The following is a 109408-nucleotide window of genomic DNA, read 5'->3' as shown; positions in this document are numbered from 1 at the left end:
CGCGGAATTCCAAAACAGGCTCTCAGGGAACGTGCGCCGCGAGAACGCAATACCGGACGGCGCCCAGGCGGTACGCGAGCGTCATACGCAGGATGGCAAGAAGGAAGCCCCGGCTGGAGTAGGAGTCGGTGAAGACGGCCCGCCGTACGGCAGGATCCCTGGGCAGCCGCGCGACGAGCCGGCGCACCGCCCTCGGCCAGGTGGGGCGCACCTGCCGGGTGAGGTCGTGGACGTCGTCGACGACGAAACCCGCTGCGGCAACCTCACCCCGGAAGTCCTCGAGTGTGGGCAGTGGCCGGAGGTACGACTCGCGTTCCATGTCCCGTAGCAGCGGCTTCACCTGCCACCCCGGGACGTCGTCGCCCGCGACCAGGTCCGCGATCACCAGCCGGCCACCGGGAGCGAGCACCCGGCGGCACTCGGCGAGCGCCGCCGGAACGTCCATGTGCCCGACGCTCTCGATCGCGATGGCGACGTCGAAGGACCCGTCGGGCGGCCCGCCGGCCAGCCAGTCCCGCAACTCGTGGCGCAGGCGTGGGTCACGGTGGTCGTGGGCGAGGGCTGCGTCGTACTGGCGGCGCGAGATCGTCACGCCGACGACGTTCGCGCCACGCGTGCCGGCCAGGTGCCTGCCGGTGGCGCCGTACCCGGAACCGACGTCGACGACCCGGTCGCCGCCGGTCACCTGCGCGAGGTCTGCGACGAGGTCCACGAGCGCGCGGGTGGCCTCGTCCACCGGCTCGCGGCCGGTGCGCCAGAGGCCGTGGTGGGCGTGGTCGCTCCAGACCCCCCGGTAGACGTCGTCCAGCTGGTCGTAGTGACCCGCGACGGAGTCGAGGCCCGGAAGGGCCGAGCCCGATTCGCCGTCCATGTCGGGAGGATGCGGTCACGTTTTCCGGTGGAGCTAGGCGATTTCGGCCAAGCGCCGCCGCGCGTGTTGTCGCAGCGCGCCCATCGGGGCGCGACTCGGCGGGCGCAAACCCACCGGACGGCGACAGGCTTGGGCCACTGCGTCAGTTCGTCGCGCCGGGGGTCGGGGTCAGGTTGGCCCCGGCGCCCACCTCGCCGTCACCTCCCGAGGCACCGTCCTGATCGCCGCCGGTCTCCGTCGGCTCGCTCGGCGCGGGCTCGGTCGTGCTCTCCGCGGGCGGCTCGGTGGCCGGCTCCGTCGGCTCCGTCGGCTCCGTCGTCGACGTGGGCTCCTCGCCGGACGTGGACGTCGAGCTGGGCTCGGGCGAGCCGGTCTCGTCGGGCGCGGACGGCGTCTCGGTGGGAGCCGGGTCAGTCCGCTGATCCGACGTGTCGGTCGACGAGGAGTCCACCACCCTCGACACCGTCGTCCCGCCGTCGCCACCGGACACCGGATGGCCGAGGAACGACTCCGCCAGCGTGATGGCGCCGATGGCCAGGCCGAACCCGGCCAGCGAGATCCCGCCGAGGAGGGCGAGCGGGCGCCGCCGCGAGCGCACGGCCGGCACCTGCTGGGTGGCGGTGATGACGGCGGGCTCGAGCGTGGTCTCGCCCGCGCTCGCGCCTTCGCCCCCGGGAAGGGCCTCGGTGGGCTGTAGTCCGAGCGCCTCAGTGGGTTGCTCGGCCGGCGGTTCGGTGCGCCCCTGCGGGCCTTCCGCCGCGGCCGCCTGACGGCGCGCACCCGCCGTGACGTCCCCCAGGTGCACCGGCACGGCTCCGGGACTCGCCGACTTGAGCCCCGCCGGAACCTTGCTGACCAGCACCTTGCTGTCGCGCAGCCGCTCACCGGCGGACTCGAGCGAGTGGTTGTAGATCGCGCCGGCCACCGACGAGATCACGGCTCCGACGGCGGCCCCGGTGATCGTGCCGCCGGCCCCGAGGAATGACGCGCCGAGCGCGGACGTCACGGCCGCTCCGGCGCTGGCGCCGATCTGAGCCGGACTGATGGCGAGCTTCCGCGCGCGTTCGTCGGCGCCGGTGGCGCGGGCGCCGTTTCCGAGGTCGGGGGTCATCGGGCCGGTCTCGGTGGGACGCGACATCGGGGGACGAAACCTCTCAACTGCTCGCGGTGGATGGCCTCAAGGCAACGGCATGGCCGCCAGTGTGCCGCCGTTCCCCGTACATCGCCCGGCGAGGCGTCGTCGTTGCCGCCCCCGGCGAAATGTGACCGGGTTCTCTGCCGCGACGGCGGCGATCTTCACCGGACCGGCGCGCGGAGGTACCGTGCAGAGGTGGAAATCCTCGGCGACGGCAGCGACGAGGACCGTCCCGCCCGCGACGCGCGGCCTCCCGTCGTGTCGCTACCCGAGCCCGGCACCCTGGCCGCCGCGGCGCCGTCACCGCGGACGGGTCACGACGACGACGCTATCGGGTTCGGGACCTCGGGCCGAACCGGCCCAGCGACCGGCTCGACCCCGGCGCTGGATCTCGGGGAACGGCCACGGGACGTCGCCTGGGCGCCGTCATCCGACGAGCCGGGCCTGGCCGGTCACGACCAGACGGGAGCGGGTCCGGCTACGCCGGCGCCCGGCCTGCCGGCGACTGGCTTGCCGGCGACTGGCTTGCCTGCGATCGGCGGATCCTCCTCGGCCGGTGGCGTCCCGGCGGCCGAGATTCCCCCGGCACCCGACTCGCCGCTGGCGAACCTGGTCGCGGTCGTCGCCGGACCGGAGTCCCTCGGGCTGTCCGGCGCACTGTTCGCCTTCGCCACCTGCATCGCGACCGCGCCGTCCATATTCGTGCTGGTGACGAACGGCGGGCAGGCGTTCGGCCAGAGCCTGACGGAGTTCACCGCCGGTGTGGGTGGCGGCGGCATCATCGCCGCAGTGCTCGGCCTGGCCGCGGCCCTGCGCGTCCAGCCGACGACGCATCCGCTCGTGCGCGGGTGCGCGGGCAGTGCGGTGCTGCTCGGCCTGACGCTGGTGCTCCTCGCGGCGTTCGGCGCGATCCAGTCCGCCGGGACACCCGAGATCACCACGATCCCACCGGACGCCTGACCCGGACCTGGCCCAGAGCAGACTGAGTCATGTTTGGACCCCTTTTTGGGGTCGAGACACGACTCAGTCGCCTGGAGGGTGGCTCAGGCCTGGAGCTCCCTCACCACGATCACGACGTCGACCAGGGCCCCGTTGCGCAGCACGGTCGCCTCCATCCGCCGGCCGATCGACTCGACCGTCATGATCCGCTGCAGGTCGCCGCTGCTGTTGACCGGGACGCCGTCCAGCCGCAGGAGCAGGTCACCGGGCCGCAGCCCCGCCGCGGCCGGCGACCCGGGCACGACCTCGGCGACGCGGACGCCGCTCGCATGCTTCACCCGCTCCGCCACCGGCGGCGGCAGCGCGACGGTCGCCCCGGCGATGCCGAGGTAGGCACGCCGGACGCGGCCCTCGCTCATCAGGCTCGCGATGATCCGCCGGGTGGTGTCGTTGACCGGCACCGCCAGTCCGAGCCCGATGCCGGCCACCGCCGTGTTGACCCCGATCACACGTGCCGAGCTGTCGCACAGCGCACCGCCGGAGTTGCCGGGGTTCAGGGCGGCGTCGGTCTGGATGACGTCCTCGACGACCCGGACGGTGCTCCCCGCCCGCGTCGGGAGCGACCGCCCGAGCGCGGACACCACCCCTGCCGTCACGCTCCCGGCCAGCCCGAGGGGGTTGCCGACCGCGACGACGAGCTGACCCACCCGCAGGCCGGCGGCATCCCCCAGCCGGGCGGGAGCGGGCACCGGACCCTGGGCGCGCAGGACCGCGAGGTCGGACAGCGGGTCGGCGCCGACGACGTCGAACCCCGACTGGGTGCCGTCCGCGAACGCCGCGCGCCCCGACGACGCGAGCCCGACCACGTGGGCACTGGTCAGCATGAAGCCGTCCGAGGTGAGGACCACACCGCTGCCCGCACCCATCCCGCGGCGGCTCTGCACGGAGAGCGAGGCGACCGCGGGGAGCACGGCCTCGGCGACGGTGGTGACGATCGTGGAGTAGGCGTCGAGCGCGAGGGGCTCGATGTCGTCGGGTGGCATGTCGTCGGGTGGCATGTCGTCGGGGTCGTTGGTGCTCATCGTTCCCCAGGGGCTCGTCCAGGCGCACTTGCGCTGATTACGTGATTACTCAGCAACGTGCAACGCGTCGAATTGATGCCCTTGCCGCCGACATCCCAAAGTGTTAGACAGAGTCAAACATCTCTCTGCTGGGGGCAGACATGGCCGGGAAATCTGCGGGCACCGGGGAGACCCTCATGGACGTCGACAGGGCCGACATCGCCCAGTTCCGGGCCTTCAACCGCACCTGGACGCGGGTAGCCGGCCTGCTGCGCGCCCACATCCACGACTCGCCGTACTCGATGACCGAGGGCCGGGTCCTGTTCGAGCTGGCCCGGCGCGAGCCGGCGGACCTCGTCGACGTGCGCCGGGAGCTGGAGCTGGACGCCGGCTACCTGTCCCGCGTCGTGCAGCGGCTGCGCGATCAGGGGCTGCTGGAGACCACGCCGTCCGAGCACGACGGCCGCCGCCAGGTGGTGCGGCTCACCGCGGCAGGGCGCGCCGCGATCACCGACCTCGACCGGCTGTCCGACGAGCAGGCGGCCGCCATCCTGCGCGACTTCCAGCCGGAGGAGCGGCGCCAGGTCGTCACCGCGATGCGGATCGTCCAGGACGCGCTCACCCGCACCCGGCGCCCCGAGCCCTACCTGATCCGCCCGATGAGGATCGGCGACCCCGGCTGGATCATCGCCCGCAACGGCGAGCTCTACGCCCGGACCTACGGATGGGACGCCACCTTCGAGGGTTCCGTCGCCCGAATCGTCGCCGACTATGTCGAGAACGACGACGCCCGGCGCCAGGCCTGCTGGATCGCCGAGGTGGACGGCGAGCCCGTCGGGTGCGTGTTCTGCGTGCAGGTCCCGGAGGACCCCGACGTCGCCCAGCTGCGCCTGCTGCTTGTCGAGCCGCACGCGCGTGGCATGGGGATCGGCTCGCGCCTGGTCGACGAGTGCATCGCGTTCGCGCGGCGCGCGGGCTACCGGCGGATGGTGCTGTGGACGCAGAGCATCCTCGCCGACGCGCACCGCATCTACGCCGCCAAGGGCTTCGCCCTCGAGCGGGAACACCAGCACCACAGCTTCGGGCACGACCTGGTCGGCCAGTTCTGGTACCTGGACCTGCGCCCGGACGTTCCTCGGCAGACCGAAGGCCAGACCGAAGTCGACCGGAACCTCGCGCGGAACGTCAGGACGGCTGCGCCCGCGTGAGCCTCTGGCCGTGCACGATCTCGACCGGCGGGATGTCCCCGGCCGGCTCGAAGCCGAACACCTGGCCGTAGAACGACAGCTCCGCCTCCAGCGCCCGGATGATGTTGTCCGACCGCCTGAACCCGTGCTGCTCACCGGGGAACAACAGGTACGCGTGAGGCACGCCGCCGGCGTCCAGCGCGTTCACGATCATCTCGGACTGCGCGGGTGGGACGATCGCGTCCTCGGCGCCCTGCAGCACGATGAGCGGCCGGTCGAAGCCGTCGACGTGCGACAGGGGTGAGCGCTGAGTGTAGACGTCGGCGGCGCCCGGCAGCGGCCCCACCAGCCGGTCCAGGTAGCGGGACTCGAACTTGTGCGTATCCCGCGCGAGCGCCGCCAGGTCGGCGACACCGAAGTGGCTCGCCCCCGCCGCGAAGACCTCGCGGGTGGCCAGCGCCGCGAGCGTCGTGAAGCCACCCGCGCTCCCGCCCCGGATCGCCAGGCGCCCGCCGTCCACCAGGTCCTCGTCTGCGAGCCACGACGCGGCCGCGCAGGCGTCCTCGACGTCCACGACGCCCCAGGCACCGTCCAGGAGACGCCGGTACGAGCGCCCGAGGCCGGTGCTGCCGCCGTAGTCGACGTCGACTACGGCGAAGCCGCGCGACGTCCAGAACTGGATGCCGAGCTTGAACGACGGGTCCGCCGAGCCGGTCGGGCCGCCGTGGATCGTGACCAGCAGGGGCGGCCGCTCGTCCGGCAAGCCCTCGACGTCGGCGCCCACGGGCAGGTAGAGCCAGCCGTACGCGGTGCGGCCCTTGGCGCTCGGGAAGCTGACGCGCTGCGGCCGGGAGATGGCGGCCGGAGTCAGGCCGAGTTTCTGTCCGAGGTCGCGGGGAGCGCGCAACACCGACGTCTTCGGCCTGCCACCGCCGGCCCGCGGGCTGATGCCGACGACGGCCGGCTCGGCCGTGTCCTGGGCTGCGATGGCGACCAACCCGGCGCCGTCGCCGACGTGCCGCAGCGCGGCCAGGCGCCCGTACGGCAGGACGTCGTCGCTCGCCTCGCCCTCGGCCGGCACCTGGACCAGGTGCGCGCCGTCTGACGCGGAGTACGTGAACCACACGGTCCCGTCTGGGCCGACCGCGTACCGGCTCTGGCCGAGTTCCCAGGCGGGCAGCGCGACCTCGGCCTCGACGGGATGCACCGGCACCACCTGGGGCCGCAGCTTCTCCACGCCCTTGACCTGGTAGACGTTCCACCAGTTGCTTCGGTCGGAGACGACGTACAGCGCGAGGTCCGGACCCCACTCGGGCTGCACGAGGGCCTCGCCCCCACCCCCGGCCACCGGGCAGGGTCGCACCAGGCGGCACTGCCCGGCCTCGGGATCGCCACCGAGCGGCTGGATCTGCGCCACCCACAGGACCGTGGCGTCCCACGGCATGTTCGGGTGGGTCCAGGTGAGCCAGACCAGGCGGCTCCCGTCCGGGCTGATGCGGGGAGCGGCGACGAAGTCGAACCCGCTGACCAGGACGCTGGGCTCGGGCGGGGTGTCCGTCTCCGGGACGGCGGGCAGCGCGACGATCTCGTTGCGGACACCCTCCGCGCCCGCTCCCGGCTCGTGGGTCTCGCGCACGCAGATCACGGTCCGGCCGTCCGGCGTCACGCGGCCGTCGGCGTACCGCAGTGCGCGCGGCGTCGCCGGCTCGGGCGTCAGGGGGGCGGGCGACGTGCCCGGGTCCACGCGGTAGAGGCGCTGGTCGGCCCAGGACGTCGCGAACAGCACGCCGCCGCCCACCCACCACGCGGCGCCGCCGTACTCGTGTACGCCGGTCCGGGCGTTGAAGTCGGCGGGCAGGACGTCGTCGTGGACCGTGCCGTCCGGGTCGCGGCGGACGACCTGGACGCGGCCGCCCTGGTCCGGCCGGGTCAGCGACCACCAGACCGCACCGGACGGCTCGGCCCACACGTCGGTGGGGTTGGCCGCGCCGCCGACGAGGTCGGCGGCCGAGATGGGCGACGGCCAAGCGCCGTACGGCAGCCGGCGCTCCCCCCTGATCCGTTCCGGCATGGGTGCAGGCTACTGCCCGCCCTCACCGCGTCGATCGTGCAATCGACGCCAGGGGGCGGGACAACGGCGTGTCCCGGGCGCTCGCCTCCGCCACCGGAACCGCCGCCACGGTCGTCGCCGTCGCACGTCGCAGGGCCTGTGAACCTGACTCCCCTGAACCCTGACTCCCCCAGACTGAGTCGCGTCTGGACCCCGTTTTGGGGTCGAAACAGGACCGAGTTCGCGCGGTCGGCTGATCCACGGGTCGCGTTCGTGGACGACGCGGGATCTGGTCCGGCGACGTCCGGTCGAACACGCGGAACGTGCCTATCCCGTCCGGGCGCGATCGGGTCGGGTCGCAACCCGACTCAGCAAAACTGCCCTGAAATCGTTTGCGACATCGCTGTCGGCGGACTTTCGCCGAGTGGAGTTGCGACAGTCGCGGATCACCCGGGCCAGACCTGAATCGCGCCGGCGAGCCGACCCCCGGCGAAGAGGGCCACGATCCGCGCCCGGATGAAGAGGCTCAGCGGTCCCACGAGGCTGACGCCGTTGGACGTTCCGCCGCCGGACAGCACCAGCCGTCCCCCGGGCGCCAGCACCCGGTGCAGCGCGGTCAGGCCGCGGTTCCCCACCAGATCGACGACGACGTACCGCTCGCCGCTGCGGGTGAAGTCCTCCTGCGTGTAGTCGACGACCTGGTCCGCGCCGATCGACCGGACCAGGTCGAGGTTCCTCGTGCTGCAGACGCCGGTCACGGAAGCGCCGCCTTGGCCAGCTGGACGGCGAACGTCCCGACGCCGCCGGACGCCCCGTTGATGAGGACGCGCCGACCCGGTCCCACTTCCCCCTTCCGGAGGCAGATGAGGGCGGTGTTCCCGGCCAGCGGCATGGTGGCCGCCTGTTCGAACGTGAGGTTCCTCGGCTTCAGGTCCACGGCGTCACCCGCGACGCAGACGTACTCCGCGAACGCGCCGTCCGCCTCGCCGAACACCTCGTCCCCCGGGCGCAGGTGCTGGATACCACTGCCGGCGGCCTCCACCGTCCCGGCGAAGTCCCTCCCCCGGATCCTGGCCCTGGGCCGGGCGAACCCGATCGTCGGCCGGAAGATGTACGGGTCGCCCTGCATGAAGTGCCAGTCGTACGCGTTGACCGATGCCGCGTGAACCCTCACCAGCACCTCGCCGGCCCCAGGTACCGGCCGGTCGACGTCACGACATTCGAGGACATCGCTGGTCCCGTACCCGTCTTGGACGATCGCCTTCATCAGTTCTCCTTGATTCGATCCGCGCCTGCGAGACCCTACGAACGTGCGGCGTCGGTGACGACGTCGAGCCTGCGGACGGCAGGACGGGAACCTGTCCCATGGGTGTGCCCTCCGTGGAGGATCCATTCGGCGACGGCGATGTTGATGACCCAGCCGGCGAGGTGCAGCACCGCCCTGGTGAACCCGTGCGGTGGCCCGGCGATCGCCATCCATGGCCCGAGAGTAAGAAGCTGCGTGCCCGCACCCATGCCGATCGCGTAGCCGCGGATCATCCACACGCGGTGGCGGGCGAAGTCCCGGCGCCGGACCGCGAGGAAACCGAGGACCAGGCTCGCCGCCATCGCCGAACCGAAGGCGAGCCGGAAGGCGGAGAGGAGTTCGTCGCCGGCGGGCTTGGGATAGAACACCGTCATCCAGAGCCCGGACAGTGCCGCCGCGAGCCCGCCGGGCACCACGATCCGGCCGGCGCGGCGGTGCCAGCCGGGCCGGCGACGCCGCAGGCGCGGCACGAACTGCAGCGCACCGAGGACGCCGAACAGGCTGGCACCGACGATGTGCACCACCACCGGCACGGGCGAGGCGAAGAACCGGGCGTTCTCCGCCGTCACCTCGGCGCCGCCGACGAGCTGGCTGATGCGGAAGGTCCCGGCGGCCACCGGCACGACGCAGAGCGCGAGCAGCCCGCCGGGGACGAGTCGCGAGGTCCTGGCTGAGGAGGTCATGGATCGATCGTGGCGGTTCTCGCCCTGCGGCTCATCGGAGTACAGGCCCGACCTGACCCGGCCCATCTTCCGACGCCGGAGTAGTACTTTCGGCCGTTCCGAGTCCCGGACCCGAGACTCGTGTCACCGGCCGGGGGCCTCCCGCCGACCGGCAACGTTCCGGACCCGGTGGGTCTCGTAGGCCCACATGGCGATCTCGACGCGGTTCCGGGCGCCGAGCTTGGCCATGAGGCTGGCGATGTGGGTCTTGACCGTGCTGAGCGTGATGTAGAGGTCCGTGGCGATCTCGCTGTTGGTCCGTCCCTGAGCCACGCTGACCAGGATCTGCTCCTCGCGGTCGGTGAGCGGCTCGACAGGCTGCCCCGACGGCCCCGACGGCCCCGAGTCGGCGAACGCCTGCAGCAGCCGGGCGGTGATGCTGGGGGCGATGAGCGCCTCGCCGCCGGCGGCGGCGTGGACGGCCTGGGCGAGCAGTTCCGGGCCGGCGTCCTTGAGCAGGAAGCCACGGGCACCGGCACGCAGGGCGGCGTAGACGTACTCGTCGAGATCGAAGGTCGTGATGACGACGACGGCGATGGGTTGCTCCACGGCCGGTCCGGCGAGGACGCGCGCGGCCTCGATGCCGTCCATGCCCGGCATCCGGATGTCCAGCAGGCACACGTCCGGCCGCAGCCGCCGCGCGAGCTCCACGGCACTGTTCCCGTCGGCGGCCACGCCGATCACCTCGATGTCCGGCTGGGCGTCGAGGATCATCTTGAGCCCGGTGCGGACGATCTCCTGGTCATCGGCGACGATCACCCGGATCGTCACGTGGCCCACCCGGTCCTGGGGAGCACGGCGCTGACCGTCCAGCCCTGGTCGGGGTCCGGACCGGCCTCGCAGGTGCCGCCCAGCAGGTTGGCGCGCTCGATCATTCCCATGAGCCCGTAGCCGGGAAGGGCCGCCGGGCGCACGGAGCTGGTGACGCCGTCGTCGCGGACCCGCAGGTGGACGGCGGTGTCGTCGGCGTCCACGCGCACCTCGATGCGGGTCGCGTGGCGCGCGTGCCGCCGGGCGTTGGTGACCGACTCCTGGGCCAGGCGGTAGATCGCGGCCGCGACGGATGGCGGGACGTCGCGCAGCTCACCGGAGATCTCGACCTCGACGTCCGGGCCCGCACCCGCGCGGATCGCGAGGTGCTCGATGTCGGCGATACCGGGGTTGGGTGCGAGCTCCGCCGGCTGGTCGTCGCGCAGGAAGCGCACCATCGTGCGCATCTCCGTCAGGGCGCGGGAGGCCTCGGCCTCGATGACCCGCAGCGCGTCGCTGGCGGCGTCCGGGTTCGTCGCCGCGGTCGCAAGACCCGCCTGGGCGCGGATCGCCATCGCCGAGACGTGGTGGGCCACGGTGTCGTGCAGGTCGCGCGCCAGCCGCTCCCGCTCGAGGAGCTTGACCTGGTCGAGCTCGCGCGAGCGCGCCCTGGAGCGGTACCGGAACGTGACGCCGATCGCCATGATCGCGGTCAGGATGGACAGCCCGGCGGTGAGGTCACCGAAAGTCATGTAGCCGAGGAGCACCGAGAACCCGAGCTTGAAATAGATGATCACGGCGCCGAGCAGAGCCTCGCGCCCGGACCCCCACCGGAACAGCGCGTAGGCCAGGAGCACGACGTACGCGTTGGTGTTTATCTCGAGCTCACCGCGGAGCAGGACCGGGGCGATGGTGCAGGTACCGAATGCGATGGCGACCATCAGGAGGGGTCTGGTCCGGCGCCACAGCAGCGTGGGAATCAGCGCGGCGACCAGGATCGCCGAGGCGGTCCGAGCGTGCATCGTGGGGCGTAGCGCTCCCTCGATCAGGGCGGTCGGGACGAGCAGGCTCACGAGCACCCAGTCGCGCCACACCCGCGCGGGCGCGTTCGGGGCACGTGGCTCGTCCCACACCGAACGCAGCAGACCGTGCACCGGTTCAGGATACGAGGGACGGCCGCGCCGTCCCTCGGCCCAAAGTACGTCCGCTTTGCACCCGCCCGTTCAGGCGACCCGCCTGAACCACGCCGGACCCGCCCTGCGTATGACGAAAGGCCTGGCCACGTCGCCGCGCCTGACCGCGGTGAACCGGCCGAGGGTCCAGTCCTGAGCCGAACGCGCCCGCGCGGGCGCGCGTTAGGCGTGCGCGAAGAGGAGGATCTGGACGTGTTGGAGCTTTCGGCAACCGAGCACGCGACACCGCCGACGAACCCGAACCCGATCCCGATCCCGACGCCGGCCGACGGGCTCCCGGCGCAGACGCCGTCCGGCGGGGATCCGACTCAGCCGCTTCCCGCCGGTGGAAGGCGGTCGACGCCGGACCGGCTCGTGATCCTGATCGTGCTGTTGCTGATCCTGGGGCTGGCGGGGACGTACGCGGCCACGCGCTCGTACTTCGACCGCGCCGCCGACGCCGGCGACCACCGGGCCGCCGTCGCCGGGACCGGCATGAGTTCCGGCACGTTCAACGTCGCCAGCGGCACCGACTCCCTCACGATCGTCGCCGACGGCGACCCCAGCGGCGAACTCGCCGTGGCCACGGCGCCCGCGGATTCGCGCGCCGTGCCGGTCCTGGACCGCGAAGGCACCCGGTTGACGCTGTCCACGCGCGAGAACGAGGACGCCGGTGGCGACGCGGTCGACGTCACGGTCCGGCTGGCCCGCGGCGTGCGGTGGACGGTCGTCGTCGACGGCGGCGCGAAGCGGTTGGACCTGGACCTGTCCCGCGGCCGCGTCGCCGCGGTGGAGGTCAACGAGGGTGTTGCCGCCATCGAGGAGCGGCTGCCACGGCCGAGCGGCACGCTGACGACGCGGATCTCAGGTGGCGCCGGAAGCGTCACCGTTCACCTGCCCGAGGGCGTCCCGGCCCGCATGAAGTTCGCCGACGGTGCCGGATCGGCGACGCTCGACGACGAGCAGCGGCAGGGCATCGCGGCCGGGACCACGCTGGCGAGCCGGGACTGGACCGACGCCGACGACCGCGTAGACGTCGCGCTGGACAGCGGCGTGGGCAGCGCGGCCGTGGACCGCGCCGAACCGTCGGCCGGAACCGCCGAACCGTAGGCCGGAAGCCGCCGGCCGGAAGCCGCCGGCCCGGGCGTCGGCAGGTCACGTCATCGAACGGCCACGGGGAGCCGCTAGCCTGCCGCAATGTCCAAGGTTCTGGTCAGCCTCCCCCTGGGGGACCGGGTCGGCATCGCGTTCTCCGGCGGTCTGGACACCTCGGTGGCGGTCGCCTGGATGCGGGAACGTGGCGCCGTCCCCTGTGCCTACACCGCCGATCTCGGCCAGTACGACGAACCGGACATCGGGTCCGTCCCCGACCGGGCACTCCAGTACGGCGCGGAGATCGCGCGGCTGGTCGACTGCCGTGGTCTCCTGGTCGAGGAGGGCCTGATCGCGCTGATGTGTGGCGCCTTCCACATCCGCAGCGCAGGGCGCACCTACTTCAACACGACCCCGTTGGGGCGGGCGGTGACGGGCACCCTCCTGGTGCAGGCCATGCGCGACGACGCCGTGTCGGTCTGGGGTGACGGGTCGACGTTCAAAGGCAACGACATCGAGCGGTTCTACCGCTACGGCCTGCTCGCGAACCCCAACCTGCGCATCTACAAACCCTGGCTGGACCCCGACTTCGTCAAGGAGTTGGGCGGCCGCACCGAGATGTCCCTGTGGCTGGCCGAAAGGAACCTGCCGTACCGGGCCGGCGCCGAGCGCGCCTACTCCACGGACGCCAACATCTGGGGAGCCACCCACGAGGCCAAGCGGCTGGAGCACCTCGACGAGCCGATGGACCTGGTCCAGCCGATCATGGGTGTCCGCTTCTGGGACGAGTCCGAGAGCGTCGCGGCGGAGGAGGTGAGCGTCACCTTCGCGGAGGGGCGACCCGTTGCGATCAACGGCCGGGAGTTCGCGGATCCCGTCGAGCTGGTGCACGAGGCGAACCGCATCGGGGGGCGCCACGGACTCGGCATGTCCGACCAGATCGAGAACCGGGTGATCGAGGCCAAGAGCCGGGGAATCTACGAGGCACCCGGCATGGCCCTGCTCCACAGCGCGTACGAGCGCCTGGTCAACGCCATCCACAACGAGGAGACGATCGCGAACTACCGCGACTCCGGCCGGCGCCTGGGACGGCTGCTGTACGAGGGGCGCTGGCTGGACCCGCAGGCGCTGATGCTGCGCGAGAGCCTCCAGCGCTGGGTGGGGTTCGCGATCACCGGCGAGGTCCGGCTACGCCTGCGGCGCGGTGACGACTACACGGTGCTCGAGACCGCCGGCCAGCACCTGACGTACCGGCCCGAGCGGCTCAGCATGGAGCGCACCGAGGACGCGGCCTTCGGTCCGGTGGAACGGATCGGCCAGCTGACGATGCGCAATCTCGACATCGCCGACTCCCGGGAGAAGCTGGAGCTCTACGCGGCACAGGGAATGCTCGGCGACGACAGGGACGCGCTGGTCGGCCGGCTGGAACCCGGTGGCGCGAAGCAGATCGAGCGGGTCGGCAGCACCGGCGACGGCGGCGCCGAACGCCTGGACGACGCGGCGATGGAGTCCGGCACCGACTGACGACCGATCTATCTGGGTCGGGTCTGGACCCCCAAACGGAGTCCCAACACGACTTGGCCGGCGAGCGAAGGCGGGGGCCCACTAGAGATCCCGGCGCATGCAGATTCGCGGCCAGCGGTCCAGGCCGTGTGCCGCCTCACGTCGGCGGAGGGCCACCAGGCCGGGCGTCAGGTCGCCGTCGTCAAGGGCGTGGAATCCGCAGCGGGCGTAGTAGGGGGCGTTCCACGGAACGTCGGCGAACGTCGTGAGGGTCAATGCCCCGAACCCGGTCGCGGCCGCGCGCTCCGCGACGTGCTCGATGAGGAGCCGGCCGACACGCGCAGCGCGGATGCACCGAGACCTGCTCGATGTGGAGGTTGCCGTCCACGACATCGGCGACCAGGTAGGCGATCGGCGCCCCGGACCCGTCCGTGGCGGCCCAGGCGTGACCCGCCCGCTGGTAGCCGGCGAGCACCGCCAGAGGAAACGGCTCGTCGTCCGCCACCTGCGGCATCCCGACGTCGCGGAACACCTCTCCGGCGACCCGCTCGATGTCCTGCAACACGGGCAATTCGTCGAGGTGAACCCCGCGGATCCGCCCGGTGCTCACGGTGCCCGCACCGTCGCGAAGGTTCCGGTCTGCCGTTCCAGGAGCTGGGCATGGCCGAACGGCCACACGACGGCGAACGCCCGTCCCACCACGCCGTCGATCGGGACCGTGCCGCCGTTCTCCGTCAGGTGGTAGCGGGAGTCCCGGGACATCGAGCGATGATCACCCATCACCCACAGCCGCCCCTGCGGCACGGTGACCGAGAACGGCAGCGTGCTGGGCGGGTCGCCCGGGTGGACGTACGGCTCCTGGATCGGGCTGCCGTTCACGGTCACCCTGCCCGCGCTGTCACAGCACGCTACCCGGTCGCCGGGCAACCCGATCACCCGCTTGATCAGGTGCTCCCCGGAGTCCGACGGCAGCAGGCCGACGAAGGCCAGGGCGCCGCGCACCGTATCACCGACCGCGCTGCGCGGCCGGGCCACCGGTGTGTCCAGCCAGTTCCCGGGGTCCGCGAACACCACGACGTCACCCCTGTGCAGCTCCCGCGGCCCCGGCGTCAGCTTGCTCACCAGCACCCGGTCGCCGAGCGTCAGCGTGTCCTGCATCGAGCCGGAGGGGATCGAGAACGCCTGCACCAGGAACGTCTTGAGCAGCAGCGACAGCGCGAGCGCGAGGACGACGACCATCACCGCCTCGCGGACCAAGCTGCCTGCGCGCGCCGCCGGAGCCGTCTGCTCGGGAGCCGGTGCTTCCATTGTCCCCTCCGATCAACGTGCGCCGGCGACCTGCCACCCGTCGCCGCCCCGGCCGCTGGACGGCGTAACGTGCGCGCGCGGCTCGGGGTTCCTCTCCGAGCCGGGGCTCGCCACGCGTCCGACTCGCCACGCGTCCGAGCTGCCCTAGCCGGTCACGAATCCCTCCGCGGTCAGGACGACGTGAGCGGCCGCTGCGCCGACCCCGGTTCCCACGACGTTAACCGTGACACGGCCGGCGCTGCCGACTACCGATACCCAAGGTGACACCGACTGGTGCGATCAGGTCGGAGGGCTCAACCTCCAGATCACTCCCCCATGCCTTCGTCCAACCGGTGGAACAGGTCCATCAGCGGGCCGTGCAGGTCCGGGAGTTCGGTGATCCGGCCGCTACCGACCCGGCTGGTCACCAGCGAGCTGACCGCCGCGACGAGCGCTTCGCACGCGAACCGGTCTCGTGACGACCGGGCGCCGATCACGTCGGCCATGAGATCCACGAATCGGCTCTGCTGCTCCATCCGCTCTTCGATCGCGGCCGGGCCCGCCGCGTACACCTCGATGAGGAACGTGCGGGCGGACGGGGCATCGTCGTGCAGCACACCGAGGTAGGCGGCGAGTGCCCGGTCGAACCGGACGGCGGGCTCGTCCGGGGCCTCAGCGAGAGCGCTCGTGATGGCGTCGATGACCCGATCCACCGCGCCGGCGTACGCCGCCCGGAAACACCCCTCCTTGTCGGCGAACTGCTCGTAGAAGGTCTCGCGGGAGACGCCGGCTCGCCGGATGACGTCACCCACCGTGGTGCGGACATACCCCTTCTCCGTCACCGCATCGGCTATTGCCGCGACCATCCGTTCGCGCTGGGAGGCGACGACCTGCTCCCTGGTGAGGCGATGGCGGCCACGAGGTAGCTGGCCGCCGCTGACCGACTCCATTCGGCAAGCGTATCCACGAACATTTCGGTTCACCACGAACAAGTTCGTTCGCTAAGCTGTCCTTGTCCTGCGGATCCTGGTTGGCTCCTTCTCGGCGGTGCCGTGCGACTTCGGAGGGGAAGGTCGTCCTGGCTCGCCACGTGGTTCTCACTCACGCGCCTCGGTTCCGGCGGCGTCGAGGGGTAGTGCAGGTCGAGGGGTAGTGCAGCCCGCCTGCCAGGCTCGCGGTCTGGCGGACGGGCGCACCTGTCCGGGGCGGTCGCAACCCGACTCAGCAAAAGTCCGCTGACAGCGATGTCGCAAACGATTTCAGGCCAGTTCTGCCGAGTCGGGTTGCGACGGGTCCCAGCATCCTGGCGGAGCTGACCGTCGTCTCAGGACAGCGCCCTGCCCCACGCGCGTGCCGCCCTCCCGCAGGCTGAGATCTGGAGCCGACGAAGCACCCCGCCTCTATGGTGGACCGATGGCGTCGGTCAAGCAGTTCCAAGTCACCTTCGACTGCGCAGAGCCTGAGCGCGTCGGTCGTTTCTGGTGCGACGTGTTGGGGTACGTCGTACCGCCGCCACCGGAGGGCTTTGCCACTTGGGACGATTTCGATCGCGCGCTGCCGCCCGAGCGTCGGGGTTCGGCGTTCGCGTGCATCGATCCCTCAGGTGTGGGCCCCCGACTGTTCTTCCAGCGCGTTCCCGAAGGCAAGGTCGTCAAGAATCGGGTGCATCTTGACGTGCGGGTCGGCACCGGGCTCGTGGGTGAAGAGCGCCTGGCCGCGCTTGAGGCCGAATGCGCACGACTGGTCCCGCTCGGTGCGGTGCGCCTGCAACTACTGCCTGCCGATGACGTAAACGAGTCGTGCCTCGTGATGCAGGACATCGAGGGCAACGAGTTCTGTCTCGACTAGTGCGGTCACCGCACTGGCGCTGGATCCGGACCCGGCCGGGCGCGTGGTCCGGAGTGCAGCGCTGGTCACTTCCGGCGGGTTCGGACCAGCCGCCCCGGGAGTGGGTAAAGGTCGCGCTGACGGCGGCCGACTCCCGAGGGCGGCCACGGTGCTGACCGGCTCTTCTGCACCGACCTTCTTCTGCACCGACGCCGTCCCCTCACCCTGGTGACCGACAGCGCGCCGAGTCGTCGCCGTCAGCCGGCGTGCTTCTGCACGACCTCGCCGACGCGCGGGAGCGCGTCGACGACGTGCCTCTTGGCCGTCCCGCGCAACGAACCGTAGGCCTTCCTGATCGCAGCCTTCTTCGTGATCTCGACGCGCTCGTCAGTCACCGACAGCAGGGCCTCCGCGGCCTCGTCCCGACGCGCGACGAGGTAGTCCGAGAACGTGCCCGACGGGGCGGCCGACCACTCCTGCCAGAACGAGTCGAGGTGCCAGACGAAAGCGGGCCACAGCTTGTCGATGGCCTCCTCCACAACCGTCGGGTGCACCTTTTTCACCGCACCGTAGCCAGCCTTGAGCGCGAGTCCGGAGGCGCCCTTCTTGTCGGAGACCTCGGCGTCCACCAGGGCACGGACGTCTTTCTGGACCGAGGGGGCGACGGCAGGATTGAGCAGGGTGTCGGTCAGCGGAGGCACTCTGGATCTCCCAGGGAAGTCGTGTCGAGAACACGGCGACCGTACCGATTTGCGTCTCACCCCGTGCAGGCCGTTGCGATTTGGTGACCCGCGCCGCATCGCTCCCCGGGACCGCACAGCGGGTGGCGGGGCACCCCGCGCCCGGATCCGCGACGGCTCTCAAGCGATCCGGTCCGCGCGGCGGGCCCTCGTCGAAGCCCGCACGACGAGCTCGGGCGTGAACTCGATCCGCTGATGCGCATGCTGCCCGTCCTCGGACGCCTCATCGAGCAGGAGCTCCGCCGCGGTGCGCCCGAGCAGGTGGCGCGGCTGGCGGACCGACGTCAGGGGCACCGCCGCCGCGGCCGCGAACTCGATGTCGTCGTAGCCAACGATCGCCACGTCGTCCGGCACCGCCACGCCGTGCGACACCATCTGCTGCAGGAAGCCGAGCGCCAGCAGGTCGTTGGCGCAGAACACCGCGGTGGGACGGCGCCGCGCGGGGAGCCCGAGATGGCGCTCGCCGGCCAGGCGGCCTTCGGCCGCGGTGAGCCCGTCCGTGGCGAGCTCCACGATCTGGTCGGCGGCGTGGCCGGCGCGCGTGACGGCCTCGCGGGCGCCGAGCAGGCGGTCCCGCGCTTGCGCGATCCAGTTCGGCCCGCCGACGTACGCGATGTGCTCGTGGCCGAGCTCAAGGAGGTGGGTCACGGCCAGGTCGCCGCCCTCGACGTCGTTCACGGACACGCTGCACCCGACGAAACCGTCGGGCGCCGCTCGGTCGAGCATCACGACCGGGACTCCGGCAGCGGTCAGCGTCGCCAGCGTTTCGCTGTGCGGGTCCACCGGCGTCACGAAGACGCCGAGTACCCGCTGTTGGAGCAGCGCCTCGAGGTAGTCGTTCTCGCGGTCGGCGTGGTTGTCGCTGTTGCACAGGTAGAGCGACAGGCCGTGGGAGCTCGCGACCTCCTCGATTCCCCGCGCGACGTCGGTGAAGAAGGGGTTGGCGACGTCGAGCATGAGGTAGGCCAGCGTCCGGCTGCGACCGGCACGCAACTGCCGGGCCGACTCGTTCCGGACGAAGGCCAGCTCCGCGATCGCCGCTTCCACCCGCTTGCGCGTGTTCGGCCGAACGAGCGACGGCCGGTTAAGGACGTTGGACACCGTCCCGATGGAGACGCCGGCACGTGCCGCGACATCCTTGATGCTCGATGACGACACCTGGCCTCCCTTGCGACCCGATCCCCCGTCGGGATGAAACGTATCAGCAGCCAAGTTCGCGCAGAAGTACTCGGCTCGTCCAGCTCGCAATGCGTGAGAAGCCCTGGCGGGCCGCCCATGCATCCCGACGATGCAGAAACGTTACCGCAACTTGCTCTTGACACCTGAGACATGGGCCACATACGTTCGGCCCAGATTTTAAAAGGTTTCAATTTCCCCGGACCACTCGATGCGGGAGGCGATGTGACAGGAACGACGGCTCCGCTCGTCCAGGTCTCCCATGTCGCGAAGGCCTTCGGGGGCGTTCGTGCCCTGCGCGATGCCTCGGTGGAGCTGTACGCCGGCGAGATCCACGCTCTGCTGGGCGAGAACGGCGCGGGCAAGTCCACCCTGCTGAAGGCCCTGGCCGGGGTCCACCGCACCGACGCGGGCGAGATCCGGATCGCCGGGGACGTCTTCGAGCAGGGCAGCACCCGGCGCTCGCTCGAGCAGGGCGTCGCGGTGATCTACCAGGAGCCCAGCCTCTTCCCAGACCTCACGATCGCGGAGAACGTCTTCATCGGCCGCCAGCCGACCGCCCGCATGGGTGCCGTGGACTGGGACGCGATGCGCGACCAGGCGGCCGCTCTTTTCCGGCAACTCCGGGTGGACCTCGATCCCGAGCGCCGGGCGCAGGGCCTGTCCATCGCCGACCAGCAGATCGTCGAGATCGCGAAGGCGCTGTCCACCGACGCCCGCGTCATCGTCATGGACGAGCCCACCGCGGCGCTGTCGGCGGCCGAGGCCGACCGGCTGCTGGACGTCGCCCGGCGCCTTCGGGACGGGGGCGCCGCCGTCGTCTTCGTCAGCCACCGCCTCGACGAGGTCTTCCTCCTGTGCGACCGGCTGACGGTCATGCGCGACGGTTCGACCGTCACCTCCTGCCGGGTCGCGGACACCAGCCCGGGCGAGGTCGTCCGATGGATGGTGGGCCGCGAGCTGACCGAACTGTTCCCCAAGCTGGACACGAGGCCGGGCGACGTGGTGCTGCGGGTACGGAACCTCACGGCATACGGGGTCTTCGACGATGTCAGCTTCGACGTGCGGGCCGGGGAGATCGTCGCTTTCGCCGGCCTCGTCGGCTCGGGCCGCAGCGAGGTCGTCCGGGCGGTGTTCGGGATCGACCGCTACGACGCGGGCAGCGTGGAAGTGCTCGGAACGCCGCTGCCGCCGCGCGACCCGCGCGCGGCACTCGCCCGCGGGGTCGCCCTGGTACCCGAGGACCGGCGCCAGCAGGGCCTGTTCATGCCCGCGTCGATCGCCAGGAACACGGCCATGGTCGTCCTGGCCCGGCTGGCCCGGCGCGGAATCGTCCGGGAGCGGTCGGAGACGGAGCTGGCCGCCGAATGGGCGGAGCGCCTGGACCTGCGGCACGGCGGGCTCGACAAACCGGTCGAGCGACTGTCGGGCGGCAACCAGCAGAAGGTCGTGCTCGCCAAGTGGCTCGCCACGGGCCCCCGCCTCCTCGTCGTCGACGAACCGACCCGGGGCATCGACGTCGGCACGAAGGCCGAGGTCCACCGGTTGCTCTCGGAGCAGGCGTCGCAGGGACTCGCCGTCCTCATGATTTCCAGTGAGCTGCCGGAGGTACTCGGCATGGCCGACCGCGTGCTCGTGATGCGGGAAGGCCGTCTGATGGCCACGCTCACACGCGCGGAGGCGACCCAGGAACGGGTCATGCTCGCTGCGACCGGTCAGGAATCGGCGGCATGACGACGACGCTCCCGGACACCGCAGGTCCCCCCGGCGCGGCCGGGGCATCACGCCGGCCCGGTCGCCTGCGCGCCGTCCTCGGCAGCCGCGAGGCGCCGGTGGCGGGGGCCCTCATCCTCGTGCTGGTGGCCACGACCCTGGTCAATCCCCGATTCCTGGCCCCCCAGGGCCGGTTCGACCTGATGGTTGCGATCGCGATCACCGGCCTGATGGCGGTCGGTCAGACCTTCGTGCTCGTGATGCGGCACGTCGACCTCTCGGTCGGCTCCGTGCTGGGCCTCGCCGCGTTCGTCTCGGGATCGGTGGTGGAGGGGAACACCGACGGCTCGCTCGCCGTCGTCCTGCTCACCGGGCTGGCGGTCGGCGTCGCGGCCGGGCTCGTCAACGGCCTGCTCGTGGCGGCGCTGCGGCTGCCCGCGCTGGTCGTCACCCTCGGCACGCTGTACGTCTACCAGGGGATCCAGGCCCTGCTCACCGGGGGCACGCGGATCAACGCGGACGAGTTGCCCACGGACGTCGTCCGGTTCGGCGTCACGGGGTTCCTCGGGGTCCCCTGGCTCATGTGGGTCTGCCTGTCGGCCGCGGTCGCCGGAGGCTGGTTCATGCGTACCCGGCACGCCGGGCGTGACCTCTACGCCTGCGGCAGCAACCCGCCCGCCGCGCTGTTGGTCGGCATCCCCGTCGCTCGTCGCACGTTGCTCGCATATGCGGTGAGCGGTGCCTGCGCCGGGCTGGCGGGCGTGCTCTTCCTGGCCCGTTTCGGCGGCGTCGACGCCAACGCCGGCATCGGATACGAGCTGCCGGTGGTCGCGGCCTGCGTGGTCGGCGGTGTCAACATCTTCGGCGGCTCGGGCACGGTGCTCGGCGCGCTGCTCGGCGCGATGCTGCTGAAGACGATGGGCGTATCGCTGAGCGCCCTGTCCGTGCCCGAGTTCTGGCAGCAGGCCATCAACGGCCTCCTGCTCATCGTGGCGATCACCGCCGATCGGCTCGTCCACCTGCGACGGGAGCGCGCGGCACGGGTGGCCGCCGCACGCCTGCGGTCGTCCCTCGCCCCGGGTTCCCCGGAGGCCGGCGCCACCGCCCCGGGACGGGCCTCGGCCGTCACCGGCGCCGGGTCGACCGGGCGACCCGCTGACGAACCCACCCGGGAGGCGCTCCGATGAGCCGCTACGTCACCTGGGACCGGGCCGTCTTCGGCCTCCTCGTGCTCACCGTCGGCGTGGGCGCCCTGATCAACCCGGACTTCGCCAACGGCTCGAACCTCGGATTCGTGCTGCAGGACATCGGCGAGATCATGCTGCTGGCGTTCCCCATGACCTTACTCATCATCACCGGCGAGATCGATCTGTCGGTGGCCTCGACGGCGGCGCTGTCGGGCTGCGTCCTCGGCATCGCGTGGCAGGCCACCGGATCGATGCCGGTCGCCGCCGTGGCCGCCGTGGCGACCGGCGTCGCCTGCGGCGCCGTCAACGGCTTCCTGGTGACCAAGCTGGGACTGGGCTCGCTCGCCGTCACGATCGGCACGCTCGGCCTGTACCGCGGGCTGTGCTACGCGCTCCTGGGTGACACATCGGTCGCCGACTTTCCGGTCGGCTGGACGAACCTCGGCTTCTCCACGATCCCCGGCACGCCGCTTCCCTACGTCACTCCGCTCCTGGTGGTGCTGGCCATCGCGTTCGGCGTCGTCCTGCACCTCACCCGGGTCGGACGGTGGGTGTTCGCGACGGGGCAGAGCCCCGAGGCCGCGCGCTTCGCGGGGATCCCGGTCCCGCCGCTCAAGTTCTGGCTGTTCGTCGCCAGTGGTGCGGTCGCCGGGCTGGCCGGAATCGTCTACGACCTGCGCTTCGCCAGCGCCCGGCCCGACGGCGCCATCGGCTTCGAGCTCGCCGTCATCGCGGCCGTGCTCTTCGGCGGGGTGTCCATCTTCGGTGGCGTCGGCACGATCTGGGGTGTCGCCAGCGCCGTCCTGTTCCTCGGAGCCGTGCGGTCGCTGCTGCAGCTGCAGGACGTGCCGCCCAACGGTCTGACCATCATCACCGGCGGCCTGCTGCTCGCGTCGGTCGTCGTGCCCGTCGTCGCCACCCGCTGGCAGGCCCTGCGAGAACGGCGAGCAAGAGCGGCGGAAGCGGCCCAGGCCGTGCCCGCCGCGCCCTGACACCACAAGCGCACCACGCCCGGCCGGCGATTCGGCCACTGTCACCAATCCGTCGCCATGCAAGGAGAAGTCATGCGTCCTACCCGTCTTGGCATGCTGGCGGCCACCGCCGTGCTGGCCACCTTCCTGGCCGCCTGCGGCGGCGATTCGAACGACAGTCCCGGGAGCTCGTCCAGCTCGGCTGCCTCCGAGGGCGGCGTCAAGTCCGACCTGAAGATCGCCATTCTCCCCAAGGCCATCAACATCCCGTACTTCGACGCCGCCTTCGCCGGCGCGGAGAAGGCCTGTGCCGAGATCAAGGCCACCTGCGAACAGGTCGGTCCGACCCAGGCGACCGGTGCCGCTCAGGTCCAGTTCATCAACAACGTGATCCAGAAGCGGTACGACGCACTGGTGATCTCTGCGGCTGACGCCAACTCCGTCGTCCCGGCGCTCAAGCGGGCCCAGTCCGCCGGTGTCGCCGTCGTCACGTACGACGCCGACGTCGCCGACACGAGCGCCCGGACCGTCATGATCACGCCGACCACGCCGGACCAGATCGGCAAGGCCCAGGTCAAGTGGGTCTCGGACGCTATCGGCTCTGCCGGCGGCGAGGTCGCGATCCTGTCGGCGGCAGCCACGGCGGAGAACCAGAACGCCTGGATCGGTTTCATGAAGGAGGAGCTGCCGAACTACCCGCAGCTCAAGCTCGTGGACACCGTCTACGGCGACGACGACGCCGCCAAGTCCGCGGAGAAGGCCGCCGCGCTCCTCCAGGCGCATCCCAACCTGAAGGGGATCATCTCCCCCACCACCGTCGGCGTGGCGGCGGCCGCCAAGTACATCAGCGGCTCGCAGTACAAGGGCAAGGTGCAGGTGACCGGTCTCGGCCTGCCGAGCGAGATGAAGGCCTACGTCAAGGACGGCACGGTGAAGTCGTTCGGGTTGTGGGACCCGTCGATGCTCGGTTACCTGGGCGTCTACGCGGCCGCCACGAAGGCCAGCGGCGGGGACCCTGCCAAGGGAGTCACCGCGGGCGGGAACAGCTACACCGCGGACAGCGACGGTGTCATCATCGTCGGCCCGCCGCAGGAGTTCACCCCCACCAACATCGACCAGTTCAACTTCTGATCCTGATCTGACCACGCCGCGGCAGGGTCGCCACACCAGGCGGCCCTGCCGCACCTCCCGGCCGATGCTTGCCTGCGAGGGGAAGGACCAACCGCATGCCCCGCTACTGCTTCCTCCTCCAGGTGCGCCCGGACCGGATCGACGAGTACGTCGAGCGGCACCGGGCCGTGTGGCCGGACATGCTGCGCGCGCTACAGAAGACGGGCTGGCACAACTACTCCCTCTTCCTGCGCCCGGACGGCCTCCTCGTCGGATACGTGGAGAGCCCGGACCTCGACGCCGCGCAGGCGGCCATGGAGGCGACCGACGTCAACCGCCGGTGGCAGGCCGAGATGGCGGAGTTCTTCGTCGGACTGGACGGCCGCAGGCCCGACGAGGGCTTCCTGCTGCTGCGGGAGGTCTTCAACCTCGAGGACCAACTGCGCGACAACGGACCGGGCACCGCCGGGCTGGTCGACGACGCATGAACGAGACGGAGCCCCCGACCTATGAATGACCTGCAGCCAGTCAAGACGACCCTGGCCGCGCAATCCATCGAGCTGCCGTCGTGGGCGTTCGGCAATTCCGGCACGCGGTTCAAGGTCTTCGCCCAGACCGGAGTGCCGCGAGATCCATTCGAGAAGCTTGCGGACGCCGCGCAGGTGCACGCGTACACGGGGATCGCGCCCAAGGTGTCGCTGCACATCCCGTGGGACAAGGTCGAGGACTACGCCGAGCTGGCGCGCCACGCCGCCGATCTCGGTGTCCGGATCGGCGCGATCAACTCCAACGTCTTCCAAGACGACGACTACATGCTCGGCTCGGTGACCCATCCCGATCCGCGAGTCCGCCGCAAGGCGACCGACCATCTGCTGGAATGCGTCGACATCATGGACGTGACCCGGTCGCGCGAGCTCAAGCTCTGGTTCAGCGACGGCACGAACTACCCGGGGCAGGACGACATCCGGGCCCGCCAGGACCGCCTCGCCGAGGCGCTGGCCGTGGTCTATGAGCGGCTCGACGAACGGCAGCGGATCCTGCTGGAGTACAAGCTGTTCGAGCCGGCCTTCTACACGATGGACGTGCCGGACTGGGGGACGGCATACGCCCACTGCATCGCGCTGGGCCCCAAGGCGACCGTCGTCGTCGACACCGGTCACCACGCGCCAGGCACCAACATCGAGTTCATCGTCGCCCTGCTGCTGCGCGCCGGGAAGCTCGGCGGGTTCGACCTCAACTCCCGCTTCTACGCCGACGACGACCTCATGGCCGGCTCGGCCGATCCGTTCCAGCTCTTCCGGATCATGAACGAGGTGGTAGGGGCCGGTGCCATGCTGCCGCCGGCGCCGGGCGAACCCACCCGGACCACGGACGCCACCGGCCTGGGTGTGTCGTTCATGCTCGACCAGTGCCACAACATCGAGCCGAAGATCCCGGGCCAGATCCGCTCCGTGATGAACGTTCAGGAGGCCACCGCCAAGGCGCTACTGGTCGACCGGGACGCATTGCGCGCGGCACAGGATGCCGGCGACGTCCTCGGGGCGAACGCCGTCGTGATGGATGCCTACAACACCGACGTCCGGCCCCTGTTGCGCGAGGTCCGTGCCGACGCCGGGCTCGATCCCGACCCCCTCGCCGCCTACCGTGCCTCCGGGTACGCCGAGCGAGTCGTCGGCGAGCGCGTCGGCGGCGCGCAGGCCGGTTGGGGGGCGTGATGACCGGCACCGTGTCCGACGCCATGCCCAACCCGGTCGCCGACCTCATCGCCCGCTCTCACCGGCTGGGAGCCGATCCGAGGAACACCAACTACGCCGGTGGCAACACCTCGGCGAAGGGCACCATGACCGACCCGGTGACGCGGGCTCCCATCGAACTCGTGTGGGTCAAGGGATCCGGTGGGGATCTCGGGACGCTGTCCGAGTCCGGCCTCGCGGCCCTGCGCCTGGATCGCCTGCGCGCGCTGACCGCTGTCTACCCCGGCGTCGAACGGGAGGACGAGATGGTCGCGGCGTTCGACTACTGCCAGCACGGCAAGGGCGGCGCCGCGCCGAGCATCGACACCGCGATGCACGGCCTCGTCGAGGCGCCACACGTCGACCACTTGCACCCCGACTCCGGCATCGCCCTGGCCACCGCTGCCGACGGCGAGGCGCTGACGAAGGAGTGCTTCGGCGAACGGGTCGTATGGGTGCCCTGGCGGCGGCCGGGGTTCCAGCTCGGCCTCGACATCGCGGCAATCGCGGCCGCCAACCCGCAGGCCGTCGGCTGCATACTCGGCGGCCACGGGATCACGGCCTGGGGCGCGACGAGCGAGGACTGTGAGGCGAACAGCCTGTGGATCATTCGCACCGCGGAGGCGTTCCTGGCCGAGCGGGGGGCGGCCGAGCCGCTCGGGCCCGTCGTGCCGGGATTTGAGGCGCTGGCGGCCGACGCGCGGCGGGAGCGGGCCGCGGCGCTGGCGCCGGTGATCCGCGGGCTGGCGTCGACCGACGCGCCGATGGTGGGGCACTTCACCGACTCGTACGCCGTCCTCGACTTCTGTGCCCGCGCCAAGTTGCAGCCGCTCGCCGCGCTGGGCACCTCGTGCCCGGACCACTTCCTGCGCACCAAGGTGCGCCCGATGGTGCTCGACCTGCCCGCGACGGCGCCATTGGACGATGCGATCGCCCGGCTGAAGGAGCTGCACGCGGCGTACCGCGCGGAGTACACCGACTACTACGCTCGTCACGCCACGCCGGAGTCGCCGGCGATGCGCGGCGCGGACCCGGCGATCGTGCTCGTCCCTGGGGTCGGCATGTTCTCGTTCGGGGCGAACGCCCAGACCGCCCGCGTCGCGGGCGAGTTCTACGTGAACGCCATCAACGTGATGCGCGGCGCCGAGGCCGTCTCGACGTACGAACCCATCGCGGAGAGCGAGAAGTTCCGGATCGAGTACTGGGCCTTGGAAGAGGCCAAGCTCGCGCGCCTGCCGCTGCCCAGGCCGCTGGCGACCCGGGTCGCCCTGATCACCGGTGCAGGCTCGGGGATCGGGCGTGCCATTGCCCACCGCCTCGCCGCCGAGGGCGCGTGCGTCGTCGTAGCCGACGTGGACGCGGCCGCTGCGCAGACCGTCGCCGACGAGATCACGGTGGTGGCCAAAGCACTGCGGCCGGACGACGTCGCCGTGGCCGTCGCGGCCGACGTCACCGACCCGGCGCAGGTCGCCGCCGCCTTCGCGGCCGCGTGCCTCGCCTTCGGCGGAGTCGACCTCGTCGTCAACAACGCCGGCCTGTCGATCAGCAAGCCCCTGCTGGAGACCACCGAGCGGGACTGGGACCTCCAGCATGACGTCATGGCGAAGGGCTCGTTCCTGGTCAGCCGGGAAGCCGCCCGAGTCATGACCCAGCAGGGTCTCGGCGGGGACATCGTGTACATCTCGAGCAAGAACGCCGTGTTCGCCGGGCCCAACAACGTCGCCTACGGCGCCGCGAAGGCCGACCAGGCGCACCAGGTCCGCCTGCTCGCCGCCGAACTGGGCCAGCACGGGATCCGCGTCAACGGGGTCAACCCGGACGGCGTCGTGCGCGGTTCGGGCATCTTCGCGAAGGGCTGGGGCGCACAGCGTGCCGCGGTATACGGCGTCCCGGAATCCGAGCTGGGCGCGTACTACGCGCAACGCACCCTGCTCAAGCGGGAGGTGCTGCCCGAGCATGTGGCGGCCGCTGTCTTCGCCCTCACCGGTGGCGACCTCACCCACACCACCGGTCTGCACGTCCCGGTGGACGCCGGTGTCGCCGCGGCGTTCCTGCGCTGAGTCGGCCGGTGACTTCCCTGGGTCACGTCACCGTCGCGGCAGTCGACCTCGGCGCCTCCAGCGGCCGGGTCACGCTGGTGAGGGTCGGCCGCGAAAGGCTCGACGTGGTGGAGGTGCACCGCTTCGCGAACGAGGCGGTGCAGCTGCCGTCCGGATTGCACTGGGACGCGCTCGGCCTCTTTCGCGAGATCCTGCACGGGCTGCGTGCCGCCCGGGGTGCGCTGGCGCCGGGCGAGCGGGTGGCGAGCATCGGGATCGATTCTTGGGCAGTGGATTACGGCCTGCTCGACGCGGGCGGCGCGTTGCTCGGTCAGGTCTTCTGCTACCGCGACAGCCGGGGCGCCCTGGGCGCCGAGGCGGTCCACGCCCGAATCGGACCGGACGAGCTCTTCGCCGCGAACGGACTGCAGTTCCTGCCGTTCACCACCGTCTACCAGCTCGCGACCGAGCCGGCGGCCAGGATGGCCGCGGCCGCGTCGGTCCTGCTGCTGCCCGACCTACTCGCGTACTGGCTGACGGGGCAGCAGCGGGCGGAGGTCACCAACGCCTCGACGACCGGCCTGCTCGACGTCCGGACCCGCCGCTGGCACGACGCACTCGCGGACGCGTGCGGGGTCCCGTCGACGCTGCTGCCGCCACTCGTCGAGCCTGGCGAGACGATCGGCACGCTGCTGCCGGCCGTCGCCGACGCGACCGGCCTCCCGGCGCAGACCCGTGTGCTCGCCGTAGGTTCGCACGACACGGCGTCCGCCGTCGCCGCCGTACCGGCCGAACGGCCGGACTTCGGCTACATCTCGTCTGGCACCTGGTCACTCGTCGGCCTCGAGCTCGGCAGTCCGGTCCTGATTCCGGACGCGCAGGCGGCGAACTTCACGAACGAGTCAGGCGTCGACGGGCGGATCCGATTCCTGCGCAACGTGATGGGACTGTGGCTGCTGAGCGAGTCGCTGCGCACCTGGGAGCGGGAAGGCACTCCGGAGGATCTGGAGCGCCTGCTGGCCGGTGCGGCCGAGGTGTCCCCCGGCGGACCCCTGATCGACCCCGACGACGCCCGCTTGCTGCCGCCGGGCGACATGCCGTCCCGGATCGAGATGCTCTGCCGCGAGGCCGGGCTGCCCTCGCCGACCGGGCGGGCCGAGCTCGCGAGGTGCGTCCTGGACAGCCTGGCGAGCTCCTACGCCCGCGCTGTGCGGGATGCGGAGCGATTGAGTGGCAGGGCCGTCGGCGTCGTCCACGTCGTCGGCGGAGGTTCCCGCAACGACCTCCTGTGCCGGCTCACGGCGACTGCGACCGGCCGGCCGGTGCTGGCCGGGCCGGTGGAGGCGACGACGCTGGGGAACGCTCTCGTGCAGGCGCGCGCGCTCGGCGCTCTCGACGGGGACCTCGAGCAGCTTCGGCACCTCGTCGCCCGCACGCATCGGATCGAGCGGTACGACCCCTGACCCACCCCTGACCCCGCCACGAAAGGTGGGGGTAAAGTGTGGCGGCGATCTTGCGGCGTGGGATCATAACCCCGCTGACCTGCACCGTTGCGGTGCGGGTGCGGCCGGTGGGAAAGCGGCAGGTCAGGCTGCTGGAACGCCGCCGCCGCGCCGAGGCCGCCCTGACCTCGGTGGTGGCGACCTCGTACCTGCTCGGGTCTCGACCCGGCGGATGGAGAAGCTGGTCGAGTCCCTTGGGATCACCCGGCTGTCGAAGTCGCAGGTCTCGCGGATGGTGGCCGACCTGGACGCGCAGGTCGAGGCGTTCCGCACCCGCCCGCTGGACGCCGGGCCGTACACGTTCGTCGCCGCGGATGCGCGGGTGTTGAAGGTCCGCGAGGGCGGGCGGTGAACGTGCACACCCTGGTCGCGACGGGGTGAACGCCGACGGGCACCGCGAGGTCCTCCTGCCCGCCCGAGATGTCGACGGGTCATGATTGCTTGGCACGATCTGAACAGGCTCACGGTCCGGTTCAGGCTGCCCGCGGACCCTTGCGAACGGAGACATGCGCGTGGAGGACGCCTTTGAGGGCGCGGCACGGCCGCCGCTGGTGCCGGATACTGCCGAGCGTGTCACCTGGCAGGACACGCCGGAGGCCGACGAGAACTACCGCGTCATCCGAACGCTGCTGGCGGCGGGGGTCGACCCAGCGCGAATCCAGATGTACGACGAGCCGGAGCGATGCGGCTCCTATTGGGCCGTGGACCTGGGCGAGGGGTGCACCGCTGTACTCACTGACGACACCGAGGAGCAGGTGGGCTGGTTGGAGGGGCCGTGGCCGTTCAAGGCTGTGTTCCTGCGCCCCGACGGCGTCCGGGAGGAGATCGACCTCGACCTCCAGGTGGTGCTGGCCCAGGTCGTGGTCTGGTACCGCGAGGCCGGAGCGCGGTGTTGACCCTATTCGTGGTCGCGGCGGGCTCGAGGATCTGATGTTCGATCAGATCGATCGATGGCAGGGCCACGGTTCGATCGGTCTGAACGGTCCTGGGTTTCCCGGAGTCGCGGAGTTGGCTGCGGCAACTGGGCGTCCGTCGGGGTTAAGGTCCTGTGCGCTGCGGGGGCGGCCCGTCCTGGTCGAGGGTGTCGGTGTTGCGTGGCAGGGCGAGGCCGCGGATGCGGACGCGTCGTGCTGCGTGGTTCACGCCGAGGGCGATCCGTGGGTCGGGTAGCTGGATCGGTGGGACGGGGTCAGGGGGCCACTCGTCGTCGTGGGGATGGCGGGTCTCGAGGTGTGCTGCCTCGATCGCGTCCCGCAGCGTGGTGAGGTCGAGCAGTTCCGGGCCGCCGAAGACTCCGTATCGCAGCGCCGTCACGAGCGCGCCGGTGAAGTCGTCCGACGGGGTCCGGAAGCTCGATTGACCGGCGGCGAGCAGCGGGACCCAGCCGTCGGCGAACGCGACAGGTGCCGCCGCTGCGTGGTCGCAGTCGAGGACCAGGACCGGTCGCGTCACCGCACTCGAGGTCAGGATCGCGGCGATCTCCGCAAGCGGGACGCCGCCGCCGGCCGTGCCGAGCATGAGCGCGTCGCCGTCCAGGTCGGCGTGCCCGGCGTAGTAGAAGAGCAGGACGTCGGACGCGGCATCGGCCGCCCGGCGGACGGCGTCCAGGACTTGCGCGGCGTCCTGGTCGTCGGCCAGGACGTCGTCGGCCAGGACGCTCAGGTGCCGCTCGAGGAACACCGGCACCTGGGCCGGGCCTTCGTGGAACGGTTGCGCGGTGAGGGCTTCGGCCAGCCGGCCGGCGGCATGTCCGGGGGTGCGGATGCCGTGGTGGGCCGGTACTTCCATCCGGGCGCCGACGAGGATGGCGTGGGACTGCTCCAAGTCGGGAAGCAGCGGGTTCCGGCCGGCGCCGGCCGGAAGGTCGTCGTCCATCCGGCCAGTGTGGCCACCCGCGGGCCGAAGAGGAACGACTCGCTGCCGCCGCTCTATCTCCGGTGAGGATGCCCGGCATCGAAGGGCTGTCCGGCCGTCGACGAGCGGGCACCCGCCCGGCAGGCCGGCCATGAGCGGGGTGCCGCCCGACCTGTCGCGACTGCCGGTTTCGCGCCTTTAGAGTGGTGCGGCGGGGCGAGGCCGACCGACGTCGTCCATCCAGATCGGCGGGAGGGGCGCGGTATGGGATCTGACGGCGGCGATGGCCGGCGGTACACCGGCGACGAGCGCCTCGCGGCTGCGGTGTTGAGCGGGTTGGTGTGGGGCGGGGTGACCGCGATTCCCCTGGTCATCGTGCTGACGGTTCTGGACGCCTCCGATCCGATGATCGTCGTGATCTGGGCGTTGCTGCCAGGGGTCGTCGGCTATGCCGCGCCAGGCCTGGTGGCCCCCTTGGTGCGGCGACGGATCCCGGACTTCGGCCGCACAGTCGCACCGCCCGAGGAGCCGTGGCAGTCCTGGGCGCCTCGGTCGTCCTCGGGCGAGTCGTCTCCGGATGAGTCATCTCTGGATGAGTCGTCCCCGGACGACAGGTCCGGCGGCGGTGACCGGGTGGCCGCCGACGCCGGGGCCGGAGAGTCGACCCCGAAGCGGCGGGCGGCGCAGCCGGCGTGGGCCGACGACCCTTTCATCCGCCTTGTCGAGCGATGGCCGGCGCCCGATCCGGGTGCTGCGGTCGCGCGCTGGGGTGAGACGTGCGGTGTGGGGGTCGCTCCGGACGGGTCGTGGTTCGCCGCGACCGGCAGCAAGCAAGGGGTGGTGCGCGTCTGGGACATCGCCACCGGTGCGCTGCGGACGACCCTGACGGGTCATGCGCGGCGCACATACGACGCGGTGATCTCGCCGGACGGTCGAACGATGGCCACCGGTTCTTACGACCAGACGGTGCGGATCTGGGACGTCGGGTCGTGGCGGACGCTCACGGTCCTGAGTGGGCCCACCCGGGAGAACGTGGCCTTCTGGTCGCTCGCCTTCGCCCCGGACGGCTCGTGGCTCGCCACCGCCGACACCAGCGGCGTCATCGGGGTTTGGGACACGGCGACGTGGGAGCTGCTGACCCTGCTGACGGGCCACTGCGACGGTGTGCTGCGGGTCGCCGTCGCCCCGGACGGCAGTTGGCTCGCGGCCGGGGACAACGCGGGCACGCTGTGGATCTGGGACACCGAGACCTGGCAGGTACGCACGTCGTGGCAGGCTCACCCGCGGTACTGCTGGGCCCTCGCCGTCGCGCCGGACGGGGCCTGGCTCGCCACCGGTGGTGGTGGTGGTGGTGGTGGTGGTGACCATTTGGTTCACCTTTGGGACGCGGTCGACTGGCGGCCGAGGGTCACGTTTCGCGGACACCGGGCCGGTGTCGACGCGATGGCGATCGCCACCGACGGGCGATGGCTGGCCAGCGGCGACGACGACGGCGTCCGGCTGTTGGACCCGCGGACCGGTCGGGAACTCGCCGCCGCGCAGACGCCCGGCCGGGTGCAGGGCCTGGCCGGCCTCCCGGACGGCTCCGGACTCGTCGTCGGCACGAACCGCGGCATCCAGGTGCTCGACCTGCGACCAGAAGCCGTCTAGCGATGCAGGCACCGACCACGCGCGGGCCACTCCCCGCGGATGACGGCGAGCGCCCGATCATGGGTGGATGGACCGCCAGGAAGCCTTGAGAACCTGGGACCCGCGACCGCAGCACGGCCACCGGCGCCATCCCGGCCGCCAGTGCCACCCGCCGTCGCGGCCGCGTGGGTCGCGCTGCGGGCACCGGTCGCGGCCGGGTCGGCCGGGAGCGCGGAGGTCCCGTGCCCTACGGGTACGGTGCCGGAGGGCGCTGTGATGCCGGCGACCGGCGACACCTGTGAGTGGGTGCTCGCGTCGGCCGGCGACAGGGCCGAGCGGGTGCTCGTCGGCGGTTTCCTGGTGCTGATCTGGGGTCCGGTCGGGCTCGTCCTGGGGTGGGCCGCGGACGTTCCGGACGCCTGGACCGACCTGCTGCTCCTGTCACTGCTCGGAGCGCTGCTCGCCGGCTGGGCGTACGTCGGCTTCCTCGGGCTGCGTACGGTGGTGACCGGCGACCGCGGGCAGGTCGTCACCGCCGACCGGCACGGGGTCCGCAGCGAACGCCTCACGCACCGCGGCCGCCGCCGGACGGCCGAGGTGAGCTGGGACGACATCCGCGACGTCCACGTCACCGCCGCGTACCTCGGCATCGACGGCGGCCGCGGACCGGTCACGCTGAACTTCGGCCCCCACGAGTCCACGCACCGCGCGATCGCCGACCACATCCACCAGCGCATCACACCGCCGCAGGGCCGACGGCGGTTGCCGATCATCGACGGCTGGACGGCCTGGCTGGACGACCGCGGCCCCACCCTGAGCACGCGCCGAGAGAACCGCCGCAGGGGCGCGCGATGGGCCGGCGGCATTGCCGGCGTCCTGTGGGTCGACACGGCTGCCGCGGCAACCGACTTCGACGGCCTGTGGGGCCTCGTCGCCGTCCAGGGCGCGGCGGCCACGGGCCTGACCGCGATGGCCATCCGATACGCCCGCACCACACCCCGCTGGACCGCGATGCCCGGCGCGGTCGTACGCCTCGACAACCCAGGCGGCAAGGTCACGTTCCGGGCCAGCGCTCTGGAGCTGGTCACCGTCGAGACCGAGGACGGTGGCCCCCCCGGCGTGGCGCTGCTGGCAGTCGACGGCGCGAAACGCGTCCACGTGGTGTACGCGGCGGTCAACCGGCTGGCCGAGATCGGTCACTGGCTCGCGGACGCGGCGGAGATCCCGTTCCGCGACCTGCGCACGAACCAAACGGGCAACCGCCGCGGCTGAGGCCGGCGGTGGATGCCTCGACCGAGATCGCTTGCACAGCGACAAGTGCGCGGATGCGACCCTCGCAGAGAGACTTCGTCGCCACCCGGGCAGCCGGACCGGGGGGCAACGCCGGACACCGGCACCGCGCCTGGCTGTGCGGCGGCGACGCTGTGGTGACGGCCCCACTTGGTGTCGGCTCAGCCTGGGCGGCGTCCCCGGCCGGCCGGGCGCGGCTCCGGGTCGAACGGCAGGCCGGTGCGCTCCTGGAGCTCCGTGCCGAGCCTGATCAGTTCGGGAAGGTCGCCGACCCAGAGGCCTCGTTCCCCTGTCTCGTCGGCGTGCTCGACGCCGAGTTCCCAGTACGGGCCGCTGTCGCCGTCCTCCGGACCGCGAAGGATCATGAAGGCGGAGACCGGTGCCTCGTACGTCGACCCGATCAGCCGCCGCCAGCGGTGACGTACCCTGCCGCCGTCGATCACGAGCGTGTGCTGGGTGAACAGGAGGTTCACTCCCACGAGGAAGAACCCACCGAAGGCGATCGCGAAGCCGAGGAAGCCGGCCGTCCAGAACCCGTCGTCCGGTGCGAAGCCGAGCGCTATGCCGCACAGCAGCACCGCGGCGCCCACGACAAGCACGTACATCGCGCCGTAGAAGAACGCCTGACGGGTGTGCACCACAGCGCCGCCGGCCTCGTCCGTCGTCCACTTCACCTTGTTGGGCAGCGGCGTCGTCGTCGACACCTGATCAGGATATGACGTTCCAACCGATCCGTGACGTGCGACCGGCGCACATTCAGGGCCATTGCGAAGTCGTAGATGAGGTGATCTGAGCTGCGGGATGTCGTGCGACATGCCGCGGAAGGCCCCGGCCCTCCCAGCTACGCCACCTGTCGTCACCCTCCGCGAGGACATCGTCCAACACCACCTTGAACCGCCCCGGGGGGGGAGCAGAACGCCGGTTCGCCGACCGGTGCTGTGGCGTGCCCTGCCACGAAGGAACTGTTCGGCGTTCTTCAGGTCCTCGGCGTCCAGGTCCACCACCGGTGAGGACGGCGCCGGCTGGCTCGCCTTCTTCCGCGATCTGACCGCCCGGGGTCTGAGCGGTGTCCGGCTGGTCACCTCCGACGAGCATGCCGGGCTGGTCGCGGCGATCGGCGCCTGCGTGCCCGGAGCCTCGTGGCAGCGGTGCCCACGCACTACGCCGCGAACCTCATGTCCGCGACCCCGAAGGCCAGTTGGGCGTGGGCGAAGACGCTGCTGCACTCGGTCCGCGACCAACCTGACGCAGAGGCGGTGCATGCCCGGTTCGATCGGCTCATCGTGAATCGGATCGAGACGAACGCCGATGAGCGAAGCGCAGCCATGGGGGCAGACCAGCCTCGCACCCAGCGATCCATCTCCGCGACGGACGACCGGATGTCTGCCGAGATCCAGTCGTGCCGAACGGAATCACCGCGCATCAATTCTCAGCAAATTCGGCGTCAGCCGGCCCGACAGCACCCATTGGTCGAGACTGTTTGACCCGTGATGATGGCCCCCATCGCCTACGAGACCGCCCACACAGCTACGCTGCCAACAGCCGCGTAACTCAACCCCGTGTCCACGTTCCGGGGTCAAGGCCCGGTGGACGGCGTAAGTCATGACCCGGCGCACCGACGTCGACCGGCCCGGATGCCTGGCATCGGAATCGGCTCCAAAGCCATGCATAAACCATGCGCGTGATCTTGCGGCGCCGGGTCGTAGCCCTGCTGACCTGCTTGTTTGTGGGCCTAATTAGTCACAATACGAACCGCTTCGTCGCCGTGGTGGGGCCCGTTGTTCCGGTACGACCGGTGGGAAAGCGGCAGGTCAGGGCCATATGATAGCAGCACGTGACGTGACGTGACGTGACGTGACGGGGTTCTTCGACGGCGGCATGTCGGATCGAACGCGAGAGCTGCCGGTGGGCACGCTGGCGTGGTGGCACGCGCAGCAGGGGACAGTCCGCCATTAGGTTGGAAAGCGCTCAGTGGCCGGGGGCGAGGCCGAACCGCCGACCTTCCGATTTCACTCGCGGCGCGGCTACGCGCTGAGCAGGTTGTTTATTCGGGCGAACAGTTGCGCGAATCGGTCGATGGTGTCGCTGTCCACCTCGTCGCGCAGCTTCGTGGCCGTGCGCAAGAGGTGGCTTGCCGGCTGGTAGTGGTCGAAGCGACCGCCGAGGAGTAACTCGGTCTGCTTGATGATGCGGCCACCGGTGAGCTTGTTCTGGGCGACGACGCCGACCTTGCTCTCCTTGAGCAGCTTCAGGTACCAGTCCTGGTCGAAGAGGTCCTCGATGTCAGCCTCCGGCGTGCCGGTGATGTCGGTCAGCGGGATCAGGTGGTCCTGGTCCAGCAGGCCGCGCCGGACCATGTTGGTGATCTTTTGGTTGCCGCCGGCGGCGGCATCCATGACGACTGCGATGTTCAGGTCGCTGGCGCCCAGCAGGGCGACGAAGGTTGGAATCTTGTCGAGGCCGCCGACAGGTGTGATGGTCCATCGGGGGTCTAGTGAGGTCTTGCCCTTCTCGCGGGCGAGGTCGCTCATGACGGTGAGGTAGGCGACGTCGGCCGGGCCCTCTACCGCGAGCTGGTCGGGGCCGACGATCAGTGCCTGGGACATGTCCACGCCGAGGGCGCCGAGCAGCGGGAAAACGGTTTCAGGTCGGGCGGCCCAGACGTCCTCGCTGACCGTGGTTCCCCGCTTCGGCAGGTCCTCGACCGTGCGGCAGCGCACAAGGTGCCGGGGCTGGATCATGAACAGTGAGTGGGTGGAGTAGATGACCTGGTGGTCGACGGCGAGCCGCTCGTCGATGTAGCGCAGTAGGTCGCCCTGGGCCTTGGCGTGCAGGTTCAGGCCTGGTTCGTCGAGCAGGATCACCCGGCGGTCCTCGTCGGCGTACTCGGAGAACGCTGCCAGGAACGAGAAGAACCAGATGAAGCCCTTGGACCGCTCGGACATGTTGAGCGTGACTCGGTGGGTCGCGTTGCGGACCCGGATCTGCAGCCATGGCTCCGGTTGCCCGGGGCGGCCGGACACCGGTCGCGATTCGATGTCGAGCTCGACGGACAGGCCGTCGTTCTGCGTCCAGTAGTCGAACAACTCGTCGGTGAGCTGGTTGGCCGCCGCCTCGAGTGACGCCTTACGCGCCTCGTAGTTGGCCTCGGCGAACTCCTGGCTGTCGACGCCGGCCAGTCGCAGCAGTGCCAGCGCGGTGCGCTCTCCTGGGTTGAGGTCGTTCTCGGCAGTCTTCTGCAGGCGCTCGATCGAGACGCTGCCCGGCAGGACGCTGTACTCATCGAAGTACTGAATCTTGGGGAGCCGCTGGGCTAGGACCCGCCTGGCCTCAGTCTCCAGATCGCGTTCGTCAAGGCCTGCTGCCAGGTCCGCCGCTGCCGTCGGCGGTTCGTCATCGCCCCGCAGCGCGTCGATCGTCGCGGCAACCGTCTCCTTGGCGTACTTGCTCCGGTCGAGCCCGGCCTGCTCGACCAGGTGCTCGATCGCCTTCGCCTCGCTGATGATCGGCGTGCTCCAGAAGGTGGTCGGGCTGTTGTACCGACGGCTGACCTCCACGCTGGGGGTGATCACCGAGTCTGGGCCGAACATGGCCTCGACGGCGGCGATGTCGTCGGCCTCGAGCGCGAACGTCAGTTCGATGGGCCTGGTCTCGCTGATCTGCGCCTTCTCCCGGTTGTAGCTACTGCGGGGGTAGTCGCGCAACGGCTCGAAGGTCGTCGGGTGGCCACTGGCGAGAGGGTTGAAGCGGTGGATGGCTTCCAGGACGGCGGTCTTGCCGGCCTCGTTCTTGCCCACGAGGGCCGTGAGGCAGTCATCGACGGCGAAGTCGCCGGAATCGGTGACGCTCTTGTACTTCCTGATCTGCGCCTTGGTGACGCGCATCTGATCTCGCTCCTCGTTGGTGGCCCCTCGGGCCTGGCATGTCCTGTTGCTGACGGATGCGTCGCGACGAAGCGCTACGGGGCCTGCCGCCCGGCCGCCTGTGGGGGCGGACCAGGTTCGCGCGCCGCCGGCGCCAACGCCTGAGCGGGCATGGTGGGCCACTCCCCGACGGTGGCCCATCACCCTGCCTCCGAACAACATCCGCACTGTAGTAGAAAATTTTCTATTTAGCACCAAGTTCTTTCCAGGCGCTGGTGATGACTCGTCTCGTGCCCTACGGTTCTGGCATGCACGTGCTGCCTGCCAGGGTTCCCGAGGGGGAATTTCCGCGGGCCGAGGTCGTGCCCGTGCGGTTGGCTCGCAAGGTTGGTCCACTGTTCGGTGTGCGGTGGGAGCACGAGCCGTTCGGGCGGACCTGGGTCTGTGACTTCGGGGCGCTCACCTTGACCGAGGTGGCCCGTGGAGCGCCGATGCCGTCCAAGGACGAGCAGATCGAGCTTGACAGTGAGCCCGACGCCTCGGCCCGGGCTTGGCGGTCTGCCGGACGCGCGGTCTGGACGTCGAGCCGCGGATCTGGCCCGCCGATGCTGGCGAACGCAACGTTGAACAGGTTCGGGCCGGACACCAAGGCTGCCGCCGTCCTGACCGCGGCCAACCGGTTGCTCGTTGACGCGACCGAGTCCGTGAGTCAGGTTTGTGCCCACCTCGCGCGGCACGAGACCCCCAGGTCCGTGGCACTGGCGACTTGGGCGGGCCTCACCTTGGAGGTGTTCCGCGCTCAGCCGGCGCTCGTCGTCGCTGCGATCCAGGCGCGTTCGGTTCAGCGGTCCCTAACCAGCCACTGGGGTTCTCAGGTGGCGCTGGGTGGTCTGGATGCCGGCTTCGCTCGATGCGAAGTCGGCGCTCGTGGCGTTGAACCAGCCATCGATTCCTGGCACCCCGTGCGGTTCGCGCTGATCGAGGACACTCTGGACGTTCTTCTAGGAGCGGAAGCTGCAGGTTCTCGCCCGGTCGGTGTCGATCGCCGGGACGACATTGCGGCAGCCTGGTGTCGACGGTTGCTTCAGATGGGCCGCCCTGGATCGGGGCTCGTGTGGCTGTCCGAGCAGGACGGGCACCGTGTGGCTCACAGCTACCAGCGCGTCGGGGCCATGGTCGCGCCGTTCGTGGTGGAAGCGCTGGGCGCGGAGGCGAGCGGAGAGGCCGGCGCGATGCTTCCGGCGTGGCCGACCAAGACCGAACTGGATGCGTTGTCGACCTCGACTGTTCGGGCGCACGCGGTAGCGGCGCATGTGGTGACGAGCTACTTGCGGTACAGCGATCGAGCGGTGCACGAGGCGCCTGGTCCGCGAGACCGCAGCCGCGGTTACCTGGACGAAGCCGCAGAAGCCACGGTGGGGCGGCTGGGTCTGGCCGATCCGGCCGCGTTGCTGCTTGCCGGCTACCAGGAGTACCTGCAGGTGCTTGATCTGCTCCGGTACCCGCCCATGGATCTGTCAGATCTTCGTGACCGTCTCCGGACCCTGGTTGCCGGGCAACGTCGTACGGCGGCGGCGCTCGCGGACGGGTTGATCGATCCGGGCGCCGCGAGCTACCTGCTGGAGATCGGAAACGTCGCCATCGGACAGGGGCGAGAGCACTTCCCCGGCGAACCGGAGTGGGACCGTGCGCTCGCCCGAGCTTGGCGAGAAGCGTTGACCGCGCGCGGTCTGGAGCCCGAGCCTTCCGAGCGCCTCGAAGCATTGAACGACTCCCAGGTCTTCCATCTCGCGTATTACGCGGAGTATCTGGCGACCCGAGGAAGCACTGCCGATCTGCGTCGCGCCCTGAAGGTGCTCGGCACGGTGGCAGAGGTGCGAGATCGTGTTGCGCAACGCGAGCCCGCAGGTCTTCGGGCGAAGCACGCGGCCGGAAGGGACGCGCATCTCATGGCGGCGAAGGTTGCAGCGCAACTCGCCCGTCACCTTCCTGAACGAGAGCAAGCATCGCGCGCCTCGGCCTGGGCCGAGGCGGTCGCGCATGCGGGCCGGGCGCTGGACAATCCCTCGCTCGAGGAGTTGTACGCGGGCAACTGGGACGATCACATTGCTGCGGTGGCTTTGGAGCGTCTCGAGCCGGCGCTCCAGCACCTCTCAGATTCGGGGGCGCGGGCGGTGTCCGCAACGGGCCAGGAACGGGCTCGTCAGCTGGTCGAGGCAGTGCTCAACCGATCGGCGCGTCGTCCGCGGAAAGCGGATGAACGCGAGCGCGTTGCGCAGCTCCGCGCACTTCTCGATCGCTTAAATACCACCCCAGAAGCGGAGTCGCCTTGCTGAATCGGTTCATGCGCGCGGTCCGCGGCTGATCGCACAATCAACGCCCTGCCGGTCTCCGCGAAAGGCCGGCCGGACGTCACGCTCGCCTCCCGGCGGGCTTCCCGCGTCGTGTCAGGTTGAAAGTACGGGGTCGATGAACGACGAACTGACGTCTGCTGTGCTCGCCCGCGCCTCCGCGGACGACGCACTTCCCGAACCAGCGAAGTATCTGATCCTCGCAGCACTCGAAGGCGAGGACGAACTCACACAGGTGCTCGACGGCGGCCATCAGCCGGTCGTCGCCGGAGAGACTCTCCCCTCCCCGACACCGGCCCGCGTCTTCCTCTCCGAGGTCCAGGTCCGTGGCGTGCGCGGCATCAACGCCGCGCAGACCCTCACGTTCATACCGGCGCCCGGCCTGGTGGTCATCGCCGGTCGCAACGGGTCGGGGAAGTCGAGCTTTGCCGAAGGTCTGGAACTTGCTCTCACCGGGCGTAGCTATCGTTCGGGTTCGCGGAGCAGTCGTCTCCAGGTTCAATGGCAGAACGTCTCGGCGAGACGCACGTCGGTGCGCGTTCGGCTCGCGGAAGAAGGTTGCGGGACAACGGAAGTCGAGAGCACGTGGGCTGCCGGCAGCAGGATCGAGGAGGGCGGGATAAGCGTAACCCGGCCCGGGCAGGACCGGCAGCCGGGACTCGAGTCGCTTGGCTGGGCCGAGTCACTGACCAGGTTCCGGCCGTTCCTCGCCTACGAGGAGCTCGAAGCTCAACTGGTCGAGGGAATCCGGCTCCATGAAGCTCTGCACGCGATCCTCGGTCTGCAGCGGCTCGACGACGCACGAACTTCACTGCAGGGGCGCTTGCGGGAGAAGGCCGCGGGCAAGGAGCGTGCCGACGAGACACGCAGGGCGCTGAAGCCTCGACTGGAGCAGTGCGACGACCCGCGGGCCGCTATCGCAAGGGACGCCATGTATCGCCGGCCGGCGGACGTCGACGCGGTCGAAGTCGTGGCTGCCGGCGGCGAGCCGGAAGACTCCGCCGTTGCCCACCTTCGGCGGGTGGCCGATCTACCGGAGCTCGAGGTCGCCGAGTTCGCGGCCCGGCTCGACACTCTGCACCGCAGCCGCGCGGAGGCCGAGCGTCATGAGCAGTCCGTGAATACCGCCGCGGCAGGCAGGCTGCAGTTGCTCCAGTCCGCGCTGGACCTGCACAGCCAGCACGGAGACGGCTCGTGCCCAGTCTGCGATGCCGGCAAGCTCGATGCCGCATGGGCCACGCGTGCCCGGGCTGAGATCGCGGCGGACACGGAGGCGGCCGCGAAGGCCAAGATGGTCCGTGACCAGCTTGCGTCCGCTCGCCGGGCCGTGGACGAGTTCCGGCCGGCTCCGCCTGCCGTCCTCCTGGAGGTCGTGGCCGAACTGCCCGGCGTTGCCGAGGTCCAGCGGACCTGGTCGTCCTGGCGCGCGATGGACGAGGAGGATCTCCTGCGCGATGGCGCGGCCACCTTCGAGCAGCTCGCCGCCGACCTCCAGCGGCTCAGGACCGAGGCGCGACGCCTGGTAGAGGAACGACAGAGCGCCTGGCGTCCGCTGGCGACAGCGCTGGGTGAGTGGGTGACTCTCGCCCGGCGAGCCGCGGGCGATGACGAGGCGCGGAGGGATTTGGCGGCAGCGGTCGAATGGATCACAGCGCACGCCGAACAGCTGCGCAACGATCGACTGCGGCCGTTGGCCGACCATGCGCGGGACATCTGGTCGCTCCTGCGTCAGGAGAGCAATGTCGACCTGGGTGAAATCACATTGCTGGGACAGGGAAACCGTCGCACCGTGAAGATCGACGGAGAGATCGATGGTCGAAGGGTCGGTGCACTCGAGGTGATGAGCCAAGGGGAGCTCAACGCCCTGGCTCTCGCCGTCTTCATCCCTAAGGCCGCAATGGCTAACAGCCCATTCGGATTCATGGTGATCGACGACCCGGTTCAGGCCATGGATCCGGCCAAGGTCGATGGCTTCGCGCACGTCCTCAAGCGTGTCTCCCAGGATCAACAGGTCATCGTCTTCACCCACGACGACCGTCTTCCCGAAGCCGTGCGACGACTGCGGATCCCTGCCTCAATCATCGAGATCACGCGGGACGCGAAGTCGGACATCACGATCAGAGAAGCGCTCGACCCCGCGCGGCGATTCCTCGACGACGCGCGCGCGGCAGTCGCAACTCCGGAGATGCACGAGAAGCTGCGCGCCCGCGCCGTCGCCGCGATGTCACGGTTCGCACTCGAAGCATGCTGCCGGAACGTCTTCTTCGCCGCGCGGCTGGGCACCGGCTCTCCTCGCCACGAGGTGGAGCAGCTGTGGCGCAATGCCCACGGGACGCGGAAGAAAGTCGCGCTCGCCGTGAGCGGCGGAGACGATCGGGCGCTCCAGACATGGCTCGAGCAAGGAAGGCAACGGCGCCGACCAGCGGCGATGGGCGTCTGCAGCGCGGGGCCGCACGACGGGGTTCGGATGAATCCAGGGCAGGCGATCGAGGCCGTCACCAGACTCCTGGACGACATCGAGGCCAGGGCGCAGCGCGCGGTGGCTTCGTGAGTATCGCGCTGCCGGCCGTCACGAGCCCCGCAACCATCGCGGAACTCATCGGAGGAGCCCGTGACATGCTTGCCGGCGCGACAGGCCTCCCCGCCGATCGTGCCATCCGCTCGGCGGCTCTCTTCGCCCGCTGCGCCGTGGAAACCTTCGTCGACGAAGAGCTGGATCGCCGCTTGGCGCCTCTGGGGCTTACTCACCTCGACGCGGGCAAATCGTCCCGCGGCAAGCTCATTTGCGTCCTCGCCGAGAGCGGCGACGACCACGACCCCCGCATCGAGTGGCTGTGGGACGTCCTGTCCACCGCGTGTCACTATCACGCCTACGACCTGACCCCGACGCACGCCGAGATCACACACCTCGTCCATCAAGTCGCGGAACTGGTACTCCCCTTGAACGCAACGGGTGGGTGATACATACCTGGTGTGGGCAAGCTTCCCGTGGATATGTTGCGCTTCGCCGTCGGCGAGCACGCTGAGCTGTACACCGCGGTGCCGAACGTGTTCGGCGAGGAGAACAACCGGCTGGAGCCGTCGCTGGACCTCGACGCGGTCACCAATAGCTTACGCGCGAGAGGCCTTGGCAGCGTCCTGCCGCCGGACCTGGCGTAGGCGGCAGCTGCGGGACTGGCGCCTGCTGGACATCACGCATAACCACGCCGGCAACTACAGCACGGCGGAAGAGTACGAGCGGCGCTACCTGCAGTACTCAGTGGCCGTCAGTGTGGCGCCGTAGCGTGGCCGTCGAGGCAGTGCCACGACGAAGGCGGGAGCTCTTCTGTGAGCGTGAGCCAGTACCGCGGGCAGCTCGCCCGCAAACGTAAGCAACGGGTCGATGCGGAGAAGAAGGTCGGCGAGTACCGGACCAAGGAGTCGAAGAAGCGTGCGGAGGCAGCCACGGCACGCCAGGCCGCATCGGGCGCGAGGACCGTCACGACTCAGAAGAGCAAGCTGCGGGAGGCCGAGCGTCATGAGAAGGCGGCGGAGACCGCGGGCAAGGACGCGGCTGTCGACGACGGCTAAAAACTGAGCAGTCGGCGACGGGTGAAAACTGAGCACCCCGAGTACGCCTTGGGGTGTGATCACGTTGGAGGACTGGGCCGAGATCCGGCGGTTGCATCGCTCGGAGAAGGTCTCGCAGGCCGGTATCGCCCGGCGGTTGGGGATCTCGCGGAACACGGTCGCGAAGGCGTTGGCGTCGGACCATCCGCCGAAGTACGAGCGGGCCCCGAAGGGCTCGGCGGTCGATGCGGTCGAGCCCCGGATTCGGGCGTTGCTGGCTGAGACCCCGACGATGCCGGCCACCGTGATCGCGGAGCGGATCGGGTGGACGCGGTCGTTGACGGTGTTGAAGGACCGGGTCCGCCAGCTGCGGCCGTTGTATCTGCCGCAGGACCCCTCCGACCGGCTCGAGCACCCGCCCGGGCAGGTCGTGCAGTGCGACCTGTGGTTCCCCCCGACACCGGTGCCGGTGGCCGCCGACGCCGTCCGGGTGCTGCCGGTGCTGGCGATGACCAGCGGCCATTCCCGGGTCACGGACGCGGTGATGCTCCCGTCCCGGCTCGGTGGGGACATCCTGTCGGGGATGTGGCAGGTCCTGGCCGGGTGGGGCCGCTGCCCGCGGACGCTGCTGTGGGACCGCGAAGCCGCGATCGGCGGGTCCGGCAAGCCCACCGTCGAGGCAGCCGGGTTCGCCGGGACCCTCGGGGTGCGGCTGCGGCTGGCCCCGCCGCGGGATCCGGAGACCAAAGGGCTGGTCGAACGCCGCAACGGCTACTTCGAGACCTCGTTCCTGCCCGGGCGCACCTTCACCGGCCCGGATGACTTCACCGACCAGCTGCGGACCTGGCTGGCCGAGCGGGCCAACACCCGCTGGCTGCGCCCGATCGGAGCCAGCCCGATCCAACGGTGGGATGCCGACCGGGCCGCGATGATCGATCTGCCGCCGGTGGCCCCGGTGGTCGGTCTGCGTGGGCGGATCCGCCTGTCACGGGACTACTACGTGCGGGTGGCCGGCAACGACTACTCCGTCGACCCGCGCGCGATCGGCCGGTTCGTGGACTGGCACGCCACCCTCACCAGGGTCACCGCGACCTGCGCCGGGCAGACCGTGGCCCACCACGAGCGGTCGTGGTCGACCGCGCAGACCATCACCGACCCCGCCCACCGCGCGATGGCCGCGGTGCTGCGCCAAGAGCACTCCGAGGCCAAACAGCAAGCAGCGCAACGTGCCGCGGCCGCACGCAGGATCCGTCGCCACCCCGACGGACACGTGGTCGCGCTGCGTGCCCTGCCGGACTACGACGCCCTCTTCGGCGTCGACTTCGACCCCCGCCCAAGCGTCGGGCGGACAACTCGAGAGACGAACGGAACGGAAGGAACCCGATGACCACCACCGCAACGGCGCATCCACCTCGCTCAGAGGGCTTGACCTCACGTCTGGCCTACCTGACCCGAGTGTTGAAGACCCCGACCATCGGCCGAGTCTGGGAAGACCTGGCCGAGACCGCGCGGGACGCGAACTGGTCCCACGAAGAGTTCCTCGCCGCGGTCCTGGAACGCCAGGTCGCCGACCGGGAATCCGCCGGGACCACGATGCGCATCCGCACCGCCCACTTCCCGGCCGTCAAGACGTTGGAAGACTTCAACCTCGACCACCTACCCAGCCTGCGCCGGGACCTGCTGGCCCACCTCGCCACAGCCACCTTCGTGGCCAAGGCCGAGAACGTCGTCCTGCTCGGCCCGCCCGGGATCGGCAAGACCCACCTGGCCATCGGGCTGGGCGTCAAGGCCGCCCAAGCCGGGCACTCGGTCCTGTTCGACACCGCGACGAACTGGATCGCCCGCCTGGCCAAGGCCCACCACGCCGGCCAGCTCGAGACCGAGCTCAAGAAGATCCGCCGCTACCGGCTCATCGTGGTCGATGAAGTCGGCTACATCCCGTTCGACACCGACGCCGCGAACCTGTTCTTCCAGCTGGTCGCCTCACGCTACGAACAGGCCTCGGTCATGGTCACCTCGAACCTGCCCTTCGGCCGTTGGGGAGAAGTCTTCGGCGACGAAGTCGTCGCCGCCGCCATGATCGACCGGCTCGTCCACCACGCCGAAGTCCTCACCCTCGCCGGCGAGTCCTACCGCACCCGCGCCCGCCGCGAACTCCTCGCCAAGGACCGCGACAAGTAACCACCAGCAGCCGACAGGTGCTCAGTTTTCACCCGCCGCCAGCTGCTCAGTTTTCAGCCGCCGTTGACAGCGGCCCGCTGGCAGACCAAGGCGTCGGGGTACGCGAAGGAAGAATCTGCGCTGCAGACGAAGCTGGTGCGCGCCGAGCAGTTCGAAGCAGATGCTGCGGAGCGTCGGCGCGCGCGGGACCAGCAACTGACCGATCGTCGAAGCGCCATCCAGAGGGCCTCACTGGAGGCCAGGGTGGCCAGCGCTGAGCTCGCTGTGGACGAGGTGCGGCGCCGGCTACGCTCGCCCAAGCCGGAGAGATTGCGGGTCCTGATGCTTGGGGCCTCCTCAGAGGGGGACCTTCGCGTCGGGCGGGAACAGAAGCGCATCCGCGCCGCGGTGGAATCGGCACTGCACCGCGACCAGATCGAGCTCGATGTCCGTCCGGCGGCCACAGCCGCTGACCTGCTCGATGGGATCACGAAGTTCCGCCCGCACGTGGTGCACTTCTCAGGCCACAGCAGCGACGACCTCATCGTTTTGGAGGACGAGCAAGACGCCCCTCACCAGGGCGTCATCGTCACCGCTAGCGCGTTCGCCCGAGCCATCGCAGCCACTGACGACCCGCCGCTGTTGGTCCTGCTGAACTCGTGCAAGTCCGCCTCCCAGATTGAAGACCTGGTAGCGCAAGTCGTGCCCTTCGCGATCGAAATGGCCGACAGCATCGATGACGGTGACGCCATCAACTACGCCGCCCAGTTCTATGCCGCCGTCGCCAACGGCCAATCAATCCGGTCCTCTCACCTGTCCGGCCAGGCGGCCCTCGAGCTGGCCGGACTGGCTGGGGCGGAGCTGCCTACGCTGGCATGGGCAGCCGACGTCGACCCGGGCCTGACCGTTCTGGTCCTTCCCGCCGACTCCGAGTACGCCTGAGGCACCCTCGAAGCGGGCCATCGGACACTTCATCACCTGCGCGTAACACGCGATTTCAGAAGCGCGGATGCGGCATGGTCGAGCGGTAGTCGTTCTTGCTCGATGCGAAGGTACTTCCGCCCGTCGATGTAAAGGGAGGCCAGTGCGGCAGCTTCATCGTCCGTCAATGTCCCCTCAGGAGGGTCGAGCCGGTCAAGGCTCTCTCCGACGTCGAGTGATCGGTAGGACTCGACGTGCTCGGGAGACATCAGCAGCGATGCCAGTCTCGGCAGGATCTTGCGGGCCCGTGAGAGCAGGGTGAACCCGTGCCGGTCGAGGTCGCCCCAGTACCAGCAGCGGTCTGACGGCAACCACGGCAGCTCTTCGAGGACGTTGAGGTGGTTGCCGAGGGAGTGGATGATCAGCAGACCTGCCGTGTCCATCCAGGCGAGGGCTGGCTCCTTGTTCTCGATGATGAGGACGGCGTCGGGCTGGATAGCCAGCCGGCCGAGTTCATCGATCGGAGCGCTGACCTGTCGGAGGCCGCCGACGCTCGTCCGCATGGAAGGGTCCGCGAGGACGATGGCGATCGGGCGTGGCAGTGGTCGCAGCCCGAGGACGTCGAGGTCTTGCGCGGGGATGTCGACGGGATCGGTCGCTTTGTTGGATTGCATCGATCGGTCGGGGCTGATCGACGAGTGGTAGTTCAGGCAGGCGATCAGCATTCCTCGGTGGCGTGCGAGCCACTTGGTGTGCATGCCGGGGACGGGTGCGCTGCGCGCCGTCAGACCGGATCTCGGGTTGGCACGGAACCATGCAATCGCTGCCAGAAGGGTGGAGAAGTCGTGATCGTCGAGGTCGACGATCCGTGAAATCCACGGGCGCAATGACGCCTCGTCCGTGCCGCGTCGCAGGTCGCTCCATCGGGTGCGGGCGCGTCTCCAGTGCTCGTGGGTGTTCGGGCTGAGCGCGGCCAAGGCGTCGACGTCGGGGATGTCCAGGTGGGTCAGGATGAGTTGCTCGCCGAACGGCGTGCGCACGCGACGGGTCCGCAGCTCGACGCCCGTGTGCTGCGGCGCCCACCGGCGCCATGCCAGCAGCCAGGCTGAGACGACGTTGGACTGCGACGCGATCACGGTTACCGATGGTGGCTGCAGCGCAATGGCGAAGGGCTCCCGCCTGTCACCGAGCAGCGCGTCGCGCCAAACGCCCCGGTAGCGGGTGCCGGCCTGCTCGACGACGTCTTCAGGGTGACGCATCAGGCTGCACCCTCGTCATCCAGCTGCAGCGCTTCCTTGATGGTCAGGGAATAGATGCGAACACCGCGTGGGTCGTCGGGATCGGTGCTGATGTACGCCACGAGGTCGACGAAGTCCTCGAACGCCGTGGCTTTCTCCCGAGGGGCACCGACGATCAGCTGGAACCCGAGTTCCCGCAGGGCGCGCAGTGCGCGTCCCGTGTAGTCGCTGTCGGCCTTGACGAACCCTTCGTCGAGCACGATGGACCCGTACAGCGGCAGCTCCGAGCCGCCTTCGCCAAGGCGGTAGCGCAGCGCGGCGCCTAGGATGAACGCGATGAGCTCCTGGCCCTCTCCGCCGCTCATGCCGGAGACACCCTCGTGCACGATTGCTCTGCCCGTCTCGGGAGTCTCGATGGCGCGAAAGGTGACGTGCTCGCGGGCATCGAAGACGCTGCGCCGCCAGGACTCCCCAGCTTTCGATGGATCAGTGAGGCGCTCGAGGCTCCGGCGTAACCGCTTGAAGGAGGCTTCGATCCGTGTCTCGTCGTTGAAGAGATCTTCTCCGAGGGGGTTGTCCCGGGTGAATTCGAGGACCACCCTGCGGAACTCGACCGAGTTACTGTTGGGGCGGTCGACCGGCTCGATCGCGAGGTGGGACCCTGCTCGGAACGGAACGCCGGACAGCACGGCGTTGATCGGATCCAGACCGCGTGCGATGTCTTTTCGGTCGACGTCGATCTGCTGGAGCAAGGTGCGAAGCCCCTGGTTGAGTTCGGCGTCGACTTTTCTCAGCCATGCATCGCGGGCACGGGGTAGGTCGTCGGTGACGAGCTGTTGTTGGATCTGCTCCAGCGTAGGCAGGGAGTCGATGGTGTCGTCCAGTTCTCGCTGGGTGCGGTCATTGATGAAGCGGTAGGCGCGGATGATCGAGAGCAGATTTCGCTCATGGTTGCCGCGCGCTTCGTCGTGGGCGGTGATCTGCGATCTCATCTGGTCGAGGGCATCACGGTAGCTGCGGCGTACCTCTGCATCGGTTCTCGCGTCGACGTCGCGTCCCTTCGGGTCGATCGTGTCGAGACCCGGTTCCTTGAACGGCAGATGTGCGGCCGCAGCGAGTTCCTCCTGGCTGAGCGGCTGGTTGCATGTCACCACGTCGCCGGCGCTGTCCTGGACCCGTAGGACCATCGCCCACTGCGCCTCGAGCCGATCGAGCCGGTTCTCGTGGGTCGTTGTCTCGGCCTTTAGTTCGTCGGCCCGCTGCTTCGCCTCGCGGTGCGCCGAGCGGAGGGAGTGCTGCTCGGGGGTGTCGACCTCCTTGAGCTCACGTTCGAGCTCCTCCAGGCGACGGGTCACGGGTGCGAGATCCATGGCCGACCATGAGAGGTCCTTCTCCAAGCGACCGAGTTCCCCGATGGTGTCCTGCTCCGCCGCGACGGCGCGACGAGCGTCCTCGACCCTTCGCACCACGGTGGTGAGCTGTCGTTCGAGCCCTTCGAGCTCCTCCTTCAGCTCTTCTCGCAGAGCACTGTTGTCGCGACCAACCCATCGGTACCTGAGGGGCGCGTCTGCCTTGATTACCCGCCCATTGGGGGCTGTGCGCATCCCCGCCCGCGTCACGCGGCCCACCACGCCGCTCTCACGACGGCCGTCGAGCTCCGTGTCCCGCTCGACGCACCGGTAGGTGAAGCGCGCCAGTTCGCCACTCACCCACCCCTGATACGGGCCGGCCGCGACGTCCAGCATCGAGGCGACCGTTCCGACGGGGTAGGTGCGAACGGCTTGGTCCGCAGCGCCCGCGACCAGTGTCAGATCGCCGCGTACGTCATGATTGTTTACCCAGGCCCTGACCAGCTCGAAGTCCTCCGCAGCTACCAGCAGGTCGCTGGCGAGGGGGCGGACAATGGTCAGGATGGCGCGTTCCCAGCCGCGGTGCTCGGGTGGGATGTCGAGCAGCTCGCCGACGTACTGCAAGCGGCGCACGGGCACCCCGGTGCCCTGCGCGATGAGTTGGCGTCGTCGATCGGCGTCTTGCGGAATGTTGCCTACCTGTTGCTGTACACGTTTGAGCTCCGCCTTCAGGTCCTTGACGGCTTCCCAGAGACGTCCCTTTTCGGCCGCCTGCCCTTCGTGGTCCTGCGCCAGCTGGCCGTAGCTCTCCGCCAGGTCTGCCGCCTTGTCCATGAGCGTCGCTCTGAGCAATTCCAGGTCGCCGCTCGAGGTGGGCAGCACCTGGCCGAAGGCACCCAGCCGGGCGGTCATTGCACTCCGGTGAGCAATGGTCGCGGCCCGCTCTTTTTGGGCCTGGCCGATCCGTTCGTTGACCAGTGTGGTCTGGTCCGCACCGGTTGAGGCGTACGCCTGGAGCGCCCGCTCCTCCGCTTCCTCCGCCTCACGCATCCGGGTCTTGACCTTCTGCAGGTCTTCCTGCGCCTGCGCCAGCTCGAGACGCACGTCCTGCTCGCGGTTACGTGCCCAGTCGAGGACCTTGCTGGCGTGCCAGACGTTCAGCCGCGCGAAATCATCGGCCGTGGGTTGGATCAACGCCCGCTTGTCGATGGCATCTCGCGCGGCGGCGCGGTACTTCTCAGCCACAGCGGGCACGTCTTTCAGTGTCTCGGCCTTCGTCTTCGCGAGCTCGAACTCGTCGTAGAGGCGTGACGCCTCCCGGTAGTGTTCAAGCGTCACGTTCCACCGCGCGAGGGCTCGTGGTTCGGTGAGGACAAATTCAGTGAAGAGGTCGTTGATGGAGAAGATCCCCTTGGACGCCTGCGCCCTGCGCAGCAGGTGCATGGCGAGGCGCTGCGACTCCTCCGTGCGGCCCATCTGCAGCACACGTCTCATGGCGGCGTGCATCCGGGCCTGACGCTGGTCGAGCACGTCCCCGCGATCAAGGTCGACCAGATGGCGCATCGACGCTGGTGACAGCGGGGCAGCGCCGGCACGGGCCGGCTTGAGCCCGTCGAGGCGGGCCAGGTCGAAGGCACCGTGGACGAACCCGTACACGGTTGTGCCGCCGAGGGTGGCGTTGTCGGTCGTTTCCGTCGCTACCCAGAGCAGGCGGAAGGCGGTGACCTGCCGGCCGGTGCCGGTCGACCAGGTGATTGCCGCGCCGCTGAGGAAACCCGCCTCGCCGGGGGGACGCAGGTAGGAGGGTGTGGCGGCCCGGCTGTTGTCGTCCTGGTGGCTGACCGTGAGACCGCGGGCATACGTGTAGACGGTGCGCTCCCGCCTGAGGCCCTTGTCATCACGCGCGGCCTGGTTGAACTCCTGAGGGTTCGGCATGACGACGAAGGCCATGGCGTCTAGCAGCGTGGACTTCCCGCGGCCAGACGGCCCGAGGATGGCGGTCCCCCCTCGACCCACCGGCATGACCTGGAGATCGGAGTACCCGCCCCAGTTCAAGATCTGCACCTGCGAGATGCGGTACTGCTCAGGCGGGGCCGTGGTCACGGTCCGGTCTCCTCGTGCTGCTCTTGCTCCGGGTCCTCGTGATCTACGACCTGATGTAACACGGTGGTGCCGGCCGCTTCGACCTGCTCTAGCAACGGGGAGCACGCCGCTCCCGCAGCTCCTCGGAACGCCTTTTCGAGGCGACGCATCTCATCGACACCCACCAGCGGGACGATGACCGGCGAGACGGTGAACAGGTAGTCCACCTCCGGATCGGGTTCGAGGATCTGCCACGGCTTGACCAGTGCGTTCACCGCGGTGTCGACGCGACGGGCGAACTTGGCGTCGTCGCCGTCCTCGACCTCGCGATACGCGCGGAGGAACTCGGCGATCTGATCACGGGTGACGAGGGCGGGCCCGTCGTCAGGATCGGCGAACGCGTACTCCCGCCTCAGGAAGATCAGGACGAAGGATGCGTCTCTCGACAGCGCCTTATCGCGACGGAGCACACGCGGTACGTCGTCGCCCTCCTGCTGACGCTTGAAGGCCACCTCTGCGTCATGGTCCACGACCAGGTCGAGGTACATTTCATCCAGGCGCGCGCGGAGATCGTTTTCAAAGGTCATGATGCCATCCCATGCAGCCCGGTGACGCGCACGGGTGACGTACCTGTTCATGAGTAACGCGATCAGTGCGCGGCGGGCAGCTTCGGGAAGTTGGCCGCCGTAATGATCTGCTGGTTCCTCGGACTCCGCCGTCAGGTCCTCGCCCCCGGTTGGCCACGTCTGGCTCAACGGCCACCTCCGCCTCGTGTCGGCACGGTCTCATGGAAAGCTAGGTGAGGCAGGAGGACAGACAGCTCCCGGCCTGCTCCCGACCTGAGCGTGACCTGTTCGGCGATGCCCGGGTCGACGAAGCCGTGCTGGATCGCCAGGTCAAGCAGGGTGACGAGAGCGCCGAGCCGCTGAAACTCAGCCGGCATCTGCTCGAACACCTCTCCTGCGGTCACCGCACCGCGCTGGGTGAGTAGCTCATTGATGCGGGCAGCGACAACTTTCGGGCTGGTACCCATCGCCAGGCGCAGAACTGCTCTCTCAGCGGCCGGCAGCGCGCCGCCACCTGGGGTAACGGACACCGCGACGTGCTGGGGGCCGCCATCTCGCCATAACTGCAGCTGGGACACGTCCTCGATGGCAAAGGGGCCTACGCCGAGCACGTCGACCGCCAGTTCCCGGCCGCGACTCTGCGGGTTCGCCGAAACCCAGTCTGCCGCCGCGTCAAGTGCCGAGGAGGATAGCGAGAGCAGACGTGCGTGCCGCCCATGTGCCGCGCGGGTGAGCACGCGGCGCAGGGATGCGGTCCAGCGGACGTACGCCGCTTGGACCTCCAGCTCGGCGCCCATCAAGATCGAGAACATGCCCTCCAAGGATCGCCGCTGGGCTGCAGTCATCTGCTCGCGGGCGAACGGCGTTCCCAGGATCTGGTCGAGGTCGCGTTGGATGGTCGCCGACTCCTGCGACGACGACAACATGCGGGCGAAGCGCCGGTAGGCCACACCCTCCGGCGTTCCAGCGAGCAAGTCGTTCTCGCGAAGGTAGGACTCCACCATGTCGGCCTTCGGCGTCTCCGCGAGGGCATCACGGGCGATGACCTTGTGCCGCTCCTCCACCATGGTGCGCAGTTGCCGGAAGTCGGCGGGAAGGCTGCGGGTCATCACCTGCACCTCGCGCAACTGTTCCTGCAGTTGCGCGAGCGTCGCGGTCCCACCCCTGCCTGCCAGCACTTCCTCCCGGCGCCGTTGCAGCTCGGCGATCTCGTCGTCGATGCGTCGGGCCTGCGCCGTGCGGTCGGGGCTCGCCAGGTCCGCCAGCCGTCTCACAGCGTGGGCGATGCTGCCAAGACGCGCTCCCGAGACGCTGCTCTCCCCGTCTGCGACCTCCCGGACGAAGCGCAGAGCACGCAAGGAGTACGGGGAGAGGCGGTAGCGGGCGCCCGAGTCAATCATCTCCGTCTCGAGCCACCGCTGCTTGACCCACCAGGCGCACCGGGCGCTCGGTGATCGATCGCCCCGCCAGTCGCGGTCCTCGCGTGCCACCTGCAACGCTTCGGCGACGCGCTCGTGGAACCACTCCGCGGAGGCCGAACCCTCGAGCGGCTCTAGATGCTCGGCGAAAAGCGGAAGCAGCCAGTCGCGGCTGTAGGCCCCAAGCAGGGTCAAGGTCGGGTTCGCCGTCGACGCCTCACCCAGGCGACGCGCCTCGACCGGCAGGTCCGTACCCACCAATCCATTCCCCACGAATCAAGCATGCACGCTCGCACCGACAACCACGGCACCCTTGAGAGCAAATTGGCGCGCCGCGACCCACAATGGCCACGCCACGCGCCGAGGTGGCGGTTCAATAGTTCACCTCAAGAGCTCACGAGCCTCTCGAAACGGTTCGTCGGCAGCTGGGCGGCGGGGCCTCGTCCACGAGCACGATCACCGCAGCTGACTCCCCGCATGACGCCCGACTGTGCCCGTCCCGCCCCCCGGCAGGGCCAGGGGCGGTTGGTGTTGCACCCTGCCCGAGCTCGCCCGGCGCCAGCAAGCCAGCGACCACGTGCACACCGTCGACCCGAGGTCGCCGCTCCCGGCACCGTGCGGGGCTGGCGGCGCCGGCCAGCTCTGCCGGATCGGGATGGTCTGGGCGCTGCAGTGCGATGCCCGCACCGACGTCCCCGCCCCCACCGGCAGCCGGCTGGGTGACGCGCTGAGCGTGCTCGGCCCGGCCGTGGCAGCCACCGTGCGCCTTCTGGGCTCCACCCTCGCTGCGGACCCCTGGCCGACGATCGCGGCCATCACCGGCGGGCAACTGCTCGCTCCGCTGCCCGATCACTGATCCACACTGCCACGCCCGGCTCCCGCACGCCCGAAAGCTGCCGACAGCGCGCCCCCCGACACCTGCACACCAGCGTCATCACCGTGCCGCCCGAAATGCGGCTTCTTCGTCCCGAAGCCTGCCACCGGCCGGCCCGACCAGCAGCCGGTCTGGCGCTGACCTGCACAGACCGTCCCTGGGAGTCCGCCACGGTCCGTCGGCGTCCGTGGCGGTTGTCACTCAGGTCAACCCGTTGTCGCACACCGCGACAGGTTCAGTGACGACAAGACGTCCTCACCGAAGTTGTCGCCAAAACCCAAGACCAGCCTCATCCAACCTGTCGGCTCACAAAGCGTTCGATGAACTCGTCGATCCGGCGTCGCTGCTTTGTCGTGGGAAGGTCCGCCATAAGGCCCGGGCCGGTTCAAGCGCGTTCCAGCTCGCCCTGTTCGAGGAGGCTGAGGATGTGGTCGCGGACATGGCGGGGGTGGCTGCCGCCGTGGAGGAGGACGCCGCACTCGATGTTGTGGTCCATCGCGTGGCTGGTGAGGTTGGCGCTCCCGATGAGGGCGGTCTGTCGGTCGACGACGATGATCTTGGCGTGGACTGCGGCGCCGGTGGGTCGTCGGTGACCGGGCCAGGCCAGTCGCTGGGTGCGCACGCCTGGGAAGGGTGTCGCCGCGCTGCTGAAGCGCGGGTTGTCCGACGGGCGCTCGAGTAGCAGGGTGAGGTGTACGCCTCTGTCGGCGGCGGCGTGGAGGGCTTCGGTCAAGGCGCGTGGCGGGTGGACGGCGTAGCTGACGAGGACGATCTCTTCGCTTGCGGAGCGGATCAGGTCGACGACGACGGCCGAGGTCAGCCGGCTGGTCGTGATCCGGGAGTGCGGGCCGGTCCAGACGACGTCGATGCTGGAGCCCGCTCGGGCCGACTCCACTGCGCGCAGTGCGCCGAGCAGCGTTCCGGCGACGAAGCCGGGTTCGGCTCCGGCGTCGAGGAGGCGGGCGACCTCGTCGCAGGCCGCGCGTGCGGTGGCGGACGCGAGCCGGGCGCGGAGTCGTTCCAGCCCTGGCCGGCCGTCGAGGGCGGCCGCGGCGAGGGTCTCCAGCTGGTCGGCGGGAAGGCCTTCTGCGATCCGGGCAGCGATGTGGGCGGGGCCCAGGGCGGGTGGGCTCATCGCGGGAAGGCCAGTCCGTCGCGGGTGATGTCGACGAGGACGCCGCGGTCCAGCCAGCGGTTGTTCACCTCGCAGCTGGTCTCGCTGGCGAACAGGCAGGCGTGGCAGGCCGCGCCGTGGAGGTCGTCGGATCCGTCGCGGGGCTGGTGTTCAGCGCACAGGGGGTCGGAGGAGCACCAGCGGGCGTCGTCGAGGGCGCCGTCCAGGAGGCGTTGCAGGTGACGCGCCTGGCCGAGCGCGACCAAGCCTCCGAGGGTGCCTTCGCTGTCGCTGGCGGCGGTGGACAGCAGCACTCCGGCCGCCCGCGCGCCGGGCGCCCCGACGTATAGCCGTTCCCGGATGCTGGCCGAGGAGTACCCGCACTCCAGTGAGACCTGTCGGATGAGCAGGTGGCTCAGGGTGTGCAGCAGCAGGTACCGGGGGATCGGGAAGTCAGGGTCCGCATCTCGGTCCCGGTTGATCGCCCAACGGGTATAGGCGCGCGCGAGACCCTGGATCCGTGGGTGGTCGCGGACGGTGTTCTCCCACTGGGCGAGCGCCTGTTCGCGGAGCTCCAGGAAGATACCCTCGCCGCGCTGCTCGACGGCCGGGACCCACTGTTCGGGTGCGCGGGCGAGGGCGATCCTGCCGGTGGGTTGCAGGTCGCGGCGCTCGGGGGCGGCGAGCCGGGTGAACCCGACCAGGGCCTGCACCTCGCGCAGCCTCGGGACCAGCACGACCTGGTCCAGGAGGCTGTCGTACCCATCGGGGGACGCCGTGGGCTGGGCCTTGAAGTCCTTGTCCTGCCGCTCGGTCGTGGGGCGCGACAGCAGCGTCCATTCGGCGTCCAGCAGGCTCTGCGCCGGCTCGTCAGCGGGGCCGCCCTCGGCGCGCAGGTCCTCGATGTGTTTCCAGACCTCCTCGATCGGCACCCCGCGCAGGTCTCGCAGCGGGTCTGCGACGTCGATGACGGCCGCGGCGACCTCGGGGGTGGGCAGCGAACCGAGGACGGTCCAGTTCGCGGCGACGACGTCGCCGACGCCTTGACCGGTGGGCAGGTGCAGCGCGCTGGCGGTGACGGCGAACCACAGGTTGCTGGCGCCGAGGACGGACAGGTGCAGCTCGCGGCCGCAGCCGTCGAAGCGCTGCAGGTGGGGGTGGCGGCCGCGGCAGGCGGGCAGCGCGGCGGCGCCGGTCTTGCCGGCGGCCTCGGTGATGCTGCGGGACGTGTGGCCGCCGGCCGGGTTCCGGCAACCGACGCAGGTGATCGTGACCCGTGGGCTGAGGGTGCTGGCGGCATCGGACAGGGTGAGCTGAGGGCCCGGGCAGGCGTCGGTGTTGCCGCGGTGGACGTAGTCGACGTATGGGAAGTCGTCGAGGTGCCCGGCGTCGCAGACGACGACGAAGCGGGCCGGGATGCACGCACGGCGCCTGACGTCACGGCGTCGTTGCTGCTTGCCGCAGGTGGCATGGACGAACTTCGCCAGGTCCGGGCGGCGCCCGTAGCGGTGCACGAGGGTGAACTCGGTGCCGTCGACGACGCCCAGGCGGAAGCAGGCCGGGCAGCGGACCCAGCGCGGGAACGGGCTGACCGGGACACCGACACGGGTCCACGGGTCGTCCTCGGCCGCCGGATCCCAGGGGGCGGTGCGCAGCGCCCTCACCTGGGATCCGAGCGAGCGACGCACCTCCTCCAGCAGGCGCGGCTCGGTGATCACCTCTTGCCGTTCTGGGCTCCAGGCATCCAGGCCGCGCACGATCACCGTCATGGACGGTAGGTCGGCCACCGCACCGACGCCCGCGATCGTCACGAGCTGGCTGGCGCGGGCCTGGCCGATGCGCGTGGGATCGGTCCGGTTGCGACCGCCGAAGGCCGCGCCGGCGGTCATGACGCGTCCCCTACGGGGGTCGGGTAGACCCACTCCGGTTCGGTGTCGAGCGAGGGGTCGCGGCGGTCGAGCTGGAGCAGCAGTTGCGGCTCCACCTCGCGCAGGCTCAGCGGCGCCGACCACAGGTCCCAGCCCTGCGCGTCGGGGTCGCGCAGCAGCCCGGTGACGCCGTCGGCGTCCTTATAGCCGAGTCGTCCGGTGGGCAGCGTGCGTCGTCGCTGCTGCCAACGTTCGAGCCGGTTCCGGACCTGGCTGCGCACCTCCTGCGCGGTCGGCACATCGTCGGTCACGCGCTGGGCGCGCCGCCCGAAGGCGTCGATCAGCGCCTCCGCGGCCCGGCCGGCGACCGGTGCCGTGTGCGCTGCCTGGTTCGGCAGCGTGTCGACGGAGGAGTGACGGACGGCGGTGGCGAGGGCCGCGGTCAGCCCGCGGTCGAGAGCGCGGTCGCTGAACGGTGTCGTGGTGACGCCCTCGATCCGCCGGCCGAAGGTCTCGTGGTCGTACCCGAACGACTCGTAGTGCGCCAAGTCGCGCGGCCGGCTCCACTGATAGACGGCCAGGACGAGCCCTGGCCGGCGGGGGTCGCGTCCGACGCGCGAGGTGGCCTGGATGTACTCGGCGGTGTTCTTGGGCTGGCCGGAGACCAGCATCAGTCCGAGCCTAGGGACGTCGACCCCGACCTGGAGCATGCTCGTGGCCAAGAGAACGTCGACAGGACGAAGCCGGCGAACGGCTGCCTCCCGCTCCTCGTCCGTCATCTGGCGCAGGCGGTCCATCGCGGCGGTGCTGTCGAAGCCGGGGTCGAAGGGGCGCTCCAGATCGGCGAGCGTGGCGGCGATGCGGTTGCTGGGCATCCGACTCGTCAGCTCGCTGATGATGGGGGCGCGACGGCGGGTGCGGACGTTCTGGCTGCGTAGCCGCTCGGTGATGTCGTCGTCGACCAGGCGGCGGGTGCCGGCGAGCTCGCGGGTCGAGGTGAAGTAGCCGACCAGGCTGAGGTAGGGGTCGGCGGCGTCGCCGTGCCGGTCGAGCAGGAACTGGCCGTGCTCGAGGACCGAACTCATCACCCGGATGGCGATGGACTTCATCCGCTCGCCCGGAGCGCAGATGCCGCGGTAGCGGCGTCCGGGCGCCTCTGGGGACGGCGTCACCCGCGTGGAGAAGAAGGTCTCGCCGGCGTCGAGCACCTGCGGCGGGAAGACAGCCAGATCCCGGGCGAAGACCTGCTGCACCTGGTCGCGGGCCCGGCGCACCGTGGCGGTGGAGGCGACCAGTACGGGCCGGACGCCTCGGCCGCCTTCGGACCGGCAGGCCAAGCGGTCGACCACGGACTCGAACAGCCCCACCATCGACCCGAGGGCATCGCTGATCAGGTGCAACTCGTCCTGGATCACCAGGTCCGGCGGGCGGAGCCGGAGCGCCGGTTGCGCCTCGACGGCCGGCAGTGGACCGCGGGCAGGATGCCTGCCCTTGCACCAGGCGGCAGTGTCCGGGGTCTGCCAGCCGTGCCGGGGGCATCGGGTCTGGACCAGCCCGAACAGGGGGGCGGTGCCGGCCTTCCACGGCAGCTGCGCCAGCTTGTCCACGGTGCTGATCACGAGCGCGGGCGTCAACCGGTAGATCTCCTCGTCGACCGTGACGACCGGTAGACCCTCATCCGGTGCGCGGCGACGACTGAACGGGCAGGCCCCGTCGGGGTCGGAACAGTAGAGCAGGATGCGGCGCCGGCCGTCGTCGCTGTGCAGGTCCCGGCCGGCGGCCAGCGGCGAGCCGCACCAGGGGCAGGCCATCAGCTGCAGCGGCCCCCCGATCTCCGTGCCGTACTCGACGGCGTCGTCGACCTGCCGCTTGGCCTCGTCGTAGCTGTTCGGCGTCACCGCGGTGCCGACCCACAGGCCGAGCCGGAACGGCGTCCGGCCCCAGCGCAGGTCGCCACCGGCGATCCGTTCGCGGCGCAGCCACTCGCACGCGCAGATCAGCGCCGCCGCCCGCTGGAACTGCTGCGCGGTGAGCAGGCGCAAGGTGTACCGCATCAGGACGGCGACCCCGTCGCTGCCGTCCCGCGCGTCGGCCCCCTCGCCGACCACGCCCTGCAGGCGGCGGATTGCGAGCGTGAACGCCGTCAGGCCGAGGTAGGCCTCCGTCTTGCCGCCGCCGGTCGGGAAGAACAGCAGCTGGACTTGCCCGTCGTCCTCGCCGCGGTGTGCGTCCGGGTGGCTCGGATCGGTCAACCCGGGCAGGCACAGCAGGACGTATGCGAGCTGGAAAGGGCGCCAGCTCCGGTTGGCCGGGACATCCAGCCGCCGCAGGAGCGCGGCCAGGTCGGCGTCCGGGTCCGCGAGCCGGGCACGGACCAGCTCGCCACGCACCCGCTGCCGGGCCATTGCCTGGTTCGCGAATCGGAAGGCCTCACGGGCCAGGCCGTGGTCCCGCAACAGGTCGATGGCGCGGTCCAGCCGGTCGGCGAGGTCCTCGGCGGCCTCCGCCGCCACCTCCGCGGCCTGGCCGTAGGCCTGGATCTCCGGGTCCGACGCCGCACGCCGCCTCTGCCCGGCGAGCCAGTCGCGGTAGCCGACGGCCAGCGGCCGCAGCGCGCCGACCAGGTCGTCCGCCGCCAGTTCCGGGTTGCCCAGGCGGTTCATGTCCAGCACCAGGCCCGGCATCGCCTTGGCATCGCCCGGGACGACCTGCGGCACCTCCGCAGCGGGGAAGCAGGTCGTCCGCAACCGCCACGCTCGGACCTCGCCGGCCTTCACGTCCGCGTCGACGGCGCACTGGCGCCCGGTCGCGTACTTGCGGGTCGCCCGGTGCAGCATCGCCATGTGCAGGCTCTCCGGGTCCCGCAACGCCGCCGCGGGCATCAGGTCGGGATCGTTGTGGCCGAGGAAGACCGGCGCGCCGCCGTCGAGGGCCGTGACCTCGAGGCCCGCCTGGTAGAGCCGCGCGGTGTCCGGCGTGCCGGTCGGCTGCGGCTGACCGTTCACCAGCGCCAGGTGCACCACGCGGACCGCGCCGCGGCCGAGGTCGCGATGCCGCACGTCGTACGAGACGACCACGCCTTCTTGCTCCGGGTCGGGAACCAGCACGCCGCTGGCCTCGGCATCGAGCGGCACCTCCACGCGGCCACCGGCAGGGTGCCGCTTCCAGACCACCCTGGGCCTGCCCTGCTCCGTCTGCTGCACCTCGGACTTCTGCCGGTCGTACCGCCCCCAGGTCGCCTGGACCGCGACGACGTCCACATCGGCGGGCACCAGGAACGTCAGGCCGAGCGCCGAGGCCGCCAGCGTGCCGGTCCGGGTGGCCGCCTGGGACTCCACATCTGCGGTGTCCTCCGCGTCCAGGCTGATCTCACGATCCAGAAGGTCGGGGTCCGCGAAGTCTGGCGAGCCAGGCTCGGTCTCCGCCGCCACGCCGCCCGGTAGCGGTTCAGCGGCATCCGGTGCCGTCGCGTCCAGCCCGGGACCCGCCAGATCGGCCGCGGGATCGGTCACGGGCTTGGGGACGAGCCGGCCGAGCAGGTACCGCTCCGCCGGGAGCGTCCCGGCGGGCAACTCCTCCTCCGGCCCATCCCACGGACCGAGCAGGTCGCGTTCCAGCAGCGACTCCAGCTCCGCCCGCACCTGCGTCGAGCCCGTCATCCCCAACTCGCCCTCGTCGTCGTCCCCATGTTGTGACGTGCGCCCGGCTGCGCCAGCCCGAATCTACGTGCCTCCGCCGACATCTCGGCGGGCATCCGCCAGGACCAGCGAGCGCCGCCCCGCCAACGCCGCCTCGACGACACCGGCGATGCGGTCGGTGTGCAGGTCGGCCGTCCCGACCCAGCCGCCGCCCATCAGCCCTGTGAACAGTGTGTTGTTCAGCCACCGCTCCATCCGTCGCTCGCTGAGCACAATCCCGCCCCGAGGCCCGCGGGTGGCGGCTCCTGCCGCCACGAGCCGGTCGTAGAACTCCAGCGGCAGGTATGTGCCGGGGATCAGCTCACTGCCGTAGGGCGTGAATCGACGAGGTGAGCACAGCTTGAGCCAGCATGCGCGAGCAAGGAGACGGTACGACCAAACCGGATCAGCAGGGCCCGCCCCTTCAGACACCGGGTCGTAGTCGTCGACGGCTCGCATCCGGGCCAGTTCCTTGGCGAGGTTGCCGTCGGCGTCAGGCCGAAACACCTCGCCTTCGACCTCGTCACGGAACATCTTGTACTGGACCAGCGTGAAGCTGTGGGCCGCGTGAAGGTAATAGAGCAGGTCGACGCCGGTCACCTCCTCGATCGGGTGGCGATTGACGTTCATCACGGTCAACCGCCGACCGCCCGGGTTGGTGAACGCCGCAACCCCGACGTACGGCTCGCCGTGCGGCCACCACTGCGGCAGGCGGCCGGCGTCGTGGACAACAACCTGATCCTCCCTCACCCGGCCCTGGAGAAGCCCGGCCAACCACGGCGCGGTGGACGAGTCATCGGCGTCCGGCTCGACCCAGCGGTCGATCAACCGACGGTCGAACCCGTGAGCGCCGACGGCGACCGCGATTGCGTCCTTCTGGTGGCCGAGGATCCGCTCCACGTGCGGCGACCGGCGGAGGCGGGGCCGTAACAGCCGCATCAGCCGATCCAGCTCGACGGCCAGGCTAGGGCGGAGCCGTACCAGCGCTGCTCGCGCCGCATTCCAGGTAGGTGGCGGGATCTCGCGGCCGGACCAGTCGACTGCGTCGCCCAGGTCAGTGCGGTAGGCGGCGTCCGTGGTGGCGTGCCACTCCTCTACCGGCAACGGGGGAACCACGGGAACCAGGTGGGTGAGTCCTACCGCGGCCTGCCGTGTTGTCACCCGCCGGCCCCGGCTCGCCAGGCAGACGTACGCGACGCACATGCGCCAGCCTTTGGCTTCGACCGGCAGCAGCACGACCGCCAAATCTCTTCGCGAGCCCGCCAAGTCACCTCCGGGCAGCGCCTCGGTGTACTCCAGGCCGTTCCGCTGGTGGGTCGAAAGAGGGCCGCCAGCCGTCCGGTCGTCGATTCCTACGACCACCGGCATCGGCTACCGGTCCTGCTCGGCGGCGTGACGGCGGTGGTTCTCCTCCAGCAGCCGGTCCAGCAGTTCGAACCTCGCCTCGCGGCTCACCGTCCATCGCGTGCCGATCTTCGTCGGATGGTGCCCCACCTGCGGGTCCAGGTCGGACCAGCCGTAGGCCGCGAGCACGGCGTGGTCGATCGCCTCGTGAATCTCGCGCAGCTCCACGATCTCCCGATCGCGCACGGCCGGGCTGTGCACGGCGTTGTACGTCGTCGTCATCCCCCACGAACGAGCCAGCATCAGCTGCCGACGGCGCGCGTCGAGTCGCTCGCCCAGAGCCGCCAGTTCCGGTGTCCCTGCCGGCCGCGGGAGCGTGTCGAAGACGTCCGACGGCGAGTAGTTGATGTCAGTGCGCATCGTCGAGCTGTAGCGAGCCACCCAGCAGAAGTGCACCGATGACGACAACACGGCCAGGTCCGTGTGGTCGGCAGAGGCGAAGACGGCGCACTTGTGGGCGAATACTGGGCCTGTTGGAACTCGGACGGGCAGCACGAGGTTGCTCACGAGAGACAGCGCCTGCACGTGATCCAGTGGAGCGATCGCCCGGTAGAGTCCGGGGCGCGCTTCGGCGAAGCGCCACCACAGGTCTTTGTAGTTGCTCCTGTTGTTGCGGTCTCTCTCGGGCTTAACGGTGCGCCGGACGATGTCGATCAGGTCGGGGTAGGTCTCGGCGCGCTCGAGCGGCCAGTCGCGGAAGTTGATGAGCCAGCGACTGGCGGAGGAGTCCGGGCGCTGGGTGAGGTCTTTGCCGACGACATACGGCTGCAGGGCCTCGGCGTTGCGCGGGTTTCGGCGGATGAGTTCCGCCGCCTGGTCTGGTGTCATGGTGAATCCGAGGCCGAGGACGTAGGAGCCGATGAAGGCGATGCCGTCGTTCTCGGCGAGTCTCAGCGGCCGGCCGGTAACCCGGCCGACAGGTTCGAGGTCAGGCCCGATCGTCGGCACGTCCTCGCCGTCCAGCATCCGCACGCCGTCGGGGCCGATCGGTGCTCTGCTGGCCCAAACGTTGACGATCTCGAGGTTGGCGCTGTCGCTCGGCCACGGGTGACTGGACCGGCCCGCACGGACGGTGAGTCCCCGCGTCGTGGCTTGCGCCATGCCCACGGCGAGCGTGCCGCCCTGGGTGAAGGTGTTCGTCGCGATGTACCCGAGCTGCCCGCGGGAGTTGAGCAGCGCCCGCGCCCGCAGGACGAACCGCGCCGAGAGGTCGGCACTGCCTTTGACCCCGGCGCCCTCCCAGCGCTGCAGCCATGCCAGGTAGTCCGCGCCGAGGGCACTGGAGACCTTCTGCCCGCCGAGGAACGGCGGGTTGCCGATGACGGCGTCGAAGCCGGGGTCGGCCGGGTCGACCAGGATCTCCGGGAAGACGACGGGCCAGTGCAGCGGGTGGCGTCGCTCCTTGCTGGGCGGCAGCCCGGCCTGGAGGTCCCTGTCGGCGGCCTCGGCGATGGCTTTCGTGTCGTCGTCCCCGGCGAGGCCGACGCGCATCCGCAACGCAGCGAACTCGGCGCTGACCTGCTTGGCCGAGCCGACGGTGGCGGTCCGCAGGCCCACGGCGGTGACGGCGTCCGCGATGGCGGCGACGTGGTCGGTGAGCGTCCGAGCCTGGGCGAGCAGGCGCTGCTTGTGCTCGACGTCGCGGGCGGTGAGCACGGGCGAGGCGGTGATCTGGCGGCGCACGTCGGCGGCCTGCTCGAGCCGGGAGCGCCATTGCCCCGTGTAGTCCAGCTCGTCCGTGGCCGCCTTACGGCCGGCGACGGGGTCGACGTGCAAGGTCTCGAGCTGGGCGACGGCGGCCAGGCCGAGCAGGGAGTCGCCGGCGACCAGCCGGTCGTCGAGGAAGCCGAATGGCCGGCGGGCGTCCATCGTGACCAGCCAGAGGGACAGCTTGGCCATCTCGACGGCGAGCGGGTTGATGTCGGTGCCGTAGAGGCAGCGCTCGGTGATCACCCGCCGCGCCTCGAGCACGACGCGCTCCACCTCGGCGTCGGCGTCCAGGCGGCCAGGTCCGCGGCTCTCGGCGGCGCGCAGCGCCCGCAGGGCGTCCTCGCGGCCCTCGGACTGCCACGCCTCGACCAGCCGGTCGGCCAGGTAGCGGCAGGCGGCGACGAGGAACGCGCCGGAGCCCATCGCGATGTCGGCGACCTTCAACGTCTCGATGAACGGCGATGGCCGCAGCCGCCACCGGCTGCGGTCCGCGGTCTCTAGTGGCCCGGGGCGGTAGACCAGCGGCTCCAGTGCCCCGGCCGCGACCTCCTCGGCGAGGGACCGAGGGGTGTAGTGGGTGCCGGTCGCTGCCCGCCGGGTGCTGGGCGCGACGTAGCGCCGCGCGGGCAGCGTGACCGCTGGAGTCCCGCCCGCGTACCAGTGGAGTGCCAGGGCCACTGGCTCGATCGTCGCGGCGAGGTCTGCATCGCCACGGGTGGCCCGCAACAGAGCAGAGCGCTGGTGCTCTTCCAGGGTCCGGGCCAGGTAGCGCTCGATGGCGCCGGCCGTCCTGCCGGTCCGCGGGGCGAGCCGCTCGGCCAGCCGCGGTGGCGCTTCGGCCAACCACGCCTCGACCTGGGACAGCCCGATCTCGGCCGGCTCCTTGCCGCCCGGCCAGTCCTTCGACCGGGACAGGCCCAGCACGGTCTCCTCCGCGGTGCGGACCTCCAGCTCGAGCAGGCCCTCGTAGACGTACCCGATCTGCTCCACGTCCAGGGCTCGGAAGGTGAGCCGGCGGCGTTCGCCGTCGAGTTCGACGTACTGCACCGCGCGCAGCATCCGCAGCATGGTCCGGTCGTCGACCCGGTCGGCGGCCTCCAGCCACGGGTGCGCGGCGGGGTCGAACAGGCTGCCGCCGTAGGCCGGCAGCCGTAGGTCCTCGTGCAGGACGCCGCCGTGCAGCGCCCGCGACGTCGCGAGCAGCCGGTGCCAGGCGCCGGTGCGGTGCTCCAGCGCCTGTTCGCCGGACAGTTGCGCGCGCTGCTCCAACTGCTCGACGAGGGCGGCGATGCTGTAGCCGGCGAGGTAGAGGTCGTCGTCGCTGGGGAGCAGGGTGCGGTCCTCGGCGAACAGCAGAAACACAATTCGCATCATCACGGTCACGGCGCCGGCGTACAGCTCGTCGTCGTCGACGCCGGCCAGCAGCGCGCCGTCGCTGTCGGCGTCCAGCCGGTCCAGCGTGTGGATGAGCAGTTCCACCGCCTCGCGTACCTGCCGGCCCAGGGCCTCGGTGACCTGTTCGGCCGCTCCCAGGCTCTCCTCCAGCAGGGCGGGCAGCCGGTCGGCCGGCCGGACGCCGAGGAATCGGGCGCGGCCCAGCAGGGACACGAACGCCCGTAACGAGTCCGGTTCCTCCGCGAACACTCCGGCGTCCCACACGGCTACGCCGGTGGTGCCGCCGCGCGGTGCCCACACCAGCCCCCACCAGCGGCCGTCGGTCACCAGGCCGATGGGCACGTCACGCGCCCGAAGCAGCACCGCCAGCCGCTCGGCCGGGCTCGCGGTCCAGCCGTCCTGCGAGGTGCGGGCCAGGGGATGCGAACCCCACGGCGCCAGCATGCCGAGCAACCGGTACGGCAACTCGTCGGGGTCCTCGGCGTCGCCTGTGTCCCCGTCCTCCCCGTCATCGCTTTCGCCGTCAGCGACGGCGGCGACGTCCTCGGCGGCGGCCGTGAGAACTACAGCGAGCGAGCCCAGATCGGGGACGTCGTCGCCGTCTCCCGCGTCGGGGACACCGGGGTCGCCGAAGTCCAGGTCGTCTGTCAACGCGGGTGCGGCGAACGCGATCGTGGGCCGCACGGTCAGGCCGTGTTCGGCGACTGGTTCGGCGAGCGCGGCTGGTACGCCGTCGTCGAGCAGGAGGGCGTCGCCCCAGCCGAGCACGTCGGCGAGCAGGCTGTGGATCACAGTGTGCCGGGAAGCGCCGCCGTCGCCCATCATCGCGGCCACCTGCGACCGGACGGTCGCGCGGTACGCCGCCGGGACCGCCGGGAGACCGTTCGGGAAGACCCGGGCCGCGACCGGCAGGGTGACGAACGGCCCGGACGTCTGGATCAGCTCCAGCCAGCCGTGCTGCTTGCGGACCGCCTCGCTCACCCCGATGTAGCGGCGCCGGCGGCCTCTTCGACCCGGCTGCGTCATTCGAGGCCGCCGGGGACGACGAGGGCGACGGCGAACGGGAAGACCAGGTGCCGCAGCCCGGCGTACCGGGCGCCGACCGTCGCCAGCTCGCGGTCGCGTTCGCCGGGAAGGGAGTCGAGCCTGGCCTGCCAGGCCGAGCGGTCGCGCTCCCACTGCTTGCGCTCATCCCCGAACAGGTCGTCGAAGCTGAGCTGCCGGACGCCGTCCCCGGCGAGCGCGCCACGCAGCATCGCTGCCATCTGGTCGAAGACGCCGTTCACCCGGCGCAGGTCCTCCTCGGAACGTCGAGCCAGGCGACCGGTCAGCGAGGCGACCCGCTGCTCCGCCCGCACCTGAACATCCTGCGCCAGCGCCGGCTGCAGCGCGGACCAGTCCGCCGCCAGCCACTGCCGGTCACGCTCCGGTGCCGGAACGCACGCACCCGGCTCGAGGGCGGCCTCGACCGCCTCACGCACGGCCGCGTTCCTGGGCGCCTCCAGGTCCAGGCGGCGCGAGCGTCCGACGCCGCCGGCAGGCGGCAACACTCGGCCCGCGAGCAACACCTCCTCATGCAGCCTGCCGCCGTCGGCGCCGACCACGACGAGCCGGGCGAACACCGTCACCAGCGCGCCGTCCACGTCGGTGTCATCCGGCAGCCGGGCGCGGACCGCCGTCACGCGGCGCAGCGCGGTGCTGCCACCCCAGACGGCGCTTCGCAGCAGCCGGGTGCCCTGCGCGACCAGCGGGTGCTCCAGGTGCGCGAGCACGACGTCGTCGCGGTCGCCGGCCACCGCGGCGTCGAAGGTCAACGGCCGCGGCTGCCCGGTCAGCGGGTCTGCGAGGTCCAGGACCGTTCGCTCCCACCCCGAACGAAGGACGGGCGGTGCGATTTCGCCCGGCCGCGCCGGGCCGGCCTCCACCAGCGGCGGCTGCCCGGCCAGGTGCAGCGCCACATCCACGACCCGCCGGACGTTCGCCGGCGCCACGTGCAACCGCCGCGTGCTCTGCTCGAGTTGCGCCCGCAACCGCTGCGCCTGCTCCCGCAGGTCCCGCTCCGCCCGCACCGACTGCGCGCCGGGCGCAGGCCGGGCACTCGCGGGGTCCACCAGGACCGGGCGGCCCAGCATGCGGGCCTCCACCGCCTGAGCCAGCACCGGGTTGACGCTACCGAGGTCGGCTCGCTCGGTCGCCACCTTGGCGGCCACCCGCGACAGGAACTCCAGGTCGGCCTCCTGCGACCCCGGACCCGCCTGCTCCCACCCCGCCCCGACGAAGTGCGCGACATCCACCTCGTGCCGCTGCCCGTGCCGGTCCACCCGCCCGATCCGCTGCTCCAGCCGGTTCGGGTTGAACGGGATGTCGTAGTGGATCACCCGCCGACAGTGCCGCTGCAGATCGATGCCCTCGCTCGCGGCGTCCGTCGCCAGCAGGATCCGGACCGGATCACGGTCAGGGGCAGCCTGGAACGCCGCCTTCAGGTGCTCGCGCCGACGCTCGTCCATCCCCCCGTACAGCAGGCCCAGCCGGTGACCGGCCAACCCCCGCGCTTGCAGCAGCCCCGCCAGCCACTGCTGGGTGTCCAGGTACTCGGTGAACACGATCAACCGCTCACCGGCGTCCCAGTCCCCGCCCGGACGGCAGACCCGATCCAGCTCCGCGACCAAGGCCGTCGCCTTGGAGTCGGCCGGTCCGGCGTGCTGCTCGGCCCAGGCCGTGAGCCGCTCGAGCAGCTCCCGCTCCTCGACGTCCGCCTCTGGCTCGGCTGCGGCGACGCCCGCCAGCAGCTCGCGCTCGCTGTCACCGCCGGTCTCGTCGTCGGTCAGCGGCTCGTCCCACTCCATTACGTCACCCAGCCAGTCCGGCAGACCCGGCCGCACCTCACCCGCCGCCTCACCCGCGCTGCGGGTCACCGACTCGCGATGCACCGCGAGCGTCACCGCGAACGCCGCAGGCGAGGAGAACAGCCGCTTCTTCAGCAGCAGCGCCACCAGGTCGTTGCCGCGGGTCCGCTCGTCGTCCCCTGAGTCCCGGGCCGCCGCCGCTCGGCGCCGGCTCGCGAGGTAGCGAGTCAGCAGCTCGTGGCCGCGCACTTCCTCCTTCGGGTACTCGACCTCGATCGCGCGCGTCCGGCGCTCCGGGAACCGGCGGCTGCCGTCCGCCAGCCGCAACGAGTCCTTCAACCGGCGGACCATCACCTGAGCCACTGCGGCCGGATCCGGCTCGACGCCGCGGGCGAACCGCTGCGGATCCAGCATCGCCAGCAACGCCTGCCACGACTCGCTGTACCCGTTGTGCGGCGTCGCCGACAGGAACAGCCGATGCTGGGCGTGCTCACCCATCCGCCGGACCGCCCGGGTCTGATGCGAGTCGACGGCGTACCCGCGAGGCCGGTGCGGCGCTGGCGGCGCGCAATGATGCGCCTCGTCCACGATCAGCAGGTCGAAGAACCCAGGCGTCCGGGTATCCGGCGTCAGCACCTCATCCAGAAGCCGCTGCACCCTCGGCGTCCGCAACCACGGCAAGCTGATGATCGTCCGGGGATGGACGGTGAAGGGGTTCGCCTGCAACCCGTGACTGCGCCGCAGATCACGAAGCGCCGCCGCCGACAGAACCGTGAACTCGAGCCCGAACTTCTCCGCCAGCTCATCGCGCCACTTGAGCGTCAGCGGCGCCGGGCAGACCACCACCACCCGGCGGGCTCGGTGACGCAGCAGCAGCTCCTGCGTCACGAGACCGGCCTCGATCGTCTTGCCGAGCCCGACGTCATCCGCGATCAGCAGGTTCACCCGCGGCATCCGCAACGCCCGCGCCACCGGCTCGAGCTGGTAGTCCTCGATCGTGATCCCCGACCGGAACGGCGCCTGCAGCGTGCCCGTGTCGGCGCTGGCGACTGTCCCCCAACGGACAGCATCCAGGAACGCCCCCAGCACCTCCGGGTCGTCCCATCCCTCTGCCGACACTGACGGCAACGACGACGCCGGAACCACCGCCCGGCCGGGCTCGACCTCCCAGACGAGCGTGAGCTCCTCACCCAGGTCGTCATCGCTGACGTTCGACAACGTCACCAGCGTCCGCCCCGGCAGACGGGCGGCGGCGAGCTCGTCCTGCGGGAGCTTGCTGCGACTCACCCGCGTGACCACCCACTGCTCCCCGCGCGCCCGTACCAGCTGCCCCGGCTCCGGTGCGGCCACCTGCCCCGTCGTCACCCGCGCTCCCACCCTCAGTCTCGAGCTGCGGAAAAGGAACCTACCGTCAGCGACCGACACTCCGAGCCGGAACGAGCCGCAACAGCGGGCACGACCACGGTCGGGCTCGGACCCAAGATCAGGTTGCCGCCTGTGGATGCAGCTGTCAGGGGATGTTTCAAATGAGCCGAATCGCTGCGTTTGAGATGGCCATCACGTTGGGAAGCGCAACAGGCTGTCGGTCGGTCAGCTGAGGGCCGCGTACGGGGTCCAGCGAGCGTTCTCGTCAGGGTTTCTGTACGTGTCCAGGCGGTACTGCCACTGCGCTCTCAAGCTCGGGCTGGCATTGAGGACGGGTAGGACGCTCGTGACGATCTGGAGCTCGCGCACGCGTCGGAGCGTGGAGAAGCCGGGCCACACGGTCACGTCGACGCCATACGCCTGGGCGAGACCCGCATGAACATCCGGCTTGTAGCGGAACCGGATCGTACCCACGGCGGCCGGCATGAGGTCCCACTCCCGGGACCGACCGACGTTGAGTCGAAGTCACAAATGCGCGGCCGGACGGCAACGGGATGAGGTTGCCCAGATGCGCGTCTCCATGGATGATCCCGGGCGGAATGAGCGGCGGGATGAGCGGAAGGTGATCAAGGGCTCGGTCCAGATCGTCCATCTCACTGAGGAGGATCTCGCACGCCTGCGTCGATGGGGGCGCCGTGCGGATGCGGTGACGAAGACCGCAACAACCCACTCCGGCTCACCCCTCACCCCCTCACCCCCTCACCCCCTCACCCCTTACCGGCCTCGAACCCGCTCCTGGTGTGTCCCTGGAGTGATGGGCGCAGCAAACCCGCGCTCACTCAGCCTGACCCACCATTTGCCGGTCTCTCCGAATTGGCGAGTTCGGGGCACGATGCCCCGGATGGACGAGTCGCCGGCGTTGTTCGACTCCTCGGTCGTGACCCGGGAGAGCCCGCTACGGTCCGGGCGTCAGGTCCACGGGCGGGTCGCCTGCGCCGATGACATCGACCACGTCAGGCACAAGGTCCAGCTGGCGGCTCGCGCCGCGGAGTCCGTCGAGACGGGCCTGCAGTTGCTGCTCGGCGTTGACCCGGTCGAGCTGGGCGCGGGCCGTCTCGGCCTTTGCCTGGTGCCAGGCGGTGTAGACGTTCGGTAGCCAGGCACCAACGTCCTTCGGCTGCTGTATCACCTTCGCGAACAGGTGCAGGGCCCAGGCACCCGCACCGAGTCCGACGCCGGTGGCACTGACAGGTGAGAGGACGAGGTCCATAGGGGACTGGATCCGTAGGCGCTGGACGATGAGGTCTGCGCGTGGCGCGTGGTCCGGCCCGGGATCTCCGCCGATCACCGCGGACGGTAGGTCACCAGCGACGGCCCGCAGCACCAGCCGCATCTCCCACAGCCATGTCTCCGCGTCGCGCAACGCAGCCTCGCCGCGTTCGAGGACGGTCCGCGCGCGCCGAGCCTCCCCCGCGAGGCGTTCCTCCTCGAGTTGGTGGTGGGCCTTCGCCCGTGCCACGGCTGCCTCCGCATCGTGCAGCACCTCTGCCGCCGCCCGCTCGGCGTCTTCCCCCGCCACCGCTCCGCTCGCGGCGAACCGGGTCGCCGCAGCCCGGAGCCGCTCCTCCGCTTCCCGCAGCGCGTCTCCGGCCCGCGGAACCGGCCCATCCTGCCCTGTACTACCGGTACCGCCCGCTGGGCGCGGGAGCTCGGCTGCCTCGTCCACCAGCCCACGCGAGACCGTCCGCAGTTCGTCGGCTCGTCGCAACGCGGACTCCGCGACGCGCTGGAGTTCCATGGCGAGGCCGTCGGCCGTCCGCCGCAGGGGGGTGTTGTCGAGCCGCCGCGGGCGGGTATGCGCACCCACCGGCACAATGCGTAGAGGCTCCGCTGTCTGTCTCAGTTGTCCCGTCAGACGCCTTAGCGTTGTCTCGGCAGTGCTCAGGACCTCGGCCACCTCGCGCATTTCGGTACCCGCGACGGACACCAGAGTCGTAGGGACGTCGGTGCCGAGCTGCCACACGGCGACGCTTGATCGCCGCGCGGCGACGCGCTCCAGTTCCGCGAGGAGGGCCGAGCCTTGGTCGCGGAGGAGGTCACCGGCTCGCATCAGCGCGGCCTCCAAGCTCGTCGGAGGGGCGACGTACTCGGCGACGGCAAGGCATCCTCGCCATACCTCGGTGAGTGCCACCAGGTACGTGCCTAGCGCGGCGGACGTGTACGCCTGATCCGGGTAGGTCACGTGAAGCCCGGGCAGCGTCTCCGGCTCGATGCTGACGTGCGTCACACCGGGACCCCCCTCACAGCCAGCATATTTCGGCACACACCTTATTGCGACGGACAGATTCGCGGCGCTGGATTCGTCGGGCGAGATCTCCCTGCTTGTTGGAACGGACGGGAACCTTGGCGACTGGCGGCAGAAGCTCCGCGCGGGGGGCGACGGTCGACCGGAAGCTTCTGACGCTCCGGCTGCTGGGGTGACCGTTGGCGACGCGTGGGGCGACTGCTCAGCGTCTGTCGCCGTCTCGTGTTAGGTCATTCCCATGTCCACGACATCGTCGTTCCGCTTCGGCGAGCTCGGCCAGGTCCATCTGGCGTTTGGCCAGGCCGCGCTTACCCCGGGGGTCGGGGCTCATCTACTGACTCTGCCGGCCAACGTGACCGCCACCTGGCTGGACCCCGATGACCCGAGGTCCAACACCACTGCCCTGCTGACCGGGACCGTGTTCTCCGACCATCGGGGGCCTCGATGGATCACGGGGCTGCAGCCGGGCATCCTGACGCTCCGGGGCTTTCAAGTTGGGGAGAAAGTCGAGGTCAGCTTGTCCGACGAGCAGCTCATTGCGCTGGAGCGGTCTCGCGGCGAGGATCACCTGAGCCTGGTCCTCAACCTGCAGGTGACGCTGCTGGGCGGTCCGCCCGACGTCCACCCGGTCATGCGGGAGCAGGTCCGGATGTGGATCGAGCGCGCCAAGTGGCAGGAGCTGCTGGACCAGGCCGGGGCGGAGGTCGGCATCGTCCTGCGGGTGCCCAGCCCGCTGACCGACTCGGCGGGGGTCCTCCCAGTGGCGGCAGACGACGAGACCGCCGCCTCGCTCGCGCAGGCAACGGCGCGGCTTCGTCAGGCCCGCAGCGAGCTACGCGACCACCGCTGGGAGCATTGCGTGGCCACCTGCCGAAAGGTGCTGGAGAACGTCGACCGACTGGTCACGATCTTGCCCCCTCAAGAGACGTTCACCACGCCACCCGACGGTCGCACTCAGAGCAGCGCTGGGCGGCCATCTACCACGACATAAGGCGCATGACCCACGGCGCCCACCACGACAACGAAACCGCCCAGGGTTTCACCTGGAGCCGGGCCGACGCCGAGGCGATCCTGGCCGCCACTGCCGGGCTGTTGCTGCGTTTTGCGGCGACGACGTAGGTGCCCCCGAGCACTCAGCGACGGACGGTGCGAGTCTCAAGCATCGCTCCGGGGAGGGTTCTGCCTCCACGGGAACTCGCGTCCATGTGCAGCGAGCGACACGCGCGTGGCCCGGCTGGGCACAGCGATCATGAGCATGTGCCTCGCGGATGTCGAACTGCTGATGGCCCCCCGCGGATATCGACCTACGCTGGAATCGATGCGATTCGGGCTCGACTGGTTCAGATGCCGGGGCCGGCTGGTAGGGCTCGGGCGAGGGCGGCAGCGGCGGTGTAGGTTTCCAGGCGGTCTCGTAGTTGGCGGGCGCGGGTGTCGTGGCGCCAGCCAGGTCCGGTGAGTTCGGCGCTGAGGGTGGTCACGCGACCGGTGAGGGCCGAGCGGCGCTCGGCGTCCGGGATCGCCCACAGCGGGTCGAACGCTTCCGCGGCCGCGTCGAGGTCGCCGTCGTGCACGGTGGCGGTGGCGAGGTCCACTCGAACGTATGCCTCGAGCCCTGGTTCGAGGCGGCTCTGGTCGTCGTCCGGGGCCTCGGACAGGAGCGTGAGGGCCTGGCGGTTGTGCTCGGCGGAGCCGCTCGCGTCGTGGATGGTCAACAGTGCGGTGCCGTACCAGTTGCGCTCGCGCGCGGGGCTGAATCCGAACTCTCCGCCGATCGCGTCGTACATGTCGTCCGCCTGGTCGCCGTCGGTGGCGATGGGGCCGGCGTCGCGGAATCTGGTGGCGGCGGTGATCGAGTCTCGGGTTTCTTGTTCGGCGCCGAGCAGGGCCCAGGCTCGGGCTTGGACGCAGGCCACCCGTACGCCAGAGGTGCCGCCTGCGGCGAAGGGTGCCGCGGATGTGGCCAGGTCGACGGCGTCTCGGGGCCGCTTGTCCCAGTAGGCGATCACTGCTTGCAGGCCGCGGGCATAGGCGCGGACGCCGTTGTGGCCGGCCACCTCCCCATAGGTGAACGCGGCGCGGGCCTGCTCTGTGGCGGCCGGGTAGTAGCCGAGGTCGAAGGTCGAAGCTGCCAACAGGCCGCACACCTGGCCCGCCATCACGTACAGGTCCGCCAGTTGCGCCGGCCGCAGGGTGCGTTCGATCATCCGGTACAGCAGCGCGCGTACTTGCAGTGCCTGCTGGTAGAACACCAGCGGTGGGGTGCTCGCGTACGAGCGAGCCAGCCAGGCGACCTGGTCGTGCAGGGTCTGCACGGTCTGGGCGTCCAGCGCCGCCGCGCCCACCTGTCCCGCGTGATCCGTCGATTCATGCGCCGACATCGAAATCACGCTCCTTTCCCAGTCCACCGGCCACGCCGGAACCTCGAACCGGTCTCCATCGAGACTAGCCGCCCGCGCCGTGGACACCGCTCGCGAGCCGAGCCGGTACCGGCCGGGCCGTCCGCCACCGGCCCCGTCTGCAATCCCTGCGGTTCCAGCCGCGTCCGAGTCATCGTGCGCCCGGTCCTGATCGGGCTCGGCTGCACCGAGAATCTGCGCGATCGGCCGGGCGAACATCACCTCCAGCACCCGGCACGCGGCCGGACCCGGTCGGGACTCCCCACTCAGCCACCGGCCGAGTTGCCGGACGCTCACCACGGCGTCGCTGTCCAGCGCCCGCGCCGTTCGCTCGAACTCCCGACAGAAATCCTCCTGCCGCCACAGGCGTTCCCGGATCAGCGACGCGAGCAACCTCGGGCGATGATCTTGTCGACGGCGACCCTCGCCGCGACGGGGCCGATCATGCGGCCGGTCAGGTGTCACGACGCACCTCCTGGAGCTTGCTGCGTTCGCGGCCGATTCCAGACCACCGAGTCGATTCCCACCCGGCCCCGACGGCTGTCACGGTATCGGCGATCACCCGAGGACTCGATGCCTGAATGCGCTGGTCACCGGATCGACCGAAGGATGTCCGGGCAATGGCATTCAGTCCGCCATGCACCCAGCGCGATCGTCAACGGTCATGACGCCCCCGATCGAATGGAATGACCGACTCCCGCCGGATCGTGGCGATGCACTCCGAGGAGGTGCGGTGTCCCACGTGACCGACTGGGCCCTGACTCCGCCGCTGCGATCTCTATCCCGCAACTCGCTGAGGAGGCGCTGGACATGATCCTTTCCTTGGTCCGCGGCGCCCGTCGGCAGGCCGGTCGGCACGTCCAGCCGTGGACCAGCCGTCAACGGTTCCCGGTCTATGCAGGGTCGGGCAGGCCGGTGAGCGAGATCGAGATCATCGTGACCGGCATCGACGTGATCACTCGCTACGCCGATCAGACCGTCTCGATCATTCCACGGGGGCGGTTCGCGTACTGGATCCGTCATCAGGTCGAACCGCTCTTCATCCAGGGGCAGTACGTGACGTGGTACAAGCACGGGCACGACCTCGCCGTGTCGGTCAACGGGGGTGCGTCGATCCCGCTGCCGATCAAGCTCACGGCCGACCTGTACACGCACGTGTAGACCACCTCCGCCCCCGATGAGCGGACGAGTCGGCTGGGTGTGACGGCTTCACCCCGACAGTGCGTGATGGAACCAGGACCCGAAACCGGAGGGAGCCCCTGATGGCTCGGCCAGCCGTCGCCTACCTGTCGACTCCACGGCATGTGGAGGAGCGCTGGGTCCCACTGTGGATCACACGAATTCGGAGCTTCTGCCTGAGTCAAGGGCTACACCTGACGGACGTGTACGTGGACAACTGGCCTGACCTCACGTGTGCCTTGGACCGTTGTGTGACGCAGTACGTGATCACCCCGAGTGCGGAGCACCTGGAACGGGCCGGCGCCAGCCCGCTGGCCCTGTGGCAGCGCGGAGTCCGACTGGTTGAGGTGGAGGACTCGGGACCACTACCAAACCCATAGCAGCCGCCACGAAATCTCAGCGAGCGGGACCTACAGGAGCAGAAGATTCCCCGGCGTACACCCAGTCCGAAGGCCATCACCCGCGACCGGCTGATCACCTGGGCAAAGTCCTGACGAAAGCGCAGTGCGACTACCTCGGCCTCCCTTCGATCCGCACGTACGAACCGACCTTCCGAACAGCGTGCACGGCGAAGCCGCCGGGCAGGAGGTCGGTGGGGGACGGGAGGATCGGCGTACTGGACGGTTCCGGCAGGAGCAGGGAAACGATCGCCTCTCGAATGAGGCCGGCGGCCAGGAAGGGCGCGGCCTGATCGCCGTCGGGGTCGGCATCGAGGAGCACCCGGCGGGCGCCGGCTTGGTAGAGCAGTTGCAGCGTGGCCTGGGGGTCGAGAAGCGGCACGAGCTGTTCAAGGTCGAGTACGCCGGTGCCGTGGTGGCCGGGGACTGCCTCTTCGATCGAGTCATTGGGTCGGAGGATGACGTCGGCCGTGCGGCGTAGCTGGTCGCGGTCCGGGACGGTGGCGAGGCCGGTGCGCGCGCCGTCGGTCTGCAGGACGTACGGCCAGATCAGGTACGGCAGTTGTGTCGCGAGGCCCGTGAGCCACGGGCCGAGGATGAGGCGGGCTTCGGCCTCCAAGACGCCGACGTCGACGTCGACACCAGCCTGGCGCAGGCGGGCGGCGCCGCCCTTGCCGCGGGAGGTCGGGTCCATCACGGCGATGAGCACGCGCCGGATCCCGGCGTCGATGAGGGCCTGGTGGCACGGCGGTGTGCGGCCCTGGTGGTTGCATGGTTCCAGGGTGACGATTGCGGTGCCGCCCTCGGCCATCTTGCCGGCGGCGGCCAGGGCATGGGCTTCGGCGTGGGGCTCACCCTTGCGGCGGTGGTAGCCCTGCCCCACGATGTGCCCGTCGGCGTCGAGGATGACGCAGCCGACGGGCGGGTTCGGGCTCGTGGTACCCAGGCCCGCCGCCGACAGGGCGATGGCCCGGCGCATGGCGGCGCGTTCGAGCGGGCTGGTCACCGGGACGAGACGGCTCACCGGGACGAGACGGCCAGGTCGTCGAACAACTCGGCGACGGCCGGAAGCCGGCGGTCGGGCGCCAGGTCCCGCGCCACGGCTGTGAGGTCACAGACGGTGCGCCGGGAGCCGGTGTCCCTGGCAATGGCCAGCGCCTCTCGGGCCGTGGTAGCGGCGGGTTCGACCTGCCCGGCGGCGAGTTGGGCTTGGGCCAGGCGGCTGAGCGCCCGGCCACGGTCACGGCGGTAGACGGCTGGCAGCTCGGGCAGCACGGTGTCGTAGAGCTGGATGGCCCGGGCCGGTTGGCCGAGGGTCAACCAGGCACTTGCGCGTTGGAGCTCGATGTAGCTATCCGTGCAGAACGAGCCGTGGCCGTCGCGGGCTTCACCGGTGGTGTCGGTGGCGGCCCACTTCCGGGCCTCGTCAAGCTGCTGGTGGGTGCCGGATTCGTCGCCGTCGAGGGCGTGGCCGTGAGCAATCTGCTGGGTGATCGCAGCGCGCATCGCGGTCGGCAGCTGGTCTGACTCGCGCGCGGCGGCCCGGGCGAGGCCGATGACTGCGCCACTGTTGCCGGTGGGCACGGCCTGCTGGCTGCGGCGGAACAGGGTCCAGGTCAGCATGAGGTGATCACCGGCTTCGTGTGCCCAGGCTGCCGCGCGACTGTTCCAGGCATGGGCAGCGGCGAGATCACCGGCATCCTCGCAGAGCCAGGAGGCGGATTCGGCGTACTGGGCGCCGACCGTGATGACGGCAACGCGGGCGCTGTCGCGAGCGGTCAACAGCAGGTTGTCGATGACCTGGAGCTGACCGAGTACCCCACGCAGGGCGTGGCGCGGCCCGAAGCGGTTGTCGATCTGGACGAGTTGGTGCCACTCGTTCCGCAGACGGACGAGCAGATCGTCCACCTCCCCAACGGTGGCGTAGCGGCCGAGCCCGGCGCCCGGGACCATCCGGATGAGCGAGTCGGCGGGCGGGTCGGCGGGCCCTGTGGCCGAAGGGGCGTCGTCCGACGCCCCGCTGTCGGGCTGAACCGCACCAGAGGCGGCGGTCCAGACGCGACGCTCGAACCGCCGCCGGTCTTCGTCACTGGCCCGCCGGAGGGCGGTATCCAGGACCCGCTGCCACTCCGGGCGCGGGGTGCGGTCCGTGCCGGCGGCTTCCCACTTCGAGATGGTGCGCGGACTGGTGCCCAGGTAGGCGGCGAAGTCGCGGACGCTCAAGCGGAGCGCTTCGCGGAGGAACCGGGCCTCCCGACCGGTCCACCGGTCGATGCTCGTCACGCCCATCCCCTGACGTTGGCCTTGAAATGGTTCTGGGTCTCAGCCTACCGATTTCCGGAGTCGGTGAGGGCGACGGAGGTTCCACGGCGTCCACTTTCCCCACGTCAGGACAGCGGGGAGGGTTGACGTCAGCGCCGGGGACGGATTGAGCACTGCGCCTCGTCCGCCCCCGGCGTCGGCCCCGCGAGTTGGGGAGCCAGGGATCGATACCTGACGCCCCCATCGCTTGGAGTGCGCGTTCTCGTAGGCATCACCTGTCTGTCCTTCCCTCGGACGTGAACCCATTACGGACTCCGTTGCGGCTATCCCGCTCGGATCTTCACCAGAGGAACATCGATGATGACCACCCGAACCAATGAGCTCGCCGCCGCCGTCGTCACACTGGCAGGCGGCCGGTGACGGCGATGACCGCGGGGACGCCGTTCGAGGAACTCGTCAAGCCCACCCCGGCGCATGCGGTGGCGATCATTTCCGGTGGCATGGACAGCACGGTGCTGGCCTATCTGCTGCACCACCACGGGACAGCGCTGACTCTGCTGTCGTTCGACTACGGCCAAAGGCACCGTGCCGAGCTGGACTACGCGCGCCGCACCGCCCGGGCACTGGACGCCGAGCATCACGTCCTCGACCTGACGTTTCTGCTGCCGCTGCTGTCCGGGTCAGCGCTGACCGACGCCCGGGTGGACGTCCCGGATGGGCACTACACCGACACCTCGATGCGGGCCACCGTCGTACCCAACCGCAACGCGATCATGCTCGACGTCGCGGTGGCGAGCGCTGTCTCGACCGGCGCCGACGCGGTCGCGTTCGGAGCGCATGCCGGCGACCATCCGATCTACCCCGACTGCCGTCCGGCGTTCCGGACGGCGTACGAGCACACGGCCCGCATCGCCAACGCGGGCTTCATCCATCCCGGGTTCCGTGTCCTGGCCCCGTTCATCCGCTCGGCGAAGTCCGACATCACCGCGCTCGGCGCGCAGCTCGGGGTGCCGTTCGCGGACACCTGGTCCTGCTACAAGGGCGGCTCCACGCATTGCGGCACCTGCGGGACCTGCGTGGAACGCAGGGAGGCGTTCCAGGTGGCCGGGGTCGCAGACCCGACGGTGTACGGCTCCGGGTCACGGGGTCTCGGCGTTCAGGGGTGAGGTAGATGTACCGGATCGGTAAGCGGTTTCGGTTCGAGGCCGCGCATTCGCTGCCCGGCCTGCCGGACGGTCACAAGTGCGCCCGCCCTCATGGGCACAGCTACCTGGTCGAGGTCACGCTGACCACGACGGACGCGCTGAACGGGCCGGGGTTCGTCGTTGACTTCGGCGAGCTGGCCCCGCTCGGCGCGTACCTCGACGCCACTTTCGATCACCGCGATCTCAACTGTGTGCTCGACTCTGTGCTTGACGGTGCGGCGACGAGCGAGAATCTGGCCCGTCACCTGTATCGCTGGTGCTGCGAGCACCTGGTCCTGCCCGGCGGGGTGCGGGTGGAGAAGGTCCGGGTGTCGGAAACGGCGTCCACGTTCGCCGAGTACGCCCCGGCACTGTCAGGACTGCGGTGACCGGCAGAGGCCTGCCGCTGCTGGTGGCCGAGACCTTCGGCCCGACGTTCCAGGGCGAGGGGCCGAGCTGCGGGCAACAGGCGCTGTTCCTGCGGCTGTCGCGCTGCAACCTGGCCTGTCCTCGGTGCGACACCCCGTACACGTGGGACAGGTCGCGGTTCGACCTGCGTGCGCACACTCAGTACCTGACCGCTGCGTCGGTGATCTCGTGGGCGCTGGCGCACTCGACGCCGATGCTCGTGATCAGCGGCGGTGAGCCGCTGCTGCAGCAGCATCGGCTGCTGCCGGTCGTCACGGCGTTGGCGGCGGCCGGTCGCCGGGTGGAGGTCGAGACGAACGGCACCGTCGGCCCGTCGCCGGAGCTGGTGGAACACGTGGCGGCGTTCAACGTGTCACCGAAGCTTGCCTCGTTTGCCAGCGACCGTGATGCCGCACGCCGGATCAACCCGGTCGCGCTCGCCGCGTTCGTCGCGTCCGGGAAATCGGTGTTCAAGTTCGTGGTCGACGGCGTCGCCGACCTCGCCGAGATCGACGACCTGCACACGCGGTTCGGGCTGACCCCGGTATGGGTGATGCCGCAGGGCGTCGCCAGCGACGTCGTGGTGGCCCGGATGCGGGAGCTGGCCGAGGCGGTGTTGGCCCGGGGTTGGAACCTGACCACCCGCCTGCACGTGCTGCTGTGGGAGGACACCAGTGGCCGATGACATCGTGTCACCGACAGGGCTTGGGCGGGGCCGTCGTTCCCGCCAGACCGGGCCGCGCGTGTGGGAAAGCGGCCCTTCGGCGCTGCGTGGCGGGATCGTTCCTGCCGCCCAAGCACCCGCCACGGTAGTGCACCCACAGCCGGCCGCGCACTCCCTGATGCCGTACCTGCTGGACGTACGGCACCTGTCGAGGGCCGCGCGGCTGTGCATGCGTCGCGGGTCCGCTCCGGGCGTGGACGGGTTGACCTGGGCCGGCTACCGGCAGGGACTGCGCAACCGCCTGGCCGCCCTGGCGGACCGGTTGCGGGAGGGTGCATGGACTCCCGATCCGGTGCGGGAGGTGGACATCACCTCGTTCACGGGCAAGGTGTTCACGGCGGTGATCCCCACGGTGGAGGACCGCATCGTGCACCGGGCGATGCGGCTGGCCCTCGACCCGATCCTCGAGCAGCGGGTGCTGCACGACTGGGTCTCGGCCTACCGCCCCGGCCGGAACCGGATCACCGCCTTGCGCCAAGCCGACGCCCAGGTGAGTGCCGGACGGCGCTGGCTGGCCGACCTCGATGTTGCGGACGCGTCGGCCGGTGGCACGGCGGAGCAGTTCGTGGACTGGCTCGCCGAGTACGTCACCGACGGAACCTTCCTCGCAGTGTTCCGCCGTGCGCTGCTTGGCCTGCCGAGCCCGCTGATCCCGGGCAGCGGGCTGTGGCCGGTGCTGTTCCACCTGCGCCTGTCCCAGGTCGACACCGTCCTCGACGGTCGACCGATGGTGCGCTTCGCCGACAACTATATCGCCTTCACCCCGACCCGGGACGACGCCGTCGAGGCGTTCGACGCGATCACCACCGCACTGGCCGTCGTCGACCTGCGACCACACCCACGCAAGAGCTGCCTGCGGCCCCCGCATCTGGCCAACCCCGAAGACCTGTTCCTGATCGACGGATGAGACGACGGATGAGAACGGATGAGAAGGGACACGCCTCATGCACGAACCCGCCGCCCCCGCGGTGCGCTGGGTGCTGGTTCCCGGCGGGACCTGCCGGTACGGGGACGCAGCCAGGCCCCGGTTGATCCCTGACCTGCTCGTCGCGCAAACCCCGATCACCTGGCGGCACTCCGGGAACCTCACCATGGCCGGCGGCGGTGACGACCTGCCGGTCACTGGCATCGACCACGCCGAGGCCGCGCGTCTGGCTGCCGAGGCCGGCGGCCGGCTCCCTACCTCGGGCGAGTGGGAATGGGTGGCCGCCGGGCCGGAGCGCCGCCTCTACCCGTGGGGCGAGGACCCGTGGACACCGGACCGCGCCGTACTGACTGCCGCCGGTCGCGCTCCGCATGGCCCGCAACCCGTGGGCCAACGTGCTGCCGGAGCAGCACCGCACGGGTTACTCGACCTGGCCGGCAACGTCTGGGAATGGACCGCCACCCCGGTCATGGGCGGTGGCTACATCATCCGCGGCGGCTCCTACGCCTCCAAGCCGCTGTACGCCCGGACCACGTTCATCAACGCCGCCCCGGCCGAACGACGCAGCTGCGGCATCTCCGTACGGCCGGTGAAACCCGCATGAGTCATCGACACCTGGGACCGGTCGCCCAACCGATCGCCGCCCAACAGCACACCATCCACCGGCAGGACACCGTCAAGCAGAACGCCGCCCCGGCCGACCCGGCCCAGCACTTGGTCATCGTCGGCTGTTCGGCGGAGAAGACCCCGACCGGACAAGCACTGCCGGCGCTCGACCTCTACGACGGCGGCTGTGTACCGCCGCTGCGCGCGCGGCTGGGCCACCGGTCCCGTCTTCGCGGCCGGGTGCGGTTCCTGTCCGCGCTGCACGGCCTGATCACCGCCGACACCCGGCTACGCACCTACGACCGGCCGCTCGACCCGGCACGCGCCACTGAGCTGCGCCCCCACGTGTGGGCGCAGCTGCGGGCGGAACTGCTCGACACCGGCACACCCACCGACGTCCTGATCATCGCCGAACCGCTGTACCTGGTCCTGATCGCCGACCTGTTCGCCGTGCCCGAGCGGCCTCGCCTGCATTGGATTCCCGACCACGCGCACGGCTGGCCACACGCCGCTGCCGTCCTCGATCGCTGGAACTGGTGAACCATGACCGACTCCCTGGCGCGGGCCATCGCCGCGCACGACAACGACCACACCACCGTCACCGACGCGTTCCAGGCGCGCACCGGACTCGACTGGCACGCGCCCACCCCCGCCCACCTCGGGGCCGGTGTCCGCCTGAGCGTGGTCATCCCGGCCCACAACAACAGTTACAGTCTGCTGCCGGTCCTCGACGCGCTCGCCGAGCAGGCCACCGCGGCCGACGTGGAAGTGATCGTCGTCGACGACGCGTCCAGTGACGACACCCCGCAGATCATCAAGGCACATCCCGTCGTGGACCACGCCGTCCGGCTGACCGTGCAGTCCGGTGCCGGGGCGGCACGCAACGTCGGCGCCTATCTCGCCACCGCGGACACGCTGGTCACCGTGGACGCGGACATGGTCCTGGCCGACCACGTCCTCGCCGACATCGCTGTCCGGGCCCGTCCCGACGCCGTCCTGGTCGGGTTCCGGCACAACCTCACCTACCGGGTCGGTGACGACCACCGCCCGGTCGTCCCCGCCGGAGAACCTGATCTGCAGGCCGACCACCGGGTCCGGTGGCAGGCACCAGCAGGCGTACCGATGTTCTACTCCGGCCAGGTCTACGACGCCGCGTTCGTCGCGCACCCCCTCGATGACACCCGCGACTTCATCGACCTCGGGCACGGCCGGACCTACTACGACTGGGACCTGCCCCGGATGGTCGTCACCGCGCTCACTGCGCTGCCCCGCGCGGCGTTCCAGGACGTCGGTGGCATGCATCCCGCCCTCGACGCGCGGGCGTGGGGCTGCGACGACACCCATCTGGGAGCCGCTCTCATCGCCCACGGCTGCAAGGTCATACCGCTGCGTCAGGCCCGAGGCTGGCACATCGACCCACCCGACGCTGACGCCGTATGGAAGATCAAGCTCGCGGGTCTGCCGGCCCGCATCGCCCTCTTCCGCCAACTGCTGGCCCAACCGTCACCCGGCGGCGCCGCGGCGGACCTGACCCGCCGCGTCGAGGCCCTGCTCCGAGAGGCGGTCACGCTGACATGAGACGCATCTTCGCCGCCCACGCTCACCTCGTCCACGACCCCGCCACAGGAGCGACCTACCACGCACCCGAGCCGCAACTCACCGGACGCCTCCTGCTGGACGACACCATCGCCGCGTCATGGCCCGTCGTGCCGCCCGCCGACCTCGACCGCCGCACACCGGCAAGTGTGTGCTGGTCACCGATCGTGCGCTGCAACCTGCACTGCCCACAGTGCCTCGATGACACCACCGTGCCCGAGCTGCCCACTGCGCAACGCCACCGCGTCGCCGGTGTCCTTGCCGAGGCCGACGTGCTCGGCGTCGACATCTCCGGCGGCGAGCCGCTGCTGATCCGCGACCTGACCGGCCTCGCGTCGATCATCCGCGCCAGCGGACGCACCGCGGTCTCGATCACCACCAACGGTTGGCACCTCGCCCGTCGCGCGAGCGAGCTGGCCGGGTGCGTCGACGCCATCCGGGTCAGTCTCGATGGTCCCGAGCCGGCACGGCACGACGCCATCCGAGGCGCCGGCAGCTTCGCCCGAGCCACCGCGGGTATCCGGGCCGCGGTCGCCGAAGGCACACCGGTACAGATCCAGACGGTTCTCATGCGCCGCACCGCCAGCGACCTACAGGAGATCCTCGACCTGGCCCACCTGCTCGGCGCCGGTGGGTTCACCGCCCTGCAGATGCTCCCCATCGGGGCCGGAGCCGCCCTCGCCGGGGAACTGCTCAGCGACCACGAGGCCGGTGCCGTAGTCGGTGCCCTGCAGGCGCCGGCCGGGCTGCGGGTCAGACTCCGCACGCGCGACGCCGCTGGCGGCTTCACCGTCATCCGCGCGGACGGCCGGGTATGGCGTAACACGGCCGGCGCACTGAGCATCGGCGGCCACCACCCATTGCGCGACGCCCGCGACCTGATCCTCACCGACAGGGACGGCAGCGCATGAGCGAGGAGCCAGGTTGCGGCCCTCGCAATGAAATGCCGGGAAGACGCCGCGGGAGCGAGACCACCGCAAGCTATTCGAGGCGGCTCCGCCGCCAGCGGGTACTCGCCGTCACCGTGCCGGCCTACGAGCAAGCGGTCCGCCTCCTGGCCGTCGCCTCCGTGCGGTTCGGGACGATCAGTGCCGTCATCGGCATCGCCAACGGCGGACTGACCCCGGCCAGCGGCATCGCCGGTGCCCTCGATCTACCCAGCTACCGCATCACCGCCAAGCACAACCCGACCGACGCCATCTACACCGAGGCCACCGGACACGTCACCGTCAACGTGGACACCCTGGCCGCTGACCTCAACGAGCGGAAGCTCGCCGGCACGGTCCTGCTCGTCGACGACATCTGCGGCAGCGGCGCCACCTTCACCGCCGTCCTGCCCACAATCGGTCCACACCGTCAGCCCGACACGCTGATCCGCACCGTGGCGCTGTGCCGCAACGCCGGCACCAGCCTCGACCCCGACCTGTGGGTATGGACCGTGGACGACTGGGTCCAGTTCCCCTGGGAGCCACCACCACACCCCGGCGTCGCGATCGAAGAGCTGCCGATGCCGACGGTGGTCGAACCGGCATGACCACCGTCGCGTTCGTTCTGGTGTCCTGGCGACCCGACGTCCCCGCCGGCATGGAACGTGCCGTCGCCGCACACGCCGCCGGTCTCACCGCAGCCGGGCACCACGCCGTCATCATCACCGCCGATCACACCGCGCCGTCGAACTACCGGGACGCGACCGTGGCCACCCTGACCGCACTCGACGGCACCTTCCCCTGCGATGACACGACCCTCCGCACCGGCATCCACACCGCCACCGACGAACTGCGCAGACAGCTCGTTACTGTCTTCGCCCGCGAGCGGGTCGACGTCGCCGTCTACGTGGACGCGTTGTGGGGACTGGGTGCCGTCATGCCCGCCTACCCGAACACCCGGAACGTGCTCGCGGCCCACGTCGTGGGGCACGACACCGACCTACACGCCGCGCTGGCCCGTCAACCGGAGGCAGTCATCGCCCCGTCCGCCACCGTCCTGGCCCAAGCCGCCCGCCGGGGCTACGACACCAGCACCTGGAAGATCGTCCCCAACGCGCTGCTCACCGAGCCCGAACCCCCGCCACCACACACTCGCGACCAGCTGCGCCAGCACGGCCCCATCCGGGTCCTGGCCCGGCTCGGACCGGAGAAGGGGATCGCCGAACTCCTCACCCCCCGCACCCAGCCCGACCGGCCGATCGAGGTGGTCCTCGCTCACGCCCCGTTCGAGATCATCCCCGGCAACCAGGAGCACTTGCTCCGCCGGTGCCAGGCGTTGATCGCCGACAAGGCCGCAGTCACCATCCAGCAGGGCAAGACCTGGGACGAGGTCCCGACCTGGCTCGGCGGCGCAAGCCTGGTCATCGTGCCCTCCCGCGCCGAGACATTCGGCCTCGTCGCGCTGGAGGCCATGGCCGCCGGAACCCCCGTCGTGGCCCACGACATCGGGAACCTGCCCACCCTGATCGGCGACGCCGGCGTCCTCGTCCCGCACCAACACGGCCCCGACGGGCTGTGGCGTGCCTCCCGGGAACTGCTGGCCGACGCGGTAACCTACCGGCGAACGTCACGGGCCGCGTACTACCGCTCGCGGGACTATTGGCCCGCCCTTGTCGCTAACCAACTGCTAAAGGTGGTGAGCTGATGGGCGGAACAGTCCTGCCCTCCGTACGCGAAACACCCCCGCTCCTGCTCGTGGACGGCCACAACCTGCTCTGGGGCGCCACATTCGGTTTCCCCGCCGAAATCCGCTCCCGCGACAAGACCCGACTGCTCACCGGCCTGTTCGGGTTCTTCGCGCTCCTGCGGGTCGCCATCCGCGAAGACCTGCCCGAGCCGCCAGAAGTCATCGTCGTCTTCGACGGCCAGTACGGCGGCACCGAACGCAAAGCGGTCGACCCGGCCTACAAGGCTCAACGCCCGACCGACGACGCCTCGCTCGCCCCGATCCAGTTCCTACCCGACGTCAAACGCGGCCTCGACCACTGCGGCATCGCCTGGACCGAGATCGACCACGCCGAAGCCGACGACGTCATCGCCGCCCTCGTCCATGCCACCCTGCCACCGCGGCCGATCCTGCTCATGTCCCGAGACCGCGACTACTACCAACTCGTCACCGACCGGGTCAGCGTCCTCAACACCAAGATGCGCCCGGGACATCGCCACATCGGACCCGCCCAGGTCTTCGAGCGCCACCAGGTCACGCCCGTGCAGTGGGCCGACTTCCGTGCCCTCACCGGAGACCCCGCCGACAACATCCCCGGCATCCGAGGAGTGGGTGCCGTCACCGCCGCCGCCCTGCTCGCCGGCGGCCTCACCCTCGATGACCTGGCAGCGTCAGGCAGGCTGGACGCCGGGCGAGGCCGGACCGTCAGAGAACAGTTCGACCTCGCGGTCAAATGGCGCGACATGATCCGCCTCAACCACGACATGGCCGTGCCCCTGAGCCCCGCCGGCCAAGTCAGCCCGCTGCTCCCAACGCCCGCTGACATCGTCGAAGCGCTCGACCTTTGGTGATCCTGTCGACCTTGCCAACCCTGCTGACTGTCATGGCCCACCCAGACGACGCCGAACTCTGGGCCGGCGGCACCATCGCCAGACACGTCCACGCCGGCGGAACAGCCACGATCGCCGTCCCCAAGCACGACCCCGCCCGAATTGCCGAAGCAGAGGCCGGCGCACACATCCTCGGCGCCAGCCTGTATCTACTCGACGTGCTCTCGCCCGCCACCGTCGGGCAGCTGCTCACGGACCTCCGAGCGGAGGTCGTCATCACCCACTCCACCAACGACATCCACCCCGAGCACCGACGCTGCGCCGAACACCTTCTCGAGGCGCTCCCCGACGTCGTCGTCGCCACCGGGAACCCCAGCCGCATCTACCACTGCGATGGCTACAACAACCTCGACCAGCACGGTGAACCCCTGAAACTTCCCACCATCATCGACGTCACCGATCACTGGTCGACGAAGATCGGCGCGCTGCGGGCCCACACGTCACAACCGATCCTCAATCACTTCGGGCCAATGGCCGATGCGTTGTCCCGGCTACACGGAATGAGGATCGGAACCCCACGAGCTGAAGCGTTCCGCCCGCTACCCGTACTCGGCCGCGTGCCAACAGCGGCATCCCTCTGACAACCCTCCCGGTCGATGCCCTGGCAGATCGAGCACCATTGCCGGGCCCAATCCTGCGGCGGCCCCGGCCTCCCCTCTGCCCTACCAGGGGAGACCGGGGCCCCCGCGCGGAGCCGACTGGACTAGCCGATCAGATCATGGAACTCGCGCTTGTCCATGCCGTCCAGGAAGGCGGCCCACTCGCTCTCGGTGAAGCGGAGCGTCGGCCCGTGCGGGTCCTGACTGTGGCGAACCTCGACGGCGCCGTCGTGCCCGCGCACTTCGACGCAGTCACCCTGGCCGCCGCTCCTCCGGGCCGTGCGCCACTCAGTGTTGTTGATCATTCGTACTCCCTTATTGGAACGGACTGCTCGTACAGCCGTGCGTAAGCCATCCGGTACGTCTCCAGCTCCGGTCGCTTCTCCCGGTAGAGCGCCCCCGTGTCCAGCTCGAGGTAGACGATGTCGGGGTCTTCCTCGTCGTTGAAACTGAGGATTGTGAACGGCGAGAGCGCCGGCCGGGGACCCGCTCGCCACGGGACCACGCCAACATAGATCCCGTCTTGTTCGGCCAGCGACCGGAGGTGGTCGACCTGTTGTCGCATCACCTCCCCCGATCCCACCTCCACCGTTAGAGCGGCAGCACTGAGGATCGCAGTCACCGTGACGAGGCCCTCGGCGGTCCGCTTCAGCATGGCCGACTGCCGTTCCATCCGGACCCGCACCCGATGCGCAACCGTGTCCGCGTCCGCCTGTGGATCCATCTGCGGGATGACGGCGCGGGCGTAGCCCTCGGTTTGGAACAGTCCGGCCACGAGTTCGGTGGTCCAGATCTCGACCCCGTGGCTGGTGCGCTCCAAGCCGAGATACAGGCCGAACCAGTCCGGTACGACGCTGCTGTCCTCCCAGAGGCCCTTGCCCTTCGTCTCCTGAGCGAGGGCAACCAGGGCTTCGGTGACGTCTCCCGTGACTCGGTACGTGCGACAGAGGGTGAGCACCGTCCCCGTCTTGACCGCGGCCTGGCCTCGTTCGATGCGCCGGAGAGTGGGAACCGAGATGTCCGCATCCACCACGGCGTCTTCCTGGGTGAGCCCCGCCTGCACCCGCAGGCGGGCAAGGCGGCGCCCCAGTTCGCGCCTCGCGAGGCTCGGTTCCTCAGCCATGCGGCTGAATGTAGCCGTCAAGGCCTGACAGGTCACCATGAGAGGAGAAGATCTTTCACCGATCAAATTGATTCGTTGCAGTTTCACGCCCAGTCTCGGAAGCATGTACGCAGCAGGACCGGCGTGAGGCGCAGTGCCCTATACGTCCCACGCCGGTCCCGCCTCGACAGGGCGACGCGCGCCGGCTCGCGGGTCGACGGGGATCACACGCGCGCGTCCGGGCCGGCAGGGCACCCCAGTCCGGCCTCGCCGCAGATCAGAACCACCAGACCATGAAGAGGGCAGCGCGGTGACCACCACGATTGACGCCGGATGGCTTCCGGACCTCCAGCAACCGACCATCACGACACAGCCCTGGACCGGGGACCTGACGTGGCGAGTCGTGCACCCGGTCCGGTCGGACGACGCCTGGCACAGCGCGGACGCCTGGTTCAACCCCCCAGCCACCGCCATCGCCGTCGTCGTCGGCCTCGGCACGGTCGAGACCTGGATCAATGGGCAACTCGGCGGCCTGGTCGAGCGGTACGAGCTGCGGACCTGGCTCGCCCACGGGACGGGCGCGCTGACCGCGGGCAACGGCGTCCTGTGGACGTCGCGCCCGATGGGCCTGGCCATCGTGGTCGCGGACTGCTCGCCATGGCCGGTGCCCTCCGAGATCGCTACACACCTGGCCAGCCACCTGTGACTCGATTGCCCGTACTGGCCGAACCCCAGAGCGCTCCCGTCGTACCGGCGCGTCGACGTAGGTACGACGGGAGCATCCAACCTGTCCGCCCGGCACTCAGAGGGAAGGACTGACCCAGTGCCCCCCCACGGCCGACGACGTCCGTTCGGCACTCGCCAACTACAAGAGCGCCATCGTCAACGCAGCCAGCGAGGACGACCAGACGCTGACGGTGTACCTGCTGTTCCAGCACAACGCGGACGAGGTCATGGACGTCCTGCGCAACGTCCTCCAGGTGCAGGCGAAGTTCTCTGATCAGACGAAGTCGATCATCCATGTCCGCCTCAGCGAATCGGAAGGCTCCAGCGATGATGCAGACAGGGAGCAGTGACGGCAGTCGCGGTGTCACGATCCCCGGGCAGCGACGCGCCAGGGGTGTGACCGTGCCCTCGCCGGAGGCGGACGTCGAGGCGTCCGTCGAGATGAGGGACGCGGTCACCGGCACGCCGGTCCGGGCCGTCTTCACGTACGCCATGAGCGACCCGCACGCCGTGTGGATCTTCTTCGATGTCGGCGCCGGCGCCGCCCTGCTCCCCTGGGTGATCGGCCGCGACCTCCTTCACAGTGGCCTGTACGACTACCGCGGCTCCACGAGCCTGGCGGGGGACGACGGGGACGTCTCCGTCGAGGCCGAGCACGGCAGCAACCTGGTCTACATCAACCTCCGCTCACCGGACGGCGCCGTCGCCCTGGAGGCCGACAGGCCCGTGATCGCTGGCTTCATGCGGGAGACGGCACGGCGGGTTCCGATCGGCACCGAGGCCGGCATCGCCGTCGGTCTGGTCGAGGAGGCCGTCGAACGGATCCTGGCGAGATAGCAACGACTCGCGGGCGGGCCCTCCAGAACAAGATGGGGCCTGCCCGCGACCGGAGGGTCACGCGGCCCGCGGAGACGGCGAGGAAGATCCGACCGCACCTATAGTGCGGTGACCACCAACGTTCACCGGCTACGCGTGCCGTCGCATCCCGCCTGGCGGCGTTGTCGTCGTCGCCCGTACAACACCGGTACGGGCTCCTCCTCCGCCTTGCCAGCCGGGCGCGACGACCCGCTCGCCACGGCGAACGTTGGTGGTCACCGCACTAGCGATTTGACTTCACAGGGTGACTGATCGATCACAGCGTCGTGATGAGGTTGAACTCACCATGGCTACTCGAGATAGACCACCTTCACGGAATTGATTTCTCGCGTGGGGGTGAGCGTGCTCGACAGAGGCTCGCGTTCGCTGGCAGCGGTTGCGCTCGGTGTCATTGCCGCTGCGTCGTTCTTCGCACTGGGCGCCTGCTCGACGGGCGCCGATGAGCGGGAGGGCCGGTCGTCGACGACGACCTCCGCCGCACCAGGTGTGTCGTCATCGCCCAGCGCGTCGGTTTCCGCCGAGGACGCGGCACGTCGGGAGGCCGTTGCGGCCTACCGGGGTATGTGGGCGGACATGGCTGCGGCGGGTGAGTCGGCGGATCACAAGTCACCCCTACTTGCCCGCCACGCGACCGGGGCCGCTCTGACCCAGATCGTGCAGAGTCTGTACACCCAGGCACAGAAGGGGCAGGTCAGCCGCGGACAGCCGGTTCTTCATCCGCGCGCAGGCGAAGTTGACCTCTCGACCACGCCGGCGAAGGTCCTTGTGGAGGACTGCGCCGACAGCAGCGGTTGGCTGCTCTACACCCGGGATGGAAAGAAGGTCAACGACGCGCCGGGCGGCAGACGGAGCATCTCCGCTGACGTCCGTGGAACCGGGACGACATGGCGCGTCGTGGACTTCCGCGTTCGGGGGGTCGGGTCATGCTGATCCGCCTGCTGCCGGTGGCGCTCCTGGCCGGCGCGCTCGTGATCGCTCCAGCCTCCGCAGCCCTGGCTGATGACCCGTGGATCTACACGGACTGCGAGGACGGGCAGAGTCCGACGTGTACGACGTCGGCGGGCACGAGTAAGCAGAAGCCGGGAAAGAGTGGGCGTGCACGCGAGGGGTCGGCTCGTCCGGCGGGTGGTCCGCGCGTATGCAAAGACATGGCGGGCACGGTGCTGTCCTGCTCGAATCCGGACTTCGGTGAATGGGAGGACAGCAGCAGTTGCTATCTGCGCCCGGCCTCCCCGGCGGAGGCCCAGGTTGCACCTTTCGAGGAGGCCGGTGAAGGGCCGGGCGGCTGGTTCCAGGCGACGTGCTTCGGGTACCAGGGGACTGGCGGCGCCTTGGTGTGGCGGCCGACCGCGGAGGGCACTGGGGCGCCGGCGCCCCCTCCGCCGGTGGTGATCGCGCGGCGGGCGGTGGACATGCTCGAGTTGACGTCACCGGTGATTGGGGCCAGTCCATCACCGGAGGCTGAGCAGTTGGTGCAGTTGCCGACGTGGTTGTGGGTGCAGCCGGGCTCCTGGGCGCCGCAGTCGGCGACGGCTTCGGTTCCTGGCGTGTCGGTGACAGCGACCGCGACGCCGACAAAGGTGACGTGGTCGATGGGAGACGGCAACTCGGTGGTGTGCCGCGGGCCGGGTACGCCGTTCTCGGCCGGTGGTGATCCGCGGGCGGAGTCACCGACCTGCGGACACACGTACCGGCAGTCGTCAGCGGGCCAGCCGGACTCGGCCTTCGCGGTGACGGCCACGATGTCATGGTCGATCACGTGGGCCGGCGGTGGGCAGGAGGGCGGCCTGCCCGCGCTCGAAACGACGAGCGAGACGGCGTTTCGCGTGGCCGAGTCCCAGGCTCTCGTCGGAACCGGGGCCGGATCCGGCTGAGCTGGTCCGGTCGGCGTGCAGTTGACCTCCCTTCTCCTTCCTGACACCCCCGTCCGCCCTGACACCCCCGTCCGCCACCGATGACTGCCTGACCACTCGTCCTTCTGCGTTGGAGTCGCTTCGTGGATACCTCCTTGCCAGATTCACCTCGTGCCCCGGCCGACGCGACGAACGCCCGGCCTACACCTGGCGCACCTGGCTCACTGGCCTCGCCACGGTCTCGGGCCCCTGGCTCAACGCCTGGGGCCGGGCCTGGGTCGCACCCGACGAGAAGAGGGCCGGGCCAGGCACTGCCGCTGGGCCGTGGCGGCTCGGTGTCCGCGCCGTTGGCGGCACCGCGCCTGGCGGCAGTCGGCCGGCGCCGCAAGCTGCCGCACTTGTTGCTGGGCGTGTTGCTGGTCGTGGCGTGTGGCGCGGTGTCGTACTTGGGTTCGGCACGGGCCTCAGGGCGGGTTCCGGTCTTGGCGGTGGCCAGGGACGTGGCGGCCGGTCAGGTGTTGACCGCGGCCGATGTACGGGTCGTGCGTGTCGCGGCCGGGACGGACGTTGCCACGATCCCGGCGGGCGACGCCCAGGCCGTGGTGGGCGCCACCGTGGCGATGCCCCGGCCGGCCGGGGCGTTGCTGTCCCCTGCGGATGTGGGCGCGCCGGGGTTCCCGCCAGAGGGCAAGGCGGTCGCCGCGGTGGCGTTGAAGGCAGGGCAGTTCCCGCCGGACCTGACCGCGGGCACCAAGGTGGCTGCGCTGATCCCTCCCAGTGAGCAACCCGCCGCCACTCGCTCGGGCAAGGCCGGCGGATCCGGGACCTCCACCGGGGCAGCGGCTGGTGCGCGGTCCGCGTGGCTGCCGGGCGTCGTGATGGCGGTCGGGGCGGACTCTTCGGGCACCGGTGTGACGGTCGTGTCGCTGCTGATGGACCAGAACGCCGCGTCCGCCGTCGGTGCGGCCGGCGCCGCAAGCGCGAACGGTGCCGGGAACGGCGCGGTCAGCCTGGTGCTGCTGCCGCCTGGTACCGACGTTGAGGGTGGGTGAGCGCGGTGATGGTCGTACTTGCGTCGGCGAAGGGCTCGCCTGGGGTGACCACCACCGCGGTGGCGTTGGCCGCCACCGCACCGGCCGGGCACCGGCAGGCCGTGCTGGAGCTTGACCCGTCGGGTGGCGATCTGGGGCCGGCCTTCGGATTGGCCGCCGAGCCCGGATTGGTCAGCCTCGCCTCGGCCGCACGTCGCGATCACCGGCCCGGGCTGGTGTGGGAGCACTTGCAGCGGCTACGGGGCGGCCTGGCGGTGGTGGCAGCTCCCGCGGGCGCGGAGCAGGCGGCGACCGCCGTCGACGTCCTCCTGGCCTCGCCCGCGCTGCGGACCCTGCACCATCCCGGACAGGGCCACCCCCGAGCAGGCAACGAGGAGGCCGAGCGGGCGGACGAACACGTGGCCGCGCAGGTGCGAGAGGGCGGGCTGTGGGTGGATGCCGGCCGTCTGCCACCTCACTTGATCCGAGGGGCGGGCATCACCCGGCTGCTTGGTCAGGCGGACATCGTGCTGCTGGTGGTGCGCAACGACTCGGCGGGCATCGCGCACGCCGCCGCGCGCCTGGCGTCGGTGAGCTCCGCCGTCGGCGAGGGGTCGGCCGGCTCCGCGGCGGGTGTGTTGAGGCTGCTGCTGGTGGGGTCCGGTGGGTACCCCGCCGCAGAGGTCGCGCAGGCATTGGGGACACCGGTCGCCGGGACGCTGCCGTGGGATCCGCGTGCGGCTGCCGTCCTCGCGGGCCGCCCGGCCCGCCGGGTCAGGAACCTCGGACGGCTGCCGTTACTGCGGGCAGCTGCCGTCATCGTTGCCCGGCTCACCGCGGAACCCCGTTACGCCCCAGCCACCGCGCTCGGCCATCGCCGAAGCCCAGGCCCACACCCAAGGCACGAGCCGTCCGCCGGCCCATCGCCCTCGACATCTGAATCCATACCTGACACGGCGTCCGGTTCGGTGCTGGGCGCATCGGCCGATGCGCCGGTTGCAGCCGTGGTGAGGGAGGAGGCGCGGCCGTGAGCATAGATCCCGGCGACTTCGGCAGCGGTCTGGGCAGCGCTCTCGACCCTGCCGGGCGATCACGATACGACGCCGTCGGCGTCACCGGCCACGGCGCTGCCGAGGCTCTGCTCGGCTCGGGCGCGAAGGCCCTGCCCGACAGTGGTGGCGCCGCCGATGGGCTGCCGGGTGAGCGTGAGCTGGTGGCGCGGGTGCGCAGGCAGGTCGCCGACCGGCTGACCGCACACGTCCCCCAGGCCTCGGATGGCCGGGCGGCCGGCGAGCTGGGTGGCGCGCAGGACGGCGTCCTGGGTGACGCGGAGGGCCGGGACGCGGGGTGGGCATTGATCGGTGAGGTGTTGGACGAGCACGCGCGTGAGGCGATGCGCACCGGCGGGGGCGTGCTGGATCCGGATGTCGAGGCGCGGGTGGCCCGCCGGGTGTTCGACGAGCTGTTCGGGCTGGGCGGGTTCAGCCCGCTGTTGGCGGACCAGTCGATCGAGAACATCGACGCCAACGGCTGCGACGTGGTGTGGGTCCGCTACGCAGATGGCAGCCGGGCCCAGGTCGGGCCGGTCGCGGACTCCGACGCCGAGCTGGTTGAACTGATCCGGATTCTCGCTGCGCGCAGCGGCGCGGAGGAACGCCGGTTCGACCGGGGCGTCCCTGTGCTGAGTGTGCCGCTGCCGGACGGGTCTCGCCTGTTCGCGGTGATGGCGGTCTCGCGGCGCCCTTCGGTGTCGATCCGGCGGCACCGCCACCCGACCACCACCTTGGAGCAGCTACGCCACCTGGGCATGATCGACGCCGGGTTGCAGGACTTCTTCAACGCGGCGGTCCTGGCCCGCAAGAACATCCTCGTGGCCGGCGGCACGAACCTCGGCAAGACGACGCTGCTGCGCGGGCTCGCCTCGGCGATCCCGCCCCACGAGCGCTTGATCACCATCGAGGACGCCTACGAACTCGGCCTGGACCGCGACCATGCCGCACATCCCAACGTCGTCCCGATGCAGGCGCGGGAACCGAACATCGAAGGGCAAGGCGAAGTCACCCAGTCCGACCTGGTGCGGTATGCGCTGCGGATGTCGCCGGACCGGGTCATCGTCGGCGAGATCCGCGGCCCCGAGGTGATCCCGATGTGCAACGCGATGAGCCAAGGCAACGACGGATCGATGGGAACAATCCATGCCTCGGACTCCCGCGGGGTCTTCGCCAGGTTGGCCGCGTACGCGATCCAGGCACCCGAACGGTTGCCGCTGGAGGCCACGAACATCCTGATCGCCAACGCCGTCGACCTGATCGTCCACCTTGCCTGGTCTGACGGTGTCCGCGTGGTCTCCTCGGTCCGGGAGGTGGTGGACGCCGACGGCTCGATGGTCGTGTCCAACGAGGTCTTCCGCCCTGACGCCACGGGCCGCGCCGTCCCCGGCGTCGCGCTACGCCCGCGCACCTTGGACGACCTCGTCGACGCCGGCTACGACCACACCCTCCTGCAACGCCCCGAGGGCTGGTGGACGTCATGACGGCCATCCTGCTTGCCATCCCCGCCAGGACCGTCATGGCCCCTGAGCCCACCGTCCTGGCCGCCATGCACGTCGCGGCAGACATCCCGGCGGGTGGCATTGCCGGTGGAGTTCCTGGCGGGCCGGTGGTGGCGGTGGCGTGCGGGGTCGGCTTCGCTGTGGGCCTGCTGCTGATCGCCTCCTGGGTGCTCGGCCCCCAGGCCGACGACACCGACAACACCGACGGCGTCGACGACGCCGACCACCGCGACCACCGTGCAGTCCGGTCCTGGCCGGGCGCGGGCGCGGGTGCGGGTGCGGGCGCGGGTGCGGGCAACGGGGTCGAGGACGGTCGGTCCGGGGCTGGTTTGCGGCTGGCTGGCGCGCTCGGTGCAGCGGTGGCCGTAGGCGCGTTCACGCGATGGCCAGTCGCCGCCTTGCTGGCCGGCGTGGGGGTGTGGGCGCTGCCGCAGCTGCTGGCCGGTGACCCAGGCACCAAGGCCCGGGTGACGCGAGTGGAGGCCATCGCCTCGTGGACCGAGATGTTGCGTGACACTCTGGCGGCTGCCGCCGGACTGGAACAGGCCATCGCGGCAACCGCGGCGACGGCGCCCGCGGCCATCCGCCCGCAAGTGCAGGCCCTGCAACAGCGGATCGAGAGCGGCGAACGCCTTACGGTCGCGTTGCGGGCCTTCGCCGACGACTTGGACGACCCAGCCGCGGACCTCGTCGTGGCCGCACTGGTGCTGGCCTCCCAGCACCGGGCGCGGCAGCTCGGGGACCTGTTGGCGAGCCTGGCGACCGCGTCCAGGGAACAGGTCACGATGCGCCTTCGGGTGGCTTCTGGCCGGGCCCGGACCCGGACCTCGGTCCGCCTGATCATCGGGGTCACGCTGACCATGGCCGGCGGGATGGTCCTGCTCAACCGCTCCTACCTGCAGCCGTACAACACCCTGCCCGGCCAGCTCGCGCTGACTGGCATCGGGCTGCTGTTCGCGACCGCACTGGCCTGGCTGGGGCGGATCGCCACCATCGCCGAACCCGCTCGCGTCCTGACCGGCCTGAACACCCTCACCGCCCGCAGTCCCGCAGTCACCCCCGACGGTTCGGCTGGCGGCTCAGGCGGCGGCTCAGGTGTCGGCTCAGCCGCTGATTTCCGTGTCGTGGGCGGCAATGAGCGTCCCGGCGGCAACCGCGGCGAGGTTCCGACGCGAGCAGTGGCGCCCCCGTACAGACCCGGGCCGCCGGAGGGGTGGGCTCGGTGATGAACACCTTCCTGCCGGTGCTGTTCGGCGTCGGGGTCGGGGCCGGCCTGTGGCTGATCGTGGCCGGGCTGGCGCCGCCGAAGCCCACGCTGGTCCAAGTGCTGACCGCCGCCCTGACCCCGCCGCCCGCTCGAGGACCAGCGATCGTGACTCGCGCGGAACAGGGCTGGGTCAGCCGAACCGGCAGACCCGCCGTCGCCGTCCTCGCCGGATTCGGTCTGCCGAGACGCTCGGTGCACAAAGACCTGGCCGTGCTCGGCCGGCCGATCGAGCAGCACCTGGCCGAGCAGGCCACCATGGCACTGGCCGGGCTGCTCATGCCATGGCTGGTGACCGCCGTGATGGCCGTTGGCGGCGTGCAGATCCCCGCGACGATCCCGTTGTGGGCCGCGCTCGGTCTGGCGGTCTTGGGGTTCTTCACCCCGGACCTCGGCGTGCGTTCCGACGCCAACAAGCGCCGGGCCGACTTCCGCCACGCCCTCTCCGCGTTCCTTGACCTGGTGGTGATCTCCCTCGCCGGCGGGTCCGGCGTGGAAGGCGCCCTGCAGGACTCCGCCAGCGTGGGAACCGGGTGGGCATTCACCCAGATCCGCCGCGCCCTGGCCTCGGCGCGGCTGGCCCGCGTGCCGCCGTGGCAGCTGTTGGCCCGCCTGGGTGAGGAACTCGACGTCCCCGAACTCGTCGAACTCGCCGCCAGCGTGTCTTTGGCCGGCAGCGAGGGCGCGAAGGTCCGCTCCTCCCTGGCGGCCAAGGCCGCCGCCCTGCGCGGGCACCAGCTCACCGATGCCGAAGCCGAGGCCCAGACCGCTACCGAGCGCATGAGTATCCCCGTCGTCCTGCTGTTCGGCGGCTTCCTCGTCTTCATCGCCTACCCCGCCGTCACATCAGTGTTCACCGCCCTCTAATCCCAACCCGATGCACGACCCTCACGATCGGAGGCACCCCCGATGATCAGCAACCTGCGACCCCTGCTCACCTTCATGGGCGTCCTGCGCGAGCACCTTCGTGACGTGAACGCCGAACGGCGGGAGCACCCCGACGCCGGCTACTCCGCCGAAGCCGTGCTCGTCACCGCCCTCCTCATCAGCTTGGCCCTCGGCGCGGTCGGCCTCATCGTGCAGGGCGTCATGGGCAAGGCCGAAACGATCAACTACGGCTGATGGCGCCATCCATCACCCTCCCCTCACCTCCACCGGTCACCAGACCGCCGACCGGACCGGGGACCGGACCCGCCACCGGATACGAGTGGGCCTCGCCGACGCCGGCCGACCTTGACCGTCGTCCTGCCAGGACGAGGCCCGCCACGGGACCGAGGTGCGGCTCCAGCGACCACGGCGCAGTGTCCGCGCAGCTGGTCATCGCGACGCCGCTGCTGCTACTGATGCTGCTGCTGTCGGTGCAGATGGCGGTATGGCTGCACGCGGTCCACATCGCCCAGACCGGTGCCGCTCAGGCGCTGGCCGCCGCACGGGCCGAGGACGGCAGCGCTGCGGCCGGCCGCGAGCAGGCGGGCCTGGTGCTGGCCGAGCTCGGTAGCGGTCTACTGATCGACCCGCATGTGGAGGTGACCCGCAACGGCACCGAAGTCCACGCCCAGATCACCGGAACCGCCCAGGTCGTCGTACCTGGCCTGCGGCTTCCGGTGAACACCGTCGCCCACGGCCCGGCCGAAGCCTGGACCACGGAAGCGGCCACCACATGAGCCTGCGCCCGCGCAGCAACCGCTGCCGATCCGCATCCCCGAACGCAGTCAGGGACCGAGACCGAGACAGCCGGCGCAACCGAGCCCGGGATAGCGCTCGGGGGGCGGCAGCGGTCGAGGCGACCTTGATGGCCCCACTGCTGATCCTGATGTTGCTGTTCGTCGTCGCGTGCGGGCGGCTGGCGCACGCGCACCTGCGAATCGGCGACGCAGCCCACTCGGCCGCCCGCGCTGCGTCCCTCGCCCGTGACCCGGCCGCCGCGACCCGCGCCGCAACCTCAGCCGCCCACGCCGCGCTCCCTATCGGGGCCAGCTGTACCCAGGCTGACATCGCCGTCGACACCTCGGCGTTCACCCCTGGCGGCTCCGTCACCGTCACGGTCACCTGCACCGTCAGCCTCGCCGACCTGACCAGCCTGTCACTGCCAGGCGGCGCCTCCACCCAATCGGCCTCGTTCACCTCACCGATCGACACCTGGCGCAGCATCCAAGGTCAGCCGTGACTGCGACGCCAGCACGAGAGACCACGCACCCGAGCTCCAGCTCTCGTCCGAGGGCCCAGGCGAGGGGCCAGTTGGCAGATCACCCGCCCACCGGTCGGCCGTCACGGCCACGCCAGGTGATCCGCGAGCGCTCGGCCAGACACCGGGATGAGGGACAGGTCACCGCTTTCGTGGTCGTGATGATGGCCGGTCTGCTCGTCGTCGCAGGTCTGGTCCTGGACGGTGGCCTGGCACTGCGCGGAAAGGTTCGCGCATTCAACGAAGCGCAGGAAGCCGCCCGTGCCGGGGCGCAATGCATCGATCTCGCGGCGTACCGTGCCGACGGCCACGTCGTCCTTGTCCCTGGCGAGGCCGTAGCCGCCGCCCGCAGCTACCTCGCGGCGGCCGGCAACCCCGACGCAGCGACCGCGCCCGTCACTGTGGCAGGGGATGAGGTGACGGTCACCGTGACCCGGACCCAGCCCACCCAACTACTCACCCTGACCGGACTGACCTCGATCACGGTCAGCGGCTCGGCCAGCGCGCGGGCCGCCCACGGTGTCGAAGGACCACAACCATGACCCGTCCCGTAACACCTCGAGAAGCAGCCGCGCGGCCACCAGGTCGGCGAGGAAGGTGGCTCGATGCGGCCGCGGCCGGCGGCCGGGTTGTCCATGCGGCAGCGGCGGTCGCCGTGCTGGTCGGTCTGCTGGCGGGTGTGCCCTGGCTGCTGTGGCACCTGGCCGGCTGGCCCCTGCCCCGTCAGATCCCCACCGGCGCCGAGATGCTGACCGTCCTCGGCCAGCCGATGAGCGAGGTGCTGCTGGGCAACGTCCTGGCCTGCCTGGCGTGGCTGGCTTGGGCTGCGTTCGCCATCGAGACACTGCTCGCGACGGCCGCCGCGGTCGGGCAACTGCGCCGCGGCGTCTACGCCGCGGGTTTCGGCGGACACGACTTCAACAGCAGCGAGAACGGGCCGAGTTCGCGCCCAACCGGGCGGTTGGCGACAGCGCTGGTCGGTGCAGTGGTCCTGGCGATCCTCGCCCTTCGCCCCAGCGGCCACGTCCCCCTGTCCGCGGACGCACCAGGAGGCGCCGCCGTGGTGGCCTCGCTGACCGTCGGAGCGGCCTCTGGTGGCGACACGGGCCACGCAGGAGCGGACCTCGTAGCGACCCAGCACGCGCTCCCCGACGCGGGCCCAGACCCTGGACGCGAGGGGATCCGGCGCGGGGATACCCAGAGCCTCAAGGCCGGGCGCAGCGAGGAGCCCCGCCCGGACCCCGCGGTGCGCCACGTCGTCGTGCGCCCTCCCGACGGCCGCGTTCACGACAGCCTGTGGCGGATCGCCGAACGGGAACTGGGATCGGCGCGCCGTTGGGGCGAACTCCATCGGTTGAACGCCGGCCGGCTGCAGCCCGACGGCCGACGCCTGATCGACCCGGACCTGATCTACCCCGGATGGATCCTGCGCCTTCCCACCGACCCACCGGCAGAGAAACCCGCAGCGGGCGACCGCTCCCAGACCGTCCCGTCACCCCCAGTCCCGCCCCAAGGCGAGGCCCCGTCAAGCATTGAGCCGACAACCCCGCCCGCTACCACTCCATCGCGCGTGGCCCCGGACATCGCACCCGGGGACACCCGACCGGAGTCACCAGACCCGGCAAGCCAGGCGCCGGTTCCCCGCGCCACCGCACCGGCCACCGTACCCACCCGGGAACCCGTCCCGGGCTCAGGCCCGACGTCACGTTCCGACGATGGCGCCCCCGCCCACGGCGACACCGAGCCGGGTCAGGACGTCGGAGTGGATCTGCCCTCGGGTGGCTGGGTCGGGCTCGGCCTCGCCGCCGCCGTGAGCGCCGTGCTGACGATGGCGCGGCTGCGGCGTCGCCGGCACGCCACCCAAAACGCCACGGCGACCTTCCGGCTCGACCCCGCCATGCCGCCCACGGACCCACCACCGCCCGTCGTCCAAGTCCTGCACCAAGCCCACCTCGCCCATCTCGCCACGCTGCACGCGGCCACCGGAGACGCCTCCCGACAGCCCGCGGTGCAATTGGCCGTCACCGTGCACCGTGAACGCGGGCGCGCGGAAACCAACCACGCCGACCCACCGGAGCGGGACGAGCCGCCTCCCGCGCTCGCCACGGGCCCCGCGCGGACGCAACCACCCGAGACGGCTGCCGAACCCGCGGCGCCCTCACCAGCCGGGAGCCTCCACCTGGAGCCGGGCACCGAAGACGCGAGCGCCGGAGGGCAGCGCCGGAGCGATCGTGACCTGCTTGCGCCAACGTCATACGTCGTGACGGTCGGCGTCCGCAATGGCCAACCGTTCAACCTCGACCTCGTCGCCGCTGGCGGATTGGGCCTGTCCGGCGAGGGAGCCGACGGCGCGGCACGGGCACTCCTCGCCACCGTCCTGGCACACGTGAAACGACCACGCAGCGGCCCAGAGGTGGCCGTCGTGATTCCGCGGCCGGACGCGACGCGACTTCTCGGCCGGCAATGGGCCGACGCCCCGCCCCCGCTGATGCGGGTCGTCGACGATCTGGATCACGCCCTGGACCTGCTCGAGGTCGACCTGCTCACTCGACGCAGGCAACAGCTCCAACCCCAGCCTGCTGCCCACGGACCCCTGCAACTTCTGCCCGGGCCGGAGCCCAAGACCGAGTCCGACCCGAGGTCCGAGCCGGGACCGGAGTCGCCCCTGCTGCTGCTGATCGCCGACCCCGTGACAGCGCGGGCGCGCGTGGAAGCGGTCCTCACCCTGGGCCGGCACGTACGAGTTTCAGCCGTCCTGCTCGGTCACTGGCCAACCGGCGTGACCTACGAATGCGACAGCAGCGGCAACGTCACCACCAGCGCCGCGGCCGGCGAGCCCAGGACGCACACGGAAGCGGGCGACGTGCCGGACTTCGGTGAAGCCGGGAACCTCCGACTGTTCACCATGTCATCGACTGAGGTCAGCGATCTCTTCGCGGTCATGCAGGACGCCTTCAGCCCTTCACCGACACCACACTCGACGGTCAGAGGCCAGACGTCGCACCCGCTTACGGGAGGTCACAAAGGAGCGCATCCTGGCGTTCGAGGAAGCCGCCCGGCCGGCGGCGACGGTGCAGACCGTGCCGGGCAGCCGGTGGTCGAGCGGCAGCTGCCCCGTCCCGAGCCGCTCGCGCAAGGCGAGGCTCGCCACCACGCTCCCGACTCGGTCGGTACCGAAAGGCGACCAGCCGAGGCACGGCCGGCGCTACGACTGTTGTCGTCGGATCCACCGGCAGCAGTGCGGGCCACACCCGCACCACCCCAGAGGCCGCATCAGACGACGCCGCATCAGGCGCCGTCGATGCCGCAGGCTCCATCCCCGAAACAGACCTCGGTGGGACCGGAAACGGACCCGCCGCAGGCTCGCACGCCGGAACCGGAACCCCAGTCGGCCGCTGTTCAGCCAACGGCGAGCCTGGTTCTGGACGGCTGGCAGAACGCCGCACCGGCGGGTACGGAGCAGTGGTCACCACCGGTACAGGTGTCCGTCCTGGGTCAGCTGCGGCTGCACGTACGCGGCGTGGAACTGCGGCACGGGCTGCGCGGCAAGTCCCTGGAGTTGCTGCTGTACGTGCTGCTGAACCCTGCCGGTGCCAGCTCCGAGGCGATTGCCGAGGCCCTGTGGCCCGGCCAGGCCCAGGGCGCGGCATCGCTGCGATCAGCGATGAAGCGGCTGAGAGCACAGCTGAGGTCCGTCACCGGCATGCGCGAGCAGATGTTCATCATCCACTCCTCCAGTCGGTACCGGCCTGACCGTCGACTGCTCACCTGCGACGCCTGGGATTTCGAAGCCGCCGCCCGCGCCGCCACCGAGCCAACCTCAGGCGACGCTGCGGTCGAGGGCCGGGAGCTCGACGGTGAGCGGGCTCCCGCGCTGCGGCAGGCGGTCGCGTTGTACGGCGGCACGCTGCTGGACGGCGTCGATCACCCGTGGCTGGAGCCGTACCGGGAAGGGCTGCGCCTGCGCGCCCTGCACGTCTTCGTCCGCCACGCCACCACCATCGCCGACGCCGACCCCGAAGCCGCCCTCGCCGCGCTGGAGCGAGCCCTGCCGATCGACCCGACCAACGAGACCCTGTACCGGCGGGTGATGCGCCTGCAAGCCCGCCTGGGCCGCCCCGAAGCCATCTCCGGGACCCTGCACCTCTTGCGCCGGACCCTCGATGACATCGACGAGCTTCCCGAACGCGAAACGGTCGCCCTTGCCAAGGCATTGCAGCATGGCGGCGACGACGGCCCTTCCAGGCGTCCCAGCGGCACGGAACGACCCAGCGGCGCATGACCCCACCACCCGGCACCAAGACGGCTGGCGACCGAACCGACCGGGCCGAGGACGCACGCAACGTTTGGCGCGAATCGCGCGCCGACAAGAAGCCGCTGTCAGGCGCCGCACTCGGCCGCATGTTCGAGCGGTCCGAACGTTGGGGCCGAGACCGCATCGCAGAGGTCCGCGCCCAAGACCTCGCTCAAGCGGCACAGGACATGGGCCCCGCCGACCAAGTCAGGGGACCAGCCGCAGGCCCCAGCGCCAGCGCCGGGTATGCGGCCAGCCCGGAAACCGGTGCCGCTCCCGCCGTTGCCGTGCCGTCAGCGACCGTCCGGCTGCCCGGGAGTCCACCGACTGCCGCCGCGTTCGACACGGCAATTCCTCCGCCGGAACCGCCCGCGCCCCAACTGCAAGGGGCGCAAGCATCGGCACATGATGACGGCCTTCACCGTGCCGGGGCAGCAGATAGCGACCCACGAGCGGCGCGTGCGTCATCCGTCGCTACGGAGCCGCCGACCACGAACTGGGTGTGGTGGTGCGCGCTCGCCGCGGTCGTGGTCGTCGGTGCGGTGGCACTGGCGACCAGCTACGACCACATGCGCATCCTGGCTCGCGACAGTGGCGAAGGCTGGCGAGCGTGGATGCTCCCGGTCTCGGTCGACGGACTCATGATCGCCGCTTCCGTGACGATCCTTGCCCGCCGTCGCGCCGGCCAGCGGGGCGGCTGGCTCGCCTGGTCTTCGTTGTGCGGCGGGGTCACCGCATCTGTCGCGGCCAACGTGGCAGCGGCCGAGCCAAACCTCGTAGCGCAGCTCGTCGCCGCCTGGCCGCCACTGGCAGCCCTGGCCGGCGTGGAGCTGCTCATGCAGCACATCCGCATGCGGACCGCGACCAGCCACGGCAAGCAAGGGCAGTAGCGCCCTGGCTCTGACGCTCGCAACCGGCCCCACCGTGACCATAGTTGACCCAACCTCCGAGCGAAGGTGGCTCGTGGTTACGGTCAGTAACGGCCGCTACTGATCGATGTGTCGTCTGATGGTCTTGATGGGGACCAGGATTCGCTCGCTCATGCTTGATGAGCGCGGATCGGTAGCCAATCCGCGCATCTGGGACTGCCGTTGGCGGGGCGCCTCATGAGCACCGTCCACCGGAATTTGCCTTGTACCGCGAGAGTGGCCGAGCGTCGAGCACGTGTGACGCCCCTTCCTGCGCCCGACGCGGGTCGGGGACTGCCGGCCCAGCGGAGGGCCCAGCGGCTGTCCCTCGCGGGGATACGTAGGACGTTTTGGCGGGCATGCCCGGTGGAAGTCTGGAGGTGAATGAAGTCTTCATGACAAGGAGCACTGGGCATGCCCGCGTCGGAATTGTCGCGTGCTGCGGCTCGGTGGTCGAGTCGGGCGCGGACGGGTTGTATCTGGACGAGCAGGTCTGGGCGCGGCTTCGGGCGTTGCCGGATCCGCGGTCGCCGCGACGGGTCAACCACACTGGCATCACCCGGGCGCGACGCGGCGTGTACGTGTCCCGCGCGTGCGGCGGACCGGCACCGATGGCGCCGGCGCGCAACGGCGACCTCATGGTGGTGACGAACTCGATCGGCGCGGCAGCCGGCGTCCTGGGCGGCCTGGACGCGATGTCCGTGATGCGGTCCCGGGACGGCTTCCGGACGGCGACGATCCGGCACCGCGTCAAGCCGTGGCCGGGCGTCGGCCCCGACGACGGTGGCGCTGACGCCGTCGGGCGCGTATGTGATGAGCGGCCAGGTCGGCGTCCTGCTGACGGTCTCGGGCGCGGCGGACACGTTCACGCTTATCCGCCTGTGAGCCGGGCGCCGAACCCGCTCGCCGATCAGGGCCGCGCCGTGCCCGGCTACGGCGCCGGCTTCGGCTTGGCTGGCGGCTTGGGCTTCGGGGCCGGTGGCGAGGGTGTGCACCACGTCGCCCGCGCCGACGGCGGCGGCGCCCAGGCACCGGTCGCCAGCCAGGCGTCGACCATCGCGAGATCGGCGCGCACCGGTGCCGACGCCTCCCGGACGGCGGGCGGCAGCTCCTCGTGGCCCGAGTACCAGGCGGCCAGGACCAGCGCGGTGGCCAGGACGAAGGTCCGGATCGGGAACCGGTGATGCCGCTGGCCCGCCGCGTCCAGCACGCGCCCGCAGGCGGTGACCGCCGTGGCCGCGGCGCCGAGCAGTCGGCCGTACGCGAAGGCGGCGGCCGGCGGCCGCCGGTCCGCCCGGCGGTAGGCCGTGGTCAGCAGGAACTCCGGGTACGTCAGCAGCATGAAGCCCGGCGACGCCGCGCTCCGCAGGGCGCGCCCGCCGTGCCGCAGGACCGGCGGCAGCACCTTGGTGACGATGGCGAGCACGACGAGCGCGAACAGGCAGATCCGCAGCGGGGGTGCCAGCCAGGCGGAGCTCTGGGACCAGATCGCGTGGACGATGTCCTCAGTGATCACCTCAGCCCTCCCGCGGCACGTCCGGCGCGGCGTCCGCCCCGATGTCGGCGACCTCCTCGCCGATGACGACGGTGTCGGCCGCCGGTGTGGGGCCGGGCGTCACGGCGGCGGCCGGGTCCGGCGGCGCTACGGCGCCCGCCTGGATCTGCCGCGCCGTGGCTGTCCACGAGTCCAGGAGCTGGTTCAGGACGGCCTTGGCCTTGTCCGAGACGTCCCAGCCCTCCAGCGCGTCGTTCTGCAGCAGGATCTGCAGCGCCTCCATCTGCTGCCGCGCGATCGCGCCGCGCTGCTGGGCGAGCTGGGCCGCTACCTGGTGGATCGTGTCCGGCTCCTGCAGCAGCCGCATGGCGAGAACGGCGAAGTCCCCGCGCTCCAGCAACCGGATGTACTGGTCCGTACGCAGCTCCTCGATCCGGAGCTCCCCGCGCACCTCCTGCTCCCGCAGCTGGGCGCGCAGCGCGGCGTTCTCCAGCTCCAGCTTGAGCCGTTCTGCCTCGAGCTTCGCCTCCTGCTCCTGCTGCCACTGCCGGCGCGTGAACAGCTCGGTCTCGAACTCCGCCGTCAACCGGGCGTGCTGGGCGTCCAGCGCGGCCTTCTGCCGCCCGAGCTCGGCCTCCTGCTCGGCCTTCTGCCCGGCGAGCCGCGCCTCGTGCGTCCCGCGCGCCAGCTCCAGCTCCGCCTGGCTGCTCTGGCGGCTGCCGGTGCGGCGGTCCTCCTTCAGCGACCTCAGGTACTCCGTCGCCGCGGCGTCCGGCGTGAGTTCGGCCCAGAAGCGGACGACGAGAAACGCGTCGTCGTGTCGCCGGGCCGACTCCGTCTCCCGCAGCACCGCCAGGACCTCGGCCTCGGCCTCCTTCCGCTGCTCCGCCTCGTACCGGCCGCACACCTGGCGGGCCGACTCCCGGATCAGTGGGACCAGGACCTCCACGGCGTCCCGGACCTGCCGGCGGACGACGGCCACCGGGTCGTCGACCCGGAAGACGAAGCCCAGCCTCGCCGTGAACGCGCCGTCGCCGTCCTTGCACGGGAACTCGGCGTCGAACTCGACCCTGGTCTCCGCGACGTTGACGCGGTACAGCGTCCGGACGCGTCCGAACCGGGTCTCGCCGGCGGTGAGCCGGTCGTCGTGCGCCATGAGGGCGCGCAGCGGCTGGCCCTCGCGGTCGACGACCAGGACGGTGCCGGGCGGTGCGCTCGGCAGGCCGCCGAACATGCCCAGCCCGGGGCGTTCGATCTCTTCGTACGGACGGAACGTGATCATGTCGTGAACTCCCGCTCGAAGGCCCGTGCAAGGTTCCGCGCGCTCGTGGGGGCGTCGGGTCCCCGGCTCCAGCGCTCGACGTAGTGCTCGAGCCGCCGGCGCCCCTGCGCCCCTCGGCCGGGCAGCGCCGCGCAGCGCAGCACGAGCCGCTCGAGGGGGAGGTACAGCTCCGGGTCGTCCGCGGCGAGGTCGAGGAGCTCGCGGAGCACCTCCAGGGTCCCGGCCCGGGTGTCCGCGTCGTCCAGGCAACGGCCGAGCAGGTCGGCCGCGGCCGGAAGCCCTTCGTCGGACGTGAGCCGTTGCCACATGGTCCGGGCCAGCCAGGAGCCGGGCTGGACGACGCGGCGCAGGATGCCGGTGAACACCCGGCGCGCGATGGCCGGGCAGGGCTCCAGGCCCGGCTCGAACCAGTCCGTCAGGCTCGCCAGCGTCAGGACGGCGACGGCCGGGTCCTGCTGACAGCCCAGGGCGAAGAGGCTCTGGACGTTGACAGCGACCGCGACGTCCAGTCGGCTGTCCGGGCTCCGCAGGGCGATGCCCATGAGCTCCGCCATCGCGACGTGCGGGTGGAGCAGGCCGACGTACCCGCCGTACGCGGACGCGGCCGTCCACGCGAGGTTGTGGTGGTAGAGCGTCGCCCAGTGGTGCAGGAGGCCCAGCGCCATCCCGGCCGTCTCGCTCCGGCCGGCCGGCACGCCGAGCGCGTAGGTCGCCGCCAGCCCCGGGTTGCGGAGGTCGGACTTCGCCCACGGCAGCAGGAGCTGCGACCGAATCGCGGCGAAGTCGTACTCCGCGAGCTGGCCCGCGGCGCAGCCGACGCGGATGCGCACGGCCGAGTCCGTGTGGTTCCCGAGCTCGTGGAGCCAGCGGACGAGCGCCTCGGCCAGGACGTCGTACTCGTGCCAGACGACGTCCAGCACCGCGGTGACGAGGCCGGTCGACTCCAGCGCGACCGTCTCCGCGAGGCAGGTGCCGAACTCCGTGCTGAGGATGCCGCGGTCGAGCGTCGCCATGACGGCCCGCAGGCGGTCCGCCCGCGACCGGGCGTGCGATCGCGGCTGCTCGGTCAGGTCGACCCGGCTGACGTCGGCGAGCAACTGCTCGAGCCGCGCGGCCTGGGCCGCGATCGTGGCGTAGGTGCAGCCGCCGAGCACTGCGACGGCCAGCAGCAGGGCGATCTCGTCGAGGTCGTGGTTCTTGGTGAACCACTCTTCGACCCGGCGGCGCGCGTCGAGGCCGAGCTCTGTGACGCAGTCCTCGTAGCGGCCCCCGGCGCGGTGCGTGCGCACGGCGTGCTGCGCGAGGCGATCGGCGAGGCGGAGTTCCCGGTCCGCAAGCAGGGCGACGGCGTCGAGCGTGTCGAGGCGCTCGAGGATTGCGCGCTCGGCCGCGGCGCGGGCGGGCCTGTCGCCGTCGGTGTCGGCCTCGGTGTCCGGCGGCGGGCCGGCGTCCGCCGCCGGGTCCGTGGCGCTGAGGTAGTACCGGATGTGACGTGCCAGCACCTCGCGGAGCGGCGGGCGCGCGCGCCACGGCACCGTCCAGGTCGTCAGGTCCTGCTGCAGCGGCACGCGCTCGTCGACGGTGACGACGAGGTAAGCGCCCGCCTTCGCGAGCTTGCGGCTCAGCGCTCGCAGCGTGAACGCGTTCAGCGCGCGGGCGGTGTCCGGCAGCATGGACTCGACGACGTAGCAGGTCTCGTACTTGCGAAGGATCCGCGCGTCGAATTCGGCCAGGTCCTTCGCGGACACCGACGGGTCGACGTCGAGGATCCGTTCGTGCGGCTCGAGGAGTGCCATGGCTGCGGCCCGCTTGCCCGTGCCCGGCGGTCCAGACAGGACGACGACACGCTCCCGCTCCAGGACGGCGATGGCGCGGACCCGGCTCTCCACCGGGACCGTGACCTCGCGCAGCCGCCGTAGTTCTCCAGGCGACGTCGCCGAGACGCCGACCAGCCGCGTGCGTCGGCCGCCCCGGACGTCCTTCGCCGTCGCGTCACGGCCGGCCAGGTCCTCGGCGGTGACGGACCCGCCGTCGGTCACGTAGACGCCGCCGGACCGCTGGTCCGTCCAGTAGATGTGATAGACGGCGCTGTTGTCGTACGCCTGGCGGTCGGACTCCAGC

The 109408-nt window shown here is 70.6% G+C and carries 93 protein-coding genes and 3 pseudogenes; 58 read left to right on the top strand and 38 right to left on the bottom strand.

What is annotated here, in order from left to right:
• Nucleotides 1-22 precede the first annotated feature (22 nt).
• The gene (locus tag AC08OU_RS00480; protein WP_476604067.1) at nt 23-871 is read right to left on the bottom strand and encodes an SAM-dependent methyltransferase; all 849 of its coding nucleotides are present in this window, start codon (nt 869-871) and stop codon (nt 23-25) included.
• 142 nt (nt 872-1013) lie between these two features.
• Nucleotides 1014-2009, bottom strand: coding sequence for a hypothetical protein (locus AC08OU_RS00475; protein WP_476604066.1), 996 nt, complete (start codon nt 2007-2009; stop codon nt 1014-1016).
• 192 nt (nt 2010-2201) lie between these two features.
• Here AC08OU_RS00475 and AC08OU_RS00470 point away from each other — a divergent pair, with 192 nt between their 5' ends.
• Entirely contained in the window at nt 2202-2966 is a 765-nt protein-coding gene (locus AC08OU_RS00470; protein WP_476604065.1) for a hypothetical protein, read from the top strand.
• 83 nt (nt 2967-3049) lie between these two features.
• Here AC08OU_RS00470 and AC08OU_RS00465 read toward each other — a convergent pair whose 3' ends face one another.
• Entirely contained in the window at nt 3050-4027 is a 978-nt protein-coding gene (locus tag AC08OU_RS00465) for a S1C family serine protease (RefSeq protein ID WP_476604064.1), read from the bottom strand.
• A gap of 176 nt (nt 4028-4203) precedes the next feature.
• Between AC08OU_RS00465 and AC08OU_RS00460 the strand changes: the two genes are divergently transcribed.
• Nucleotides 4204-5214, top strand: a complete 1011-nt coding sequence (locus AC08OU_RS00460) for a bifunctional helix-turn-helix transcriptional regulator/GNAT family N-acetyltransferase (protein ID WP_476604063.1) — start codon at nt 4204-4206, stop codon at nt 5212-5214.
• Here AC08OU_RS00460 and AC08OU_RS00455 read toward each other — a convergent pair.
• From AC08OU_RS00455 to AC08OU_RS00430, 6 genes are all read right to left on the bottom strand, one after another.
• Entirely contained in the window at nt 5192-7264 is a 2073-nt protein-coding gene (locus AC08OU_RS00455; RefSeq protein WP_476604062.1) for a S9 family peptidase, read from the bottom strand. The genes AC08OU_RS00460 and AC08OU_RS00455 overlap by 23 nt on opposite strands.
• Before the next feature lie 425 nt (nt 7265-7689).
• A complete protein-coding gene (locus tag AC08OU_RS00450) occupies nt 7690-8001 on the bottom strand; it encodes a zinc-binding dehydrogenase (protein ID WP_476604061.1) in 312 nt (103 codons plus the stop codon).
• Nucleotides 7998-8510: an NAD(P)-dependent alcohol dehydrogenase gene (locus tag AC08OU_RS00445; RefSeq protein WP_476604060.1), complete on the bottom strand. Its 513-nt coding sequence runs from the start codon at nt 8508-8510 to the stop codon at nt 7998-8000. The genes AC08OU_RS00450 and AC08OU_RS00445 overlap by 4 nt, the downstream gene beginning before the upstream one ends.
• Before the next feature lie 35 nt (nt 8511-8545).
• Nucleotides 8546-9232, bottom strand: a complete 687-nt coding sequence (locus AC08OU_RS00440; RefSeq protein WP_476604059.1) for a DUF2306 domain-containing protein — start codon at nt 9230-9232, stop codon at nt 8546-8548.
• A gap of 123 nt (nt 9233-9355) precedes the next feature.
• A complete protein-coding gene (locus tag AC08OU_RS00435) occupies nt 9356-10042 on the bottom strand; it encodes a response regulator (RefSeq protein WP_476604058.1) in 687 nt (228 codons plus the stop codon).
• On the bottom strand, nt 10039-11175 hold the full coding sequence (locus AC08OU_RS00430) for a sensor histidine kinase (RefSeq protein ID WP_476604057.1): 1137 nt from the start codon (nt 11173-11175) through the stop codon (nt 10039-10041). The genes AC08OU_RS00435 and AC08OU_RS00430 overlap by 4 nt, the downstream gene beginning before the upstream one ends.
• A 231-nt stretch (nt 11176-11406) precedes the next feature.
• Here AC08OU_RS00430 and AC08OU_RS00425 point away from each other — a divergent pair, with 231 nt between their 5' ends.
• Both AC08OU_RS00425 and argG read left to right on the top strand, forming a co-directional pair.
• Complete coding sequence (locus AC08OU_RS00425; RefSeq protein WP_476604056.1) at nt 11407-12303, top strand: hypothetical protein; 897 nt, start codon at nt 11407-11409, stop codon at nt 12301-12303.
• A gap of 87 nt (nt 12304-12390) precedes the next feature.
• Nucleotides 12391-13809, top strand: coding sequence for an argininosuccinate synthase (gene argG, locus AC08OU_RS00420; RefSeq protein WP_476604055.1), 1419 nt, complete (start codon nt 12391-12393; stop codon nt 13807-13809).
• Between the two features lie 181 nt (nt 13810-13990).
• On the opposite strand, the gene AC08OU_RS00415 is transcribed toward argG, so the two are convergent.
• From AC08OU_RS00415 to AC08OU_RS00405, 3 genes are all read right to left on the bottom strand, one after another.
• Nucleotides 13991-14398 (bottom strand): hypothetical protein, encoded by a 408-nt coding sequence (locus AC08OU_RS00415; RefSeq protein WP_476604054.1) that lies wholly within the window; start codon nt 14396-14398, stop codon nt 13991-13993.
• Nucleotides 14395-15096 carry a signal peptidase I gene (gene lepB / locus AC08OU_RS00410; protein ID WP_476604053.1) on the bottom strand — a complete coding sequence of 234 codons (702 nt, stop codon included), beginning with the start codon at nt 15094-15096 and terminating at the stop codon, nt 14395-14397. Before lepB ends, AC08OU_RS00415 begins: the two co-directional genes overlap by 4 nt.
• Before the next feature lie 305 nt (nt 15097-15401).
• Complete coding sequence (locus tag AC08OU_RS00405) at nt 15402-16025, bottom strand: TetR/AcrR family transcriptional regulator (RefSeq protein ID WP_476604052.1); 624 nt, start codon at nt 16023-16025, stop codon at nt 15402-15404.
• Nucleotides 16026-16488: 463 nt separating this feature from the next.
• On the opposite strand from AC08OU_RS00405, the gene AC08OU_RS00400 reads away from it, so the two are divergent.
• A complete protein-coding gene (locus AC08OU_RS00400; RefSeq protein WP_476604051.1) occupies nt 16489-16923 on the top strand; it encodes a VOC family protein in 435 nt (144 codons plus the stop codon).
• 236 nt (nt 16924-17159) lie between these two features.
• Here the strand turns inward: AC08OU_RS00400 and AC08OU_RS00395 are convergent, their stop codons facing one another.
• Nucleotides 17160-17603, bottom strand: coding sequence for a DUF6918 family protein (locus tag AC08OU_RS00395; protein WP_476604050.1), 444 nt, complete (start codon nt 17601-17603; stop codon nt 17160-17162).
• 159 nt (nt 17604-17762) lie between these two features.
• Entirely contained in the window at nt 17763-18800 is a 1038-nt protein-coding gene (locus AC08OU_RS00390; RefSeq protein ID WP_476604049.1) for a LacI family DNA-binding transcriptional regulator, read from the bottom strand.
• A 243-nt stretch (nt 18801-19043) separates the two neighbouring features.
• Between AC08OU_RS00390 and AC08OU_RS00385 the strand changes: the two genes are divergently transcribed.
• From AC08OU_RS00385 to AC08OU_RS00340, 10 genes and pseudogenes are all read left to right on the top strand, one after another.
• Complete coding sequence (locus tag AC08OU_RS00385) at nt 19044-20552, top strand: sugar ABC transporter ATP-binding protein (RefSeq protein WP_476604048.1); 1509 nt, start codon at nt 19044-19046, stop codon at nt 20550-20552.
• The gene (locus AC08OU_RS00380) at nt 20549-21718 is read left to right on the top strand and encodes an ABC transporter permease (protein ID WP_476604047.1); all 1170 of its coding nucleotides are present in this window, start codon (nt 20549-20551) and stop codon (nt 21716-21718) included. Before AC08OU_RS00385 ends, AC08OU_RS00380 begins: the two co-directional genes overlap by 4 nt.
• Nucleotides 21715-22710 carry an ABC transporter permease gene (locus AC08OU_RS00375; protein ID WP_476604046.1) on the top strand — a complete coding sequence of 332 codons (996 nt, stop codon included), beginning with the start codon at nt 21715-21717 and terminating at the stop codon, nt 22708-22710. Before AC08OU_RS00380 ends, AC08OU_RS00375 begins: the two co-directional genes overlap by 4 nt.
• A 72-nt stretch (nt 22711-22782) precedes the next feature.
• A complete protein-coding gene (locus AC08OU_RS00370; protein WP_476604045.1) occupies nt 22783-23820 on the top strand; it encodes a substrate-binding domain-containing protein in 1038 nt (345 codons plus the stop codon).
• A gap of 95 nt (nt 23821-23915) precedes the next feature.
• On the top strand, nt 23916-24287 hold the full coding sequence (locus tag AC08OU_RS00365; protein WP_476604044.1) for an L-rhamnose mutarotase: 372 nt from the start codon (nt 23916-23918) through the stop codon (nt 24285-24287).
• 21 nt (nt 24288-24308) lie between these two features.
• The gene (gene rhaI, locus AC08OU_RS00360) at nt 24309-25514 is read left to right on the top strand and encodes an L-rhamnose isomerase (protein WP_476604043.1); all 1206 of its coding nucleotides are present in this window, start codon (nt 24309-24311) and stop codon (nt 25512-25514) included.
• On the top strand, nt 25514-27592 hold the full coding sequence (locus tag AC08OU_RS00355; protein ID WP_476604042.1) for a bifunctional aldolase/short-chain dehydrogenase: 2079 nt from the start codon (nt 25514-25516) through the stop codon (nt 27590-27592). The genes rhaI and AC08OU_RS00355 overlap by 1 nt, the downstream gene beginning before the upstream one ends.
• An 8-nt stretch (nt 27593-27600) precedes the next feature.
• Nucleotides 27601-29034 (top strand): rhamnulokinase, encoded by a 1434-nt coding sequence (locus AC08OU_RS00350; protein WP_476604041.1) that lies wholly within the window; start codon nt 27601-27603, stop codon nt 29032-29034.
• 128 nt (nt 29035-29162) lie between these two features.
• Nucleotides 29163-29480, top strand: a pseudogene (locus AC08OU_RS00345) (transposase); the annotation flags it as partial.
• A 105-nt stretch (nt 29481-29585) separates the two neighbouring features.
• A complete protein-coding gene (locus AC08OU_RS00340; protein WP_476604040.1) occupies nt 29586-29969 on the top strand; it encodes a hypothetical protein in 384 nt (127 codons plus the stop codon).
• 142 nt (nt 29970-30111) lie between these two features.
• Here the strand turns inward: AC08OU_RS00340 and AC08OU_RS00335 are convergent, their stop codons facing one another.
• Nucleotides 30112-30948 (bottom strand): hypothetical protein, encoded by an 837-nt coding sequence (locus AC08OU_RS00335; RefSeq protein WP_476604039.1) that lies wholly within the window; start codon nt 30946-30948, stop codon nt 30112-30114.
• A gap of 243 nt (nt 30949-31191) precedes the next feature.
• On the opposite strand from AC08OU_RS00335, the gene AC08OU_RS00330 reads away from it, so the two are divergent.
• Together AC08OU_RS00330 and AC08OU_RS00325 are read left to right on the top strand one after the other, a co-directional pair.
• Nucleotides 31192-32577 (top strand): WD40 repeat domain-containing protein, encoded by a 1386-nt coding sequence (locus AC08OU_RS00330; protein ID WP_476604038.1) that lies wholly within the window; start codon nt 31192-31194, stop codon nt 32575-32577.
• A 255-nt stretch (nt 32578-32832) separates the two neighbouring features.
• Nucleotides 32833-33828 (top strand): hypothetical protein, encoded by a 996-nt coding sequence (locus tag AC08OU_RS00325; RefSeq protein ID WP_476604037.1) that lies wholly within the window; start codon nt 32833-32835, stop codon nt 33826-33828.
• Nucleotides 33829-34007: 179 nt separating this feature from the next.
• Here AC08OU_RS00325 and AC08OU_RS00320 read toward each other — a convergent pair whose 3' ends face one another.
• Entirely contained in the window at nt 34008-34550 is a 543-nt protein-coding gene (locus AC08OU_RS00320; protein WP_476604036.1) for a hypothetical protein, read from the bottom strand.
• Between the two features lie 289 nt (nt 34551-34839).
• Here AC08OU_RS00320 and AC08OU_RS00315 point away from each other — a divergent pair.
• Nucleotides 34840-35129 (top strand): annotated as a pseudogene (locus AC08OU_RS00315) (transposase); the annotation flags it as partial.
• Between the two features lie 741 nt (nt 35130-35870).
• Here AC08OU_RS00315 and AC08OU_RS00310 read toward each other — a convergent pair.
• Nucleotides 35871-37730: an AAA family ATPase gene (locus AC08OU_RS00310; protein ID WP_476604035.1), complete on the bottom strand. Its 1860-nt coding sequence runs from the start codon at nt 37728-37730 to the stop codon at nt 35871-35873.
• Between the two features lie 584 nt (nt 37731-38314).
• On the opposite strand from AC08OU_RS00310, the gene AC08OU_RS00305 reads away from it, so the two are divergent.
• From AC08OU_RS00305 to AC08OU_RS00270, 8 genes are all read left to right on the top strand, one after another.
• Nucleotides 38315-40045: a hypothetical protein gene (locus AC08OU_RS00305; RefSeq protein ID WP_476604034.1), complete on the top strand. Its 1731-nt coding sequence runs from the start codon at nt 38315-38317 to the stop codon at nt 40043-40045.
• Between the two features lie 133 nt (nt 40046-40178).
• Nucleotides 40179-42611 (top strand): AAA family ATPase, encoded by a 2433-nt coding sequence (locus AC08OU_RS00300; RefSeq protein WP_476604033.1) that lies wholly within the window; start codon nt 40179-40181, stop codon nt 42609-42611.
• Nucleotides 42608-43021 (top strand): hypothetical protein, encoded by a 414-nt coding sequence (locus AC08OU_RS00295; protein ID WP_476604032.1) that lies wholly within the window; start codon nt 42608-42610, stop codon nt 43019-43021. Before AC08OU_RS00300 ends, AC08OU_RS00295 begins: the two co-directional genes overlap by 4 nt.
• A 12-nt stretch (nt 43022-43033) precedes the next feature.
• On the top strand, nt 43034-43219 hold the full coding sequence (locus tag AC08OU_RS00290; RefSeq protein ID WP_476604031.1) for a hypothetical protein: 186 nt from the start codon (nt 43034-43036) through the stop codon (nt 43217-43219).
• A gap of 168 nt (nt 43220-43387) precedes the next feature.
• Nucleotides 43388-43630, top strand: coding sequence for a hypothetical protein (locus AC08OU_RS00285; RefSeq protein WP_476604030.1), 243 nt, complete (start codon nt 43388-43390; stop codon nt 43628-43630).
• 55 nt (nt 43631-43685) lie between these two features.
• On the top strand, nt 43686-44996 hold the full coding sequence (istA, locus tag AC08OU_RS00280) for an IS21 family transposase (protein WP_476604029.1): 1311 nt from the start codon (nt 43686-43688) through the stop codon (nt 44994-44996).
• The gene (gene istB / locus AC08OU_RS00275; RefSeq protein WP_476604028.1) at nt 44993-45790 is read left to right on the top strand and encodes an IS21-like element helper ATPase IstB; all 798 of its coding nucleotides are present in this window, start codon (nt 44993-44995) and stop codon (nt 45788-45790) included. The genes istA and istB overlap by 4 nt, the downstream gene beginning before the upstream one ends.
• A 63-nt stretch (nt 45791-45853) precedes the next feature.
• The gene (locus tag AC08OU_RS00270) at nt 45854-46711 is read left to right on the top strand and encodes a CHAT domain-containing protein (RefSeq protein WP_476604027.1); all 858 of its coding nucleotides are present in this window, start codon (nt 45854-45856) and stop codon (nt 46709-46711) included.
• Between the two features lie 32 nt (nt 46712-46743).
• Here the strand turns inward: AC08OU_RS00270 and AC08OU_RS00265 are convergent, their stop codons facing one another.
• The 5 genes and pseudogenes from AC08OU_RS00265 to AC08OU_RS00245 form a co-directional block, all read right to left on the bottom strand.
• Nucleotides 46744-47949 carry a Wadjet anti-phage system protein JetD domain-containing protein gene (locus AC08OU_RS00265; protein WP_476604026.1) on the bottom strand — a complete coding sequence of 402 codons (1206 nt, stop codon included), beginning with the start codon at nt 47947-47949 and terminating at the stop codon, nt 46744-46746.
• Nucleotides 47949-50840: an ATP-binding protein gene (locus tag AC08OU_RS00260; RefSeq protein WP_476604074.1), complete on the bottom strand. Its 2892-nt coding sequence runs from the start codon at nt 50838-50840 to the stop codon at nt 47949-47951. Before AC08OU_RS00260 ends, AC08OU_RS00265 begins: the two co-directional genes overlap by 1 nt.
• Nucleotides 50841-51116: 276 nt before the next feature.
• Nucleotides 51117-51341: pseudogene (locus AC08OU_RS00255) on the bottom strand (ATP-binding protein); the annotation flags it as partial.
• Between the two features lie 35 nt (nt 51342-51376).
• A complete protein-coding gene (locus AC08OU_RS00250) occupies nt 51377-51997 on the bottom strand; it encodes a DUF4194 domain-containing protein (RefSeq protein ID WP_476604073.1) in 621 nt (206 codons plus the stop codon).
• A 113-nt stretch (nt 51998-52110) separates the two neighbouring features.
• Entirely contained in the window at nt 52111-53601 is a 1491-nt protein-coding gene (locus tag AC08OU_RS00245) for a DUF3375 family protein (protein WP_476604025.1), read from the bottom strand.
• A gap of 232 nt (nt 53602-53833) precedes the next feature.
• Here AC08OU_RS00245 and AC08OU_RS00240 point away from each other — a divergent pair, with 232 nt between their 5' ends.
• On the top strand, nt 53834-54199 hold the full coding sequence (locus tag AC08OU_RS00240; protein ID WP_476604024.1) for a hypothetical protein: 366 nt from the start codon (nt 53834-53836) through the stop codon (nt 54197-54199).
• Between the two features lie 403 nt (nt 54200-54602).
• On the opposite strand, the gene drmC is transcribed toward AC08OU_RS00240, so the two are convergent.
• The 8 genes from drmC to AC08OU_RS00200 all read right to left on the bottom strand — a co-directional run bounded on the left by drmC (nt 54603) and on the right by AC08OU_RS00200 (nt 71883).
• Nucleotides 54603-55352, bottom strand: coding sequence for a DISARM system phospholipase D-like protein DrmC (drmC, locus tag AC08OU_RS00235; protein ID WP_476604023.1), 750 nt, complete (start codon nt 55350-55352; stop codon nt 54603-54605).
• A complete protein-coding gene (drmB, locus tag AC08OU_RS00230; RefSeq protein WP_476604022.1) occupies nt 55349-57220 on the bottom strand; it encodes a DrmB family protein in 1872 nt (623 codons plus the stop codon). Before drmB ends, drmC begins: the two co-directional genes overlap by 4 nt.
• Entirely contained in the window at nt 57217-60858 is a 3642-nt protein-coding gene (gene drmA / locus AC08OU_RS00225) for a DISARM system helicase DrmA (RefSeq protein ID WP_476604021.1), read from the bottom strand. The genes drmB and drmA overlap by 4 nt, the downstream gene beginning before the upstream one ends.
• Nucleotides 60859-60921: 63 nt before the next feature.
• On the bottom strand, nt 60922-62244 hold the full coding sequence (locus tag AC08OU_RS00220) for a hypothetical protein (protein WP_476604020.1): 1323 nt from the start codon (nt 62242-62244) through the stop codon (nt 60922-60924).
• A 3-nt stretch (nt 62245-62247) separates the two neighbouring features.
• The gene (locus tag AC08OU_RS00215) at nt 62248-66411 is read right to left on the bottom strand and encodes an Eco57I restriction-modification methylase domain-containing protein (RefSeq protein WP_476604019.1); all 4164 of its coding nucleotides are present in this window, start codon (nt 66409-66411) and stop codon (nt 62248-62250) included.
• Nucleotides 66408-69596, bottom strand: coding sequence for a DISARM system SNF2-like helicase DrmD (drmD, locus tag AC08OU_RS00210; protein WP_476604018.1), 3189 nt, complete (start codon nt 69594-69596; stop codon nt 66408-66410). Before drmD ends, AC08OU_RS00215 begins: the two co-directional genes overlap by 4 nt.
• A 225-nt stretch (nt 69597-69821) precedes the next feature.
• Entirely contained in the window at nt 69822-70082 is a 261-nt protein-coding gene (locus AC08OU_RS00205) for a hypothetical protein (protein ID WP_476604017.1), read from the bottom strand.
• A 469-nt stretch (nt 70083-70551) separates the two neighbouring features.
• On the bottom strand, nt 70552-71883 hold the full coding sequence (locus AC08OU_RS00200) for a hypothetical protein (RefSeq protein ID WP_476604016.1): 1332 nt from the start codon (nt 71881-71883) through the stop codon (nt 70552-70554).
• 256 nt (nt 71884-72139) lie between these two features.
• Here AC08OU_RS00200 and AC08OU_RS00195 point away from each other — a divergent pair, with 256 nt between their 5' ends.
• Both AC08OU_RS00195 and AC08OU_RS00190 read left to right on the top strand, forming a co-directional pair.
• The gene (locus tag AC08OU_RS00195; protein WP_476604015.1) at nt 72140-72892 is read left to right on the top strand and encodes a hypothetical protein; all 753 of its coding nucleotides are present in this window, start codon (nt 72140-72142) and stop codon (nt 72890-72892) included.
• Between the two features lie 5 nt (nt 72893-72897).
• On the top strand, nt 72898-73020 hold the full coding sequence (locus tag AC08OU_RS00190) for a hypothetical protein (RefSeq protein ID WP_476604014.1): 123 nt from the start codon (nt 72898-72900) through the stop codon (nt 73018-73020).
• Between the two features lie 221 nt (nt 73021-73241).
• On the opposite strand, the gene AC08OU_RS00185 is transcribed toward AC08OU_RS00190, so the two are convergent.
• Complete coding sequence (locus AC08OU_RS00185; protein WP_476604013.1) at nt 73242-74690, bottom strand: hypothetical protein; 1449 nt, start codon at nt 74688-74690, stop codon at nt 73242-73244.
• Nucleotides 74691-75107: 417 nt separating this feature from the next.
• Here AC08OU_RS00185 and AC08OU_RS00180 point away from each other — a divergent pair, with 417 nt between their 5' ends.
• Nucleotides 75108-75458: a hypothetical protein gene (locus tag AC08OU_RS00180; protein WP_476604012.1), complete on the top strand. Its 351-nt coding sequence runs from the start codon at nt 75108-75110 to the stop codon at nt 75456-75458.
• A gap of 528 nt (nt 75459-75986) precedes the next feature.
• Here AC08OU_RS00180 and ribD read toward each other — a convergent pair.
• Nucleotides 75987-76898: a bifunctional diaminohydroxyphosphoribosylaminopyrimidine deaminase/5-amino-6-(5-phosphoribosylamino)uracil reductase RibD gene (gene ribD, locus AC08OU_RS00175; RefSeq protein ID WP_476604011.1), complete on the bottom strand. Its 912-nt coding sequence runs from the start codon at nt 76896-76898 to the stop codon at nt 75987-75989.
• The gene (locus AC08OU_RS00170) at nt 76895-78157 is read right to left on the bottom strand and encodes a helix-turn-helix domain-containing protein (RefSeq protein WP_476604010.1); all 1263 of its coding nucleotides are present in this window, start codon (nt 78155-78157) and stop codon (nt 76895-76897) included. The genes ribD and AC08OU_RS00170 overlap by 4 nt, the downstream gene beginning before the upstream one ends.
• 404 nt (nt 78158-78561) lie before the next feature.
• On the opposite strand from AC08OU_RS00170, the gene queC reads away from it, so the two are divergent.
• The 12 genes from queC (at nt 78562) to AC08OU_RS00110 (ending at nt 87702) form a co-directional block, all read left to right on the top strand.
• Nucleotides 78562-79302: a 7-cyano-7-deazaguanine synthase QueC gene (queC, locus tag AC08OU_RS00165; RefSeq protein ID WP_476604072.1), complete on the top strand. Its 741-nt coding sequence runs from the start codon at nt 78562-78564 to the stop codon at nt 79300-79302.
• A gap of 5 nt (nt 79303-79307) precedes the next feature.
• Complete coding sequence (locus AC08OU_RS00160) at nt 79308-79709, top strand: 6-pyruvoyl trahydropterin synthase family protein (RefSeq protein ID WP_476604009.1); 402 nt, start codon at nt 79308-79310, stop codon at nt 79707-79709.
• Nucleotides 79706-80413, top strand: coding sequence for a 7-carboxy-7-deazaguanine synthase QueE (locus AC08OU_RS00155; protein ID WP_476604008.1), 708 nt, complete (start codon nt 79706-79708; stop codon nt 80411-80413). Before AC08OU_RS00160 ends, AC08OU_RS00155 begins: the two co-directional genes overlap by 4 nt.
• Before the next feature lie 157 nt (nt 80414-80570).
• A complete protein-coding gene (locus AC08OU_RS00150) occupies nt 80571-81359 on the top strand; it encodes a hypothetical protein (RefSeq protein ID WP_476604007.1) in 789 nt (262 codons plus the stop codon).
• 37 nt (nt 81360-81396) lie between these two features.
• Complete coding sequence (locus tag AC08OU_RS00145; protein WP_476604006.1) at nt 81397-81981, top strand: formylglycine-generating enzyme family protein; 585 nt, start codon at nt 81397-81399, stop codon at nt 81979-81981.
• A complete protein-coding gene (locus AC08OU_RS00140; RefSeq protein ID WP_476604005.1) occupies nt 81978-82523 on the top strand; it encodes a hypothetical protein in 546 nt (181 codons plus the stop codon). The genes AC08OU_RS00145 and AC08OU_RS00140 overlap by 4 nt, the downstream gene beginning before the upstream one ends.
• 3 nt (nt 82524-82526) lie before the next feature.
• On the top strand, nt 82527-83561 hold the full coding sequence (locus AC08OU_RS00135; RefSeq protein WP_476604004.1) for a glycosyltransferase family 2 protein: 1035 nt from the start codon (nt 82527-82529) through the stop codon (nt 83559-83561).
• On the top strand, nt 83558-84490 hold the full coding sequence (locus AC08OU_RS00130; RefSeq protein WP_476604003.1) for a radical SAM protein: 933 nt from the start codon (nt 83558-83560) through the stop codon (nt 84488-84490). The genes AC08OU_RS00135 and AC08OU_RS00130 overlap by 4 nt, the downstream gene beginning before the upstream one ends.
• Complete coding sequence (locus tag AC08OU_RS00125; protein WP_476604002.1) at nt 84487-85113, top strand: phosphoribosyltransferase; 627 nt, start codon at nt 84487-84489, stop codon at nt 85111-85113. Before AC08OU_RS00130 ends, AC08OU_RS00125 begins: the two co-directional genes overlap by 4 nt.
• A complete protein-coding gene (locus AC08OU_RS00120) occupies nt 85110-86210 on the top strand; it encodes a glycosyltransferase family 4 protein (RefSeq protein WP_476604001.1) in 1101 nt (366 codons plus the stop codon). Before AC08OU_RS00125 ends, AC08OU_RS00120 begins: the two co-directional genes overlap by 4 nt.
• Nucleotides 86210-87082, top strand: coding sequence for a 5'-3' exonuclease (locus AC08OU_RS00115; RefSeq protein WP_476604000.1), 873 nt, complete (start codon nt 86210-86212; stop codon nt 87080-87082). Before AC08OU_RS00120 ends, AC08OU_RS00115 begins: the two co-directional genes overlap by 1 nt.
• 32 nt (nt 87083-87114) lie before the next feature.
• A complete protein-coding gene (locus AC08OU_RS00110) occupies nt 87115-87702 on the top strand; it encodes a PIG-L deacetylase family protein (protein ID WP_476603999.1) in 588 nt (195 codons plus the stop codon).
• Nucleotides 87703-87824: 122 nt separating this feature from the next.
• Here the strand turns inward: AC08OU_RS00110 and AC08OU_RS00105 are convergent, their stop codons facing one another.
• Together AC08OU_RS00105 and AC08OU_RS00100 are read right to left on the bottom strand one after the other, a co-directional pair.
• The gene (locus AC08OU_RS00105; RefSeq protein WP_476603998.1) at nt 87825-88025 is read right to left on the bottom strand and encodes a DUF397 domain-containing protein; all 201 of its coding nucleotides are present in this window, start codon (nt 88023-88025) and stop codon (nt 87825-87827) included.
• Complete coding sequence (locus AC08OU_RS00100) at nt 88022-88843, bottom strand: helix-turn-helix domain-containing protein (protein ID WP_476603997.1); 822 nt, start codon at nt 88841-88843, stop codon at nt 88022-88024. The genes AC08OU_RS00105 and AC08OU_RS00100 overlap by 4 nt, the downstream gene beginning before the upstream one ends.
• Nucleotides 88844-89132: 289 nt before the next feature.
• Between AC08OU_RS00100 and AC08OU_RS00095 the strand changes: the two genes are divergently transcribed.
• The 16 genes from AC08OU_RS00095 (at nt 89133) to AC08OU_RS00020 (ending at nt 104492) form a co-directional block, all read left to right on the top strand.
• Nucleotides 89133-89528, top strand: a complete 396-nt coding sequence (locus tag AC08OU_RS00095) for a hypothetical protein (RefSeq protein ID WP_476603996.1) — start codon at nt 89133-89135, stop codon at nt 89526-89528.
• A 211-nt stretch (nt 89529-89739) separates the two neighbouring features.
• Complete coding sequence (locus tag AC08OU_RS00090; protein ID WP_476603995.1) at nt 89740-89898, top strand: hypothetical protein; 159 nt, start codon at nt 89740-89742, stop codon at nt 89896-89898.
• Nucleotides 89876-90385: an SsgA family sporulation/cell division regulator gene (locus AC08OU_RS00085; RefSeq protein ID WP_476603994.1), complete on the top strand. Its 510-nt coding sequence runs from the start codon at nt 89876-89878 to the stop codon at nt 90383-90385. Before AC08OU_RS00090 ends, AC08OU_RS00085 begins: the two co-directional genes overlap by 23 nt.
• Before the next feature lie 381 nt (nt 90386-90766).
• Nucleotides 90767-91354, top strand: a complete 588-nt coding sequence (locus tag AC08OU_RS00080) for a hypothetical protein (protein WP_476603993.1) — start codon at nt 90767-90769, stop codon at nt 91352-91354.
• A complete protein-coding gene (locus tag AC08OU_RS00075) occupies nt 91348-92298 on the top strand; it encodes a hypothetical protein (protein ID WP_476603992.1) in 951 nt (316 codons plus the stop codon). Before AC08OU_RS00080 ends, AC08OU_RS00075 begins: the two co-directional genes overlap by 7 nt.
• A gap of 314 nt (nt 92299-92612) precedes the next feature.
• Nucleotides 92613-93329 carry an SAF domain-containing protein gene (locus AC08OU_RS00070; RefSeq protein WP_476603991.1) on the top strand — a complete coding sequence of 239 codons (717 nt, stop codon included), beginning with the start codon at nt 92613-92615 and terminating at the stop codon, nt 93327-93329.
• A 5-nt stretch (nt 93330-93334) separates the two neighbouring features.
• Complete coding sequence (locus AC08OU_RS00065; RefSeq protein ID WP_476603990.1) at nt 93335-94339, top strand: CpaE/TadZ family protein; 1005 nt, start codon at nt 93335-93337, stop codon at nt 94337-94339.
• On the top strand, nt 94336-95841 hold the full coding sequence (locus AC08OU_RS00060; RefSeq protein ID WP_476603989.1) for a CpaF family protein: 1506 nt from the start codon (nt 94336-94338) through the stop codon (nt 95839-95841). The genes AC08OU_RS00065 and AC08OU_RS00060 overlap by 4 nt, the downstream gene beginning before the upstream one ends.
• A complete protein-coding gene (locus AC08OU_RS00055) occupies nt 95838-97085 on the top strand; it encodes a type II secretion system F family protein (RefSeq protein WP_476603988.1) in 1248 nt (415 codons plus the stop codon). Before AC08OU_RS00060 ends, AC08OU_RS00055 begins: the two co-directional genes overlap by 4 nt.
• Nucleotides 97085-97990: a type II secretion system F family protein gene (locus tag AC08OU_RS00050; protein ID WP_476604071.1), complete on the top strand. Its 906-nt coding sequence runs from the start codon at nt 97085-97087 to the stop codon at nt 97988-97990. The genes AC08OU_RS00055 and AC08OU_RS00050 overlap by 1 nt, the downstream gene beginning before the upstream one ends.
• Nucleotides 97991-98032: 42 nt before the next feature.
• Nucleotides 98033-98245, top strand: a complete 213-nt coding sequence (locus tag AC08OU_RS00045; RefSeq protein WP_476603987.1) for a hypothetical protein — start codon at nt 98033-98035, stop codon at nt 98243-98245.
• A 179-nt stretch (nt 98246-98424) separates the two neighbouring features.
• On the top strand, nt 98425-98787 hold the full coding sequence (locus AC08OU_RS00040; RefSeq protein ID WP_476603986.1) for a pilus assembly protein TadE: 363 nt from the start codon (nt 98425-98427) through the stop codon (nt 98785-98787).
• Nucleotides 98784-99290, top strand: a complete 507-nt coding sequence (locus AC08OU_RS00035) for a TadE family protein (protein ID WP_476603985.1) — start codon at nt 98784-98786, stop codon at nt 99288-99290. The genes AC08OU_RS00040 and AC08OU_RS00035 overlap by 4 nt, the downstream gene beginning before the upstream one ends.
• Nucleotides 99291-99361: 71 nt before the next feature.
• On the top strand, nt 99362-99850 hold the full coding sequence (locus tag AC08OU_RS00030) for a TadE/TadG family type IV pilus assembly protein (RefSeq protein ID WP_476603984.1): 489 nt from the start codon (nt 99362-99364) through the stop codon (nt 99848-99850).
• Entirely contained in the window at nt 99847-103590 is a 3744-nt protein-coding gene (locus AC08OU_RS00025; protein WP_476603983.1) for a BTAD domain-containing putative transcriptional regulator, read from the top strand. Before AC08OU_RS00030 ends, AC08OU_RS00025 begins: the two co-directional genes overlap by 4 nt.
• 512 nt (nt 103591-104102) lie before the next feature.
• Nucleotides 104103-104492 (top strand): DUF2637 domain-containing protein, encoded by a 390-nt coding sequence (locus AC08OU_RS00020; RefSeq protein ID WP_476603982.1) that lies wholly within the window; start codon nt 104103-104105, stop codon nt 104490-104492.
• A 949-nt stretch (nt 104493-105441) separates the two neighbouring features.
• Here AC08OU_RS00020 and AC08OU_RS00015 read toward each other — a convergent pair.
• The 3 genes from AC08OU_RS00015 to AC08OU_RS00005 form a co-directional block, all read right to left on the bottom strand.
• On the bottom strand, nt 105442-106026 hold the full coding sequence (locus tag AC08OU_RS00015) for a hypothetical protein (RefSeq protein WP_476603981.1): 585 nt from the start codon (nt 106024-106026) through the stop codon (nt 105442-105444).
• A 1-nt stretch (nt 106027) separates the two neighbouring features.
• Nucleotides 106028-107287, bottom strand: coding sequence for an SPFH domain-containing protein (locus tag AC08OU_RS00010; RefSeq protein ID WP_476603980.1), 1260 nt, complete (start codon nt 107285-107287; stop codon nt 106028-106030).
• The coding region (locus AC08OU_RS00005; protein ID WP_476603979.1) for a hypothetical protein at nt 107284-109408 on the bottom strand (2125 nt) is incomplete at its 5' end. The genes AC08OU_RS00010 and AC08OU_RS00005, both read right to left, overlap by 4 nt.

The sequence above is a fragment of the Frankia sp. CcMO1 genome, assembly GCF_977945845.1.
The sequence above is the reverse complement of the archived record's forward strand: the minus strand, read 5'-3'. Positions and strand labels throughout refer to the sequence as shown.

Bases quoted from the DNA above. Each gene is read 5' to 3' on its own strand.
- AC08OU_RS00110 (WP_476603999.1), top strand. From the start codon at position 87,115: ATGGCCCACCCAGACGACGCCGAACTCTGGGCCGGCGGCACCATCGCC.
- AC08OU_RS00215 (WP_476604019.1), bottom strand. From the start codon at position 66,411: ATGACGCAGCCGGGTCGAAGAGGCCGCCGGCGCCGCTACATCGGGGTG.
- AC08OU_RS00440 (WP_476604059.1), bottom strand. From the start codon at position 9,232: ATGACCTCCTCAGCCAGGACCTCGCGACTCGTCCCCGGCGGGCTGCTC.
- AC08OU_RS00375 (WP_476604046.1), top strand. From the start codon at position 21,715: ATGAGCCGCTACGTCACCTGGGACCGGGCCGTCTTCGGCCTCCTCGTG.
- AC08OU_RS00310 (WP_476604035.1), bottom strand. From the start codon at position 37,730: ATGCGCGTCACCAAGGCGCAGATCAGGAAGTACAAGAGCGTCACCGAT.
- AC08OU_RS00160 (WP_476604009.1), top strand. From the start codon at position 79,308: ATGTACCGGATCGGTAAGCGGTTTCGGTTCGAGGCCGCGCATTCGCTG.
- AC08OU_RS00085 (WP_476603994.1), top strand. From the start codon at position 89,876: ATGATGCAGACAGGGAGCAGTGACGGCAGTCGCGGTGTCACGATCCCC.
- AC08OU_RS00380 (WP_476604047.1), top strand. From the start codon at position 20,549: ATGACGACGACGCTCCCGGACACCGCAGGTCCCCCCGGCGCGGCCGGG.
- AC08OU_RS00260 (WP_476604074.1), bottom strand. From the start codon at position 50,840: ATGCGCCATCTGGTCGACCTTGATCGCGGGGACGTGCTCGACCAGCGT.
- AC08OU_RS00055 (WP_476603988.1), top strand. From the start codon at position 95,838: ATGACGGCCATCCTGCTTGCCATCCCCGCCAGGACCGTCATGGCCCCT.
- AC08OU_RS00205 (WP_476604017.1), bottom strand. From the start codon at position 70,082: ATGCCGGCCGCCGTGGGTACGATCCGGTTCCGCTACAAGCCGGATGTT.
- AC08OU_RS00120 (WP_476604001.1), top strand. From the start codon at position 85,110: ATGACCACCGTCGCGTTCGTTCTGGTGTCCTGGCGACCCGACGTCCCC.
- AC08OU_RS00325 (WP_476604037.1), top strand. From the start codon at position 32,833: ATGCCGGCGACCGGCGACACCTGTGAGTGGGTGCTCGCGTCGGCCGGC.
- AC08OU_RS00480 (WP_476604067.1), bottom strand. From the start codon at position 871: ATGGACGGCGAATCGGGCTCGGCCCTTCCGGGCCTCGACTCCGTCGCG.
- AC08OU_RS00475 (WP_476604066.1), bottom strand. From the start codon at position 2,009: ATGTCGCGTCCCACCGAGACCGGCCCGATGACCCCCGACCTCGGAAAC.
- AC08OU_RS00455 (WP_476604062.1), bottom strand. From the start codon at position 7,264: ATGCCGGAACGGATCAGGGGGGAGCGCCGGCTGCCGTACGGCGCTTGG.
- AC08OU_RS00145 (WP_476604006.1), top strand. From the start codon at position 81,397: ATGCACGAACCCGCCGCCCCCGCGGTGCGCTGGGTGCTGGTTCCCGGC.
- AC08OU_RS00100 (WP_476603997.1), bottom strand. From the start codon at position 88,843: ATGGCTGAGGAACCGAGCCTCGCGAGGCGCGAACTGGGGCGCCGCCTT.
- AC08OU_RS00130 (WP_476604003.1), top strand. From the start codon at position 83,558: ATGAGACGCATCTTCGCCGCCCACGCTCACCTCGTCCACGACCCCGCC.
- AC08OU_RS00300 (WP_476604033.1), top strand. From the start codon at position 40,179: ATGAACGACGAACTGACGTCTGCTGTGCTCGCCCGCGCCTCCGCGGAC.
- lepB (WP_476604053.1), bottom strand. From the start codon at position 15,096: ATGGAAGCACCGGCTCCCGAGCAGACGGCTCCGGCGGCGCGCGCAGGC.
- AC08OU_RS00330 (WP_476604038.1), top strand. From the start codon at position 31,192: ATGGGATCTGACGGCGGCGATGGCCGGCGGTACACCGGCGACGAGCGC.
- queC (WP_476604072.1), top strand. From the start codon at position 78,562: ATGACCGCGGGGACGCCGTTCGAGGAACTCGTCAAGCCCACCCCGGCG.
- AC08OU_RS00180 (WP_476604012.1), top strand. From the start codon at position 75,108: ATGATCCTTTCCTTGGTCCGCGGCGCCCGTCGGCAGGCCGGTCGGCAC.
- AC08OU_RS00405 (WP_476604052.1), bottom strand. From the start codon at position 16,025: ATGGAGTCGGTCAGCGGCGGCCAGCTACCTCGTGGCCGCCATCGCCTC.
- AC08OU_RS00465 (WP_476604064.1), bottom strand. From the start codon at position 4,027: ATGAGCACCAACGACCCCGACGACATGCCACCCGACGACATGCCACCC.
- AC08OU_RS00265 (WP_476604026.1), bottom strand. From the start codon at position 47,949: ATGCGTCACCCTGAAGACGTCGTCGAGCAGGCCGGCACCCGCTACCGG.
- AC08OU_RS00400 (WP_476604051.1), top strand. From the start codon at position 16,489: ATGGCGTCGGTCAAGCAGTTCCAAGTCACCTTCGACTGCGCAGAGCCT.
- AC08OU_RS00105 (WP_476603998.1), bottom strand. From the start codon at position 88,025: ATGATCAACAACACTGAGTGGCGCACGGCCCGGAGGAGCGGCGGCCAG.
- AC08OU_RS00035 (WP_476603985.1), top strand. From the start codon at position 98,784: ATGAGCCTGCGCCCGCGCAGCAACCGCTGCCGATCCGCATCCCCGAAC.
- AC08OU_RS00220 (WP_476604020.1), bottom strand. From the start codon at position 62,244: ATGCCGGTGGTCGTAGGAATCGACGACCGGACGGCTGGCGGCCCTCTT.
- AC08OU_RS00335 (WP_476604039.1), bottom strand. From the start codon at position 30,948: ATGGACGACGACCTTCCGGCCGGCGCCGGCCGGAACCCGCTGCTTCCC.
- AC08OU_RS00445 (WP_476604060.1), bottom strand. From the start codon at position 8,510: ATGAAGGCGATCGTCCAAGACGGGTACGGGACCAGCGATGTCCTCGAA.
- AC08OU_RS00010 (WP_476603980.1), bottom strand. From the start codon at position 107,287: ATGATCACGTTCCGTCCGTACGAAGAGATCGAACGCCCCGGGCTGGGC.
- AC08OU_RS00135 (WP_476604004.1), top strand. From the start codon at position 82,527: ATGACCGACTCCCTGGCGCGGGCCATCGCCGCGCACGACAACGACCAC.
- istB (WP_476604028.1), top strand. From the start codon at position 44,993: ATGACCACCACCGCAACGGCGCATCCACCTCGCTCAGAGGGCTTGACC.
- AC08OU_RS00305 (WP_476604034.1), top strand. From the start codon at position 38,315: ATGCTGGCGAACGCAACGTTGAACAGGTTCGGGCCGGACACCAAGGCT.
- AC08OU_RS00355 (WP_476604042.1), top strand. From the start codon at position 25,514: ATGACCGGCACCGTGTCCGACGCCATGCCCAACCCGGTCGCCGACCTC.
- AC08OU_RS00195 (WP_476604015.1), top strand. From the start codon at position 72,140: ATGTCCACGACATCGTCGTTCCGCTTCGGCGAGCTCGGCCAGGTCCAT.
- drmA (WP_476604021.1), bottom strand. From the start codon at position 60,858: ATGACGGGCTCGACGCAGGTGCGGGCGGAGCTGGAGTCGCTGCTGGAA.
- AC08OU_RS00250 (WP_476604073.1), bottom strand. From the start codon at position 51,997: ATGAACAGGTACGTCACCCGTGCGCGTCACCGGGCTGCATGGGATGGC.
- AC08OU_RS00190 (WP_476604014.1), top strand. From the start codon at position 72,898: ATGACCCACGGCGCCCACCACGACAACGAAACCGCCCAGGGTTTCACC.
- AC08OU_RS00075 (WP_476603992.1), top strand. From the start codon at position 91,348: ATGCTGATCCGCCTGCTGCCGGTGGCGCTCCTGGCCGGCGCGCTCGTG.
- AC08OU_RS00140 (WP_476604005.1), top strand. From the start codon at position 81,978: ATGAGTCATCGACACCTGGGACCGGTCGCCCAACCGATCGCCGCCCAA.
- AC08OU_RS00025 (WP_476603983.1), top strand. From the start codon at position 99,847: ATGACCCGTCCCGTAACACCTCGAGAAGCAGCCGCGCGGCCACCAGGT.
- AC08OU_RS00050 (WP_476604071.1), top strand. From the start codon at position 97,085: ATGAACACCTTCCTGCCGGTGCTGTTCGGCGTCGGGGTCGGGGCCGGC.
- AC08OU_RS00460 (WP_476604063.1), top strand. From the start codon at position 4,204: ATGGACGTCGACAGGGCCGACATCGCCCAGTTCCGGGCCTTCAACCGC.
- drmC (WP_476604023.1), bottom strand. From the start codon at position 55,352: ATGAGCCCACCCGCCCTGGGCCCCGCCCACATCGCTGCCCGGATCGCA.
- drmB (WP_476604022.1), bottom strand. From the start codon at position 57,220: ATGACCGCCGGCGCGGCCTTCGGCGGTCGCAACCGGACCGATCCCACG.
- rhaI (WP_476604043.1), top strand. From the start codon at position 24,309: ATGAATGACCTGCAGCCAGTCAAGACGACCCTGGCCGCGCAATCCATC.
- AC08OU_RS00125 (WP_476604002.1), top strand. From the start codon at position 84,487: ATGAGCGAGGAGCCAGGTTGCGGCCCTCGCAATGAAATGCCGGGAAGA.
- AC08OU_RS00150 (WP_476604007.1), top strand. From the start codon at position 80,571: ATGCCGTACCTGCTGGACGTACGGCACCTGTCGAGGGCCGCGCGGCTG.
- AC08OU_RS00370 (WP_476604045.1), top strand. From the start codon at position 22,783: ATGCGTCCTACCCGTCTTGGCATGCTGGCGGCCACCGCCGTGCTGGCC.
- AC08OU_RS00365 (WP_476604044.1), top strand. From the start codon at position 23,916: ATGCCCCGCTACTGCTTCCTCCTCCAGGTGCGCCCGGACCGGATCGAC.
- AC08OU_RS00115 (WP_476604000.1), top strand. From the start codon at position 86,210: ATGGGCGGAACAGTCCTGCCCTCCGTACGCGAAACACCCCCGCTCCTG.
- AC08OU_RS00045 (WP_476603987.1), top strand. From the start codon at position 98,033: ATGATCAGCAACCTGCGACCCCTGCTCACCTTCATGGGCGTCCTGCGC.
- argG (WP_476604055.1), top strand. From the start codon at position 12,391: ATGTCCAAGGTTCTGGTCAGCCTCCCCCTGGGGGACCGGGTCGGCATC.